Here is a 115,343-nt window from a genome sequence, read left to right on the forward strand (position 1 = left end):
CCTGTTGAGGTTCGAAAAACTACCTTTGACAAGATCAAGCGAGAACATCCTGAAAAATGAGCTGTCAGTGGTAAATACATTCTCTTCCAGAAAGCGATTTTCTTCATACTCTACTGTGGCATTATTTACAATTTGAACCCGGGTAAAGTCAAGTACTTCCGGATATCTTTTCTGTAACTCAGGTCCTATCGGGTAAAAGGATATTGCTGTAGAGTTTTGATACACGTCACTATAAAAATGATCTAGTTGTACTCTATAAATATTTTCATGGCCCTTATTGAACTTGTCGTAACTGGTTTCATATAAAATGTTATGTAATACCAGAATACAAGCCGCTACTCCCACCCCGTACCCTACGATATTCAATAAAGTAAGTACCCACCTTTTTTTAATACTTCTAAAAAATGATAGCATATGCCTCATATATTAGTTTTTAATTATCTCTTAAAATTTACCGGTCAGTTTATCAGAGCACTAGACCTCAATTGTTTTCTATCAATCTTTCCACTTGCCAGTCTTGGTAATTCGGTGACCTCCAAATAGCGATTAGGGGTCATATATGCCGGCAGGCTAGACTTTGCGTAATTCTTAATTTCATCAAGATCAGCATTTTCTCTGACGATTATATGAGCCACTATAAACACAACATTTTCGCTCTTCTTATCCAACACCACTGCACACTCTTTAACGTTTGGGTGTCTCAACAGTAGGTTCTCAATTTCACCAAGTTCTATTCTTATTCCTCTAACTTTTACCTGGTCATCATTTCTTCCGTAAAAGTACACAAGTCCGTCAGAAGTCATGGTCCCCAGATCACCTGTTTTATAAATTCTCTTTCCTATGCCCGTGTGATATACAAAGTGTTGATTGGTTAGAGCAGGTTGATTTATATACCCTTTCGCCAGATTAATTCCTGAAATGGCTATTTCTCCTGTATCCCCTTCGTTCAAAACCTCATCCCCATCTATAATATGTAATCCTGTATTGGCAATAGACCTCCCTATTGGAATATTCTGCCCCAGATCATGAGACGGAACATTGAAGTAAGTAACATCTACGGTAGCCTCTGTAGGTCCATAAAAGTTCACCAACCTGGTATTCTCGTAAGTAAACAGGCTATAAAACTTCTCAGCAAGAGTAACTCCCAAAGACTCCCCACTACAAAATACATATTTCAGGCTGGAAAGACTTTCAAGCTCAGGTGGGCCAATGTAATTGAGAAAAACATTAAGCAAAGAAGGGATAAAGTGCATAAAGCTCACTTTATTCTCTTGTACTGCACTTACAATTGCCTGCGGAAATTTCTCATACCCATGCTCGAGAATGAAAAGGCTGGCTCCACCAAAGTACCAAAGAAATATCTCCCATACAGAAACATCAAATATGTATGGTGTCTTTTGGATAAGCACATCCTCCGGCACCAGGTCATATTCCTCTTTCATCCATTGCAGTCTGTTAATTGCAGACTTGTGTTCAATCATCACTCCCTTAGGGTCCCCTGTTGAGCCTGAAGTAAAAATTACATAAGCCAGATCATCCGGGTTGCTGATGTATTCAAGGTCAGAATTTCCAATATTTACTTCAGATTCTGCCTCTTCTAATATCACCTGAACGCATGCTTCTGTAAGCTCAAGGGTAGCTGAAGACTCGTTAGTCAATAACAGGTTAGCCCCTGCCAATGATAATATCCTGCAATTCCTTGAATTTGGAGCTGAAGGGTCCAAAGGTAAATATGGTGCTCCCGAAAACAATATACCCAATATCCCCACCAGCATATCAACTGATCTCTCCATTACAATGCCCACGGGTATGTTTCTTTCAGCTCCTCTTAGCCTTAAGGCACTCCCTAACCTTTTTGCACGCACAAGCAACTCTCCATAGGTCATGGTATTTCCCATGGCATCGCTGACGGCTATTTTTTTCGGAAACTCGATTGCAGTGTCTTCGAATACCCTATGTAAGGTGGTATTGAGAGACGCTATGTTTTTTGTCGAAATCATTTAATTTTTCCTGTCTAGACTTAATTGCGTAATGCTTACCAAGAAACTGAACCAGTACGGGGTTACTACCTTCAACTACTTCCATAATCTTCGCGTCCCGATATAGCCTTGGGAGAATATTATCTTCAAAGCAGCCGGCAGCCCCCATAACCTGAATAGCTTCAGGAATATGTGTTGCAGCCATTTTACTGGCATAATACTTTGCTGCCATCACAGCTTCCATCGATTTAGAAAGATCGTGCTCAATTGACTCTGCCGCCTGGTTACAAAAGAATTTAGCAGACTCATAGGCCATCCCCATGTTGGCCAATAGCTCTTGAATTATGGGCTGATCTACCAGTTTTTTCCCAAAGGTCATGCGGTCATTGGCATAAGCGCTTGCCACCTCCATACCACCCTTCAAAATTCCCAGAGAAGCAAATGCCACGCTTAATCTTCCATAGCGTAAAGCATAAGGGGCGATGAAACTGAGCGCCATACCGGGTTTACCAACAAGGTGGTCTTCTCTGATCAGACAGTTATCAAATTGTAATCTGGCCAGATGCGCTCCCCTGAAGCCAAGCATTGACTTGATCGGCTCAATCTCAAAACCTGGTGTACCCTTCTCCACAAGGTATACCGTACCCGCACCTTCCTGTTTTCCAAAAACCAGAAATACATCGGCAACGGCTCCAAAAGTGATCCACTTCTTTGTTCCGGTTAACCTAATCCCTTCATCTGTTTTGGTGTAGGTGGTATTTACTGATTGGATATCACTACCTACCTCAGGCTCAGTAAGGGCAAAAGCACCGATTATTTCTCCAGAGGTTAACCTGGGTAACCACTTTGCTTTTTGAGATTCAGTCCCCCACTTTTCAATAGTTTTGGTCACCATAAAGTGAACGTTGAAGAGCCCGGTGAGGGATGGAGAAAACTGCCCGGCCAATAAGTTAAGCATTCCATAGGTAAGAGCGTCCCATCCAGAACCACCATACTCCCTTGAAACATACCCTCCAAGAATGCCTTCAGAAGCCAGCATATCTATAGACTGCTGGTCCACTCCTTCGTTTAATTCCCATTCCCCGGATCGTTCACTGAGGTTTTTGAGTAAGCTGCTGAAACATGCTACCTGTTCACGCTGAGAAGCGTTCAAATACTCAAACATTACTAGTCATCTTTGCAGTGACAAATTCATTTATTTTTGAAATTGTGCTGAAAGTATCAAGGCTTAGGTCCTGAATAGTAACTTTGATATTGAACTGTTTTTCAATAAAAGTCATCAGTTCAATGGCAAATAGGGAATTAACCAACCCTGATTCAAAAATATTTTCATGTTCATCAATTTCATCAATACCTGTATGAGCTGATATAAATGCCACAACCTGATTATTGATCTCTGGATTAACTTCTGTCATTTTTTTATTGTCAGTTATATTCATAAAAACCTTTTTTTACTTTTTTACCCAGTTTTCCACCTGCTACCATCTTTTTCAAAAGTGGGCAACATCTGTACTTTGGATCCTGGAAACTCTCATAAAGCACCTCAAGTGAGTACATCACTGTATCCAATCCTATGAGGTCTGCTGTCTCCAATGGCCCCATTTTGTGCCCAAAACATTCTTTAAATATTTTATCCACATCTGCTGGCTTAGCCAACTGATCCTGTACTACAAACGCAGCTTCATTCATAAAAAGATGTGATATTCTGTTAGAAACAAAACCCGGCAGATCGTTTACCAAAACGAGCTCTTTATTCATTGCCTCTAGCAATGTCCTGGTAACGGCAATAGTATCCTCTGAAGTGTAATCTCCTTGTATAACCTCAACCGTTAGTTTTAGGTATGACGGGTTCATAAAATGGATGCCGATAACCTGAGTGGGGCGATTAGTATACCCTCCGATTTCGGTTATCGAGATACATGAAGTATTGGCCGCAAAGCATATCTCATCACGACAAATAGTATCTAGCTGCTGATAAAGTGCTTTCTTAAGTTCTCTCTTTTCAGTAATGTTCTCAATAATAAAATCGCAATCCTTAACATCTTGTAACTCACTGGTAACATTGAGTCTGGAAGCAATTTCACTTTCATCGGATATAGCTTTCAGCCTTTTATCTATAATAGGAGCAAATCTAAGTGTTTGTGATATTTCCTGACTGGCCTTTTTTAGAGCCGCTTCACTATTATCAACAAGCACTACATTGAATCCATGAAACAACAGGTCGCAAACCACACCAAGACCGATGTTGCCAGCTCCAATTACTCCGATTGTTTTCACCTCTTTTAGCATTGTGTTATTTTATATTATTCTTGGTTAATTAATGAATCTTGATAGGCACTTTCATATTCCAATAGTTCAAAATCACGTTTCAGGATATGTTTTGCCTTATTCCACAAATCTTCGTTATAGTATTGTGTAAAATGATCATGCTTTGACTTATTTCTATGCGGTAGCCTAATATCCAGATCCAACTGCTCGCAAACTTCATCAACATCTTCCATCAAATTCTCAAACCGCACAATTTTATCAACCAAGCAGCGTCCTTCTTCATCATATAGAAAATCCGAGACAGTTTGAAAATATACATCCCCAAAGAGATTGAGTTTTTGATTACTCATTCGAAACTCGTACAAGTAATGGATGAAAGATTCAAACGAATGAAACTTTTCAAAGTATTTACTCAGCATTATATCTTTTCGCTGCTTTAAAAAGAAGTACATGGACACTAGCCAATCATGTGGGTGCCTGACTACTGCAAACTTGTAATAGCCAGAAAAAACCTCTGATGACAATTGATGCTTTACTTCCTGCGCAGTATCATGATACATAAGCCTGGAGTATATCCTGGGGTATTCTTTATTGAGGTACGACAAAGCCAGCTTATTAAAAATTGCTGCCTTACCTCCGGTATAAATATAATTGAGCTTCTCAGTACCCCTTTTCGACAAGGTGTTCAACACCCATATCAGGCTTTGCTTCTCTAAGTAATTCAGATCTTCATGTTTGTGCTTTTTTTCCAGTTTCCGGAAAAGCCACAACATATGCTTTTTTGACCATCCTTTTAGATTAAGGTCGTAATGTATATATGGCAATAACGCATACGACAGGCTAATACCTGCAGCTTTGGGAACATGAAAAAATATAAATTTATGAGAGTGTGAGATTAGCATTTACTTGTTCTCTTTTTTGTTGTAAGCTTAGTTCCTCGGAGTACTTCAGAAGCTTCAAGTCTCTGTTCATGATAAATTTGGCTTTCTCATAAGTTTCATCAGTATAGTGATTCAAATAATGGTCATGTTTCGAACTGTTCTTATGAGGTAAATTCGCTTCGAAACCAAGGATTTTCCCCACCTTGGCAAAGTCTTCATGAATACTTTCCATTTTGATAATGTAGTCAACCATACAGTTATCGTTATCATCAAACAGGTAATCGGATAAAGTCTCCCAATATATCTCTCCAAAAATATTCTGAGTCTTACTATCACTCTTGCATCGATGCAGATAATCAATGTAACCTTCAAAAGAGCCTAACCTCACTATGTATTTATGTAAATAGGTCCCCTTCTTTTGCAGGCAGTAGTAATATAAAGAAACCAGCCACTCCAAAGGGTTTCTTACAACAGCGAACTTAAAATAATCATTAAATATCGATGTAGGTATTTTCTCTCGTACAGCCTTGGCCGTATCATGAAGTAAAAATTCAGAGTATACTTTAGGATACGTTTCATTGAGATATGATGGCGATAGTTTAGCAAAAATGCCTGGATCAGCATCATTATACATATCTGTAAACTGCCTGTCGCTTACCTTTCCAATATGACCTATAAGTTCATTAACGACACATGCCTCACCCTCCGACAAGCTTTCATGCGATGTTTTGTCTTTGATTTTTTCAAAGAAAGAAGCCACGAGCTCCTTCAACTCACCATCAATACAAAGGTTGTAATGAACGTAAGGTATTAATGCATGAGAAATACTGGACCCCGCCACTTTGGGTATATGTACGAAAATGAATTTATGTGAATGAGATATAAGCATTGCTGAATTATAAATTATTTATGAAACCTTGTCAGACCATGTCTGGCAATTACTTGCTGTAAGATCTGGGTAGAGCCTTCAATTACTTCAAAAACTTTAGCTTCCCTGTAGAGTTGTTCTACAATGAACTCCGTCGAAAACCCATTGGCACCATGTACCTGAAGGGCGTCATTAGCAACACTATTAGCTATTTTAGAAGCAAATTGTTTGGCAATAGTAGTTTGAATGGTAGCATCTTCATGCTGTTCCGCTCTAAGGGCGGCAGCCTTTGTGCAAAGTGCTCTACCTGCTTCTACATTGACTACGGCGTTAGAAATCATTTCCTGCACCAGTTGGTGGTTATATATACCTGTCCCAAACTGCTTTCGTTTCCTGGCATATTTTACCATAGCATGTAAAGCCTCCTGAGCAACCGCCAATCCTGCCCATGCTATGCTGTACCTGCCATGATCCAATGCTGTATTCACAATGTAAGCAAATCCCCCTCCTTCATTCCCCAACAAATGACTTTCTGGCACAAAAACATTATCAAACTCTATCTCCCCTGTATAAGCTGCTCTTCCAGCCATTAAATCCATTATTTGGCTTCTGCTTATACCTTCAGTATTACTATCTACCAAAAACGCGGAAACCTGATCCTCGCAAGATGCTATCACCAACAGTAGATCAGCTCTTGCTCCCATCGTTATCCACTTTTTCTTTCCATTGATCAGGTACCCCTTGTCGGCTTTGGTGTAGCTGGTCACCACATTTCTGGCATCTGACCCTATTGAAGGTTCAGAAAGAGCGAAAGCTGCCAAAGTATCCCCCGAAGCCATTTTCGGCAGAAACTTCTCCTTTTGTTCTATACTTCCCCAACGCAACAAACTCTCACCCACCAAGGAGCAGTGTACAGTCAGTACCGATCTTACCGCCGGGCTTACTCTGCCTATCTCCTCTGTTAACCGTCCGTAATCTAAAGGGCCTAATCCCAGTCCTCCATAGGCTTTTGGAAAGTTTCCGGCAAGGTACCCTTTATTAGCAAGTTTCTTAATTAAGGTTTCTGGAATAAGCTGCTCCTTATCAAACTCAGAAGTATAAGGCCTTATTTCTTTATCCACAAACTGTCTAACCCTGCCCACCTGAAAAGCAGCCTCTGTTTGTGCAACTGTCTCTGACATAGAATCTATTGTTATTATTCAGTTACGCCCAACTTTCGGTCAAGCAGCGCTATTATATTATTAACCGAACTGAAGTTTTTAATATCCATCTCGTCAGTTTCTATCTTCACATTAAACTCTGATTCAATATAGTTAAGCAGTTTCATAGCAAATAAAGAGTTTACATACCCTAGTTGAAATATGTTATCATCATCTTTAAGGTCCGCTTCATCCTCAAATACAATGAGGTTTGACTCGATAAACTGTCGAACTTGTTCTTTTTGATTCATATTGTATTTAAATTTTCCTCTTTTAGCTGATCCTATAACGTCGTTATTTGACCATAAGTGTTGAATTCTCTATAATATCTTCTGGTAATTCTACCTTGATGTAATGTGGAAATGGCTGAATCTGCGTAAGGTCATTCTCAAAAACGATATTACCCTGACCATCATTCTCCAGCTCAGAGAAATTGGAGAAACGATAAGTCACATACATCATCTTATTCCTGTCGGTTTGCTTAAAATCGGCCCGAAGCTTTTTACCCTCAGATTTTGCCTGGTTCATAATGTAAGTCATAAGTACTGTGCCTACGCTTCTGGAAAGCACCCTGCATGACATTAACATCATCTTCAAATGCCAGTGCCCTTCAGTAATTTCAACAAGCGCCAGACCTATTTTACCATAAGAACCGTATTTGTCCGTTAACTCACAGATATATAGCTTATGACCATCTGATGTCATATAGGATTGTAACTCCTCGTAACTATAAGTCCTTCCGGTAGCATTGAGTTGATTGGTTCTTTCAGTAAGTTCAACGGCTCGTTGTAGGTCTTCTTCCTTTGCCTCGCTTATAGCAAACTCCATATTCAACGTAGCCAAAAATCCCTCCTGAGGCCCTTTATACCCTTCCTCATCCTTCTTTCTTACCATCTCTTCCTGATACATCAACCTTCTTCTCCCTGAGTCTTCAGTGATGAAACGAGGTAGGAACCTCGGATTTTCAATAAGAGATTTGAAGTCAACCGCATCAAAGGTTTCTACTTCAGTGTGTACGCTACTCACCTCATCACGTTCAAACGGCTGATCGTCTATAAAGACGATTGTATCTATACCTATATTAAGGTTTTCCCTGATTCTTGAAATAGACCCAGACTTGGTATCCCAATGTATCTCAGGGTACAAAAAGTATTCACTAATACCAAATGTTTTTAGTTGCTCCCAGGCATCCTCATAGTTATTTTTACTGGCGATTGAGTGTAATATACCACGCCTGTCAAGTTCCTTTATAACTTCGATCAGGCCTGGCTTAAGTTTCACATCCTCGGGTTCCGTTAATACACCTTCCCAAATGGTATTATCCAGATCCCATACAATGCACTTTACTTCTTTGCTAAATGTCATTTTTCTAATTTTTAAAAAAGACCGAATTACAATTCTATACTTCTCTCACTAAGAACCAGAAGTCAGGATTAATAAACACTGACAATATCTCTTACTATTGATCTTCCGAACTTGACGCGTAACTGACTCGAAAAACATTTATCCTCATCTATCTAATAAACAACAATTAAGTTTTTTAAGCAGCACTTAATTTCAACAAGCACAGCTCCGCTCATTGAGTAACATAAGTCCTCACTAAGCATAATAAAGTTATTTAAATCCTGTAAATTATCCTATATCAAACTAAACGTTCCTTTAGGGTAGCTCTACTCTCAGAGCCTATATTCCTCAAATATCCAACAGATACAGAGGCAATAATATAGGAATTTACAGAACTAATTTTGACCGCTAACTTTCCATCTCCTCTATCTCCAACAAGCACTCCTTTGACTCCTTTAAGCAGCCCACTGGTGACCGTTACAGCTTCTCCAATGATAAAGCTTTTATGAGAAACAGCAAAATCTCGTCGGGCTAATTTCTTAATCAGTTCCACCTGCTCTGCAGATAGTGTATCAGGCTCACCATCAGTGGTAATCAACCTGATAAAGCCAGGCACGTTATAAAGCTTAATTAAGTCTTCTGCCCCATTTAGCGAAATAAATAAATAACTGGGAAAAACAGGCGTCTCAATTTTCTTTTTACGATCATGCCATTGCCTGAGTTCGATCTTCTTTGGTAAATAAGAGATAATACCTTTGGCTCTAAGCCTCTCATACACCTTATTTTCAAACCTTGTCCGAACGTATGCAACATACCACTTGCTAGGCTCCAATATGTAATTTGTTAAGGTTGTCAGAGTTGATTACTCTTCAAAGTTATACCTCCGAACAAAAAACAAAAAAGGTTTATATCAAAATATTTGACTTTCAAATATTTGAGGAATTTAATCCACAGTTGAAATATTTCGATCGAAGAAATAGACCCTCCATTATCAAATACAAGCCTTTTTTGCTTCAGGAAAACACAAAAAACAAAACTGTTTACGGTATCAATCGAGAGAACATACCATTAATTCATGAAACCTTGTGAGGTTATAATTGAGAATAAATCATGTAATAAAATTCACATTTTTTAACCATTTTCAGTCACAACAAACACCTCGAAGTATCAAATAGAACTTTCGATAGCCCAAATGAAGATTACCTTCGATTTGAACCATGTGCATAAACTTTCTGTTTTTGAAGAAAAATCACACCAAAGGTTCATCTTTTAAAATTCGCTATTTCTCTAACAGCCAGGACATACACTAGCTTTTTTATAGACCTAGAAAAGATCAAGGTAATCCATAAAGACCAACCAAAACAAATCTGTCTATCAGCTTATACTGTAATTAATACCCAGGCCGGAAGCAAGCCTTGACTTTATAAGAAAACCCCTTCTTGTTTACAGTCCTTTTTAAAAGTTATTGCTCAGGAAGGGATTAGTGATAAGCGGTGGAAGACTATAGCGTGCCGTTCACAAAATTGACATAGCCATTGTTTCTATCAAACTCAACCGTGTTGTTATCTTTCAACTCAATAGACTGAAGGGAGGTTGTAGGTCTGAGCCTAAGTGTATCGGAATTATGAATAACATTTAAATCAAGTTTAAATTCATTACCAACACCAACCCATTTATAATTTAAACTAACTTTATTTCTATTATTATTTTTATTATCAATTTTATAATACAATTCTGGGATTTTATAATTTTTAAGATAAGGATCAAAAAGCCATGTGTAATCTGAACCTGTATATGCATTTACATGAGCTAAAAAGTCATTGGTCCGTACTCCTTTGTATTGATTCTTTTTATAAAAAGATGCCAGCATATCAAAAAACAGAGCATCATCAGACATCTGATACCGTAATGTGTGCAATAGCATAGAGCCCTTACTATAAATATCTCCATCTTTCGAACTCACAAATGAATTGTAATTCACCCCGGATGGCTTTAAAATAGGCCTCTGGTTGTGTATGCCTCTTTTTTGAAAATTAAGAATCTTAAAGTACATGTCCTTTCCATACATATGCTCCATAAAAAGCGCCTCATTGTAAGTAGCAAACCCTTCATGCAACCATATGTCTCCATAGTCCGTGACACTCAAACTGTTGCCCCACCACTCATGCGCTATTTCATGGATCAATACACTGGAATAATCTACAAAGGTGTTTTTATAAGAAAGTCCTACCACAATAGCTGATTGATGTTCCATACCTACACCTTTGGGTAGCGGTGATTCAACAATTTTAAACTCATCATTCCAATACGGGTATGGGCCGTAAAGACCTTCAAAATACTGAAGAATATCCTTACACTGGTTGAAATATGTCTGTGCTTTTTTATAATGATAGTCTAACACATAAAAATGTAGCTTTTGGCTTTTTCCTCCACTTTCATAAGGCAGCTCAAGATGTTTGAATTTACCCACATTGAAAGAAAGGTTATAGACATTGATGGAGTTGGTCACCTTCCATTCAAAAGTTTCCTTTCCACTCGAAACTCGCTGTGCAACAAGTTGACCATTGGAAACTGCAACCAGACCTTGAGGTACTGTAATTGAAATTTTGGTGCTGTCAGCTTCATCCTCCAGATCGTATTTACAGGGTATGATCCAGTGAGCGCCTATACCTTGCGTAATGGAAGTTACCCAATGGTTATCCAGTGAATCCTTTTTCCAGTGAACAGGCCCCTTATCCAATAGTTTCGGAGGCTTGCCACTATAGAAAATCTCCAACTCTGACATTAAATTAATTTTCGCCTTTTCATTTAACAGCACTGTCAGAACATCTTTCTTGTGCTTCCATTTCACCTCTTTGCTCTGGTTATAAACGATCTTGTTGACTTTAAGATCACGGTGCAGGTCTACGAGGATATTGTCGATATCTTCATTGGCTTTGAAACGGATGGTCATGCTTCCGTCTATAAACTTTTTATCAGGATTAACATCAAGTTTTAGGTCATAATAATTTACATCATAACCTACCCAATGGATGTCATTTGCCTTACTGATATACTTTGCATCTGCCTTGGGGAATTTACCATCTTTAAAAGTCGTGTGGTATTTAATAAACGGCATGGTATTGCATCCCAAAAACAAGGCCGAAAAAACTAAAGCAATGAGTTGTATTTTCATGGTTAAAGTAATAGGGGTTTTTAAGTGATAATATGTGACTCTGACTGAAACTTGTGAGACCTTCTTGACATTAAGTCTGTAACCTCTTTAACATTCTCCGGCTGTAAGAGTCTATGGTGAGAAGTTTCAATGTAGTGACAATGAAAGCCCCCGGAAGTGAAGGGCCTCCATCTTTCCATCTCAGTGCTGTTAATATTAAGTGAAGCTTCAATAGCAATTATGTCTGCAGCAACACTCCCTGACGGGCTATATTTATTCAGCAACTGGTAATTGTGGTACACCAGCTTCTTAATTCTTTCCATATCAGGCAGCTTTATTTGTTCAAGCCATGCCTGAAGCTCTCTTTCAAGAATTTTATCTATTTCACCTTGCTGTAACTGGCTGTTCCCGCGTCCCGTTCCACGGTCAATGATAAACAAGTCAACCGTGTAACCAAGGCTCTCCAGAATCTTGGTCATTTCATATGCCACCGGCACTCCCATGGAATAACCGGCTACGATTACATGCCTTGGATCTCTGTTGATACGCACTATTTCATCAGCCATGGAGCTGGCCATCTCTTCTATACTTATATCAAAGGTGGCTTCATGATCAAAACCTTTATATTGCAGGCCATAGATATTGAACTGTTGTTCAAGATGCCTGGCCAAGTTCATAAATACGGTAGAGGAACCAATGATTGGCGGCACAAAAAAGATCTCCGGACGATTATCAATAATACTACCGAGTTTGCAAAGCAAATCTTTAGATTGATTATTCTGCTCAAGTACAAGCGCTAACTCACTAATCGAAGCATTGTTAAACAAGTCTTTAAGTGTGAGATCATAGCCCAGCTCCTTATACACGGCAGAGATGATCTGTGTGGCTTTGATTGAGTTTCCTCCACTTTCAAAGAAGTTATCGTCAGTACTAACTGAGGTTTTTAAAATATTTTGCCAGATTGTTAACAAGCTCCTTTCAAGCTCATTTTTTGGTTCCTTTACCTGTTTGCTTTTATGAGATGCTATCTTTTCTTTTTGGAGTAGCTTCCTGTCTACTTTACCAGAAGGTAACAGCGGCAATTCGTCAAGCTTAAAGAAGTAGGTAGGAATCATATAGACTGGTAATTTACCTTTCAGATAGTTTTTAAACTCATAGCCTCTGCCTGTCTTTTCTGACATCATAGGAGGCAATGGAAGTGCCTCTTCGTCTATTTTTCCATTGACAGTTTTAGGAAAATCATCCACCTTGATAAAATAAGCAGGAACCATATATGGGGGCAATTTACCTGATAAAGCTTCTCTTAATTCACCTGTATCCGGCTCATTTTTAGAAGAAATGAAGTAAGTCACCAGCTGCTTTACATCATCCCCATCAACTTTTGTTGTGGTATAGGTATTTGCCGCAAAGCCCAGTTCTTTCAATGCGTGATCAACGGCCATAGGTTCCACCCTGTACCCTCTAACTTTGGCCTGTCTGTCTTTCCTGCCACAAAACACCAGTAATCCCTGATCATTCTTACGCGCCAAATCTCCGGTTCGGTACATTCTACTTTCACCAAAAGGGTTAGGAAGGAAGTTTTCATGAGTTTCCTGTTCTCTATTCAGGTACCCTCGGGTTACCCCCACACCAGCAATATACATTTCTCCTACTTCGCCATGAGCAACGGGCTTCATTTGATCATTCAAAAGGTATATCTGGTGATTTGGAATACTCTTTCCTATCACATTGCTCATTGATGTATGCACTATCCGGGCAAAAGAGGCACAAACCGTAGTTTCTGTAGGACCATATGTATTATATAGCTTTACTTTATCTACAAGCTGATCAATAAATGAGGGTCTGAGCTCATCTCCTCCACTTATAATAATTTCAGGGAGCACGGTCAACTCGTCTACTCTATTGTTGATTTCATTGACTACCAGTGGAGTGGTACTTAAAACAGCGTGGGGGTAAGTATTGATAGCATCTATGATGGCATCAATATCACGTCCTCCATTGGGCAGCACTATAAGAGTTGCCCCCGTACACAACGTAGGAAATATCTCTTCTACAGCGGTATCAAAGGCAAGGGATGATTGTTGGAGCACACTGTTTTTAACTTCAAGCTGAAAATACGCTTTAAAAGTGCTTATGTAATCAACAACAGAACGGTGCTCCACCATTACTCCTTTGGGCTTGCCTGTAGTACCAGAGGTATAACATACATAGCAGAGGTCTCCATCATTAGCGGTATTAAATGAGTGATCTTCCTCATCGGTTTCAGGCACTGTACCATCATAGACTAAAACAGGAACGCCCTCCATACCTCTAGTTCTATTTTCCGTATCGCTAATTAATAATTTGGCCTCTGTATCAGCGAGTATGTAATTGAGTTGAGCATCAGGGGTCGACGGATCAACAGGAACGTACACTGCTCCAACTTTGATCAAAGCAAGGATAGCCACTATGGTATTCTCCGACCTGTTCATTAATATACTTACCAGATCACCTTTGCCTACCTTTAGCTCAAGCGCCAGGTATTTGGCAAGCTTATTCACCTCGGAATCAAACTGTTCGTAGGTTAATTGTTCGCCTTGTGAGATTACAGCAATTCGATTGGGGTAAAGTTGTACTGCCTCATCAAACATCTGCATTATGCTTGAACCATGTTCAACAGGTTGTATCTCGTCCTCAAAACCTTCAGCGTCTTTTATCTCAACCGGTAAAGGTGCGGGGGAAGAAGTATCCACCTTAGTGCTTTTCTCTACATAAAACGCCACAAGGTGATCATTATCGTAATCATCCTTTTTTGGAACAACAGCCACTTCTTGTATTGCAGGGTGCCCCAACAGTGCTGTTTCTATTTCCCCTGGTTCAATACGCGCCCCCCACAAACTTAGCTGATTGTCAAACCTTCCTAAGTATTCTATCATCCCGCTTTCATTCCACCTGCCGCGATCTCCTGTTTTATAAAGTCTTGCATTAGCTACTCCCGAATGTTCATCCGCAATGAACCTTTCATTTGTTTTTTCAATACTGTTTAAATACCCTTCGGCAAGAGCAACCCCACCAATGGCTATTTCTCCTGCAACACCGACAGGAAGAAGCTGAGCCTTTTCATCAATAATGTACAGCTTTACGTTTGGCAGGGGTTTACCAATCGGTATTATATCATCATCTGCTTTGGCCTCATAACAGGAAACTTCAATTGAAGCTTCTGTAGGTCCATAGAGGTTAATCAAAGGAATGTTCATTACGGCGTAATACCTCTTCACTGTTTCTTTCAGCAATGCCTCCCCGCTGGAGAATACAAACCTCAAAGATGAACTAAGTGCATCGAGATTATCCAGCCCGAGAAACTGATTTAAAAGTGTTGGCGAAAAGTGTACGTATGTGATCCCATACTTCAGGATATTATTGTAAACTCGTTCTGAAGAGTTATCATCCGCAATAAACAACTTGGCTCCATAGCAGAGAGGCATATACAGCTCCCCAATGGAAACATCAAAAACATAGGGTGTTTTTTGATAGATCAGATCTGCCTCAGAAAAGTTATAAGCATTCCAAAGCCAGCTCATTCTATTGATCAACCCCCTGTTCTTAATAAGAACACCTTTTGGCTGTCCGGTGGAACCTGATGTGTAGAGTATTGCAAATATATCATCTGGAAGAACCTGCACCTCAGGGTTAGCCGGCTCGTGCTCACCAACACCAGAGCAAATCATTGTAAAATCAATGCCTTTAATCTCAGTATTAATTTTCTGCATGCACTGCTCAATCTGTTCATCACAAATGATCAATTTGGGTTTTGCATCATCTACAATGTACTGCATCCTTTCCTGTGGGTAATCCGGATCAACAGGCACATATACTATTCCTAATTTAATAAGCCCGACTAAACATATAAGTCTGTCAACATCAGGGCGCATAACTACCACTACATGGTCATGTTTATGTAGCGAATAGTTATCTCTGACCCTTTGGGCAAATTGATTTGCGGCCTGATTTATTTCCCTGAAAGTGTAACTCTTGTACTCAGAAACCACGGCTACCTGATCGGGTCGCTTCTCCGCCTGTGCCTCGATCAGGGATTTAATGCTTGTTTCATATTGTATGCTGCTATCCTGGCAGTTAAATTGCTTTGAGATCTGCTGCACCTCACCCTCTGTTAGCATACCAATCCTCTCAATCGGCAGATCAGGGTTTGTTGCAATGTTTTGTAAAAGCATGCGAAGATGACCGGCCATCCGCATCATTTTCTCTTTTTTAAACAGTCCTTTGTTGTAGTTAATGATTACTCCCAGCGACTGATTTTTGTCTCTGATAAAAGAGAAAGTAAGGTCAAATTTATTGACTCCGTTATCAACACTTTCTATGGTGTCTGACGTTTTTTTATCTGCAGAACTAATGTATCTCGAGGAGTCGACATAGGAAAGCATTACATCAAACAAGGGATTCTGGTTAAGATTCCTTTTTACGTTAAGTTCATCAACCAGAAGATCAAACGGATAATACTGGTGTTCAAAGCCCGCAAGTACTACATCCCGTACACTTTTCAGAAACTCAGTAAAGCATGTATTTTCTGCAATGTGGTTTCTTAAAACTATGGTATTGCCATAGTATCCAACCTGATTTTCCAGTTCTGGGGTATCTCTGCCTGTTACAGGAGTCCCTATAAGGATATCTTTTTGATTGGTATACTTATGCAATAAAACATTGACTATACCCACCAGTACAGTAAACAAAGTAGAATCATGCTTATTGGCCAACCCGGTCAATTTCCTGACATGATCGCTTCCTATATCAAATGAAACGGCACCTCCCTGATAGTTTTTAACTTTCTCCCTTTTACTGTCCACGGGCAATTCAATTTCTAGAAGCTCCCCTGAAAGGTTTTGCAGCCAGTAGTTACGGGATTCATGAAGTTTACCTTCTTTTAACTGCTTTAGTTGCCAGGATGTATAGTCCTTATATTGAAATGCCAATGGAGGTAGAAACAGTGATTTACCGTCTTTAAAATGGTAATAATACTCCAGAAAATCATTCAAAAGAACCTTCATGGACCACTCATCTGTAACGATGTGATGGAGAACCAATATTAAAACGAAACTATCGTCAGGTCGCTCTACCAATGTTGCTCTGACGGGGGAAACGCTCAAATTCAAAGGTTGAAACATCTCTTGCTTTACCAGCTCATCAATATCTGTTTCTGACCTTTTTGACCTTTCAATAGCAAAATTGAAATCTTTTATCTCATGTACTTTTTGCCGAGGTTCCCCTTCGATAGTATGAATGGTGGTGCGTAAGACCTCATGTCTATCCAATAGTTTATCAAAAGCACGTTCAAATGCATCTATGTCTAATGAGGAAAACGAATATACCACCGGCACGTTATAAACGCCGTCCACCTCAACGACCTGATCCAATATCCAAAGTCTGCGCTGTGCAAAGGAAATAGGATAATGATCCTGCTGCTTAACCTGGCTTATTACATGCTCAGGTTTACGCACCTGATTAAAGAAATCCAGAATTTCACTTTTCTTTTCCTTGATCTCATTTAATATTTTATCGGTCAGATCCTTTTTAGATGCTTTGATCTTCATGCTTCCCTGGTCAACGGAAAGAATAATGTTGTGATTATTCCTTAATGACGTAATAAACTGATCAATTCTCATAGTGTAAACTCGATAATATCGTCCTGACTCTCAGAATGTATTTCTATCTGATTCGCCGTAATAATGTAATCCGAAAGGTCCTTTATAGTCTGTTTGTTAAATATTTCTCTCACGGGTACATGCACCTTCAATTCTCTATACACCTTGTTTACCATCATGGTAGCAAGCAGTGAATGCCCCCCTAGTTCAAAAAAGCTTCGTGTCACGCTTATTTTATTTTCAGGCAGCCCCAATAGACCAGACCATATGGTCACTAAGGTTTCCTCAATATGATTTGAGGGCTCCTCGATGTACCCTGAAATAGCAAACTCAGGATGCGGCAGCGCTTTTTTATCTATTTTCCCGGTCTGCGTCAGTGGCATCTCTTCCAGATACACATAGTATGATGGTAACATGTAACCTGGTAAAGACGCCAGTAAAAAATCTCGTATTTCAGCAGTACTTACTTCCTGTCGGGCAGTGTAATAGGCCACAAGCACCTTTTCACCATGATGATCTGTAAGGATCACTTTTGTATTTATAATATCACTATGCCCTCCCAGACAATGTTCAATTTCTCCTAACTCAATTCTTAATCCTCTTATCTTGACCTGATCATCATTCCTTCCCATGAACATGATGTTACCATCCGGAAGCCACTTGGTAACATCTCCTGTTCTATAAAGTCTGTCTCCTTGCATGGCAAGGGTATTGGTTATAAATTTTTCCCTGGTGAGCGTTTCATTGTTAAGATACCCCACGGCCAATTGTTCTCCTCCAATGTAGAGTTCTCCGGTAACACCGACGGGTACAGGCTTCAAATCATCATTAAGTATGTATAGTTGAGCGTTAGCAACCGGCTTACCTATCGGCACTGATTTTAGCTCCTGATTGTCTCCTCTTTTAAACTCAAACATGGAAACAGTAACTGTGGCCTCAGTAGGCCCGTAGGTATTGAAGAACCTGCAATGCCTGCTCCACTCTTCAGCCAAATGGTAATCACAAACCTCCCCTCCAACTACCACTCTTCTCAGGCTGCCATGTACCCCTGGGGTAATGGTTTTTAGAAAACTAGGGGTAGTATGCATATGGGTGATTTCATTGCTTTGCAGGTATGATTCAAACAGCTCATGATCCAGCCTGTATTGATCCGGAAGCAACACCAGTGTGGCTCCGGTAGTTAAGGCCATAAATATTTGCTCAACCGAGGCATCAAAGGTAAAGTCACTGAACTGTAAAACCTTCTCACCTTCCTCCAATGGGTAAGCTTTGACCTGGCTTTCGATAAACTTATTCAGGCTATCATGTGCTATCACTACACCTTTGGGCTGTCCCGTGGAACCTGACGTGTATAACACATAGGCTGGCTGACTGGCAGATATTTCTACCCCTTTGAGGTCAGCCAAAGCTGACGGGTCAGCCAGGTTATTCATTTGTATGATCTCAATACCAGAACCTTCAAAATTAGCGAGATTACTATCTCCTATCACATGTTTAGCCTGTACATCTGTGATAATATATTCTATCCTTGACGCAGGATACATCGGAGATATAGGAAGATAAGCACAGCCTGCTTTCAGAACCCCAAGCATCGCCACGATCATATCCATATTTTTCTCATGGCAAATAGGCACTATTGTTCCTGGCTCTATCCCCAGATGGCTCAGGATATGCGCCACCTGGCTTGAACGTTCATCAAGTTGACGATAGGTCATTCTTGCATTATCATATACCAGAGCCATGTTATCAGGGGCCTGTAATACACTTGCAGAAAATGCCTCCAAAACATTATTAAAGGTTAACTTTGTAACTGGCTTTTGCTGTATACCGCTAAACTCATTGAGTAACTGATCCTGCTCCACCTGCTCCATGAAATCAATATTGCCCAATCTGATTTCCGGATTATGGCAAATAACATCGATGATATTTTCCATATATTTTGCAAAACGGCCTACTGTATCTTCTTCAAAAAGATCTGCATTATATATGAAGTTAAGGTGTATCTGGTCATCAGATTCAGTGGCAGATAAATTGAGATCAAACTTCGCCAATGGATTCCCCGCTCTAAATTGACCAATCTTAATATCTGACATCTCCACTTCAGTTTGTTCGAAGCTCTGATAAGAGAACATAACTTCGAATAACGGGTTTCTTCCCGGATCCCTCTCAATTCTGAGTTTATCCACCAGCTCTTCATATGGATAATACTGATTATCAAAATAAGCAACTACCTGATCCCTCATTTCACTGAGAAAATCTCTGTAAGTCAACTCCCTCTTAGGGAAACTGCGCAACGGTAATGTATTTACAAAAAGACCTACCACCTGCTCGATGTCAGTATGCTCTCTTCCCGCTACCGGAGTACCTATAACCAGGTCCTCCTGATTGCTCAACTTACTTAACAATACAGAGTACATCGATAGCAGGGTCATAAACATGGTACTTCCCTCCAACTGCGAGATCTGTCTAAGTTTATGTGTTGCTTCTTCGGACAGGTTGAAACCTACTACCCCTCCACGAGAACTTTTATACTTTGGTCGTTGATGGTCTGCAGGAAGTTCCAGCACAGGCACTTCATCTGAAAATACATTGAGCCAAAACTCTTGTTGAGCTGTCAGAGCTACTTTTTGTTCCTCCTGCTGTCTCCATTCCGCATAATCTTTATAAGTTAGCTTCACCTCGGGTAAGTCTTCACCATTGTACAGCGACACAAAATCTCTAAGCAGGATTTTTTGTGAGATACCATCACTGACAATATGATGAATATCAACCATAAGGAGGTGTTCATTATCTCTATCAGTAAATGAAACCAGACCCGCCCTGAGCAGTGAGCACTCGCTCAAATCAAATGGTCGGACGAAACTCTTTATCGCTCCTATGGCTTCATCATGCAGACATGTCTGGTACTTAATATTCAAATCAACGCTATCATGAACTTGCTGTACAATCTCTTCATCTACCTCAACAAATGACGTCCTGAATGCATCATGCCTGCTAATCAAAGACTGAAAGACGTACTCCATTCTTGCTCTATCCAGATCACCCTGTAGTCTGTACATTTGAGGCATATTATAAGTCACAGCACTTTTGTCGAACTGCTGGAGAAAATACATCCGCTGCTGAGCAGAAGACAACCTGTAATGAGGCTTCTTTCCTAGGACCGGAATAGGTTTATGAATTGTACTGTCGGATTCACGAATGTACTGACTAATTCCCCTAATATCCTGACGCTTGAATATTTCAGCCAATGGCACTTCAACCTGTAGAAACTTTTGTATGGCGTTGACCATAACCATCATTTTCAGGGAATGTCCACCTAGCTCAAAGAAGCTTTGATCAGTACTTATGGCTTTTCCATCAATCTTCAGCACCTCAGCCCATATAGCCACCAGTTGCCTCTCTAAATCATCCATTGGCTGCTGATGCCCCTCTGTGTTTACACTGGAAGCAGAAATTAGTTCTTTCTTATCTACCTTTCCGGTCTGCGTCAAAGGCATTTGACTCAAATGCACATAGTTGGAAGGTAGCATATAGGCAGGCAGACGTTCCAGCAGGAAGCTCCTTATATCGACAGGCATTAATTCACTACCAGAAACGTAAAATGCGGTTATGATTTTTTCACCATGATGCTCTGTTATTAATACTTTGCTATGCTCAACCTGAGTATGCTGCCCAAGGTGGTACTCTATCTCTCCCAGCTCTATTCTCAAGCCTCTGACCTTTACCTGATCATCATCCCTGCCGACAAAGAGTAAATTACCATCAGGAAGCCACTTCACAATATCACCCGTAGCATATAGTCTGCTGCTTTTAGTCTTATCAAAAGGGTTGGGGACAAACTTTTCTTCATTCATCAACTTATCCCTATTCAAATATCCTCTTGACAGTTGTGCTCCACCTACATAAAGTTGCCCGGCAACACCTACCGGTACCAGCTCCATCCGCTCGTCAAGTACATAAAATTGTGTGTTAGGTACAGGTTTACCTATAGGTACCGATTTTAAGCGGGGAGATAGATCAGCCTTAAATTCATATGCACAAACGGTAATGGTGGTCTCAGTCGGACCATATTTGTTAATGAAACGACAATGTCTACTCCAGGCTTTTGCTAAATCATACTCACAAATCTCACCTCCTACTACTACCCTCCTTAGACTGTCATAACTATCTGGCGAAATGGTCTTCAGGTAGCTAGGTGTGGTGTGAAGGTGTGTAATGCTATTTTTCCTCAGAAAAGATTTAAATTTCAAACTATTCAACCTGTCCTCTTCCGGAAGCAATACCAAAGCTGCCCCTGATGTAAGCGCAATAAATATCTGTTCGATAGAAGCATCAAATGTAGGATCACTGAATTGCAATATTCTTTCCTGATTCTCCAACCCATAGTATTTGATCTGGTTTGATATATAGTTGCTAAGGCTTCCGTGCTCAACCATCACTCCTTTAGGCTGCCCAGTGGAGCCTGATGTATAGGTTATATAAACCGGCTGCTCTGACCTGATTTTAGCATTACCCAACATAGATACTTCCGTATCCATTGGTGAAACCATCTCATCCAAAATGATCACTTTTGTTCCATCAATACCTCCCCCCTTGGTACTCTTTTTATTGCTAATTATACCTACAGCACCTGAATCTTGTAATATGTATTGTATTCTTTGCTTTGGATATTTTGACGATAAGGGCAGATAAACACAACCTGATTTGATCACACCTAAAATGGCTACAATCATATCAATACTCTTCTCTAAGTACACCGCCACTACTGACTCTTGCTTTAAGCCCGACTCTGCCAGGTAATGCGCAACCTGGTCAGATCGTTCATCCAGTTGCTGATAGGTAATAGTGTGTTTGTCATTATCTATAACGGCTATGCTTTGCGGCTCATGAGTTGCTGTCAACTTGAACGCCTCAACGACAGTTTCATAATCCACACTGGCGTCAGTGTTATTAAAACCCGATATAAGGTTTGATATTTCTTCATCACTAAGCAGTTCTGCCTGACGTACCGGAGTATTACATTCGGTAACGATATCATACAGAAGTTTTTCATAGTGATTCAGTAATTGGTTTATGGTATCCTCTCTGAAGAGATCCTTTCTGTAGACCATGCCCAATTGAATACCATCATCGCCTTCGTTCACTACAAGATTAAGATCAAATTTAGCCCTGCTCCTATCTGTACCGGCACGCTCAAGTGTCAGTCCTTCCAGAGTTATAGCCTCAGCCTGCGGTGTATTTTGCAGCGAAAACATAACCTGAAAAATCGCATTCTGATTGACGTCCCGCTCGACTTCCAGAGCATCAACTATCTTCTCAAAGGGCACCTCCTGGTTTTCATAAGCCTCCAATGTTGTTCGCCTGACCTGTTGAAGAAACTCTGAGAATGAGTGCTCTTCAGCTATTTGTGTCCTGAGTGGCAGGGTGTTAACAAAAAAGCCTATCAGCCCTTCAAACTCTTGTTGTAGCCTTCCCGCTATTGGCGTACCAATACATATATCTGTCTGGTTTGTGTACTTATAAAGCAATACCTTGAAAACTGCCAGCAGAGACATGAAAAGTGTAGCATCATGCTGTTTCGATAATTTATTTAACCCTTTAAGTATTTGTAGGGGCAGCTTTTTAGAAGCCACCGCACCGATAGCTCCGTGATGACGCGAACGCTCAAAATCAGTGGGTAAATGAAGTGTAGAAACATCTTCTAGTTTCGACTTCCAATACCCTATTTTTGCTTTCAGATTGTCCCCGGATAAATACGACCTTTGCCAAAGGGCATAATGGGCATAGGTACACTGTAAGGGTTTCAGTTTCGGCTTCTGTCCCTTTTTCAGACTATTATAGATTTCTACTAACTCATTGACCATTATAGATATTGACCATCCATCAAAAGCTATGTGGTGTAGCAAAAGCAGAAGCATATGATTTTGTTCAGATGACCTGATCAAAGTGACCTTAAGCATATAGTCTTTAGAGAGGTCAAATGGGGTTTTAATAAGGGAATTGATATAGGCATCTTTATCCTGTCCGTGCAGCTCAAACTCATCAACTTTGTTAATTGACCAGTCAGCAGCATCTTTAAAATGCTGATATCCTATACCCTCTTCTTCTTTGATCACGGTGCGCAACACATCATGGCGCTCTATGATGCTGACAAAGGCCTTTTGCAAAACATCAGTATCAAGTTGTCCTTTGACATGAAACACCCAAGGCATGTGATAATCCAAACTTCCCTGGAGCCTGTCTATAAACCAAAGCCGCTCCTGAGCAAAAGACAAAGGAACAGGGCCATCGATTTTTTGAGCGACTCTCACTTCATCTGTATCGCCCTTTTCCAGTGATCGTAAGTGTTTTGCCAGATCATTAAGCTTGGGATATTCAAAAACATCACCAATAGGCACTTTGATAGAGAGCGTTTTGCGAATGGCCGATACCACTCTGGTAGCCAGCAGCGAGTGTCCTCCAAGATCAAAGAAATCGCTTTCCGCACTTATCAGGTTTGCGTCCTGTCGAAGTAGCTCTGACCATATCTCCAACAATTTCAACTCTGTTTCACCGGCCGGAGCCACATATCGCTCAGACTCAATGGCACTTTCCGGCTCAGGAAGTTTGCTTCTGTCGAGTTTTCCGTTGGCATTAAGGGGAATATCTGACATGCTTACGTAAGCAGTGGGTATCATATACCCAGGCAAGCGTTTGGCGAGGTTGTTTCTAATCTGATCGCTGGTAATGTCTGACTTAGAAACATGGTATGCTACCAGGTGTGGTTCCCCATGAAGATTTTTTAAAGTCACACTGCACTTCTCCACTCCGGAAATTTGAGCTATAGCGTTTTCTACCTCGCCCAATTCTACCCTATAACCTCTTAATTTAACCTGATTATCCGCTCTACCTATAAACTCAATAGTGCCATCAGGTAAAACCCTTCCCATATCTCCTGACCTGTAGCTTCTTACAGCTGATTTACCTCCGGACTCTAAAAAGGCTTTTGCCGTCTTTTCACGATCACCCCAATATCCCAGTGCGAGATACTTACTATGGAATACAAGCTCTCCTTCTTCGTATACATCTGTCAACTCCAGATCAGGCCTTCTGATATCGACTCTGGTATGAGCAACCGGATAACCCACAGGTACATACCCCTTTCCTGTCTTTGTATTTTTATCTATAAAATATTGTAACGCCAGTGTTGACTCTGTTGGCCCGAGTCCATTAATCATCAGGCAGCTATCAGAGAAATGGCTTTTGTACCTTTCTACATCTTCCACCAATACAGGTTCACCACCCAATACGACCAATCGCAAGCTTAGACATGACGGTTTTTCCTTAAGCGTATCGGTAAAAAAACGGTAAACTGACGGTGTGGAATGGTAAATGGTAATTCCATGCTTATCGATAAGTTCGCCAAACCTGGAGAAATCATCATTTCTTATATCAAAAGGAAAAAGTGTTGCTCCGTTTAGCAAGGCTCCATATATGCTCATTTTGGATGCATCTGAGCAATAGTTCGACAGCCCGGTCAGTTTATCATCATGGCTTATATGCAAGGCATTGGTGTATGTTCTGCAAAAGTGTAAAGCATTGCGGTGAGACTGCATTACGCCCTTTGGCTTACCTGTTGAGCCTGAGGTATAAAGTATATAAGCCAAATCTGTCGGTTTCACCTCCACATCTTGGGCATAAGATGATATTGGCGCGGGCAGCTTATCGAGACTTATCATCCGTAAGCTTCTACCCACCTGCGATATTACCTCCTGAGCCAGTGCTTCATTTCCATGCTCAGTGACAATAGTATCCGCTTTGCTGTCATCAAGTATCTCAATAATTCGGTCTACCGGATACGAAGTATCAATAGGAACATAGGGCCGCCCAGCCTTAAGTACTCCCAGCATACCGACGATCATACTGGCTCCATGGTCAAACAACAGTGCCGCAGGCACCTGATCGTCCTGTACCAGACCATCCGCCAACTGATGTGAAAGCCTGTCTAATTCTTTATAGCTTATAGTATCCTCTTCTGTACAAATAGCAATATGGTGTCCATACTTCCCTGCAATTTCGGAAAACCTTCCATGTATCGTCTGGTTGATCTCTTCCTCTTCAAACGGATCAAAACTTTTCTTGACCTGAACTGAATTGGTGACATCTGGCAGTGTCGACTGACTAAAAATGTTAAATTCACCAATGTGCGTTTCGGGTGAGGATACAATCTGATTTACCAGCAATGCATACTGACTGAATACATATTCAATGGTTTCTCTTTTGAATAAGCCTCCATTATAAACACAATTCAGGTATAGTTTACCCTCGTATTCTCTGGCATAGAGATTAAGATCAAACTTGGCTGTCAGCAGATCATTGTCCTGGTATGAGTTGATCTCTATCCCTTCAAGGTGTCCGTAAGTATCTTGCTTAAAATTGATCAGGTTAAAGAACACATCAAAAAGAGGGTTCCTGTTCAGGTCTCTCTTAATATTCAGTTGTCCCAATAGATTTTCGAACTGATAATCCTGATTTTGGAACGCTTCTACAGTGTTATCACGAACCTCATGAAGAAACTGCATGAACGGCTTGTCATAACCTGGCTTATTCCTCAAAGCCAATGTATTTAAGAAGAGGCCTACTACATTTTGAAGGCCTTCGCGCTGACGGTTAACTACCGGAGACCCTACAATAACATCACTTTGTCTGCTCCAACGCGCTAAAACAACATTGTACGCTGCCAATAAAAATGAAAATAGTGTTACTCCCTGATGGGTAGCAATGAGATTTTTTACTTTGTCTGTAGTCTCTTTGTCGAGTTCAAACTGATAGCTTTCTCCTTTGGGGTTAAGTGCTGCTTTTGTTCTATCAAAATCGAGAGGAAGGTTCAATGGCTTCGACTCTGACAATTGCCTCTTCCAATAGGCTATTTTTTTATCAAAGTAACCTTCATCAAAGGTTTTACGCTGCCAAAATGCATAATCAGCATACTGCACTGTCAGTTCAGGCAATCTGACGGTTTTGTTTAAAACCATGGCATTGTATATCTCCTGAAACTCCCTGAAAAGTATAGCCATAGACATACCATCGCAGGCAATGTGGTGTACCGTCATGATGAGAAACACTTCCGAACCGGTGCGTTCCAGCAGATCTACCCGTAACATAAAATCCCGTGTAAGATCAAAAGGTTGTTTTTTCAGTCTCTCAATTTCCTGTTTTAACTTCTGTTCATCAAACTGCTGCCCCTGATGCAGGTTAATACTCCATGTGTCTGATGGCTGAGTTGCCTGGTATGCCGTTTCATCATTTATAATCAGGTAGGTACGGAGGGCTCTCTGCCTGTCAAGAAGTACCTTAAAGGATTTTTCCAGATACTCATAACTTACCTTTCCATTAAGCTTAAACACGGATGATACGTGGTACTGCGATGAACCTTCCAGTTGATCAATAAACCAAATCCTTTCCTGGGCAAAGGACAAGGGAGCTTGCGAAGGGTTATAGCCTCCGGAATTGATAATTTCTGTTATTTCAGGTACGGGCTTTTCTGTGGTATATTCTTGAAAATACCTTTTGAGCAATGATTGCTCAGCTTTAAGTCTTTGTATAAAACTTTCATTTAGTTTCTCTCCCTTGGGCACTTTAATAGATAGCTCATCATTCTCATATAGTATCTTCACCCCCAACTCGTTAGCTTCCCGGAGAATATCTATTACAGTAGAAAAATTAAATTCTGACATTTTATACTTTGACTATTTTTTATTCAATGACTAAACCTGTCAAGCTTATGCTCAACAACTCACAACTTTTATCAAAAAGGGCCTCTCAAAAAGAGACCATTACTCATGCTTCAAACTGATAACCGGATTTTGTCTGGCTGACTTAACGGTATGAAAGCTTACAGTAAGCAGAGCTATTAAGAGTGTAAATATTCCTCCTAGCAAAAAGGCCCACCAGGGAATGTTTATTTTATAGACAAATCCTTGTAACCAGGTATCAGCGGCATACCACGCTAAAGGAGAAGCAAGTATGAATGCAAGTATTACCAGTATCACGATCTCTTTGGTCAATAACCCAAGTACACTGGTTGTGGAAGAGCCCAGTACTTTTCTTATCCCAATCTCCTTGGTTCTCTGTGCCATGCTAAAGGCGGAAAGACCCAATAACCCCAGACAGGAAATGATAATGGCGATCAGGGCTAAACTGATAAATAGTTTTCCGAATCTCTCTTCTGCTACGTATTGAGCATTGTAGTCCTCATCAAAGAAAAAGTATAGGAAGGGCTTATTGGGTATAAGCTCGCGCCACTCTTTTTCAAGAGCTTTCATGGTACCGGCAATATCGTTACCCTGCAGATCAAAAGACATAAAGGTGAATAGCCCGGGTAATATTCTGATGGTCAGTGGCTGTACTTTGTTATGGAATGACTCAAAATGAAAGTCTTTAACCACACCTATGATCAATCCGGTATCACGTCCCTGGCTAAATTCTTTTCCTATTACATCTTCTGGATTATCATACCCCAGGCTTTCTACCGCCGACTCATTAAGGATCATGGCCTCGCGCAAGTCTGTAGCAAAGTCTTTAGAGAACCCGCGGCCTGCTATAACTTCTATACCGTACTGTTGTAAAAAATTATAATCAACAAAATAAACGTCTGACAAGAAGCTTTCTGTCTGGTTATTAATATCAGGTATCTCTGTATCGAATTTTCGATTGACTCTACCGGGTATAGCTGACGATATAGACACCTGCTCTACTCCCTGAACGGTACTAAACTTTTGTTTCAGGGACTCTTCATGTTCAATTACGCTTTTATCAAAGTGAAAATCCACAACCAGTTTCCTGTTCTTATCAAAGCCTAAATCCTGATTTTTCATGTAATCAAGCTGTGAATAAACCACAACCGTAGAAATGATAAGGATGATAGAGATAGCAAACTGCATGATCACAAGAGCCTTTCGAAGACCACTCCCTTTTGTGCCAGAAACCTGGGTCCCTTTCAGGCTACTGATCGGGTTGAAGCCAGATAATACTATCGCAGGGTATATGGCTGAAACTACACCACTGAGTACGGCAATGAAAAACAGCATAAGCACCTGCTTGTAGTTATCGAGGATATTGGTACTGATCTCTTTGCCTATAATTTGATTGAAAGTAGGCAGCAGAAGTGCCGCTATTACAAGTGCCAGCACGAAGGCTATCATTGAAAAGTATAGTGCGTCTGAAAGGAATTGAAAAACCAATTGCTCCTTCTGTGCTCCCAAAGCCTTTCTCACTCCTATTTCTTTGGCCCTTTTTACTGACATGGCAGTAGAAAGATTAATGAAATTGAAGCAGGCAATAAATAGTACTAAGCCTGCTACGATAGAAAATATGTATATCTTGTCAATGTCACCTGTTACAGCTGAACCATAACGGCTACCTCTTGGAAGTGCATGCAGATAAAGGTCTTTTAAGGGTTCAATGAGATAAGTATAAGTTACACCCTCTTTTTGAATGTACTTTTCGGGATACTCTTTCAGCTTTGCATTAAAAGCTTCGGCATCTACCTGCTGATTGAATAACAGGTAGGTGTAAAACCCAAAACGTGTCCAGTTATTATTCATTCTGGGGTTCCACTCCTGTAGCAGGGTAGTCATTGATAACAAAATATCGACTTTGAAATGCGAGTTCTCAGGCATATCCTCAAAGACAGCGGTAACCTGGGCAGGCTCAGTTCCATCCAGCATCAATGTTTTACCTATACAGTCAGTTGTTCCAAAATTTCTCATGGCAGCTGACCTGGAAATGGCCAGACTAAAAGGCTTTGTCAGGGCTGTTTTAGGGTTTCCATGAACAAATGAAAATGTAAATACAGTGAACATGGAAGAATCTGCGTAGGCAATATTCTCTTCTGTATATTGATCTCTTGATTCATTTTTCAGGATCAGATAATCAAGAAATACCCTGGCAAATGACTCTACCTCGGGAAATTCATCAGTTATCATTGGTCCCATCGGAGCTGAACTGCTCTCGTTAGTCACTCCGGTGGGATTCTCTATATCTGTTACCAGTCGGTATATGCGATCAGCATTGTCATGGTATCGATCATAGTTAAGCTCAAAATCGATAAAAATAAATGCAAAAAAGCATACACATATCCCAACAACCAGTCCTGTCAGGTTAATGATTGAAAAGCCAATATTATTCTTAATAAACTTAAAAGACGATTTGAAATAGCTAAACAGCATATTGTTGAGTTTTATGAAGGTTTAAGTTATTTTTCTCCATCTGAGAGACCAGGGCCCCCCTTACTTCTTCTACCGTGATGAGTTTCATGCATTCATGATTGTAAACACAGCGATATTTCCAAAGGTAATAGTAGCAAGGCGAGCATGGCACATTCTTATAAATATTGATGTTGTTGCTATGACCCCAAAACACCGGACTGGAATCTCCAAACAATACAACTCCGGGTGTACCGAAAGCATTAGATACATGAGACATACCTGCATCCACGCCAATAAATCCGTCTGCCTGACTCATCAGTGAAAATGCTTCTCTCAGAGTTGTCTTGCCTCTCCAGTCAATAGCCCCCTCCACTTTGGCTTCATCTTTAAAACCAATTTGTATAAAAGTATATTCAGGCAAAGATTTTACCAGTTCGTTCCACTTTTCAATTTCCCAAAGGTGGTTTGGTGCTACTCTGGAATGAACGTGCATTAACACTACCTTCTTATACTCCTTAAGCTTTTCTTTTGCCCAGGCTTGCTCCTCGGCCAGTAGATAAATTTCATTATCATCCTTTTCCAAGGTAATATCAAATATATCAGCAGCGATATGTTTAATGCTTTTCGAATATAGGTTTGGAGGATCTACATGCTGAAAAGAAAATACGGTATAATTAACCAGTTTCTTATTAAACAAATAAGCATACAAATGGTATGGGTACTTCCACATAGATTTCCAATGCAGATAACGCAGAGAATCAATATGAGGATTATTGGCCAGCACCTCTAAATGATTCTTTTTCATACAATATACGACTATATCTCTTTCCGGATCCTGTTCTTTCAAGGCTCTGATAGTAGGTGTGCAGACCAAAACATCGCCTATACCTCCCCATGAAATAAGTACCAATTCATTCCTCATTGATCACCCATTTTAATTGGTCTATTACCATACTATTTACTCTTTTTTCAACATCAAGAAACCTGCAAATTCTCTCATTCCTTTGAAAAAAGGGCTTATTGAGCTGATCGTTGATCCCTTCATTGATCTTATCAAGCCTTTGTTGAAAATGGGCTATTCTTTCTTTAACTTCTTCTGTGTCCTTATGATTTTTCATATTAGAAATGCGCTGTTTTAATTTTTGACTGGTCTGCTCTCCCTACTTGTTTGATGAGTGCCTGCCTCACCTCATCTACACTTATCATATCCATGCACTCATGATTATAAATACATTTGTTTTTAAACAAGTAGTAAAAGCATGGTGAGCAGGAAACTCCTTTGTAAATATTGAGGTTGTTATCATGCCCCCAGAACACAGGGGTTGAATCACCAAACAGCACTACCCCTTTTGTCCCAAAAGCATTGGTGACATGTGAGAGACTGGAGTCAACACCAACAAAAGAAGATGCATATTTGAGCAAAGCAAAAGCCTCTCGAAGTGTGCTTTTCCCTCTCCAGTCGATGGCTCCTTCTACTTTCTGTTCATCCGTGTTTCCCACCTGGATAAAGTCATATTCCGGTAAACTCTCTACCAGAGCATTCCACTTTTCCAACTCCCAATGATGATTTTGCGATGATCTTGAGTGGACATGCACAATCACCGGAGTTTTAAATAGGCTAAGTCTTTCTTTTGCATTTCTCTCTTCTTCTTCCGTAAGGAAAATCTCCACCTTATCGTCTTCAAGCTTCAGGTCAAAAATATCTGCCACAATATTCTTCACACTTTTGCGATAAATATGGGTAGGCGCCACCGGCTGAAAGAAGAGGTAAGTGTATGTTTCTCTATGCTTCCGCTTATGTAAATACTTATAAAAATGTACAGGGTGCTTCATTAAGGTTCTTGTCTTTAAGCTCCTCAATGAATCAATATAAGGATTATGTTTAAATACACTATAATGTTTTGGCCCAAGGTGGTATAAGATGATCTTTCTTTTAGGGTCTTGTCTCTTAAGCTCTCTCAAAGTTGGCGTGCAGACTATAGCATCACCAATGCCTCCCCATGAAACCAAAACAAGTTCACTTTTCTTTTTTTCCATACTTTAGATTCAATTCAATTATACGTCATTAAACTATTCTGGACCCTGTTACAGGTGTATAGCCAAAAGCATTTTGTGCCAGTTGCTGCATTTTCCCATCGAGTTTCTCCAGCTCTTTATACTCAAATACATACCTCAAAAACTCTTTGGTCAACTTACCTTCAGCATCTGTCCAGCCGCAAGCCAACAATTCATTAAAAAACTGTTTGTCAGCATGATACATATCCAAATTCACTCCTACCCAGAGATCTCTCTTGAAATACCCCCGGATAAACCACCTGTCTTTTTTGTTAAAATCAGGAATATACCCTGTTCTGGTATGGCACGTCCTGCTGTTGTTAAGTATCAAAAGGCTTCCAGGCTGCAGTATGGTACCCACAGAATTATCTTCTATGAACTGCTCCAAACTGTGCATCCAATCTACAGAATCCTGATCAATACAATCAATACCGTTAAAATTCAGGTTCAATTCAACCATACCTTCTTTAATAGCCAGTGGCGACATTGATGAGTGATGCGGAGTACCCATAGGGATACCTTCAGCCTCCATCTTAAGATAAAGGTCGGGTGCCTTTAATCTGAACTTGCCTTCCATTTTACCCGCTTCTTCATACCATTTAGTTCCTTTCAGCTGGTTAGCTGAAAACACTAATGTTTTTGCATTCTGTGCACTTCTAATACCTGCTAATATCAGGAAATCAGGTCTTTTTCGGTGCCAGGTACTTTCGCAATGAAAGGGGAAATCATTAGAGTATCCTCCCGCACCACGCTGATCCTTAAGCTTTAACACGGGTACAATGTTGTCAATTAATGGAGCCATTCCCCAACCTTCCTGACGAAAATTAAATGGCTCGGTGTTCGTCAGATTTCCAAATGCCATGAGCATAGCTTCGGTAACAAAGGTTTTCTTATACTCCGGAGAAAGTGATCCTCCCTTCTCAGGTGTATCAGGCAAATCGGGATCCATAGGCAATCCGCTAATCAATACAGCCCCATACCCCTCATAAAGCTCATGGTCAATAAGCTTTCTACTCTCTGAGGAGAGTAAGTCAGACAGCTTCTTTGCCTCAGAAATGAACTTTTCCTGCTCATTCATCCTGTAAGGGTTATAAGGTATCTTCAGGGAAGCCTCGAAAAGCCTCCCCCTCTCGTCTGCAGAAACAGTGACAATGGCTTGTTCGGGTAAGTCCTCAATATTCTCTCTTGAATAATTAAAAGGGACGGCAGTTCGGTAATCGATCCAGTTCATATAGTTATGATAAATAATATCTCTTTAGTAGTCGTAGTTTAAATACCTGATCTCTCTTGCAAAGATTTTGGAAACCCACTCTGCTTCGCTTTCAGACAATACTTCGGTGTACCTCCTTCGGTCTTTCCTTGTATGCGATTTAGCCCTTTCCAAAGGCAGCTCAATGGGTGTATCAAGGCCTAAAACATCTCCAATATGCTTTAGCGACTCCTCCATTTCTTCGTATTTATAAATTTTATCTACTACAGGTATTGAGTCAATAGTATAAAGATTAAACCCTCTTATTTTCGACCCCATACCTGTTTCAATAAATTCTTTAACAGTATTTTGTTTATGTAAATGTCTCGTCCAATAGTACCATGATATTATCTTATCATATGGGTTCCTTTCAAAGCAAAACTTATAGTAACTATTCCACACATCTACATCTACAAACCTCATAATGTCTGATGCCGCCATGTGATCATAGAAGACCGTACGTTTCCGGGTATATATAAATTCCAGCCAGTCAAGTTTAGAATATTTACTGAATGGCACCCTGATATTTTGTGGTCCTCTATAACCTAGCTTTTTTCTGATCTTTTCATCCGTATGGACTGAGGAAATTATATCATGCTCACCACAAAACTTAGACAAGGCAATCTCAACACTAGTACTTGCTGTTTTCTGAGTTTTGATAAATATAAATCTATGTTTATGGGAAATGATCATATTAAAGCTTTATGGTTTCATACTCCTCCTGATCAACCAACTCATTTTGTCTGTTGAGCTCAATGAATTGCGATAGCTTCGCGACAGTAGTCAACTCAAAGAATGCCGTTACCGACACATCTATTTTAAGGCGCTTTCTGATAACTGAAATGATACTTATCGCCAGCAACGAATTACCTCCAATACTGAAGAACTCATCATTAACTCCTACCGTTTCCAACTCAAGAAACTCTTTCCATATATCCATCAGTTCCTGTTGCAATTCATTTTCAGCCGCTTGATAGTCATCGGTAGAAATACTATGCTTTTCTAATTCCAGCAGCGTTTTTCTATCCACTTTTCCATTAATGGTCAATGGTATCTCTTCGACTTCTATTATCCTGTCAGGGATCATATAGGCCGGCAGGTTGTCTTTCAGGTAAGTCATTAACTTTTCTCTTGAGTATTGGCCTTGCGTGACGACATAACCAGAAAGATATGTGCTATCTGTGCTCTTATTTATTGAAGTTAAAACAACAGCCTGGTTAACTCCTTCAGCGCTATTAATTACTTTCTCTACTTCACCCAGTTCAACCCTATAGCCTCTGACTTTCACCTGATGGTCTTTTCTACCTAAAAATTCCAGATTCCCATCGCCTCTCATTTTCACCAAATCGCCAGACTTAAACAGTTGACCCTCTGCGAAAGGATTGTCTACAAACCTTTCCTGGGTCAGCACATCGTTATTCCAGTAACCCCTGGCCACCTGAACTCCGCCAATGTACAACTCTCCAACCGCACCCTTCATCACCGGCTCCATGCTTTCATTCAGTACATATAACTGAACGTTAGCCATTGGCTTACCAATGGGAATATTAGTATAGTCATCAAAGCTTTCATTTTGAAGGCTAAACACTGCACATCCTACCGTAGCTTCGGTCGGACCATATTCATTGTATACCCGAATATCCTGACCTACAACGTTAAGCACTTTCAAATGCCTGTTGGTCAATTGCTCACCTCCTACTACATAATTACGGGTACCTGCAAATACTGACGGATCCTGCTCCAATAACAGCAGGTGTGCCGGCGTGAGCTTAATAAAGCCAAACGGATCATTCTGCCTGGTAATCTCCCGGTCAAAAACTTCAGCCTCCTTCGGTGATATAATGATGCTTTTACCACTTACCAACGGTGTAAATACTGCAGTCAGCGATGCATCAAATACACTTGACATGAAGCTATAGCTACCACTAGTGGCATCATCAGTCATATACAACTCCTTACTATTTAAAACATAGTTTGCAAGGTTTCTATGTTCAACCATTACCCCTTTTGGCTTTCCGGTAGAACCTGAAGTGTAAATGATGTAAGCCAATTGATCAGACTGTGCTCCCGGAAGTTCACCTGAATGATCTTTTATTTCACTTTCAGCCAGGTGGATCACTCGTAAATCCGTACGCTTTATAAGATGATCATAAGCAGGGTCTGCAATAATGGCCTTAGCCGACAGATCTTCAAGAATATAAGCAATTCGCTCTTCGGGCTGCTCAGGATCTATGGGTACATATACCAACCCAGCCTTCATGATTGCCAACACCGATATCACAAGGTCTGAACTTCTGTCCATCAACACAGGTACGGGAGAGTTTTCGGCACCTCCCAAATAACTCAGGAGATTATGCGCCAGCTCGTCCGACTTTTTATCAAGCTCGGCATAGGTCATCGTGTGTCCTTTATAAACAACTGCCTGTTCCTGAGGATGTAATCTTGCCTGCTCCCTAAAGAAGTCTGGTATGGTCTTATCCAGCGGATAATCTGCTGAAGTTTGATTAAAGTCAAAAAGCAGCTGATTTCTCTCGGCCGGAGTAAGCAGCTTCAATTCATTGATCTTGCTGCTGTCCCTGTTTATGATTTGCGTCAATACCTGATGGAACTTCTCAGTGATCAGCTTCACCGTTGCCGGGTCCAGTAAATTGGTATTGTAAAAGAAGTGGGCATTGATCTCTTCAAAAGCACCTATGGTAATATAAAGTGGATAGTTAGACTGCTCCTGCACATAAACTTCTTCTACCTTCAGCTTCCAGTCCTGCGCATCCAATACTTTGGACAACGGGAAGTTTTGGAATGCCATAATACTATCAAACAGGTCGCCCTGCACCCCTACCAGCCCCTGGATCTCATTCAAAGACTGGTATTGATAATTCCTTGAGTTAACCTGATCATTCTGAATACCTGTCAACCAGGGCAGAATTTCATCTGACTTTTGCAATGATGAACGTAACGGTAATGTATTGATGTACATACCTACTCTTTTTTCAACCGAAGGAATATCTTCCGGCCTACCCGAGACAACCACACCAAATGTGACATCGCGCTGACCTGTAAATTGATGCAATAAATAGGCCCAGGTTCCCTGCATCAGTGTATTAACCGTAAGTCTGTGACGTCTTGCAAATGACCTGATAGCCTCAGTGGTTTGTTTATCTATGTTCAGATTTATCTCCTTATAGGTTCCTGCTCCTTTGTTACGCAGTGAAGATGATTCGATAAATGGCAACAGTGTACCTACTTCTATCTCTTCCAGATAGCTTTGCCAATATTCGGCGGCTCCTGAATTATCCTGCGACTCTATGAATCTTATATAATCTTCATATTTATCCTCCTCTTTGATTTGATGGTTTACTCCATTAACGGAGATATCGTAGTAAGTCAAAAACTCCTCCATCAGTATGGGCAGTGACCACCCATCATGCAGCAAGTGGTGAGATGTCCACAACATGCGCGTATGAGTTTCATTTAGTCTTATAAGCGTCACCCTCATCAATGGGGCTTTATCGAAACGAAAACCTTGCTGCAAATCTGCCTCTTCGATCTTCTCAACTCTACCAATCAGCTCATCCTGCTCAAGTGAGGTAAGGTCTATCACCTCGATAGGTAGTGAAGCTGTTTTATGTACACACTGTACCGGTATACTGAACACATCGTGATGGAAGGTGCTACGGAAAATAGTATGCTTTTGCAACAGGTACTCCCAGGTCTGCTTGTGGGCCTGTTCATCCAGATTGACGATATCGCATTTCAACTGGTTACGGTAAGTAGCGGCATTCTCATCATAAAGGCTATGAAATAGCATACCTGATTGTAATGCACTTAGTCTATAACAGCTCTGTATCGACGATCTTCTGGTAGCTCCATTGTCAAGATGGCCATCCAGGAATTCGTCAAAGTCATCGATGCTAACCTCTTTAGATAGTCCGAAATCTGCCGGACTAAACTGAGGGTCTACCCCTTTCAGGGCAGCAGCATTTGACAAGAAATGTTCGATGCTTGCGGTCAGCTTATCAGTCAAAGAAGCCATGTCAACCTCTCCATATTTTGCAGGATCGTATAGCAGCTCAAGCTGTAGCTTTTCGCCTTCAATTCTGCATGCAATGATAAGCTGCTCATGACCATAGCTTCCAGGTGCGGCATCAAAACAGGCTCTTTCAGACGCCAGACTTACAGGACCTTCCTCCTGTTGGTATGCTCCATAAAATTTAAACCTGATATCCCACGGGTTATTTCCGCTACCCTTTTTGTCAGCATAAGCTGAGTAGGTAAGTGCCATTTCCGGGTTCTGCCTGTTAAACGACTTCACCAACTTAAGAGCATGTCCAGCATCATTAGCTGTGGTTTTCAGCATAAATGGGTACGCTGAATGAAGTTGTCCCGTTGCTCCTGAGTCGCTCTCAACACCAATAACCAACTGCTCATCACCTTTCCACTGGCCCAGTGTACCGTAGATAGCTGATAATAGTATCTCGGTGTCGTTTGCATGGTATACCTCTCGATAAAGGTTTAACGATGTTGACAGATTTTCATCAGCGATAGATTGTTTATATACCTGATAGGTTTTTTCACTTTTCGCCTGACCGGCTTCCTTGCCCTGGATCTGGCTTTCCCATTGCTCCACCCATTTTCCAAACAATGGCTTTTGTGTTTGCTCTTCAATACCCGTCAGGATTTCTTTATAACTTTTAGGCTCACTTAACTCCTGCCCGGCAAAAACACGGTTCAAATCATTAATAAAGTCTCTCCAGTTTACGGTGTTCATCAAGAGGTGATGCACAACCAGTATAAGCCTGTTATGTTGTTCTTCCTCCGGGGTTTCTAACCATGTGGAACTGATCAATTCATTATTATCAAGATCGATCAGGTTATAAAGTTTCTTACGCTCACTCTCCAAAAATGCTGACAGGTCAGAAATATCCGACGGCACAGTTACAGCTGATAATTCCAACTGCTTTGATATAAGTTTCTGTCTCCACTGTCCATTTTGCCTGATGAATGTTGCCTGAAGTCCCTGGTATCTTGCAATCATTTGATTCAGACATTGGCTGGCCTGCTCTCTGCTGATCATTTTATTCAAGGCCAGCGTAAAGTCAGGGTAACAGGCAAATGAAGTGTTGTTGATCAATCGCTTTTGGGAAAGTGTCAATGGCATTGTATCGACCTCACCGGCCTCTTTCCTGATTATTTTTTCATCTTCAATCCGCTTGCTTACTGCCTGTGAAATACGTGCTATGGTCTGGTAAGTAAACAGATCACCCACTTGTAGCTCAAATCCTAATTTTCGGATTCTGCTCACTACCTGAATAGATATGATTGAATCTCCTCCCAGCTCAAAGTAGTTATGCTGACGGCCTACCTGATCCACGGAGAGCAGTTCCTGCCATACTGTGGCAAGGGCTTCCTCCATCGCACCTACAGGAGCCTCATATTCTACTTCTCGGATGTCTGCAATTCCTAATTCTTTCAGCTGCTTCTTATCTACTTTACCACTTGGCAACAGTGGTATTGACTCTAACTCCACTATAATACCCGGGATCATATATTCAGGAAGCTCGCTTTTTAATGCTTCTTTAATAGCTGCAGGATCAAAAACCCTCTCCATGACGACATATGCCGCAAGCTGAGTGTTCGACGCCTCTTCCACTACCAACACAACGCCTTCCAGTACACCTGGAGCATCCAGCAAGGCTCTTTCTATTTCTGCGATCTCAATCCTATACCCTCTGACTTTGAGCTGCTCATCATGTCTTCCTACAAACTCCAGATTCCCATCTGGCAGGAACCTGACCAGATCTCCTGTTTTATAAAGTTTTTCAGCAGAGTTATAAGGGTTTTGAACGAAATGAGAAGCCGTGAGGTCTTCGTTGTTCAGGTAACCTCTTGCCACCTGGACACCTCCAATGTGCAACTCTCCTAAAACACCTGTCGGTACCTGTTGCCCCAACTCATTGAGTACATAAAGATTAGTATTGGCCACCGGCTTACCTATTGGCACTGAGTTCACTCCCTTTTGAAGATCATTAGCACTGCATTGGTATTCGCAAACGGTAATGGTGGCCTCGGCAGGACCGTATTTATTATAAAACTGACAGTAATTCACCCATTCTTCGGCAAGCTGCTTATCACAGATCTCACCTCCACAAACTACTCTCCTCAGACCTCCGTATTTGCCAGGGGTCAGTACTTTTAAAAAGCTTGGAGTCGCGTGCAAATGGGTCAGTTGTTTCTGTTTAAGGAACTGCTCAAAGAGCTCCTTATCCAAACGGTAAGCACCAGGGATCAATACCAGCGTAGCACCCATGGTCAGCGCCAGGAAAATCTGCTCAATAGAGGCGTCAAATGTGTAATCACTAAACTGAAGTATCCGTTCGCTATCATCTATTTTGAAGAGATCTGTCTGGTTATGAATATAGTTGGATATGCCTGAATGTTCTACCATCACACCTTTAGGCTCCCCGGTAGATCCGGATGTAAAGATGACATATGCCAGATCCTGACCAGCGATTTGTACATCAGGATTAGAGACGCTTTCGTTAGGGAAAATATCATTTAGTTGCCCTATACTGATCCACTCTACAGTTTCAACTGACGGTTCTACTTCACATAAGCCAATGGTCATATTTGCCATACCAACAATTTTCCTGAGCCTTTCTTCAGGATCTTTGTGCCCTAGAGGCACATAGGCACCACCGGCTTTCATAACAGAAAGTATCGCAATGATCATTTGTGGTGACTTATCAAAATGTATAGGCACCAAAGTACCTTTCTCAACTCCCTTTCCTATCAGATGATTTGCCAGCCTGTTGGCATATTCGTTCAGTTCCTTATAAGTCAGTTTTGTTTCCAGATATTCCAGGGCAACCTTATCAGGGAAATTCAAGGCTGCTGCCTCGAAAAGTGCTACCAGATCAGGTTGCGGTTGAGCCTCGCCAGACTTCTCAGCAATAGGGTGTGCCTCAAGTAAATGGAGGTTATTCAATGAGGTATCTCCTTCCTCTACAATACTTAACAGCACCTGCTCAAGATGTAATTTGATTAGGTTTATAAACTCTTTAGGCAGGAGCTCCTCTTTATAAATAATCTCTACATTGATCTGTCTACTCACGGAGAAACGGATCAAAAGGGGATAATTGGACGACTGTTCCAACCCTTTAAAGTTACTCACTTCCAGTTTCCACTGCGTGGATGAAGTCAGCTCCGAAAGTGGAAAATTCTGGAATACCATAATGCTGTCAAACAGGTCGCCATGCACACCCGACCACTTCTGGATATCAGCCAAAGCATTATACTGAAACTTTCTTGACGCTATCTGATCATTCTGAATGCCCTTTAACCAGGTTTTAACATCACTACTTTTATCAAATACAGAAACAAGTGGCAGGGTGTTGATGTACATTCCTACTCTTCTTTCTACATTTTGCAGGTTTTCAGGTCTGCCGGACACTACCACACCAAATGAAATGGTTTCCTCTCCGGTATACTGGTGCAACAGATACGACCACACTCCCTGCATCAGAGTATTCACTGTAATTCGGTTACGCTTGGTAAACAACTCAACTTTTTGAGTTACATCCTCATCAAAAACGAGTATTTCTTCATTAAAATCAGAAACTGTTCTGGTACGTTCGGCTGAAACCGGGATGAACGGAAGCAAAGTGCTTCCGGTTACAGGTTTGAGGTGCTCTGACCAGTAAGCCTGTGCTTTTTCTTTGTCCTGGCTATCAATAAACCTGATGTAATCTTCGAACCTGTCAACCTCCCCGTCTTTAATGTCTTCACTGGCTGATAGCTTATCATAGACCTGAAGAAACTCTTCCATGAGTATGGGTCTTGACCAACCGTCTAACAGGATGTGGTGGGTACTCCACAACATTTTATAGCTATCATCTCCCAGTTTAAGCAGTGTTACCCGCATCAGTGGTGCCTTCTTAAAATCAAAAGGTTTAGATCGGTCCTCTCGCTCATACTTATCCAAAGCTGTATCAAGATCATGCCCGTTCAGATGACTCAGGTCTACAATCTCCAGTGGCATTTCTACGTGGCGATGCACGCATTGTACAGGAATTTTGAAAGCATCATAATGAAAACTGGAACGAAGAATAGTATGACTCTTTATTAAGTGATCCCATGCCTGCTTAAAAAGGTTGAGGTCAACTCGTTTAAGGTCACATTTAAGCTGGTTACGATATGCTCCAACCTGCTGATCGTACAAGTCATGAAACATCATACCCGCCTGCAAGGGACTCAACTTGTACATCGACTCTATATCCTTCTTCGATTCCTCACTTTTTAAGTTGAGGTGGTCGATCAATTCCTGCTTATTTTCCTTAATGAATTTAAGTACTTCAGTATTCTGTTTAATGGCTTTAGCCTGCTCCTCGCTTACTTTATTCTTTCTGGCCTTTAAAACGAGTTTATCCCCATTAGCTTCCAGGAAGAAATTGTTTTTATCAAGCAGGTCAATGCATTCTTTTATATTCATAGTGGTCTTTGCGCTCAATTAAAATTTTATAATATCATCAGATTCTTTTTCAGAGTCCTCGTCATTGAGGAAACTATCCAGCTCTTCATAGCTGATCACTCCGGATAATCCAAAATCGGACGGAGTGTACTGTCTTTGCCCCAGTTTTTCCTTTTCCAGGCAGTGTTCGAAGATCTCCTTCAGGCTATTTACAAACTCAGCACTGATACGCTGGGTCTGCTCTCTACCAGTTGCCTCACCAAACGACCACCTCAGCCATAGCTGATCCTGATCAAACCCACAGTCAATGATCACTTCTTCACCGGTTAATGGGAAGTTACTCTGCAAATAAGCGTTGGATATAACATGCTTTGACAGGTTACTAACACTGGTCATGCCATGGAACCTGAGTTTTATATTCCATGGATTCTTCTCAAACTGAGGTTCCTTAAGGATATACTTCAGTACTCCGTAACCTAGTCCATGATCTGAGATCTTACTTCTTGACTCTTTAACTTGTTTTATCAGTTCATCCACACACAGCTCTTTTTCAGCATGCAGCCTGAATGGATAGGTCTGATAAAAATGTCCTACAACTTTATCCGTTCGGCTATTATTTTCGACACCTACTACAATAGCATTGGCGTCTTCTCTCCGCCTAAGTGACAAGGTAAGAGCACCCAACAAGAAGTCGAGGTTACCGGTCTGATACACAGCATGGGCTGAAGATGCATCAAAGGCGGAAAGGTCAATCTGTTCGGTAAAGTGCTCATAAGAATCATTCAGCACAGGTATATCCTCCGCCGCGAATCCTTTCCACAGATCTGCCTCTCTCTTGTAACGGTCTGCCTGATATGATTCATTCAAAGCACCTAATCTGCTTTTATAGGTATCTATATGCTCACCAAGAGATTTCCCGTCCAGAACGGACATGAACTCATCTGCAATAATGTCCATAGAAGGCAGATCAACCAGTAGGTAGTTTGCATTAAGGATCACTGCATTGCGCTCTACATCTTCATTGGTTTGCACCAGTATAGCTCTAAAGGCTACATCTTCAGGAAGATGCTGAAGCTTTTGCTGTGCTATCTCTACCTGCAGTCCCTCATGAACTTCTTTACTGGATGAGAAATCAACAACCTCCAATGGTGTTTGTGCGTCATCAAAGCGTTGCGTCCATTGATCATCCGTTTTTGCAAAGGCTACTCTTAGTGCTGCATGTCGTTTGGCCACCTCGTTAAGTGCTTGTTGTAGTTTAGCTACACTCAGAGCTTTGTCTACTGACAGTGCCACTGAGAGGTAACCTGATGATGCTGACTCCAGGTATTGAAGCTGATTAGGGGTTGCCGAAAGGCTTTCCAATGTTTCAAAGCTGATCTCTTTAGCTCTTTTTTCACCCCTTTGTTTCAGCACAGGTACTATATCTGCGATAACCTGATACTCAAACAGGTCGCTAATTTCCATATCATACCCCAACAGATTTGCTCTGCTCACCATTTGAATGGAAATAATCGAATTACCTCCCAAATCAAAGTAGTTGTCGTACCTGCCCACCTGATCAACAGCCAGCAGCTCCATCCATATATTGGCAAGATCCTGCTCTTCCTTCCCTTGAGGTGCTTCATATTCTTGACCGCTCTGCGCCTGAATATTAATCGCCTGAAGTTGCTTTTTATCTATTTTACCATTTACAGTTACGGGTATTGACTCATGCTCTATGACTACATCGGGAATCATATAGTATGGGAGTTGGGCTTTTAAAGTATTCATCAACTCCTTTTGATTGTACTCTGCACCGGGAACAACATGTGCCACTAAAAACTTGAAGCCAGAGGCATTCTCTTTAGTCATAACCACACATTGTCTCACCATAGGGTTCAGTCTGATCTTGGTCTCAACTTCACCTAATTCAACCCTGTTACCTCTTATTTTTACCTGATCATCGTTCCTGCCTATAAACTCCATATTGCCATCAGACAGCCATCGGGCCAGGTCTCCTGTTTTATAAAGCCTTTGACCTTTGTGGAAAGGGCTCTGGATGAACCTTTCTCCGGTGAGTTGCTCCCGGTTGAGATACTCCTTAGCCAGGGCAACCCCTCCAATATAAAGCTCACCTACCACTCCAATTGGGCAAAGGTTCAAATGCTCATCCAGTACATACTGGGTTACATTGCTTATGGCTTTACCGATCGGTGAGTACTTGCGATCTTCAAAATCAGTTTTCTGAACTTCATAGCTGACCACAATTTGTGTCTCGGTCGGACCATAATAGTTGAGTAACCTGGCATTGGTCTTATCAAAGAATTGCCTGATGTCTTCATTAAGTATAAGCTGCTCACCAGCAGTAAATATCGCCTGAATACTCTCCGGGTAAATGTCTGTTCTTACCGCCTGCTCACAAAGGTTCTTCAAAACAATGTATGGAATAAACAAGTGGTTAACTCCATTCTCTTTGATCAATGCCAGCATTCCCTGCATATCTCTTCGACGGACTTCATCGATCAATACCAGCTTTCCTCCATAGCAAAGTGCAGAGAAAATCTCCTGGAAACTGGGGTCGAAGTTAAGGCTGGCAAACTGTAGTACGGTTTTCCCTTTTGTTGAGCATGCCTGTTCCTCATGCCATTGCATCAGGTTTATTAAGGCTGCCTCTTCCATTACTACACCTTTAGGAGTACCGGTAGACCCTGAGGTATAAATTACATAGACCATTTGGTCTTCAACTTCAGGCCTTACGATATTGCCCTCCTCAAGAAGAGCTATCTGATCCCAATCCTTATCCAGGTTTATAAGCTGAACCTCGTCTTCAATAGTGTCAAACTTACCTGTAGTGTCGTCCTTTGTCAACACTATGCCAGCGCCAGAATCACTGACCATGAAATGTAATCTTTCATTAGGGTACTCAGGGTCAAGCGGCAAATATGCTGCTCCTGCTTTTAGTATGGCAAGTATAGATGTAATCAGGTCTATTGACCTGCCCATACACACGGGTACAATGCTGTTAGGCTGAACACCGGCCTGTACCAGATGTCTGGCCAACTTATTCGCTATCTGATTAAGCTCTGCGTATGTCAGACTATCATTATAGAAAGTAATCGCTGTTTCGTCTGGCGACAGCGTGACTTGCTCTTCGAATATTCTGATGATAGAACGGCTCTCTGAATATGTTTTTGCTGTGTCGTTGAACCCTTCCAGCAGCTTATGCTCTTCTTCGCTGCTTAACAGTTTTAGTTTTTCGATACTTTCCTGGCTATTATCAACTACTGCCTGTAGCAAATTCACATAATGTTCTGCCAGCTTAACTATAGTCTCGTTTTTGAAAAGGTCTTTACAATATCCCCAGTTGATGATCATCTCATCATTACGTTCTGTTACGTTGATGTCGATATCAAACCTTGATAGTGCCGTATCAAAATCTCTGTTTTTCAGGTTTACATCACCGAGCTTGATATTATCAATCGGTGGTGTATTTTGCATAACGAAGAGTATCTGAAAAATAGGACTATGGCTCATATTTCTATCCACTCCTATAGCCTCAACCACTCTTTCAAAAGGCGCATCCTGATACTGATAAGCCTCAAGTGTCGTCTTTTTAACTTGCTGCAGATAGTCCTTGAAAGTCATATCTCCTTTCACTGTCGTGCGCAGTGCCAGGGTGTTAACAAAGAATCCAACCATAGTTTCCAGCTCTGTTTGAGTTCTGTTGGCAATAGGACTACCAATGCATATATCCTGCTGAGCAGTATACCTGTGAAGCAATACCTTAAACGCCGCCACCATGGTCATATAAAGCGTAGTCTCCTCATGTTTGGAGAGAGCATACAGCTTATCCGCAAGTGATTTATCCAAAGTATGTTGATACATACCTCCGTCTACACCCTGTATATTAGGTCGGGGGTAATCTGTTGGCATCTGCAATGCCGGCACTCCGGTCAGTTTATCTTTCCAATATTGTATTTGCTTATTGAGTTCCTTTCCTTCAAGATGCTTTCTTTGCCAAAGTGCATAATCAGCATACTGCAACGACAGGTGAGGTACGTGGGCGGGTCTTTTGTAAAACAACGAGTTGTACAATTCCACCAGTTCTTTAACCAAAACGGAAACTGACCAGCCGTCGAAAGCAATATGATGGAAAACCACAACAACAATGTGCTCTTCATCAGATTTCCTGATAACCTCTGCCCTCAGCATAAAGTCTTGGGCCAGGTCAAAAGGCGCTTTGATCAAGTTTGTGATATAGCCTTCGATATCCTTATTCTCAATCGCACTCCAATCCGTAACCGTCATTTTCCAGCCTTCCGCCGGAAGCACTTTTTGAAAGCCTTTACCATCGCTTTCTTCAACTACCGTTCTCAGTATTTCATGCCTATTCACTATTCCTGAAAACGCGGACTCCAGATAGCTTAGGTTCAGGTTACCTTTAACTTCAAATGCCCACGGCATATGATATTGCTCACTTCCTCTGAGTTTATCAATAAACCAGAGTCTCTCCTGCGCAAAGGACAAAGGAATATTTCCGTTTTTAGGCTGTACGTATATTTTGGGCAGGGTACTTTCAGCAGTGGATGTATCCATTCTCGAAGAAAGGTCTGCCACCCGTGGATACATAAAGAAGTCGTTAAGACTAAGGCCTGTGCCCAGCTTCTTCCTGATCACTGAAACGGCACGGGTAGCCAGAAGTGAATGTCCTCCTATTTCGAAGAAATTATCATGTATACCTACCTGATCAATTTCCAGAATGTCTTTATAGATCTCGATGAGCTTTTCCTCAACCTCATTTCTGGGCTTGGTAATATTGTTATTGGAAAGCGCCATCCCTTCCACTGCCGGAAGAGCCTTCTTATCTACTTTACTGGTTGACGTAAGCGGAATATGATCTATCTCTACAAAGAAGCTAGGCACCATATACTCCGGCAAATGAGCCAGCAAATACTCCTTGGCTTTTTCCTTCTGATAATTTTCATCTGTCAGCACATAAGCTACCAATCGGTTGTACCCTGCATGATCCTGGCTACCAATTACCACACATTGCTTAATGCCTGACGCCTTTTGCAGTACTTTTTCTATTTCAGAAGGTTCAACTCTATATCCTCTTATTTTGATTTGCTCATCAGACCTTCCTAAGAAATCAATATTACCATCGGGCATCCACCGGGCAAGGTCTCCGGTATGATATAGTCTGTTACCTTTCTCATCTGAAAATTCATCAGGCACAAACTTCTCTCTGGTCAGTTCGGGCATTTGATGATAGCCTCTGGCCAGCTGTACTCCACCAATGTACATATCACCAGCTACACCAATAGGTACCATATTCATATTCTTATCAAGTATCCTAACCAGGGTATTGGTCACTGGTCTTCCGATGGGTATAGATAAGGCTCGCTCTGTGTCAATTTCGCCATTGCATTTATACTGAGTTGCAGAAATGGCTGTTTCCGTGGGGCCGTATTTGTTGTAAAAAGTACAGTAGTCTCTCCACTTTTCGTACAACTTCGGAGCGCAAACCTCTCCACCGGCTACAACTCTTCTCAATCCATTGTACTTACCCGGCTTAAGGTTATTAAGGAAACCTGGCGTAGCCTGCAAGTGGGTAATGCTAAGGTCGTGCAGGTACTTTTCTACCAGATCATGGTCCCTTCGGGTATCATCGGGAATGAGCACGCACACTGCACCATTGATCAATGGCATAAATATTTGCTCTACCGAAGGGTCAAAGCAATAGCTATAAAACTGTAATACTCTGTCGTCCTCGGCAATTTTAAACTCATTAGACTGATGCAAAATAAAATTAGTCAGAGCTCCATGCTCCTGAAGTACCCCTTTGGGCTGCCCGGTAGACCCGGAAGTATAGATGATATACATCAGGTCTTTCAGTCTGGTTTCTACCGGTAGTTTTTCTCCCGGTTGTTGCCCTATGGTATCCCAGTCTTTATCCAAACTAACTATGGTAGAAAATACATCAGTATACCTTAACAAATGACGGCACCTTGAATTACTGATCGCTATTTTCGATTCCGTATCTCTCAGTATGTAGGTAATACGCTCCTGTGGGTATTCTGGATCAATTGGCGCATATGCTGCTCCGGTTTTCAATACTCCCAGGATTCCGATGATCATTTCAAATGAACGATCGAGACATAGGGGTACTATTTTCCCTTTAGATATACCACGCTCCATCAGATAGCTGGCGAGTTTATTGGATCGTTCATCCAGTTCCTTATAAGTAAGGGTGGTGTCACGCAAGGCCAATGCTACATTATCAGGAGTCTTTTCGGCTTGTTGATAAAACAAGTCTATCAATGTCTTTTCCTCCTGCGGAAGCGTTATCGTCTGGCTAAAGTCATTCATGATCAGAGCCTTCTCCTCTTCATCGAGCAGGTTTATGGTATCAATATGTGATTCAGGATGATCCACAATACTGGTAAGCACATTTACAAAGTGCTTAAACAGCCTTTCTACGGTGTCGTGCTTGAAAAGATCCAGGCAATAAACTATTTCAAGGTAGATCTCATCCTCAACTTCAGTAAGACTGAAGTTAAGGTCAAACCTGGAAGTTACCGTGTCATTGTTCTCATGGATCAGCTCTACGTTATCAAACTTCAACTCCTCTGTTTTCGGAGTATTTTGCATGAGGAACTGGATCTGGAATAAGGCGTTTCTGCTCATGTCCCGTTCAACCCCCAGAGCTTCCACAACTTTTTCAAAAGGTACCTCCTGATTTTCAAAACCAGCCAGCGTAACGCTTTTTATCTGTTGTACCAGTTCCTTGAATGTACCCTGTCCGTCAACCTGATTGCGTAATACAATAGTATTGATAAAAAAGCCTATCAGACCTTCTATTTCTTTTTGCTGTCTGCCCGCAGTAGCTGTACCTACAGCTATATCATCCTGACCCGTATAGCGATAAAGCAATACATTAAATGCGGCCAGCATAGTCATATAAAGGGTTACTCCTTCCTTCTGGCTCAGCTTCATCAGTTTGTCTTTCAATTCTTTGCTGATCGTACCGGATACCTGAGCTCCACGGAAGCTTTGCTGTGGTGGCCTTCTAAAATCAGTAGGCATATCCAGCGGAGTAAGCCCTTGCAATTGATCCGTCCAATAAGTAAGCTTTTGATTCAATACATCCCCGGCAAGGTATTTTCTCTGCCACACAGCGTAGTCTGAATACTGAAGTGAAAGAGGCTGTAGTGTAGGAGGTGACTTCCGCAGGAAGCTATTGTAAAGCTCTTTTAACTCATGAACAAGGGTAGCCATAGACCAACCGTCAAATGAGATATGGTGTAAAACAGGTACCAGCAAATGTTCTCCCTCTGAAAGGCTAATCAAATGTGCCCTAACCATAAAATCGCTGGAAAGGTTAAAGGGTTTCTTTATTTCCTGTTCAACAAAATCATCTATAGATCCAAACTGTTTTTCTATCTCCCCAATATCGTGGCGTTGAAGGTTCCAATCTTCAACCGGCAGGACTACCTGAGCCGGCGCTTCATTTTCAACTTTGATCACCGTCCTCATTACTTCATGTCTCCTGATCACTCCTCTCAATGACTTTTCAAGTACATCGGTATCGAGGTCTCCTTTGAGCCTGAACACCCAGTGCATATGATATTGTACTGTTCCATGAAGATTATCCATAAACCATAGTCTTTCCTGTGCGAAAGAAAGTGGCACCTCTCCCGTTCGAGGTCTGGGCTTAACGGCCGGCAAAGTCACATTGCTGGTTTGCCCTTGTATAAACTTACAGAGTGCATGCAACGTGGTATGTTCAAAGAAATCACTCAGGCTTAATTCTACCTGGAGTTCTTTTCTGATCATTGACACTATTCTGGTCGCTAACAGTGAGTGTCCTCCAATCTGAAAGAAATCATCGTGTAAGCCAATCCTGTTCAGTTCCAACAGGTCTTTCCATATCTCACTCACTCTGATCTCCAGCTCACTTTCCGGGTCTATATGATTTTTATTATCGAGGCTGCTGTCATTATTAACTTCCGATAAAAACTTCACATCCACCTTACCGTTGCTCGTGGTGGGGAGTTCATCCAAAGCTACCATCTCCGTTGGCACCATATACTCTGGTATCATCAAGGCCAGCTCATCTCTTACCTCAGCTTGTAGCTTCGCTTTTATTTCTCCATACAAAGGGATATTAGTCAGACCTGATCGCCCTGCATTCTGGTGGGACCAGTGGTTCTCCACACTTGAGGGCATGTCTTTAGAAAGCACTATATTCAGCTTGAATGGGTCTTCATTGACAAGGAAACGGGTGCTGTAGCCCGACTCAGTAGCTTTCTTTATAATTTCTAATGTTGCAGGACTGCTATCACTTACTTTTTCCAGTGACTTCAGTATGTCATTGACGGTTTCAATATCATTATGCAGAAGACTTTCCAGGAACTGCTGATCTGTTTTAAGCCTTGGGTTAGGTGCATCTTTTATGGTAATCAACGAATGACCTTCCTGTAATGCCTTTTCAATACTATCATCACCCCAAACTTTCCAATCTGGTTTCTCAAGGTTGGTATCCTGCCCAATATGCAGTATAACCGTGTATCTGTAAAGTGACAATTCATTGATGGCCTCTCCCTGCTTCTCTACAATTTCTACATGGCTGATTTGCGGATATTGGGTCTGCAAATCGTAAAAATATTGAGGATGAAGGCAAAGTTCTTCTTCAGCGAGTATTGCTTGTCTAAGCTCCCACTCAAACTCCTTTTTATCCAACGAGCCCATTACATTATTGAGGTAGAGCCTGCCTTTGAAGGATTTTAGCAACCTGTTATCTCTAACGTCTCCGATGATTATTCTCCCCTTATCGGAGATCATATTCACGCAATTGTCAATAACCTTGGAAAGGTATTCCTCTCCTGGAAAGTACTGAATAACAGAGTTGATCAATATGGTATCCAGTGGTTGCTCTGCCGGCAGCTTAACTTCATGCGCCTGACTTCTGAAAAACTCTGTGGCACCATAATCTTTTACTCCTGAGGCTACTCTGGATTTGATATTTTCTATGGCCGATGCAGAAAAATCAGTACCAATATATTTCTTCAGGTTCCCGGCCAGCTCATAAAACATCAATCCGCTACCACAACCGATCTCAAGAAGGTTTTCAGGTTTATGAGCTTTGATAACATCAATGATGTCATTGAGCCACTCCCTCATCTGGTCTTTAGGGATATCCTGTCCCGTGAAGCTATCGCCCCAACCTACAAGGTTAAACTCTACATCTTCCGGTTCATCAGAATCACCATATTGTGATTCGTACAGGTCTTGCCAGCTATCCACCTGTTCATAGATAATCTTAGATTCAAGTTCTTCAACGCACTTCTTCTCGGGCACAAAATAGGCCGTAAGTTTATTCATTTGCAGCGCATCTTTTTGAGCCACAACAGCATTTTGATGAACCTGACTTATCTGGTTCAGGTTGCTTTCAACCTCTTTCAGTTCTATTCTATGTCCCCTGATCTTCACCTGATCATCCACACGTCCTAAAAACTGAATATTCCCATCAGGCAACCATTTCACAAGATCGCCGGTTCTATACATTTTTGCCTCTGGCCTATTAGCATACTCATCGTCCATAAACCGATCAGCAGTCAACTGTGGATTGTTGAGGTAGCCTGCCGTGACACCTTCGCCGCCGATATAAAGTTCTCCCTCAATACCGATAGGAAGCAACTCTTCATCCTCATCCATAACATAGGCACTAACTCCTTCGAAGGGCCTGCCTATCGGAATATTGTTATCAGGGGTTTTCTCTGCTTGTAAGGTATTGAAGGTATACCATGTACAACCGATGGTAGCTTCAGTAGGTCCGTATTCATTGATGATATCAACTGAGATGTTCCGTTTGGTCAGGAATTCCAGGTGGCTGTAATTCAGTGCCTCACCTCCTACTACAAGTCTTCTTGTAATAGGGTTAACATCATCGATATATAAGTCTTCAAGCAAGTGCAGCTGCGCCGGAGTAACTTTCAAAAACTGATAGGGAGCATACTTTTTAACCAGATCCGCCTTAAAAAGATCTCCTAGCTTTTGTTTAGACATGATCAATGGGTTGCCACTAAGCAGCGGAAGGAATATCGCTGTCAGAGAAGCATCAAAAGAAAAGGACAGACACAGTAAAGTCCCTGAGTTTATCGCCTTTTCAGGCATGTATGTATCTGCAACATTACTGATATAATGCCACAAATTCTTATCCAGCACTTTTACTCCTTTGGGTACTCCCGAGGTTCCTGAGGTATAGATTACATAGGTTAGTGAGTCAGCAGACCTGCCTGCACTTAAATTTGTGCATTCGAAGCCTTCCATGCTTTCTTTATCCTCCGGGATTATGATCTTGAAGTCCTGTCTGATTGCCTTCAGCATTTCACGATGCTCCGCGCTGCTAATTATAACCTCTGAATCCAGGTCATTAAGCAAAAAGTTGAGGTACTTTTTCGGATGCCTGGGATCAACCGGAGAAAATGCGGCCCCTGTTTTTAAAACACCAAGTATACTTACAACGGTTTCTACAGATGGCCCCAGCACAATCGGGATAATATGGCCCTGCTTTACGCCATGAGAAACCAACCCGTGGGCAAGTTGATTAGCCCTTTGGTTAAGGTCATCATAGGTCACCTCCAGATGGTCGCATACCAATGCCAAGGATGTGGCATACTGCTCTGCCACGCTCTCAAACTGATTAATCATATTTTCCTGGTGTATATATTTTGTAGTCTCTTGCATTTTTAAATTTCATTATCTGTTAAAACCGGTTAGCATCTGGTGGGCTTCCTGTGCCCCCATCATCTTCATGGATTTTATAGGTTTGTCAATATCAGCTACTACTGATGTCAGCAGTGTCTTATAGTGGTCAAACATTCTTTTGATAGTATCTGGGTAGAACAGGTCTGAGCAATACTCCACTCTGAACTCTATTCCCTCAGGCTTATCCCTCAGGTCGTAAGTGATATCAAATTTGGATGTCACATTAGCTGCCACCTCGCTAGTAAGGGATAGGTCCGCAAGCTTCAGATCAGGTACGTCTGGAGTGTTTTGCAAAACAAACATGGTCTGGATCAAAGGATTACCGACACTTTTCCGCTTTCCAACTACTGTCTCTATAACTTTTTCAAAAGGGGCATCCTGATATTCATAGGCCTTCAAAGTGCTGTCCTTAACACGTTCCATGTAGTCTCTGAAAGTCAGCGTTTTCTCTAGTTGAGTCCGTATTACTATTGCATTTACAAAAAAGCCTATCAGTGGCTCTACCTCTTTTCTTGTTCTGTTGGCTATGGCCACGCCAATGGCCAGATCAGTTTCTCTGGTGTATTTGTACATCATGACTTTGAATACACTCAGCATAGTCATAAAGAGGGTTGCACCCTGCTCCAGAGATACTCTCTTCAATTGTTCACTTAATTCCTTATCCAAGTAGAAATATTGAGTATCTCCACGAGTACTTTGAACGGTAGGTCTTGGCATATCAGTTGGCAGGTATATAGGCTTTAGACCGTGTAATTGCTCTTTCCAATATCCCAGGAGGTCATCCAGATACTCCCCTTTAAAGTACTTGTTCTGCCAAATTGAATAGTCTGCATATTGTATCGACAGGTTTGGTAAATCAACAGGTTGCCCGCTATAGCCACTGTCATATATCTTCACCAGTTCATCTACAAAGATTCCTATAGACCAGCCATCGAAAGCGATATGATGAAAAACTACAACAAGTGTATGATCCTCAGCACCTCTTTTCATAATATCCGCTCGCACCATAAAATCATGGGCCAGGTCAAAAGGAACATTCACCTGCATATTGATGAACTCTTCATATTCCTCCCGGGTCTGCTCTCCGTTAATCTCGGAAGTACTGATCGTCCAGTCTTCGCTATTCAGAAAATGCTGTCCGACTTCATCCTCTTCTCTGAATACTGTTCTTAGTACACTGTGTCTTTCAATAATTTGCCTAAAGGCTGATTCAAGCAGGTCGATATTCAAAGGGCCTTTGATATTGAACACCCAAGGCATATTGTACTGTACACTTCCCTGAAGGTTATCAATAAAATGCAGCCTCTCCTGTGCGAAAGATAAGGGCACAAAATCTTTATCCGGCTCAACAGAAATAGCAGGCAAATCATTGTCCGAAAGCTCATCTTTAATATGGGCGCTAAGCTCTCCAATAGTTGGATAAAGGAACAAATCCCAAAGCCTGATCTTGATACCGATTGTTTTACTAATAGTTGAAACCACCCTGGTAGCCAGGAGCGAATGCCCTCCAAGCTCAAAGAAATTATCATTAATACCTATTTGGCTTTTAACCAGAAGCTCCTTCCATATGGTTACCAAGTCCTGCTGAAGTTTGTTTTCTGGAGCACAATATTGTGTTGGGCTTAGTTCATCTCCCGTTTTTATAGTACTCAGAAACTGTTTATCTGACTTGCCATGACGGGTAAGTGGTATTTCCTTAATGGTGATAATTTCTGCCGGAACCATATACTCAGGCAGTTGTCCCTGAAGCAGTTCTTTTACTTTTTTCTGAAGTTCCAGGTTTATATTCGCAAATAATGGCGAGCTCCATAAATCCTTCTTTTGGTTTGCTCCTGAAGACATAAAGCCATTATCTACATAACCCTCTATAGGATTCACAGATAGTAGAAGATCTATTTTTAAGGGGTCTTCATTTAAAAGTAACTTATAATGGCGACCTCTGGCATGAGCCATTCTTAGCAGGTCGGCAACAAGCTGCTCCTCTTCAGATAAGAATTGCTCCAGGTGTTGCTGAATATCTATTACCGTATGGATCTCGTCAGAATCAATAGCTTCTAAAAACAACCTTTCTTTGGTCAGCCTTGGGTTAGGCACATCTTTGATCGCTATTAGTGGTTGTTTCAAGGTCGATTCAAAATCGCCTTTCTGTCTCCATTCACTCCAGTTTTGCCAGGTCGGTTTTATCTCCTCTTTCTCCTGAAGGTGAATAATTACGGTATAGCGATAAAGGTTTAGTTCATTGACTTCATCTCCCCTTTTCCAGAATGCTTCAATAAATCGGATCTCTGGGAATCTGTCTTTCATACCTGCAAAATACCGTGGCGAAATACAAAGCTCTTCTTCATTCCAAACTGCCTGATTGAGGAGCCAGCAATACTCGCGTTTATCCATCCCGCCTTGATAGTTGCCCAGTGTTAGCCTTCCTTTAAATGGTTTCAAGAGTCTGTTATCACGGATATCTCCTATGATAAGTCTTCCCTGTCCATTGAGCTTTTCTATAGATTTCTCAATAACCTCAGTCAGGTAGCTTTCAGTCGGGAAGTATTGTATGATCGAATTCAGTATAACCGTATCAACGCTATCGACAGGCACCTCACCTACTTCATGAGCCGAGCATACATGAAACTCATTGCTACCATATTCTCTAAGTCCCTTATCGATCCTGTTCTGTATTTGTCTCACCGATGAACCTGAAAAGTCCGTACCGATGTACTTGTTAACTTTACCGGCCAATGCATAAAAGATCAGTCCTGTACCTGAGCCTATTTCCATTACATTTTGAGGCCGCTCATGGAAGATGACTTCTGAAATATCATCCAGCCACTCTCTCATCTGATGCGCAGGTATGGGCTCTCCTGTAAAGCTGTCATTCCATCCGATAATGTTGAACTCTTCATCTACAGCAGAGTCATTTTCTGTTTTTCCATATTCTGAGTCATACAGGTTCTTCCAACTTTCTACCTGACTTTGCTGAAGTTGGTTTTCCAGAAGTTGCACTTCCTTTTTCTCCGGTACAATGTACGAGAAGATTCTATGCGCTCCTCCGGTTCCTTCCACGGTCACCACACAACTATTCGATACTTCATCAAGCAGGTTTAATGTATTCTCTATCTCACCCAATTCAATACGATGGCCTCTGATCTTCACCTGGCTATCGTACCTACCTATATATTGCAGGTTGCCATCCGCTCGCCAGCGCACCAGGTCTCCTGTTTTGTATAATTGTGATGTTCTACCCTCAAATTCGTTGGCCATAAAGCGCTCCTTCGTCAACTCAGGCTTATTATGATAGCCCATGCTTACCCCACTGCCACCAACATATAGCTCGCCAATTACACCTACCGGAACAAGGTTAAGGTTGGGGTCCAATACATAAGCGGCTCTACCCGACAAAGGCCTGCCTATAGGGATGTTCTCCTGTTGATAGTCTGCCGGTATCTCGTAGGTTAGTGAAAACGTAGTGTTTTCAGTAGGGCCGTAACCGTTGACAATACTCAACTGAGGGTAGGTTGATTTCACTTTATAAATATGTTCTTCTGAAAGTCTCTCTCCCCCGGCCATGACCAGGTCCAGCCCTTCAAGAACATCAATCTGGGTATCAACAATGTAGTTAAACCAACTTGCGGTAAACCACATTTTATTTACACTAAAACGTTGTATTTCCTTCTTAAGCAGCTCAATCACCAGGAGGTTATTTTCTGATGCCATGATCAGATGGCCTCCATTAAGCAGCATGCCCCAATATTCAAACGTTGAAGCATCAAATGATGGTGCTCCTGTGGATAGTAGGACATCCTTGTCAGAAAGCCTCGCATATGACTGACCTCTTACGAGACTGACAATGTTGTGATTGCTAACCATTACCCCTTTAGGGCGGCCGGTTGTTCCTGATGTGTATATGATATTAGCCAGATGCTCAGCATCCATATTAACACCCGGATTTTTACTATCACAAACTGATATTTCATCCTTCTGTTCGCTTTGATCAATTATGGTAATATCACTGTTGTACCCTTTGAGCTTACTTTTAAAACTCTTGTCTGTAATGATGATTTTAGCCTGTATATCATCTAAAAGGAAGTGTACTCTGCCTGCCGGTAGCTTAACATCAATCGGCACATAAGCTGCTCCTGATTTAAGTATGGCAATAATACCAATGATCAGGTCTGTTGAACGCTCGAGGGCAATGGCAACAGGCATTTCTTGTGAAACACCCTGATCAATCAGGTATGCACTTAATTTGTTGGCCTTTTCATTAAGCTCCCGGTATGTAAGCGTTTGATCGCCAAAACTCAAGGCAGGGTTTTCAGCGTATTGCTCTACTTGCTCTTCAAACAGGCTTATGATACTGCTACCCATCTCAGCAGGGTAGTTTTCTCCCTTGCTAAACTGCTCTATCAATACCTTTTGCTCCTCTGCCGGTATGATATCAAGCATGCCAATAGACTGCTCTCTGTTTTCTATAACGGAGGTCAGCAGTTTTTCATAATGGCTTATGAATCGGTTGACTGTATCCTCCTTAAACAGGTCCTCACAGTATCGGAACTCCAGTTTCAATTCTCCGTTGATCTCCTTGAGATCAAAAACAAAATCAAAAACTGCAGTTCTGTTCTTTAAAGGAATTTCTTCAACCACGACACCTTGTAAGTCAATTTGAGCAAGATCAGGGGTGTTTTGCAGGGCAAACATGATATTGAAAAGCGGTGTATTATCACTGTTTCGGGAGCCGACAACTTCCTCCACCACTTTCTCAAAAGGAGTATCCTGATTAGCATACGCTTCAAGAGTTACATTTTCTATCTGTTTTAAAAATGTCTTGAAGGACTGGCTTGCGTCTATCTGGCTTCTCAATGCCAGTGTATTGACAAAAAAACCAATCATATGCTCAAGTTTGCTGTGTCTCCTGCCTGCAAGCGGGATACCTACACAAATATCATTGACCGTGGTATACTTATTAATCAATACTTTGAAGGCAGCAATCAGCACCATGAAAAGCGTTACTTGCTCCTCTTTGCAAATTGCCCTTAATCCCTGAATTGTAGCCTCAGAAAAAGTGTGTTTAACAATGGCTCCCTTGTGACTTTTGGTTTCACCTCTGGGATAGTCTGTCAGCAACATTACGGGCTCCACGTCAGCCAATTGTTCTTTCCAGTAGTTCAGTTGATCATCAATTTCTTTGGAAAGAAGCTCTCTCTGCCACCAGGCGTAATCTGCATACTGCACTTCCAGGTCTTCACTTTCCAGAGGTAGTCCTTTTGCCATGCTATTATAGATACGCATCAGTTCATCCAACATTACAGAGAGTGACCACCCATCAGATGCGATGTGGTGCATAACTACCACCAATATATATTTTGATGTTTCCTGTCTGATGAGTGTGGCTCTGAGCATATAATCGCCGGACAGATCAAAGGGCTCATCAATTAATGATCGTATACTCTCCTCTGTCGACTGATCCGCGGATTGTGTATTCATAGCAAGGCTCCACCCTGCCTCACCCATCACTTGCTGATAGCCAACACCTTCTACTTCAATAATTTTGGTCCGAAGTACTTCATGCCTCTTAAGAATACTTTTGAATGCAAACTCAAGTATTTCCGTATCAAGGGTCTCTCCCAACTGGAATACTGCCGGCATGTGGTATTGAATACTGCCGTGGAGCTTATGAATAAACCATAACCGCTCCTGCGCATATGACAATGGCATTTTGTCCTGACGCTCTACCGCCTGAATATCCGACAACACTGTTTTCTTCTCTCCGCCCTTGATCAATTGGGCTATTGAAGCAATGGTCGGCGACAGAAAAATATCTTTAACGCTAATTTCTACCTGTAATTCATTCCTCAAGGACGAAGCCATCCTGGTAACGAGTAATGAGTGTCCTCCTAACTCGAAAAAGTTGTCATAGACACTAATATTCTCCTTATTAAGAAGTCTCTCCCATATGTTTAGGATTCCGGCTTCGGTCTCGTTACGAGGCGATATAACTGTTTTTGCTCCCTCTGTTTCCTTAATTGTGTTTAAAAGTACCGCTTTGTCTATTTTGCCATTAGTAGTTAAGGGCATTTCTTCCACAGCGTGAACAGCAGCCGGTAACATATAGGCTGGCAGCTTCCTTCCCAGATAACTTAGGGTACCATCCTTGCTGTAGCCATCAGTAACCACTACAAACCCATGAAGCGTCCGAGTGTCCGGGTCATCTTCCTTCAAAAGTACAACTGCCTGGGACACACCAGGTGCATCATTTAAAACGCCCTCAATTTCACCTATCTCAATACGATATCCTCTTATTTTGACCTGATTATCAGCACGACCAATATATTCAATGTCTCCACTATGTAGCCTTCTGCCCAGATCACCTGATTTGTATAGCCTACCGGCTCCAAAAGGGTTAGTTACAAATCGTTCAAGAGTTAAGGCTTCACGGTTTAGATATCCCCTGCCCACGCCGTAGCCTCCTACATAAATCTCTCCTACAACTCCATCCGGAGCAAAATTCATATTCTTATCCAGAATATAAACAGAGGTAGTAGGTATGGCTCGACCAATATTGCTGCTATGGGACAGTAGGTCTTCCTGCGTAAGTTTCTTGAAGGTTACATGAACAGTGGTTTCGGTGATACCATACATGTTTACCAATGAACAATCTGGGTACTGTTTACTCCAACCCTTCAACCTTTGCGGGTCTAATGCTTCCCCACCAAAAATCACATACCTTACATTCAGTCCCCCCGGATTTTGTAGTTCACTCTCCTGAAGAGAATAAAATGCAGATGGCGTTTGGTTGAGTACCGTTACTTGTTCCTCTCTCAACAATTTAAGAAACAGTACAGGGTCAAGTGTTTGTTCTTTGTTCACTATAACCAACTTCCCGCCTGTCAGTAAAGCACCAAATATCTCCCAAACGGAAAAGTCAAATGCAGTAGAATGAAACAGGGTCCAACTGTCTTTTTCATTAAAGTCAAACAAGGGTTTATCGACCTGTATCAGCCTTACAACATTAACATGTTCTATCAATACTCCCTTAGGCTTACCGGTTGAGCCTGAAGTATAAATAACATAAGCCAGGCTATCCGGACCACTAATATTCGCCAGAGGTTCATTCGTGTATTGTTGACCATTGAAACTATCGACTTCAATGACCTGATATTGATCCGGTTTAAATAAGTCTTTCGTACCCGAAGCAGCTAAAACCAAAGTGGCTTTGGTATCTTCAAGTATATAATCTATTCTATCTGAAGGATAGGCCGGGTTTATGGGCACATACCCACCCCCTGCTTTTAAAATGGCAAGAATGCTGATGATAAACTCAGCAGAGCTCTCCATACAAACGGGTACAAGTTGTTCTGGCTTTAATCCGCTTTCCAGCAAGTACCTTCCCAGCTGGCTGGATTTTTCATCCAAATCACTATATGTTAATTCCTTGCCCTGGTCGTTAATGGCAATGTATTTAGGGTAAGCCTGCACTTGCCTGTAGAACAGGTCAATAATGGTACAATCCTCAGGATAACCTGAAGGAGAATACCCTTGCTCCACCAGATTTGCTGTGGTGGCACCATCAATTATAGTTAACTGATCTAATGTTTTGCTATCGTCACTGAGTACTTCTTTCAGCAATGTAAGGAAGCTCTCCACTATACTTGCAGCAGTCTCTTGCTTGTACAGATCTTTGTTATAGATCAGCCGAAGCTCTATTTCTTCGTCGTTTTCGAAAACGTTAAATTCCAGATCAAAACGAGCTGTATGGTGAGTGCTCTCAACCTGCTGCAAAGCCATACCTCCAAGATCCATCTCGCCATTGGCAAGTTTACTCTGCATTACAAATATGATCTGAAAAAGAGGATTTCTGCTTACATCACGCTGACCTCCAAATGCCTCCACTATTTTCTCCAAAGGTAAATCCCGGTTCCCCAAAGCATTGGTCATCGTTTGGCGAACCTTCATTAACAGGGTACTGAAATTATCGGAACCGTCTAACTGAGTACGTATCGGTAGCGTATTGACAAAAAAGCCTATGAGTTTGTCAAGACCTTTCCGGTTTCTTATATCAACCGGGCTTCCAACACATACATCACCATTATCTGTATACCGGTATATCAAAGCTTTGAATACAGCCAGCATCATAGTTGATGCTGTCACCTGTTGATTACGACAGTAGGATACTACGGCATTGAATATATCATTTGAAAGTGTATGTTTTTCAACGGCACCATTGACATTTTGCATTGAAGATCGTGCAAAGTCAGTTGGAAACTCAAGCGGAGTGAGTCCGCGTAGGTTTTCTTTCCAAAACTGCAGCTGTCCCTCAAAGGCAGCCTCCTCAACACTACGGTTTTGCCATATGGCGAAATCAGCATACTGAGCTTCAGGTGCTGGCATAATACCCACATCAGCACTGGTATAATGCTGGTAAAAACTTTGAAGTTCCTGAACCAAAATAGAAGCAGAAAGCCCATCAAAAACCATATGGTGAACGATGACCATGAGCCTGAAGCTCATAGGTGCTCTCTCAATAAGTACTGCTCTTATCAGCCAGTCATCATACAAATTGATTGGCTTTGATAGCTGATCTTCAATAAAGGCCTCTAAGTCCTGCCCTTTGGCAACTATCTCATCTTCATTATAATGCTCAAGAGCCCATTCACTGATGGGCCTGAGCTCTTGTCTACAGGTTTCACCGTCTTCAACTATGGCTGTCCGCAATACCTCATGCCTGGCAATAATTTGTTCAAAAGACTTGTCTAATGCATCCTGGTCAAGTGTTCCGTGAATATCAAACAACCAATGCATGTAATAATGTCTGCTTCCCTGCAACTGGTCTATGAACCACAGACTTTTTTGAGCAAATGACAGTGGAACAGGGAGTCCCGGCTCCCTATCCACTTGAAACAATGCAATATCTTCTTTTTCTCTTTCTCTCAAGTAAGCTGTGACCTCGTCAAGATTGGACTTTATCCGATCTACAAGCTGACGATCAACCTTCACCTCTTTAGGCACTCTGAGCCTAAGCTTACCCTGATCAAAAAAGAATTTAAATCCGTTGTATTCTGCTTCGTTTACTAAGCTGGCAACTGGGGTATTTTTATTCATATGACGATGGATATCCTGCTTTTAATGCTAAAAATTTATTTCAACCCTGATTTAAAATACCATTTCACGTTCGTAGAGAAGTTCCTTTTCTCCATATAACCTCTCTGCTGTTTTACCCTGCTCCTGGCATATCTTCACCATTCTATCTGATTGAATAATAGGGTTAGATTCAGCAGTATAGCTGGTACTGGTTATAAACTCGATCCATGGCTCTTGTCCCATAGCGTATACATAAACTTCCGATGGGTTAAAGATGTCGACCACTGACATACCTCTCTGGCAATCTGAACCTGACAGACGTCTGGTATTATCCTGATCTCTTGGTAGTTTACTGGTAAGTAAAGGTCCGTATAACCAGGTAAGCGGCGCACCATCACACTCCATACCGAGGAACATCACATCAATATCTCCTACCTGCTTGTGAATGTGCTCATAAAGTTTGGCTTCCATTATACGGGAGTCCGCGAGGAACATTAGTTTAAACTCTCCAATTTGAACGAGGTAGCAAAGCTTACAGTTGATATTCATATCGCTATGCTCTCCGGTGAATGGCACACCTGTAACAGTGATCTCTTCGTAGTCTACAGTACCCATTTCATCAAGCTCAACAACGTCTTCGAAACCTATTTTCTTAAACATCAGCCCAAGCTCAGGATCTTCTAGCTTTCCTCCTCTTGTTTTAGGTACTATTACCTTACCAATTTTGTGTCTAAGGGGAAGCAACGTTTCAAATAGGATATGATCCTGGTGGTTATGCGTGATGATCACATAATCAATGAAATCAGGAAGGTCAGCATCAGAGAAGTGCTCTACGTCAGAGTGGTATCCGTAATAGCTGATCAAAGGATCTACCAAAATGCTGATCTCTTTTGTTTCAATCAGTATACAGGCGTGCCCGAAGTAACGCATTCTGATTTTATCACCATCATACTTCTGATAAGTAGGATGTGCATCTTCAGAGAAGAAGGTCTCAAATAGCGCCTCCTGCTCAGGCTTGATGTTCAATAATTTTTTGATCTCATCCAGGTCTCCTCCGTTTCTCTTCATTTTCGCCAGTTCGTCGATAGCCTTATTAGCAAAAGGTATCTCAAGGTGAAGTATGTTTTCATCATCAAGCCTTGGAGTACTTAAGCAAAACGGACGGTGGTCGTTGTTAGTGATCCATAAGGCTAGGCTTTGAGCTGAATCATCATAAAACTCACTGTTATATAATAGCGATTCGAAGAACCTGAAACCAGGGTTTCCATATCGGTCGTAATACAACTCCACATAACCTTTCAAAATATCCGGAACCCTCTCATACAGTGCTTCCAACCCATATCCTTTGGCTTCCTCATTCAACATTCTGTCCAGTTCTGCCACGGCATTTCTAAAAGCGATCATGTTGCTCCTTTTCTCCTCTGTCTCCTGCTTGAGTTTCTTTACATCCTCAATTCTACTTTCAGGGATGTCCATAAACGGACCTCCAAGTAATTTAGGATTACCTATTGCCTCGGCATGCAGCTCAGGCGCAGCCAAATAAGATTCTATAATTTCGAGATGTCTCCCTACGATATTCATTGCCGCTGTTGCCGGAGATATCAGATGACTCCACGCATACCACCTGTCAACAAGTGGTTCGAATACAACATTAGGCTTCAAATACACTTTTTTCTTATCCATAATAATTAGTTGATTGTTTTGTCGATACTCTTTCTCTTATTGTATTAATAATTGTGCTTACATGATCAAAAATGAAGAAATGATGCCCCTCCATTTTCATATATTCTACCGGGAAAACTGTTTCATCGCCCCATAACTTAACTTCCTGCTCATCGAAAGGCTCACGGGTTCCATTCATCACTGTAATAGGAATGTTCAAGGGTTGTCTTTTTTTATAAGCATAGCTTTCCACTGCCTTAAAATCTGCTCTAATGATCGGCTCATAAAAATCAAAGAACTCATCATTATTCAGTATCTCCTCAGGCATACCGTTAAGGTCTTTGAGAATTTTTAAAAGCTCGTCTTTGGGCAGGTTATGCCAGTTTCGCACTGTCCTGCTGAAAGCTGCCGGGCCTGTTGCGCCACTAACAAAGAGGTGAGCTGGCTGTGGTAATCCTGCATTCATCAGGAAATGTACCAGTTCAAACCCCACTGTAGCTCCCATACTGTGCCCATAAACTACATAGTCTTCATTACCTATTAGAGCCTTTGCCTGAGGTAGAAGGTTATGCGCAATTGCAACCGTCTCTGAAAGGAGTGGCTCTCTCATCCTACCTCCACGGCCAGGATAATCGAGCGTCACAACGTCTATACCCTCGCAGTTATAGTCCTCAAACTCCTTAAATGAATATTTACTGCCGCCCGCAAACGGAAGGCAAATAACCTTTGTCATTTTAAGTACCGTTAATTTTTAATTCCTAAATAATAATTCCTTAGAGCTAGCAGTCATAGCTCAACTCCTGATTCCTGATATCTTCGGCTACACCACCATTCTTAAACTTGATGATCCTGTCAGCTTTGGCGTAATGCTCATCATCATGTGTAATTGCCAAAAGCATCCTTCCGCTCGATTTGATATCAAAGATCCATTGACTGTAAAATTCATTCTTATTAAAAGGATCTTGTTCAGCAGCCCACTCATCAAGTATCACCATTGATTTTTCTTCAAGCAGGCTCAGGATCAGGGCTGTTCTTTTTTGCTGACCTTTCGACAGGTTAACATCTATCTTGTTACTGTCAACTTTAAAAACCTTCTCCAGATTCTTTTTCTTCACTAACCTGTGGAGTTCTGTATTAGCTTCGCTTAGATCATGCTCATCATAGTTATGCCTAAACAGGTGATGATCTGAGAAAATAACGGACATATTGTTACAAAACTGGGCATACTGCTGCCAGTCAATTTCATTGTCATCGATAAATATCCTGCCACTATCAGGTCTATACAGACCCGTTAGAATATTAATGAAGGTAGTTTTGCCACTCCCGTTCCCTCCTGTAATAAAGGTTATCTCATTTCTATTCAGTGTTAACTCCGGTATTCGCAGTGTAAATGCACCTTGTTCGTTACCCCCATATTGATATGAGATATTCTCAAATCGTATGGTTTGAAAACTGTCATGAACTGTTTTTTCTAATATCGGTTTAGCATCAACAATAAGCAGTTTTTCGATTCTGTTAATCCTGTTGATGGCAATTTTAAAACGATTATAGCTGGGAATAAATGTCATTACTTTGCCCAAAGGAGCAATTAAGAAGATAATGGTAGTAACCAGGGTAGTAACCTGTATTATGGTAATACCCAATAACCAAGGTAATATAAATATCACTACACCCAAAAGTAAGAACCAGCTGTAGGTACCAAAAAGCTCATTAATAGCATATTTTTGATACAGTCTGGTCTTTATTTGCTTCGTATCATTTCTGTTCCTGAGCAGATGCTTATTGTAAATGGCATTATTTCTTATGCCTGAGATCTTAATTTGCCTGAATGCCATCAAAAACTCCCTGAGGTGTCCATAATATTCATCCTGAAGATCTCTAACCTCCTCCATGTTTTGAGCATTCTTACTATCGTTTACGATATATATCACCAGGAAAAGAATCATTAAAACGAATAAAAACACTCCGCTCATCGGAGAAGTGAAGAAGATATAGACCAACGCACACACTATGGTGATCACAGCCGTAAATACATTGATTATAGCCCCTGGTATATTACTCACAATTTGCGTATCAGCAAAGGCAGAGTATAACTTCTCATAGCCCAGCTTCTCAAAAGATGCATAGGTGGCCTTTCTTACTTTTTGAATAATAGAAAGTTCCATTTCACACATTATTTCATTGGTGATGCTTACCAATGACCTCTGGAAGTATGCCGAAGTCGCAAAAGAAACGACTAAAAGCCCAATGAAAGAGGCAATGTAGTTGACATTAAAATGTTCACCAGTATATTGTTGCCTGATTATATCATTGATCAAAATCAGCAAGCCAATATTGGCAACACTGCTGATGATACTAACTACATAGACAATGGCATAAAAATACCGTGACCTTGATTTAAATAAATCCAGTAATTTCATTTACGTTTCTCGTATTTTTCAGCTAATCGAGATCTATATACTCAAAATGCTGATCTTCATATTGTGTTATAAACTGAGCTAACCCTTTTATGGTTGGATGTGAATAGAATTGATTCAGGCTAACATCTAGTTCCAAAACCTCATTAATTTTATTCAATACCATAGTAGCTACTAATGAATTGCCCCCTATATGAAAGAAGTTGTCAGTGGTACTGATATCTTTCATATGAATGAACTCTTCCCATATATCCTTTATCAATTGTTCATTTTTAGTAGATGGCTGATGCCTTGTTCCAGACTCTGCAACGGTATTCTTCAGATAATGCTTCCTAAGCTTTCTCCTATCGGTTTTCCCTTGTATGGTTAAGGGGATATCATATACCTCAATATAGTATGAAGGTATCATATGCTCCGGAAGATGGAGCTCCAGAAACTCCCTCAACACCTCAATATCCAAGCTTCTCTTGTTTATCAAAGTATAATAGCAAACCAAGGCCTTCTTTTCAGCCTCATGGGTATGGTCTATCACTACTTCTTCAACAGAGTCGTATGATTTGATAGCATCGGTGATCTCGTTAACATCGACTCTCATACCTCGAATCTTCAGTTGGTCATCTGACCGGCCAGTATACTCGATTTCCCCTACACTGTTTAGCTTTCCGATATCACCTGTTTTGTATAGCTCAGTTCCTGGCTGAAAGGGATTTTCAACAAAACTTGCCCTGGTCGCATCAGGATTATTGATATATCCTTTTGCCAAACCAACACCTCCAATATAAATGTCCCCCTCTATACCAATGGGCTGCCAGTTCATGTACTTATCTAAAATGTAAACACTGGTATTGGCCACTGGTCTCCCTATCGGAATCGTAGATCCGGCCGGTACTACTTTATGGTATGTACAGCAAACGGTAGCCTCGGTAGGTCCATAAGTATTGTAAACATCAACCCCGTTTTGGAGATATCCTTTAAAGTGATCAGGCTGCAGTACGTCTCCTCCACTGATAACTGTCCTTAAGCTAGAAAAATCAGGTTTATCTCCCAGCATTTTCAATACCAGCGGTGTAGTACTTAAAATGGTCACCTTTTCTTCTTCAATAGTCTTTTGCATGAGCTGAACATCTCTTCTTTCTTCAAGAATATGCACTCTGCCACCTGTAATAAGTATAGGGAATATTTCCTCTACCGAGGTATCAAAACTTACCGAAGCCTGCTGCAAAACCACATCATCCGGCATTAAAGAAAAGAAACTTTTGAAGTACTGGATATAATTTCCCACGGCCTTATGTGAAACAGCCACTCCCTTCGGATTTCCGGTGGAACCAGAGGTATGCAAAATATAGCAGGTATCTTCCGGGTCGTATTGCACTTGAGGCAATTCAGGAGCTTCCGTTTGCCCGGCAACTATGTCCTCCAGGTTTACACTACGAACCGTCTCCACCTGCACCCTGGTTGCCTTACTGACTATCAACAAGTCGCATCCAATATTTTTGAAAAACCTTTCAGATCGCTGAGCGGGGTTACCCGGTTCAACAGGAGTATATGTCACCTTTGACATCATACAACCTATCATTCCAATAACCATCATCTCATTTCTAGGCAGCACCAACCCTACTACACTCTCCTTTTTCACAGACTCAGACAAATAAGATGCTAGCTTTAAAGCCTGATTATTGACCTCCGCATAGGTGAAAGCATGGTTAGCTGTACTTACCACGAGCCTATTAGGGTAGGTTTCAACTGTTTTCTGCCATAGAGGAATAAAGTGATCATCATTCCATTCAATAACCGGTCCCTTACAAAACCTATCTATGGTTAGATATTCCTCATGGTCGATTAATTGAACCTCTTTGCATGGACGAGCATTCTCAGTCAACAGCTCATCTATTAAAACAGAAATACCTGATGATGCAGACCGAATGTCATCTTCTGCGAGGTATTCACTGTTATAAACAAATTTGATATCCAGACCGTCATCATTATAATCTCTGATATAAACAGACAGAGGATCATTTTCAGCCTTATTACCCAAGGCGAAGGCCTTACTTTCCACATCTCCTAACTTCTGACTAAACTCAAAATGTTCATAAGACACTCTTAAATGATACAGGGGAGCATGGCTCCCTACGCCCAAGTCCATCACCAGATTACCAAACTGATACTGTTGATGCTTCAATGCTCTGAGTACTTTCTTTTTAACCCATGAAATGGTATCGAGCATACTTTGGCTAAGATCTGGCGTCAATGGTAAACAAATTAAATTCATAAAGGCACCAGCAGTATTTTTATACTGTCTGTTAGATCTGTTTGATATAGGAAGTGCAAAAGTGATAGCCTCTTTCCCACGAGTACGACAAAAATACACCAGAAATAAGCCTATGACTATATGAAATAATGAAACCTTATGAGATATGGAGAATTGGATCAATTGATTTTTTACCTCTTCACTCACAGGCATAGTGAATACCTTTGAAGGCAAACCTGTTTTATTATTGTGCAGAGATTTCTCAAAAAGTCCTTCAGGAATAGTCCTAAATTCATTTTCCCAAAATTCCTGATCTTGTTTAAACTTATCAGATGCGTGGTAATTTTCCTCCTTAAGTGCGTAATCACTATACCTGAAACGAAAATGATCTGGCTGATCATCACTATTGTAAAATGAAGCCACTTCATTCAACAATAACATAAATGTCCACCCGTCAGCAATGAGGTGGTGCATTTTTGAGTACCAGATGAACCTATTGGCAGATAGCCTGAAGAACAAAAACTTAAATAAATAAGAGCCTTCGACATCAAAAGGTGTAGCAAAGTCCTGCTTCATAACGGATAATGCCGACTCTTCAGGGCTAAGGTCATTTGAAAAATCTATAACATTAAGGGCAAAATCTTCTGAAGCATCTCCCAGCTCATAACACACTCCACCATTTATCTTTTTAAAAATAGCCGAGTAAACTTCTTGGGATATTAATATTTTTTTAATTGCAGCTTTAAAGCGCTCTAAATCCAAATTTCCCCGTAAAGTAACATAGCCACCAATATTGTATTTATGAGGACTGGAAATACTTTGGTCCAGCCAAATCAATCGTTGGGTAAGGGTAGGTTTACGGTTTTTTATCATTTATAGGAAAAAATAGAAGAATTGCGCATATTATCGTAACTTGTATGGCTCTTCACAAAAAGTTCTAAACTGATTATAATATTAACAGCTAATTAATTTCACTCGAATATCGATCTTTTTATTCTAATTCCAAAAAACAATTTATTTAACTCAATTAAATTGCTAAGAAGAAAAATCACCTTAAAAATATTAGAAAAATTATATTTTAATTCATGCCGTTTATTTGCTGAAATGCATAAAAGGTTAAGGCATCAGCGTCAGCAACTTTACTTATGCTTCATTCATGTTTTACCCATGATCCTGTATTTCCAAGGAAGATGTTTAAGAAAATATATTGTATAACGTAGCGTCGATTAAAAAAGTGTATCGAAGGGTCATTTTGACCCTAACAATTTGTTTATTAGGCAGATATAAATCATTAAAGATATCCCCTCACAAGAGGATCAATATTTATTTTAATTTATACACATATTAAATATAATTTAAAAATAAATTCAAAATAAAATAAAATATTTAATATAAATAAAACTAATTTAAGTAAATAAAATAACCAAGATTCTTTCTCTTTGACCTGATACTCTGATTCGGATATTTGATTGCGAGTGTCTTTCTTTCCTCTTCAATAAATTGCATCTGCTTTGGGGTATCAGGACCCCAGCAGTTTGTAAGAGCATTTAAGCGATGGACAGGTTGCAATGTTCGCGCTGCCATATTGGAATTAAATGCGACATCGTCCAATGAAGTAGTGTTCAGGTAAGAATTAGCTAGCAGTGATTAATACTTTGCATTTCCAGGAGCCTGTATAATCGCCTGCTATAAGCAGTGCATCAATCCGCTTTAAGGGCATAAGCCTGTAGTGCATGGTACACACTTTCAAATGTTATTTAAAGGACTAGCCTAAAGATATATCATCAAGCTCTAAAACCCTTTTATACTCTAATCATGACCTGTTACCAAAGAAACTTCAGCTTGGACAGGCTGAACTTTCCGGAGAATCAACCCATCCCGTTCATGAATAACAAAAGCCAACAGGTATTCCTCCATTTGTCTGTAGGTACTGGAAAAATCCTCGACATGTTGTGCTCCTCACCTACTAACGATATAGTGAACTGATCAGCCATATGGCTCATTTCAATAGAGAAAACATCGGTGATCAGGAATCAATTCTCCTGCCTGAGACAATGCTTCGGCAACAGTACCACTTGTAAGTATCCCTCCCCCACACCCAAAGCTGACAGCTGCATGGCTTCTCCAAAATGAAGCCCGAACAATTCATCATTTAAAAATTTTACTGCATTACTGCATAGATTATCCATCTACATAGCAAAGATCCTATGAACTATTTTTTAAACTCCATGGTGTTCCAAATATATAAATTAATTCGTTTCCTGAGAACACATTGTCATGTGTTAAGCAATCGAACGCCAAGCAAAACGTTGAGATTTAATAAAAAAATTAAACAAAATCGTTAGAATCAAATTATCTCAAGCCTTAAAAACTAATGTCCCTATCCTCCTGCATTACTGGTCTGGAGCCTGTATTGTTTGCCGAAACAGCCGCTACCCTGTTTAAAGTTCAACTTACTACAGCATTTATAGGTATCGGAATTTTGCTTCATTTGTTTATTTATAATACTATACAGAAACCAATAAAGGTTAACAAAATCAGACTGATCATCGTCCTGGATACCTTTGAGTAGTTGGGAGCGCTTTAGCTACTTTCATACTTACCATGTGGTTTCGTTTCTAGGCACCGCAGTGATCATTGGGGTTGCACTTTGTATTGCCACCATGGCAATACTACAGAACAAAGGACTGGCCTACCTTCACAATTCTGAGGAATTTGCCTGGCCTCAACTTTCAATATAATCTATAGCTTTATGCCAAGCGACAAAATTCTAACAATAATTCAAAAGCTATTCCAATGTATGAAGCCCAAAATTTAAATGAGCTTCTGACTCTACTGAAAGTATATGACTACTATAAATACGTCTGCAAACCGAAAAACTCAATCATTTCTTTGGCCATGAAAACTTCAAGTCCTTCCGGGTTACCTAACCTATTATAATGAGAGTATAACAGCTGCTTCAGATTTCAACTGAACTTCCTGATCATCAATATATATAGTTCGTTTCCTCATCAGGTCAGGCAGAAAGTCATCTATATCTGGAAGCATATCAATTCTAATTTCTTTTCCCGATTGTGTCGTGATAGTAAGCATCAAGCTACTTGGTTGAGCAGGAACCTAGAAATGAAGTAACTTGATCTGGCGATATGCTGCGCAAGAGTCCACTCCATAACAATACAATGTTCAAACATAACAAAATGCATATCACTATCGTGGAGTAAAGTCTTCCTGTAGATTCATACTGTTTGTTTATTATTGTAGCATAGTCAAAACCCGGAGAGAAAGAGTTACATCCAACTAACCTAAATTCTATTTTGAATGGCACAAAGAAGCACACTGATCAATATAAATACGCAAGGCCTTTACGTAGAAAGGAATAAAGACTACCCAAGTAGACCGACACTGGTATTCTTACACGACTCTCTGGGTTGCGCACAGCTCTGGCGGGATTTCCCAAAAATACTAGCGGAGGCAACTCAATGCAACATACTGGTATACGACCGTCTGGGCTATGGCAAATCTGACCCTATGCCTACACCCGAAAGGCCGGTTAACTACATGGAATTAGAGGCTGACATTTTAAATGGTTTGCTGATACAATTGGAAATTGATAATGCCATCTTATTTGGACATAGTGATGGCGGCACCATCGCGCTACATGCAGCCAGTAAGTATCCTAAAAGGATCAAAGCTGTAATCTGCGAGGCTGCACACATCTTTGTTGAAGATGTCACACTCCAGGGGATATATGACGCTATGGAGACATACAAGACCACTAACCTTCCTGAACGTCTGGAAAAATATCATGGCAACAAGGTGGATACACTGTTTAAAGCCTGGACTGAAACATGGACAAGAAGTGATTACAGAGACTGGAATATTGAGCATTGTCTACCCAAAATTGGTTGCCCTCTTTTATTTATTCAGGGTGAAGCAGATGAATATGGTTCTTTGCAACAAGTAGAAAAAACGATCAATCAAGTAAGTGGAATATCCGAAAAATTCATCATTCCTGATGTTGGCCATACACCTCATAAAGAGTGTCCCATAGTTGTACTGAGCCGGTCTGTCGAATTTATCGAGCAGCTTAACAAACTTTAAGAGAAAAGCATCCTGATTCTACCAGAACTCAAAGAGAAAGCCTACACTTATGGCTTCACCACCAAGGTTAATTACTTCTTTCATTATGGCAAAGTAATACTAGTAATACTTAACGTTGAAGCTGGGATAATGGTCAAAATTGGGAAATTTAAGTATCTAGCCAAGAGTTATACAGAAGTGAATCTCTACACGGTATATTGTGCAATGCAAATGGAAACTTGGAAAGTAATGACAGCTCTGCTTTAGTCAATTTATTTGCCATACTTCCTCCTACAAATTTTCCGCTTTTGTAAAGGTCTCGGTGTAAATAAAGAAAAGGCGCGGTTAATGGTACCTTTTCTTTATTTTTACAGCTAGAGATCAAATCGGTAACCTGGCAGGTTTCTGATAAATTTAATAAGACAAACCTGGTGTTTTATGCAGATACTCATCTGTTTTTAGTTGCTTGAGCATAAAGTCAGCCACATCAGCTCTTGAAATTTTGAGTTTTGTGTTTTTCTCATCTACTGAAAAACCATGTTTGTAAATTCCAGTTAACGGACCATCCGTAAATGCACCCGGCCTTATGACCGTCCAACCTAGCCGGCTCCCAAAAATATAACCTTCCTGGATTTCATGATCTTTAAATGCCTCTTTGAGAAACCACCCAAACATGATGTACTTCCAAAAAAAGTTAAGGTTTGTCCAACTATCACCAGCACCCAGCGTAGTTTGACATATTAGCCGGTTTACTCCTTCGGCATGCATAGCTTTAATGATATTCCGAGTACCTTCAGCCCTTACTCCACCGTTTCTTCCTGCTCCCAAAGCACAAAAAACAGCGTCATGCCCTTTTACCGCTTCCTGCACATCATTGAGATGTAATACATCCCCTTCTATAAGAGTCAGGCTGGAGTGTGGAAGGTCGTTTATCTTTTGAGGGTTTCTGACAAAGGCAGTTACTTCGTACCCCAAGCTTAAGGCTTGGATAACTAACTGATTACCAATGCTACCGGTTGCTCCAAAAATTACTACTTTCATAATTTTACCTTTTTCTACAAAGGTGATGGAGAGTGAGTACCAAAAATAGAACAAAAACGACAGCGCTAACTACCTGACAGGTTGCGCCAGGTTATCTACTAACTCCTTCGACCTGCGTATGAAATTGTTAGGTGTGAAACCAGAAAATTCCTTAAATGTTCGAATAAAGTGGGATTGATCTGAAAATTCAAACTCAAAAGCAACATCTGAGAGCTTGTGATGATTCTGCGATTTCAAATACCTGAGCGACGACTGGAACTGACATAACCTGGAAAAAAGTTTCGGTGTAATTCCAATATTCTCCCGAAATTTTCTTTCTATAGTTCTCTCTGACAGATTCATGTTTTTACTCAGTTCTCGTAGAGACAGCCGCCCATGAGATGCTAATATTTCAGAAATCGCAAAAGAGACATTTACATCAATATTGCTTTCATGATCAGCGCGCAACTTCTGCAAAGCGGATAACATCAAGTTGAGTCTGTCCTCAATTGACTCGGCATTCAAAAGCTTTTCAACCAGGCTCCTGCTTTTTACATGGGTCATGGTATCTATATCCATGCATGTATCAGTAAGCTGTTCAGCCTTCAAACCAAAAACTGTCTTCAGCGCATCTGGATAAAAGAAAATACCCATGGCTTTAAAACTCCCTTCTAACTGAAGAGTTCCAAATTTGGTAGATGGGCCAAAAACAAATGCAGCAGGCAGCTGCTTACCTTCCCGAAAAAAGTTACCAAAATCGGCATGCTGAAAAATAAGCCCGGGACTGCTATCTGCTATCAACTGAAAAGACTGAAAATGATCTCTTCTATGTTCATCATCTTCCAACTTCCATATTGACTGTATGAATGTTTCAAGGGCAGGTGGTATGGGGATTTGCTCGTATTTCAATGCTATCAGGGCTTACCTAAGCAAACGTGGCTAAACAAAAATAGTTCTAAAACTCCTACAAACATTATTTCAAGCGCCTTTACGCTCATGGTCGAGTAGCCACCTTTTCCTTTCCAATCCTCCTCCATACCCCGTAAGGCTTCCATCTTTACCAATCACTCTATGACATGGTACAATAATAGAAATCCTGTTATGTCCATTGGCCGAGGCTATAGCTCGTGCTGCCTTGGGTTTGTACAACCTTTCTGCCTGTTGCTGATATGTTGAGGTAGTGCCATACGGAATCTTTAGCAAAGCATTCCAGACTTGCTGCTGGAAGTCTGTGCCTGGTGTATGCAAGCTCACGTTAAACTCTTTTCTTGTTCCTTGGAAATATTCATGAAGCTCTGTTTTGAGCTGCTTTAAATAGACATTTTCTCCCGCCAATATATTGGCGTCAAGTCTCTTTTGGAGGTCTCTAAATTCAGTTTCGAGCATTCTTCTGTCAGTAAACTCCAGTAAGCAAATGCCTCTATCCGTGGCACAGGCATACATTGGACCTAGTGGAGTAGTCAGCCGGGTCATTAGTATTACATCTCTATCCTTGCTTTCATCAGGTGACCTTCCTACCAGACTTTTAAAGGTGTAACCAAACCCACTCAATGATTCATAACCGGAATCAAAGGCAGAACTGGTAACGCTTTTACCATTTTTAAGCTCCTGAAAAGCTGTATTGATCCTTACCATTCTTTGATATGCCTGAAAAGTCATATTATGATGCTTTTTAAACCACCTTCTGATATTATCAGGGCTTAAACCTCTCTGTCTAAGGTCAAAATCTGAAATTTTCACTTTAGGCTGCTCTTCCAACCACTCCAGAGCTGCTAATACTTCGGTTGGAGGTTGCCCAAAATTTTCTGTAGGTTTACATATCTTGCATGGTCTGTAACCATTCCGAAGCAAGTCCTTTGAGTCAGTATAAAACTCTACATTTTCAAGTTTGGGTTTTCTGGCCCTGCAGGTCGCTATGCAAAACACCCCAGTAGTTTTAACTCCTACATAAAACACGCCCACAAACTGTTGATCCCTGGAGATCAGTGCATCGTAATATTTTTGTATTTCTTTATCGGAAGTTACCAGCATACTTTAAAATAGGTAATCTGCCTAAGGTCTCTTTCAAAGCATTGTCAGTACCCAAGAGAAATGCATCCGTTCTAATATTTACAAACAGTTCGCTTGTTGTCTTATCCTTATACTTGGAAATCGCTGATATAATTTCGCTAAATGTATGCAGTTCAAGCAACTGCCTATCACAATTAGTATCAATAACTGAATCTTCAATGTTAATGCCGGCAATACCTAAACGGTGTAGCGCCTCAACATTCTCAATAACTTTAGCTGCTTTATGGCTATACCCGTTTTCAAGGTCAACAGAGACAGGTAAAGATGTGGTGCAAACTATACGACTGACAAAATATTTCAACTCGGTAAATGGAATTTACTCTCCATTACTATACCCCAACATATCCGCTATAGCTGCGCTTGAGGTTATGCAAAAAAAGAGCAATAGATTTCTACTGACAACCGAAAAATTGACAAGTATTTTTTAGTGCGGTAGGGGCTACTCAGCCTTTACTTTCACGACAAGCTTTACTTCCTTTCCTTTTTCACCATATGCATGGTTTGTTTTCGACATCCAATTCCCCTCAAAGGCACTTCTTCCCATAAAATGATCAGAACCGAATAAAGTATTATACCTGTCTCCTATCCGGTGAAATGGCCCGCTTCTTTGTCTTAAAAGTATCATAATTACGCAGCGTTAAGTTTGGTATTTCTTTATGTATATTAGAACATAAAGTTGCTCCGCATAGTTGCATGATAGAACGAGCGATACCATCATAGCCTCATTTATATACATGCACCTGTCCTAATATAATAGATCAGGACACCTCTATAGTTTTAGTCTTTTTACCGTTGATGGCCTGAGGTATCTCTAATCTGAGAATGCCATTAATAAGCCTTGCTGATATTTTGCTTTGATCTATGTTAGGTTTTATATCTACCACCCGGCTAAATATTTGTGTTGGCACTTCCTTCTTAACATAGTTTGCCTTATCACTATCACCCTTTTTTTTGGCTGATATATAAAGTGCATCATTTTTTACTTCCAGGTTGATCTCATCTTTATTGAAACCTGGAATGGCTATTTCAAAAATAGTTACATCTCCCTGCTCCTTGACATTGGCTGGTGGTTTCACCATCCAACTGTCCTCAAAAGCACTTCTTCCCAAGAAATGATCAGAATCAAATAAAGTGGCATACCTGTCACCAATTCTATGGAAAGGGCCGGTTCTCTGCCTTAATAGTCCCATGGTAATTCAAATTTTGATTTACTTAAAATTACCTTTTCCAAAGGTTGAAATGAGAGACCTGCATCATGGTTGAGGATGATTTTGGTCATGTCCCTAAACTCCACATGCTCTTAATCGCTAACTTGGAAGATGTTGAAATAATTCAAATTTTCATCTTTACAGAAATGAGATCAATGTTGACAATTCTTGTCGTAAAATTCCAAAGCTTCCTGATCAGAAATCTTTAATTAACAATAAGCCCTTGCAGACCTCATCGATCTGATCCAGTTTAACAAGCACCATTGCCCTGTTAAAATAGTAATCCAGCTGGGTCGGATCTTTTTCTATGGCCTTTGTAAACTGATCGAGAGCTTTATCAAGTTTGCCTTCATGATAAAAATTAATGCCTCTTGTAAAGTTACTGACGGCATATGATCTTTATTTTCAGGTATGTTCAAGCAGTCACATTTTTCTAAACCTTCATTTTTTATTCCACCTCTCCTCACTATATTCATCATTTCTTGAGGCTACCTCTCTGCTTTTCATTATTATATGATCTTTATCAATATATTTACCTCTGTACCCCAATAGGTGAAACAAGTCTCTTGCAAAGAAACGAGCTATTTTTTTATTGACGGCCAGGGTATCCTTAAAAGGCGAGCCCCAACTGATACCTGGTAAAAGTGTAAGGAGTTTATCCAACCGCACTTTTCTAAATACAGTAGACAACGTCAGAAACACTTTAGGAATTTTCCTTATGCAAAAGAAACCGTCATCACCCTGGTTTTGGTACAGCGGCATAAATATCAGACTGGTCTTTTTAGCCGGCACTATTTTTCCATTGCTAAGCGCTAACTCGGTACCTTTCTTTACAGTTTGAAAATTTTTAAATCCGGCTTTCATTTTAAAAGACTCCTGCTCTTCAATCTGATAACGGTAGAAAATCTCATAAAACTCATCTCTATCTCCAGACAGCGCAGTCAGCTTCTGATAATGCTTATCAAATTCAATATCAGCAGGATTAATACATCCGGAAAACGCTAGCGACAAATAAATGAAAGATTCATGATTTTCAATTGCATCTAAAGCGTCGTGTTGCCCACCCTCATAGCCAAAAGCCACATACCCCAACTCATTAATATAGTTAAGTAACGGTCCTACCAGATATTCCTCTATCCCCAATATGATCGGTAAAGGATATTGCGAAGTATACTTCCTATTCAGGATGGTATCATTTACTGTTAAAAACGGCTTGGTTTCACACGAGGTGGTGTGAAGGTCCATAAAATAAAAAGGACCTTTCTCTGATTTTAGTATGTCCTTAATGGTATGGTATATGTCCAATTGCTGAAGGGAATCGTCATCATGGGCATATGGTCTTTCACTTAGAAGCTTATGGAGTATTTTTTTGGTCCATAGCCTGTTCAAATCATGATTGATATACCTCTCACCCTTTTGAAGAGCTGTAAGATTACCACTAAGTGCATAAATGCTGCCTCTTAACTTAACATTCTTCCTTCTTAATTCACCAAGCACATTGTACAAAGCAAATATACCAGAAGGCTCATTGCCGTGAATCCCAGCAGAAAAAACCAAAGTAGGCCCATGCATCTCTCCCCTGATATGACCGATAATACGATCAACCTCTATATATCGGGCCAGAGCTTTGCTATAAACCTTAACCATGGTCAAATGCACTTACATCCTTTAAAGTAACAATGCCTACCAAGTCTTCTCCACATACTACAGGCAAACATCCAATTTGATTCTTCCTCATGATACGAATGGCATTATTTATATCTGTTTGGGGTTGCACTGTAATAACTTTTGTTTCCATTATATCTGCTACCGTTCGCTTATCATCACTCTTTCTTTCTTTATTTACCAACATATGAGTCCAAGTAAGCAAACCGCTTAACCTCCCTCGATTATCAGTTACAGGCATATGATGAATATTCTTCCATTCCATAATATTGATTGCCAGGTCAGCCGGGTCATTTTCATCAATTACAAACAATTGTGTAGACATAATGTGTTTCACCATACTGGCAGCTTCATGCACCGGCCCTGAAACATTTAGTACCGGCCATTGAGCTACAGGAAAATCCTTATTTTGGTTATTGTGAATAGCCTTGGTTAATGCCAACAAGGCATCATCTGTTTTCATAAGTTTTCGCATATTCCTGTAGCTTCTTACCTGCCACTGTGCCCCTGTAAGCCTTGAAATTCGCTCGTCAATGACTTTAAGTAACTTCTCGACATCCTCTTTGTCTATCCCTTGCTCCAAAAGCCCTATATATGCCATGGGTAAAAGTTCTTTATTTAACAGGTCTCTTAAAAAAACATCTTCTCCCATCCAGTGCATTACAGATTCTTTTCCCGTTCTTGCTGCTTTAATAAAATTGGCTTTAACGTCACGGAAATCCATGTATGATGACATGTCATTGTATTTCTCCGGACGCCCCATCATCAGTCCCGTCCAAAAAGCAAAATTTGCCATCTCATCCAATATAGTTGGGCCTGCAGGAAGGTACCTGTTTTCAATCCGTAAGTGTGCTTTACCCTTAAAAACACCATAGCAGGGTCTGTTCCATCTATAAATGGAGCCGTTATGTAAGTTAATGGCTTCCAATTTTGGAGTTCTTCCTTTCTCCAACTCTGCCAGAGAATCCTTTTTAATGTCCTTGGCCAGGATTACCTTATAATTAGCAATATCATCCTTATAAATATTAGCGACTGACCCAAACTCCCAATGACTTCCAAAGGCGACCCTTGCCTGCTGATCTTTAAGTGCATAGGAAGAGGTTCTGGTATCCATGCTTTGCAAAAACAAAGCTATTCTAGTTTCACTCCATAGCTCACGTCCCAACAATAGTGGAGAATTAGTGCAAAGCCCAAGAACCGGACCAGCTATAGCCTGCGCCCAATTGTAGCTATTAATATAATCCTTAGGACTGATTTGCAAATGCAACTGAAAACTAGTATTGCATGCTTCGAAAAGTACCGAATCGTGTGTAACAGCCAACTCGTCTACTCCCGTCATGTGCAATACAAAATCAGAATCGCGCTGAGTCCTTGTCATCTCATTAAGTGCCTTGTACCTTATACCTGGCGTTATAAACTCAAGGGTCAGCTCATCTTTGCTTATAGTTGGCAAAATACCTGTAACCAAAGTCTTGCTTTGGTGCTTTCTTGCAATGATGTCCGCCTTAGACATTAATGATTTTAGCTGATACTGCATTTGAGAAAAGCAGTCACCTGTAAGCTCTAAGGGATCGAGATTAATTTCGAGGTTATAACGGGCCAGTTCAGTAGTAAAATGCTCGTCATCCAACTCCTTAAGTATTATATCAGACTTGACAGATGGCCTCCAGTTATTATCCACCAGACAAAACTCCTGTTCAGCACCTATCCTGACTATCCCCTTTTCAAAGCTATCCTTTTCAAGCATGATCTCCAGCGCCCTGATGTCACTCAGTAGGTGCCTGATAAATTTAGCCCTTATTTCACGGCTATCTGCCTTGGTTGCCAAATGATCTCCCATAATGATACATTTTAAAGATTTTGACCGGCTGGCTTCCTGAGTAAATTAAGGCCATAGGCAATATTCTAGCCTGAGCCAATGGCTGTTTCCTCTCTTACCTCCTTGGAGGGTATAAGCAATACCGGACAATTAAATCTTGCAAGTACACTTTCATCGCCATCCTCCCACCTCTCTTTTAAGCGCATCTTAATGTTCTCTGTTAGGACTATCAGGTCCACATTATACTTTTCAATAGCCATGGCCAAACGATCATTAATAAAACCCACCTCTGCAAGGAATGTATGCCTGACCTGTTCAAATTCCGGGAAGCGCTTCTTTAGTTCTTCTATCCTTTTATTGGCGATTTCCTCTTGTTGCCTCTTTAGTGAGATCCTATTGGCACCAGCTTTATCATCGGTACCCGAAATCAATCTATACGTATATAGTACGACTAATTCGCTTTGGTTGGATTGGGCAATATCCAAGGCAAATGACAGGGCATTAGCAGAGGACTCTGAGAAGTCAACCGGACAAATTATACTTTTAAACATGGCTATTGATATAGATATCTCGTTTATTTTTGTACTAAAGTAGCAAGCTGACCATTGTATCATCATGAATACCTGTCATGGGTATTACTGATTTTTATCATATTTTTAAATTCAAAAGAAATTGCTAGCATTAAACAAATTTTTAGGGTGACAAAAGAACATCAGGATACGTACAAATCAATATTTGAAGCCTGTGAAGAGGGAATTTTAGTAGTTAATAAAGGCGGCACAATAGTAATGGCCAATACGGCATGTAATAATCTGTTTGGGTATAAACCTGGCGAAATGATAGGCCTGAAAGTAGAAGATCTGGTACCACCCAATGTAAAAATCTCTCATATAAAAGACCGTAAAAATTACGAAAAACACCCTTCACCACGCCAAATGGGGAAAGGTCGTCATCTTTCCGGACACAAAAAAAATGGGGATGAATTTCCTGTCGAAATAAGCTTGAATCGGGCTCAGATTGACGGTATAGATCATACCGTAGCTTTCATAATAGACATTACAGAAAGAAAAAAAATAGAAGAAGCTCTTAAGAGAAGTGAGGAACAACTGATTGTATATGCAGCTGAACTAGAAAAAAGAGTAACACAGCGAACTAAAGAACTTGACTTCACCATAAGCAAGCTTGAAAGAACCAATGCCGAGCTTGAAGAGCAGGTTACTATTAGGAAAAAGGCTGAGGAAGAAACCCAATTAGCTCTGAGCCGGGAGCGGGAGCTCAATGAACTTAAGACAAGATTTGTATCTATGGCTTCTCATGAATTTCGAACTCCCCTAAGCACCATACTTTCATCTGCCTCGCTTATTGAGCGATATGTTGATGTCGGAACGGAGGAAAAAAGACAGAAACATGTCGACAAAATAAAATCTTCGATAAGCAACCTCACTGCTATACTCAATGACTTCCTTTCTGTATCCAAACTTGAGGAAGGCAGAGTAGAACTCCATAAGGAAGTCATTAACCTGAATGAGATGCTATTGGACATTATTGATGAGATGTCCGCAATAGCTAAAGAGGGGCAGGAGATCAAGTTGATTTTCGATAATGATCGATACTATTTATATTCGGACAAAAAAATACTGAAAAATATACTGATCAACCTACTGAGTAATGCAATAAAATACTCTGAACCTGGTAAAACCGTAGATTTGATCGTTGAGGAAAAAAAGGAAGGAGTATTGTTAAAAGTATCTGATAAAGGTATGGGTATCCCTGAACAAGAACAAAAACATATGTTTGAAAGATTCTTCAGGGCCTCAAATGCTACCAACATTCAGGGGACAGGGCTTGGACTGAATATTGTAAAAAAATATGTAGATATGCTGGAAGGTAGCATTTCATTTGCTAGCAAACTAGGAGCTGGAACTACAGTAAGTATTGATCTTCCAAATAATGAACCGGAGACCACTCCTTAAATAATATTAAACTAACTGTGTATATGAAAAAGATACTGATCATAGAAGATAACAAAGAGATCCGGGAAAATATCGCCGAAATTCTTGAACTGGACGGATATGAAACCATTCAGGCTGGAAATGGCAAGGAAGGGGTACAAAAAGCCCTGGAGGAAATGCCTGACCTCATCGTCTGTGATATTATGATGCCCGAGCTAGATGGGTATGGTGTTCTTCACATCCTCGCCAAAAAAGAAGAAACTGCAAGCATACCCTTTATATTCCTTACAGCTAAAGCCGAAAGAAGCGATGTAAGAAAGGGTATGAAACTGGGTGCTGATGATTACCTGACTAAGCCTTTTGAAGATACTGAGCTTTTGGATGCTATTGAAATAAGGTTTAAAAAGGCCGAGGTACTCAAGAAGAATTACAATGGCAGCACCGAAGGTTTTAATGAATTCATCAAGGATGCAAAAGACCTGCACGACCTCTCTCATCTACATGCCGACAAAAAACCCCGCCCTTACAAGAAAAAACATGACATCTACCGCGAAGGTGAGTATGCCAACTATATGTATTTTGTTGCCTCAGGAAAAGTTAAAAGCATACGTACTAATGAAGATGGCAAGGAGCTTATCACCGGTATTTATACTGAGGGTGACTTTTTCGGTTATGAAGCCTTGCTTGAGAGTAAAGAACACGCGGATAGTGCTGAAACCATGGAGAAATCAGAGATTGTATTCATTCCTGCCGAGGAATTTTATGAACTGATCTATACCAATAGAGAGGTCTCCAAAAAGTTTATTGAAATGCTATCTAACAAAGTTTCTGAAAAAGAGTCAAAACTACTGAACCTCGCCTATAACTCGGTACGCCAGCGTACTGCCGAGGCGCTGATCACGGTAAGTGAAAAGTTTAACCCTGATAATGTAGAAAGCTTTGAGTTGAGTGTATCCCGTGATGATCTGGCTAATATCGTTGGTACTGCCACAGAATCTGTCATAAGGGTAATTTCAGATTTGAAGGAAGAAGGTATACTCGAAACACGATCTGGTAAAATAGTGATTCTCCGAAAGGATAAACTTCAGCAGATTCAGAGGTGGCACTTTGCCAAGTAGAAGTAAAAAACTAAAAGCCCCGTAATTTGAACTGCACCCCAAAAGTTAGACATAACCTTTGGGGTGCTTTTTTAGTCTATATTAATACCTCAATCCAAAAAATTAAACCTTAGCCATAAACCGGTCATAAGCCGCTCGCTCCAGTTCCTCTCTATGATCCGGGTGGGCGATAGATATCAGAGCCTGAGCTCTCTGCTTTAGATTTTTCCCAAAAAGATCAACCACTCCATATTCTGTAACAATATAATGAACGTGTGCTCTGGTAGTAGTTACCCCTGCACCCTGTTTTAGAAATGGAACAATCTTAGAAATACCTTTAGAAGTTACAGATGGTAAAGCTATAATGGCCTTGCCTCCGGGGGACAAAGATGCTCCACGGATAAAGTCCATCTGCCCCCCAACACCAGAATACTGGTACTTACCAATGGTATCAGCACAAACCTGACCGGTAAGATCTATTTCTATAGCACTGTTAATGGCCGTTACTTTCGGGTTTTGCCTGATTAGCGCTGTATCATTGGTATAAGCCGCTTCCTTCATATGAACAAGAGGATTGTCGTCCATAAAATTGTACAACTTTTGAGAACCTACCGCAAAACAACTTACAACCTTGTTTGGCTTTACCTTCTTTTCTTCTCCCGTAATTACACCTGATTCCACAAGGGGTAAGATTCCGTCAGAAAACATTTCCGTATGAATACCTAACCTTCGGTGATTTTTTAAATTTGCCAAAACCACGTTAGGAATAGCACCAATACCCATCTGCAAAGTGGCTCCATTCTCTACCAGACCGGCCACATGTTGTCCTATGAGCCTTTCCTGTTCATTTGGCTCTGCTATGGCTGAGGTGTATATAGGCAAGTTTACATCAATAGCACAGTGGATTTTACTTACATGAATTATCCCATCTCCATGTGTTCGGGGCACCATAGGATTTATTTGAGCTATAACGGTCTTGGCAGATTCAATGGCAGGAATAGCTACATCAATTGAGGTACCCAATGAACAAAAACCATGTTTATCCGGCATTGAAACCTGGATGAATGCCACATCAAGAGGTAGAATATTTTGTCTGAACAACAAGTGTACTTCACTGAGGAATATAGGAATGTAATCTCCATTTCCTGCGTTAACAGCTTCTCTTACATTACCTCCTACAAAGCAGCTATTAACCCTGAACGACTGGCAATAAGGCTCTTGGGCATAAAGTGCTTTCCCCTCTGTATGTAGATGAAGTAGTTCCACATTTTCCAGTTCCTGATAGCGATTGCATAACGCCTCAACCAAAACAGTTGGCGTCATGGCTGCGCCCTGAATAAAGACTCTGTTACCTGATTTTATATTGGCCACTGCCTCCTCGGCAGATACTATTTTTAAATCATTCATAATTAACCTTATTTATGGTTCAATTGATCTCCTAATTGTTACTCCAAAGCTACATGTCAGTACATCTTTACAATATGACCTTTGTCACAACTAATACTGAAAAGGATCACTTTCGTACACCGTCAAATAAGAAGAAAAACACTCAAATTGTTAATCATATTTTGATAAAATTTCATTACATGCGAAAGAGGAATACCGAGGACTGCCCTTGCGACAGGTAATTCGGACTATTTTGAAGCCACATTTTTGTCCAACCCTAAAAATGATGCCAGGGACAGGAAATGGGCAAGGCTCCTGACAAACTGGACTTTAAAATAATGTAGTTTGAAAAACTGAGCCCGGATGAGAGGATAAACACCGTCTGTAACTTTTTGATCAAACTAGAAGTGCTCCCCCTTAAACAAAGAGGACATCAAAAGTTTTAAAAACTTCCGATGTCCAAATATCAAGCCTTCACCAAGAGTACTTACTCTAAGGCGCACCACATGTTGTGATACCCAAATCCCAGCCAACTGCAGTCATAACAGGGCTTACATAGGGAATATCAAGCGCCATACCCCTGAGTATCAACAAAGTGCCCATAATGATAGCTAAGGAGGTTATAACATGTTGATAAGAAAAGGCTTGTTTACTTTTGAAAAACTGAATTACACCAGCAAGCCCTAACATAACCGGGGATGTCCCTAAACCAAATCCTGTCATTACCAATACAGAACCAGCCACGCTACCAGAAGCCACCGACAATGATAGCCCCATATACACAAGCCCACATGGTAGCAAGCCATTTAGCACACCTATTAAAAATACGGACGATAGCTTCTGCCCATCAATCAAACCACTCAACAGCCGTCTCATAGGAATAATAACCTTAGTATGCCAGGCTGATTGCAGCAGTTTGTGTTGAAAGCGTGGATAAAGTGTTAGAATAATAATTGTAACACCCATAATCACCGAAAGTACCTGCTGCGAACCAAATATGGCCAGCCCCTGCCCTACCATGCCAAATACAACTCCCAGAATAACGTAGGTTGTCAATCTTCCTACGTTATATGCAACCTGCCTTGAATACGAGCTTTTTGAGTAAACAGCTATAGCAAGTGGTCCACACATGGTAGCACAGTGCAAGCTACCCACCATCCCCGTCATCAAACCGGTGATAAATAAGGCATTCATAAATTAGATTATCAGAGTTTTCTCCTCATAATACTCCCGATCATTTTCATGCCAGCTTATTTTGACTCTCCAAAGACCTTTCTTAAAATCACTGGCATGAAAATGTTGATACCCTTCGGCATCAGGCTTTAGTACATACCGAGCATCCAGCGAAGCATCAGATGGCCGGAAGAAGTGAACCTCCCCTTTTCCGGCATAGCTTTTAGGAAGTATTAAAACAATCTTATCGGTCTGTACTTCATACTTCAACTTCACCTGATTGTCCCCCAAACCCTTATAATTTTTGATCCTTTCTATTTGATCCTGATAGGCAATCTCCTGCACATAATAATCCTTGGCGACGAGACTTACATCCTGCCGCATGCTTATGATTACCATGGTGGCAATTAACCCTACAAAAAGGATAAAAGACACGACTATTTTTGTTCCCCAGTTCATTTTGATTCCATTTTAAAGTTATACAACAAAGCACCTAGTCGGTTGATACCGGTCCTAAAAACTTGGTTGTTGTTTTATCTATGCGTTTTCCATCGGCATAAACACCAATGGTCAATGTTGTTTTTGCCGATTTAACCAATTCCTTAGGCATACTTACAAAAAACACCCCTTCAGTCAAGCCATTGGCAGGTACAACCGTCTCTCCTTCACCTACTTTTGTGATGGTTACCTCCGGAGCATTTTCTATTCTCAACTCCAGACTGACCTCTTCAAAAGTCTTATTTACAAATTGCACATTATATAAATTTGTAATATTACCGTCTTCAGTTCTCTGATAAAGCTGCCCCGGTACTTTAAGTACAGTAGCTTCAATATCCGAACGTGTAGCCAGAGAAAAAACAAAAATAACTACCAGCAGTGTCAGTACCACCGTATATGCCGCTACACGGGGTGTGAAAAGCTTTTGCTTTCCTTGTTTTATAGCATCATGAGATGAATACCTGATCAGGCCCTTGGGCTTATTGACCTTCTCCATCACATCATCGCATGCATCAATACATGCAGTACAGTTCACACACTCTAACTGCGTACCATTACGTATATCAATTCCCGTAGGGCAGGCATGAACACATAGCTTACAATCAATACAATCTCCTTTCTCATCCTGCACATTGCCCTTTTTCAGCTTGCCTCTTGGTTCACCTCTGAGCCAGTCATACATTACAGCTATAGATTTTTTATCCAGCAACACACCTTGCAACCTTCCATAAGGACAAACAGCTATACAGGCCTGCTCTCTAAACCAGGAAAACACCCAATAAAAAATACCAGTAAATGCCATTAGCCCTAGAAAACCCGCCCAATGCTCAGAAGGTGCCTGACTTACAATCTTCTGAACCTCATCTATTCCTATCAGGTAAGCCATTACGGTATGAGATATCAGCAGGGAGATGACGATAAAAATCAAATGCTTAGCTGCTCTTTTCTTTATCTTATCAAAGTTCCATGGACTTTTGTCCAGCCTCCTTTGCTGATTAGCATCACCTTCTATCCAGTATTCAATCTTTCTGAATACCATTTCCATAAAAAGTGTTTGAGGACAGGCCCAGCCGCACCAGACCCTACCAAACACTACTGTAAACAAAATGATGAACACAAAAAAGGTGATTAACAAAAGTGCTAACAAGAAAAAGTCCTGGGGCCAGAATGCCTGTCCCAGGATCACAAACTTACGTTCAAAAATATTCAGTAACAGAAAAGGACGACCCCCTATCTTGATAAACGGACCGGCAAAAAGAATACCTAACAACACTACAGTAACCAGTATGCGCAACTTATGAAACCTTCCCGAGGGCTTTTTAGGGTACACCCATACCCGCTTTCCTTCTTCATCTACCGTAGCTATGGTATTCTTAAACTCCTGATCAAACTGATACAATTCCTCCATGTCTCTTCGCTCACTCATGATATCTTCACCATTTTTCTTGTTACATACTTGCTTCTACTACTTTAACACTATCGGTTGGAGTTGGTTCCTCTACTCCTTTTTCTAGTTCAGGTTCATATAATTCCCCCTGAGGTCCTTTAGCGTTTGGCGGGTTGGTACCTGCCAGGCTCATCACAAATGAAGATACATTTTGCATTTCATCAGGAGATAGCAATGGCTCCCAGGAAATCATACCTTTTTCGGGCACACCCTGCTTGATAGTTTTGAATATACTTTTGATGTCTCCTCCATGGATCCAATATTTATCAGTAAGGTTTGGCCCTATACCACCAGCTCCATCTTCCTTATGACAGGGTGCACAATTACTAATAAATACTTCACGGCCGTTATCTAATAGCGCCTGATCTGTAACTCGTTCCACATTTTCCTCATTGATATCACTGACCGGAGTGTCAGCCTTTCTTGCCAACGCCACCTTTTCAGCTTGCGCCACTTCTGACTGATACTCTTCAAGTTGTAAGGGCATCGTTCCAAACACGTGATATCCCGCCAGGTAAACAACTGCAAAGGCAATGGTTCCATAAAACAACCATTTCCACCATGGTGGCAAGTGATTGTCGAGTTCACGGATGCCATCATAGTTATGATCCAGCATAATAGTCTCTTCACTCTCAACAGGCACTGCATCGTTAGCTTCTGTCAGGAACTTAGACCACCAGCTCCTTTGAGGAGCCTCCTCATATACTTCACCTCTGGCTTCCGCCTCTTTACGTGTCTGCAATTTAACCATCAGCCTCAACAGCTTAAGGATAACCACTGCAACAGCCAGCACTACAAGGGCTGTAACAAACACAAAACCCATTACGATATAAAATTCGATACTGCCTGCGGTCGATGCTTCCCCGGATTGCGCCCAGGTACTCCCCGTCAACATTAGTAAGGTAATTAAGCCGAGTGCTTTTAAATATTTATTTATACTATTCATGATCTTTCTGTTTTGACGGTTGACAATGTATTTCCCTCCTCACTTACAGGCAGGTTCTTCATCTTACTTACATAGCCTTTGTCCATCTTTACTACCCAAAGGAGAAGCCCTACAAAGAAGATGAAGAAAATAGACAGAGAAATTATAGGCCAGACCTCCACCTGATGTATTTGTTCAAAATAATGCTTAAACATGATCTTATTGGTTTGATGATTCTAACTTAGAACTCTGTGATTCTGTCTTCACTTTAATATCTGTTCCTAATCGCTGTAAATAAGCAATTAAGGCTACGATCTCTGTTTCAGGCATAACTTCAATACCATCCTGCTCTTTCAGGTTTTTGGCTATCTGCTGCGCCTGAGCCATCAACTCCTCATTAGCTATCTCTTCATACCCCTCTTCATATGGTACTCCCAGTATTCTCATGGCACTCACCTTATCGGCGGTGGTCTGTATATCTATAACACTTTCAAACAACCATGGGTATGGAGGCATAATTGAACCGGCAGAAACTGCTGCGGGGTCCAGCATATGATAGTAGTGCCAGCTATCAGGATACTTACCTCCCACTCTGTGCAAATCAGGACCGGTACGTTTTGATCCCCAAAGGAATGGGTGATCATATACAAACTCTCCAGCTTTTGAATATTCACCATAGCGCTCAGTCTCCGATCTAAAAGGTCTGATCATTTGTGAGTGACAACTCACACAACCCTCTCTGACGTACAGGTCTCGACCATGGAGTTCCAAAGGAGAGTATGGTTTAACACTGCTTATAGTTGGCACATTGCTCTTGATCAGGAATGTAGGCACCATTTCAATTACACCACCTATTACAATAGCTACTGTAGTAAATATTGTGAAGAGTACAGGTTTTCTTTCCAACACACTATGCCAGTGGCCACCCACATGTTTTTTGTGTTTTTCCAATGGAGCTGCTTCAGCGGCCTCATTAGCCTCAAAACTTCCACTTTTAGCAGTCTTAACGAGGTTGTAGGTCATAATAAACACACCCGTGAGATAAAGAGACCCACCAACAGCTCTCAACATATACATAGGTAAAATCTGTACTACTGTTTCCAGGAAATTTTTATACTCAAGGAAACCTTCTGGATTAAATTCTTTCCACATCAAGCTTTGAGTAATACCCGCCACGTATAGTGGTAATGCATAGAAAATGATCCCCAGAGTACCAATCCAGAAGTGGATATTGGCAAGCCTAACAGAGTGTAGTTTTGTATTCCACATTCTTGGTACCATCCAGTAAAGCATACCAAAAGTAAGGAAACCATTCCAACCCAACCCACCAACGTGTACGTGTGCCACAATCCAGTCGGTAAAATGAGCAATGGCATTGACATTCTTCAATGAAAGCATAGGGCCTTCGAAGGTAGACATACCATATGCAGTAACTGCCACTACCATGAATTTCAAAATAGGATCTTCACGAACCTTATCCCAGGCACCTCTAAGGGTAAGTAATCCATTAAGCATCCCCCCCCAGCTTGGAGCAATTAGCATAACAGAAAATACAACACCTAATGACTGCGCCCAGTCAGGGAGTGCAGAATAAAGCAAGTGGTGAGGTCCGGCCCATATATATATGAAGATCAATGACCAGAAGTGAATAATGGATAATTTATATGAGTAAACTGGTCGGTTAGCAGCTTTAGGAAGAAAATAATACATTAAACCCAAAAACGGCGTAGTAAGGAAGAAAGCTACAGCATTGTGCCCATACCACCATTGAACCAACGCATCCTGTACACCTGCATACCAACTGTAACTCTTCATAAAACTAACAGGTAGTTCAAAAGAGTTAACAACATGCAGCACGGCTACTGTTACAAAGGTAGCTATGTAAAACCAAATGGCCACATACATGTGCTTCTCTCTACGTTTCAGTATAGTACCGATCATGTTGATACCAAAAACCACCCATATTAATGTGATGGCAATATCGATTGGCCACTCCAGCTCTGCATACTCCTTGGACGTGGTAAAACCCATAGGAAGGGAGATCGCTGCCGCTAGTATGATCAGTTGCCATCCCCAAAAATTAATCCAGCTTAGGGCATCCGAGAACATTCTTGTCTTCAACAAGCGCTGCATCGAATAATATACCCCTGCGAAAATGGCGTTACCAACAAAGGCAAATATGACCGCATTGGTATGAAGTGGACGAATACGACCAAAAGTGGTATAAGCCGTATCAAAATTAAAAATGGGGTAAAAAAGTTGAATGGCTGCCGTTAGTCCTACTAACATACCAACCACTCCGAAAATAACTGTAGCTATGATAAAATACTTTACGATCTTATTGTCATAGCTGAATTTTTCGAGTTCCATAAGCTATCTGGTTATAAATTAATTATCAATCACGAAGGTACCTATAGCCTCTCCTGAGCAACATGATGAGAATTAGCGAGAAAACTGATTTATGTCAGGTTATCAGGCAGGCCGATTTTGGGAGTGAGATATTGCAAGACTATTGATGCAGAGTGGCTCTACAATATTCTAAGTTTTCAATCGTAATGTTTACCCATTGGCACCATGAATCTGGGCCTACTTTAACCGAAAAAGCTTTGTAAAGACTATCTTATACCCCAATCCGCTATCAGCAAGAGAAGTTTAATTGACATTATGCCTGATATTAAGAACTTTATACAGTATGAAAAGCCTGAAAACACTTGTTTATGTTTCCATGATCACTTTTTTATCCTGTTGTAATAACAGAGATGATCCTGATAGTTTTATTGCAGAAGACTTTAAAGCCTTTAATGATAGAATATCCCAAGGCTTAGAGGCACAAATGAGCTGGACAAATGATCCGGTCTCCATCGTAAGAACACTATTTCCTTTTCACCAAACCGAAGGTTCATCAAGGCTGGTCATTGAACAGGTCAAGAGTTCAGAAGGTTTTATTACTAGTTTTAACCCACGAAGGAACCCTTGACGATTCCGTTTCCTGGGAAAAAAGAATCATAGAACTCAAAAAACTGAATGGTCATTGGAAAATTGTAAATATTAAAATAGGGTTTAAATGCTGGGAAGACAGGGGACACACTTACTATTCCGGAAAGACCTGCAGCTAAATGCAACAAAAAACCGCCTCCAGAAAACTTGGAGACGGTCTTTGCAATTCAATATTTTATTATAGGGCAAACCCGGCATCCAATATTACAGCACCGCCTTCTACATCCTGCCAGGCTCCTCCACCGGCAGGTTGGTAAGAAACTTTATTTCCTCCATCCTCAGAGGGTTCATTGCTAACTATCCAGATAGAGCCATCAGGCGCTACGCTAACTTCCTTTGCAAAACCATCACCAGTCATTTGCTCAAAACCACCATCTTTAGTTACAGTAGCGATCATGCCATTAACATTCACAATCAGTGCTTTCCCATCGGGTGTGCCGGTAATTTTGCTACCTCCTATCTCTCCTGGCACCTTAATCCAATGATCACCATCAAGATACTGCACTAATCCCCCCCCATGTACAGGTTCATTACTTATCACCCATACGGTACCATCAGCACCTGAACTGATCTCTCTGGCAAAACCCTCGCCGGCCAACTGTTTTGGCTCTTTCTTGATTTCCAACTGCCACACCTCCCCTTTATTATTAATGATGTAAGCCTTTGACCCGCTTGGTCCACCATCAATTTTAGTAGCTCCGCCTGATTCCAGTGTAATCCATTTTTTACCTTTAGGTTCTTTGTATTTTACTACTCCTCCTCCTCCAGCTTCTTGCTCTGTAGCCAGAGGGTCGAGAGTAACAGCCCACATGGTTCCATTGGCACTTATACTTACATCCCATACATTTTCCTCCATTTCCTTACCAACCCCTTCGGGATTTATAGTCCTGACAGAATTAGCAGCTGTAAGGCTTAGGATTGTCGATTGTTTGCTCATGATGTTAATGGTTTAATTTTTCAGTTTCAAATTTCACTTTTCAATTATATTTTGATGACCTGCATCGAATTACCATCTGTAATTCGGGTTAATAATTCTTAATTAATACTTCAAGACTTTAACAATACCCCAAATTTCTTACACAAATTCCAACTTCTTCTACTACTCAATAAATCACATACCAACTGACAATCAAATAAATACACCTAACCACCAACACTAAAACACATTATTTATTACATATGAACTATTACTAAATTTAATAAAAAATAGTAATAAGTAGTGATGCCAATTGTTAATTTTAACTATATTTAGTCAATTAGAATTAATAGTTGTGCTTTCATTGAACCTTTATTTGACCAAAAATGGGCCAGCTATTTTTAACCTGATGGTGTTCATTGAAATAGTCATTATTCTCGTCAAGGATTAAATTCTTTAAATCCCAGGTAAGATTGGGCTATCGTCTGACCGGTATAACCGTTTTTGTACAGATGAGCATATACAAAAGCATGTAAAAAGAATTCTTTTTTCCATACCTCATACACTGGCTCGCTTCCCTTATAACTTATGAGAGACCTATCATAAACCAATGGGTTACCTGCCCAGGATTCACAGATTCCATCTAGCAGAGGCTTATTGGGCGCCCAGGTTTCAAGATCCTCAAGAATTATTTTCTTGACAGTTTCATAATGAGAAAATATTTTATTCATTTTATATTAATTTTGATATCAAATTAAAATAAAAAAATATATAAGACCAATTTTTAAAACAATTTCAACTAAAAACAAAAACTATGGAAGGTACTATTTCAGAGATTCGTTATTTCGGACCAACCTGGTCTCCCAGAAACTGGTTCCCTTGTGACGGAAGACTACTGGCTATTTCTCAATTCACCGCTTTCTTTTCTTTGATAGGAACTCTTTACGGTGGTGATGGCAGAACCACTTTTGCACTACCTGACCTTAGAGGACGTGTTCCCATTGGCGCAGGATATGGCCCTGGGTTAACTCCTCGGTCTAACGGACAAAAAGGTGGCGCACAAACCGTAACATTAAACATACTTGAGATACCAAGTCATAACCATACTGCTATTACAAGCAACCCAACGGTGAATAGTGCAACAGCAACTGTAAGAGTTAACGCCAATTCCTCTAGCGGGACCAACCCTTCTGGTAATTATTTAGGGGTTGATCAGGCTGCTCCTATTTACGAATCTAGTGCCAACGGAACTATGGCAAGCGATGCCGTACAAATAACCGGAATCAATTTCAATCCGATAAATACAACTATCGGAAACACTGGCGGAAATCTATCTCATGAAAATATGCAACCATGGGCATGTATTTTACCTATAATTTGCTATCAGGGAATATTTCCATCAAGAAATTAATGCTTTCTTAATTATGTGGCTATGACCTTCACAGGTTCTAGCCATATAACTAAATTATAACTGAAATCATTAATAAGAGAAATACAAATAAGGTTAGTTTCTGGCCTTTTTTTGTATTTATAAATATTGACTTTAATGTTAGAAAAAAAGGAAAGTCAAAAGTCTATAAAAGTGGGGGTATTAATGCCTCAATCCACAGAATATCCAAAAGCAAGGATTAATTTTGTAAATGGTATTAAGCTCTATTTCACACTTTTTGAAAACAAATTTCAGCGAGGCAAAGTTGAGCTGATCATAGAAGATATTGGCTTTGGCACAAACACCTTGGTCAATGAAAAAGCACATAAGCTCTTGGTTGAGGATCAGGTCAACCTCATTGTCGGCCACATGGGATCATCCACTGCCGTAGAACTGGCCCAAATGCTAAGTCAGGTAGAAATACCGGTTTTAATTTCGAACCTGGGGGAAGGCGCCATTAAAACAGACTCCATTCCAGAAAATCTCTATTTCAATACCTTTCAGTTTTGGCAATCCTACTTTCATCTAGGACAATATCTTGCCAGCAATTTCAAGAGGGACTGGATACTTATATCCTCTTTATATGACAGTGGTTATGACCCGTTAAGAGCTTTTAGAGTGGGCCTTCAGACCAATGGTGCCCATATCAACAATGAAATTTATCTTAATGCTCATGAAGTCGGGGATCTCATTATTGAATTTAAGAGCCGCATCAAAAGTCTGGAAGGACTAACTCCTGCCCTATTTCTGCCACCATCACTGTTAAATCAATTTGTGGATACGCTGGATTCGAGTATCGATGAAATGGTAATCACCCCCTTTTATAACCACGACAACCCTGCAAACAAATACTGGGCATTTCCCGGAGGGACTCTCACACCTTCCGATCCGTCATTTATAAATGGCGTACAGGAGTACCTCGATACCACTCCGGATCTTTTTCATGTACTGGGCTATCGCTCCGGAGCTATGGTCTATGAAGCAGCCCAAAAGCTAAACGCTCCAAAGGACGATAGCATTAATATACTGAATGCATGGAAGGGGTTTACATTCCAGCTGGGTGATGAATTTTTCAGCGTAGATCAATACACCCATGAACTTATGGGTAATATAAAAATATTTAAAGGGCAATCCTCTACAAAACAATCTGAGGTATGCTCTACTGTAGATGCAAATGACATCCCGAAAGAAATAATAGAGGAAATGACTATGACAAAAGCAGCATTTACAAATCCATACATGTTCTACTAAAAATGAAGAAGAAAGAAAAAAGATAGTGTAATGAAGATAGTGGTATTTACAAATAGCTCTTGGGGTATACCCTTGCTGCTGGAACTCACCAAAACCAATAAACTCCAGGGTATTATCATACCTTCTGTAGTTCATCATGAAAATGAAAATATCGAAGCTTTTGCCATAGAAAACAAAATTCCTATAATCCGTGTTAGAAAAGAAGAGCTGCGAAGCACTCTTAAAGACTGGCTCAATGAGTTATCCCCTGACCTGGCTTTTTGCATGACTTTTCCCTACCTGTTGCCTGAAGAAATACTGACTATACCCAGTAAAGGGGTTGTCAATTTCCACTTTGGACAACTTCCTGATTATGGTGGTGCAGATCCACTTTTTTGGGTTCTCAAAGAACAGCAGACTGTAGCCCATATTACAGCCCACCTGATGGCAGAGTCTTTTGACAAAGGCTATCAGGTATATCAGGAGCAAGTACCGATCTACCCAGGTGAGAACTGGGGTCTGCTCGGGGCTAGGTTGAGCTTGGTATCAGCCTCTTTAGCAGACAAAATCATAACCTTACTTAATCTGCCAGAATCCAACTTTAAAAAAATACCAGAAGGGCAAAGCAAGAAAAAACCCGACATTAAGGACCTGACGATCAACTGGGCCAATCAAACTGCCGATAGTATAGAAGCCCTTGTTAACGCCAGTAACCCCAAATATGGAGGTGCCATAACCTATTTTAGAGGGTCTATGGTAAGGATTCTTGAAGTAAGCCCGGCTGATGTTTCTAATGCAGCTTTACTCTCACCGGGAAGTATAGTACATGCGGATGGTCAAAATGGCATATTTGTGCTTTGCTCAGACTACCGTTTTTTAAGGATCAATATTTTGAGAACACCGGAAGCATACATTACTGGTCATAAGCTGGCAGCATTGGGAGTTAAATCCAATGAAAAATTTAACTCCAATTATCAAATAGAGAAAAAAGAAAAAGCAGAAAGTAGTTTGATTCTGTGAAGAAATTAATTGAGGAAATAACCCATACATCAATGAAGGAAAATTTTACTAAAAGTTTGATAATTATAACATGCTTGGTCGCTGTCAATGTATCTTTTTTGATGGCCCAACCTGTTATTGGCATTACGACCTTTGATGGTGCAAATGTCAATATTGCCCCCTTTGGCGCGCTACCTCGTAGTGGTACTGTCGCGGGCTGGAATTTTTTCATCAATGGAACAGGAAGCGGGTCTATTAACCATAATGGTGCCAGTGCGCCCAGTAATGTTAATATGTTCGTTCAGGCAACCAGCACTATCAATATCAGCAGCAATGATGGCTCGGAGTTCAATTTTGAAAACTATCGGGTACAGTTTTTCTCGTTCGCTGGTACTTATACCATTACGAGTTACAGAGATGGCACACCGATAGGATCTGTTAATGCAACAGCCAGCTCTACATACACCACAGTAGACCTGTCGGCAAATACAAACTTTGATAATATCGATGAGATCAGACTTAGCGGTTTTGGTGGCAGCAATGTAACCTTAAATGTTGATGAGATCCTGATTGCAGCCGCCTCATCGCCCAATGCAGCTCCTACTGCATCAAGTTTTACTGCCGCCAACGGCCCCTATGAAAACTTAACCTATACCTTCTCCACCGCAGACTTTGGGTACTCAGATAGCGATGGAGATGTTTTATCCCACGTTCTCATAGAATCAATACCCGGTTCGGGAACTCTTTATGTAGATGCTGATAATGATGATCTCTACGATGCCGGTGAAGAAGTTTCAGTCAGCGACCAGATAAGTAAAGCTGATTTGGACGCAGGCAATCTCCAATACATTCAAAACGGTTCAACCAACACCTCCTTCCAATTTGAGGTTAATGACGGAACAGAAAACAGCACTGGCAACTACATCGCCACTTTAAACGTCAGCGCTGTACCTACGGTAACATTGGGAATTAGCCCAACAAGTAAATCAGAAGCCATAACAACTGCCACAATGGTTTCAGCGACACTTTCCAATGCTTATGGAGTCAATACAATTATAAACCTGGGATTTAGCGGCACTGCTACAAACAGTGTAGACTACACCACTAGCAGCTCGACTATAACCGTAACAGCCGGATCAACGACAGGCACAATTGCATTAAATAATATTAACGACGCATTTTATGAGAGCAACGAAACGGTTATAATAGACATTGCCAATGTACCCAGCGGAGGGGTTGAGAATGGCACTCAGCAGGTCACCTATACTATTACAAACGACGATGCTCAACCAACAGCCTCACTCCTGTTAAGGCCTGCATATAACCCCATAGCTGATGAAAGTGGCGGACAGGCATATATTATAGGCGAGATCAGTGCCGTGGCCGGAGTTACTGTCAGCATACCCTTGCTTTTCAGTGGAACAGCCATGGGGGGTGGTACTGACTACTCAATTACCGGATCAGTTATTACACTAAGCCCGGGAGAATTAAGAGATAGTATTAGAGTAACTTCAATGTTTGATGGTATTGAAGAAGGAGATGAAACAGTTATTATAGACATGAATCCCCCTACAAATGCAACTGAAGATGGGGTTCAACAAGTAACTTTGACCATTACGGATGAAGATGCTGCTCCTCCGACCGGCTACTCAGTATCTATAGACCAAAACCCAATTAACACGGGTAATGAATCAGCCATCAGTTTTACTTTTGCAGGAGCAGAAGTAGGTGCTACATACAATTATACATTTAGCAGTAGTGGCGGAGGTACTAATGTGACCGGATCAGGTACCATAGCTACCGCCACTGATCAAATCTCAGGGATCGATCTCAGCGGTCTTGGTGATGGCACGATAACACTCTCTGTTACCCTCACCGACGTATTTGGGAATACAGGTTCCCCGGCAACCGATACTGGAATTAAAGATACCACAGCCCCTACAGGCTATACAGTATCCATCGATCAGGCAGGTATTAACCTAGGCAATGAAAATGCAGTAAGTTTCACCTTTGCCGGTGCAGAAGTGGGCACTACTTACAATTATACATTTAGCAGCAGTGGAGGTGGTACTAATGTTACAGGCTCAGGCACCATTACTACGGCTACTGATCAAATCACAGGCATCAACCTCAGCGGACTGGGTGATGGTACAATAACCTTATCAATAACACTTACTGACGCTGCCGGGAATACAGGAAGCCCAGCAACCGATACAGAAACCAAAGATACTACGGTACCTTCAGGCTATTCGGTAACTATAGATCAAAGCCCCATAAACTCGGGCAATCAAAATGCGGTAAGTTTCACTTTTGCAGGAGCGGAAACAGGTACTACTTACAATTACACTTTCAGCAGTTCAGGTGGTGGTACCAACGTAACAGGATCAGGAACGATAGTAACCGCAACAGACCAGATCACCGGAATTAACCTGAGTGGGCTTGGCGATGGTACTATAACACTCTCTGTTACCCTCACCGATGGAGGCGGCAATACAGGAAGCCCGGCTACGGATACGGAGATAAAGGACAGTACTGCTCCCTCCGGTTACTCTGCAGCTATAGACCAATCCACGATCAATCAGACTAATGAGACCGCAGTAAGCTTCACTTTTGCCGGAGCTGAAACAGGAGCTACTTATAACTACACCTTAAGCAGTTCAGGCGGTGGTACGAACGTAACAGGATCCGGCACCATTGTAACTGCCACAGATCAAATCTTAGGAATTGATCTTAGCGGACTGGGCGATGGTACCATAACCTTATCAGTAACGCTCACTGACACTAATAGCAATACAGGAAGTCCTGCCACCGATACCAAAACAAAAGACACAGCAGCACCGTCAGGATATTCAGTCACTATAGATCAAAGCCCAATCAACTCGGGCAACGAAACCGCTGTAAGCTTTACTTTTGCAGGTGCAGAAACAGGTACTACTTACAACTATACCTTCAGCAGCTCTGGCGGTGGTACTAACGTAGCCGGGTCAGGGACTATAGTTACAGCTACTGACCAGATCACCGGTATTAACCTCAGCGGACTCGGTGATGGTACAATAACCTTATCAGTAACCCTAACCGATGCCATTGGAAATATTGGAAGCCCTGCTACTGATACAGAAACAAAAGAAACTGTACCTCCTACCGGATATTCTGTAGTGATAGATCAAAGCCCGATCAATAATGCTAACCAAAGTGCTGTAAGCTTCACTTTTACCGGAGCTGAAGTGGGCGCTACATATAACTATACGTTCAGCAGTTCAGGGGGTGGTACGAACGTAACCGGTTCAGGTACCATAGCTACCGCCACTGACCAGATCACGGGTATTAACCTCAGCGGACTCGGTGACGGTACTATAACGTTATCCGTAACACTTACCGATACTAATGGCAATACGGGAACCCCTACTACAGATACTGAAACTAAAGACACCTCAGCTCCTGTCGGATATTCTGTAGTGATAGATCAAAGCCCGATTAATAATGCTAACCAAAGTACTGTAAGCTTCACTTTTGCCGGGGCAGAAGTGGGTGCTACATATAACTACACGTTCAGCAGTTCAGGCGGTGGCACGAATGTAACCGGTTCAGGTACCATAGCTACAGCCACTGACCAGATCACGGGTGTTAATCTTAGCGGATTAGGAGACGGAACCGTTACCCTGACCATAACTCTAACAGACACTAACGGCAATACAGGAAGTGCTGCAACTGACACTGAGACTAAAGATACTGTTGCTCCTACCGGATATTCAGTAGTAATAGACCAAAGTCCTATAAACTCTGTTAACCAAACCGCTGTCAGCTATACTTTTTCCGGGGCAGAAATAGGAGCCACCTATAACTACACATTTAGCAGTTCTGGTGGCGGCACTAACGTAACCGGTTCAGGCACTATTGCAACAGCGATTGACCAGATCTCCGGAATTGACCTCAGTGGACTAGGTGACGGTACTATAACACTTACAGTAACACTTACTGACAGCAATGGCAATACAGGTAGTGCTGCCACTGATACAGAGACTAAAGAAACCGTACCTCCTACCGGATATTCAGTAGTGATAGACCAAAGCCCCATAAATACTACGAACCAGGCTGCGATAAGCTTTACTTTTGCAGGAGCAGAAGTTGGAGCTACCTACAACTATATCTTCAGCAGCTCTGGTGGCGGCACGAACGTAACAGGCTCAGGCATCATTGCTACGGCTACTGATCAGATTACGGGTATTGACCTGAGCGGACTGGGTGATGGCACAATTACCCTTACTGTAACCCTTACAGACACCAACGGAAACACGGGAAGCGCTGCCACCGATACAGAGACAAAAGACACCTCTGCTCCTACAGGATACTCAGTGGCTTTTGACCAGGCAGCAGCAAATGCAGGCAACAGTACAGCAATAAGTTTCACCTTTGCAGGAGCTGAAGTTGGTACAACCTACAATTATACTATTAGCAGTTCAGGCGGAGGCACCAATGTTACTGGTTCAGGCACCATTAGTACGGCTACAGATCAAATCACTGGAATAGACGTGAGTGGCCTGGGCGATGGTACGCTTACGCTATCAGTCACCTTAACAGATAACACTGGTAATACAGGTGTGACTGCTACGGATAATATCACTAAAGACACTGGTATTCCTTCAGGGTACGCAGTCTCCATTGACCTTCTTGGGGAAACCATAATCAATACGGTCAATCAGACCATAATAGAATTTTCTGCTACCGGACTTGAAGTCGGCACTACCCTGAATTATACCTTTACCAGCGATGGAGGAGGTACACCGGTGTCCGGAACAGAAACCGTTACTTCTACATCAGAACAGTTTAATAATAGTGGTGCCGGATATGATTTGAGTGGTCTTACTGATGGTACCATAACACTTACCATTAGCCTAACCGATGGAGTAGGAAATACAGGTTCAAATGCAACTACAACAGAAACCAAAGATGCAGGACCTCCTTCAGGATACTCTGTAGCCTGGGATGATATCCTTATCAATGCTTCTGAAGCCCCAACGGCAACATTTACGGTTTCAGGTGCAGAAATAGGTTCCACAATCAACAATACTGTTAGCAGTTCAGGCGATGGAAACACAGCCACAGTATCAAACCCAACGGTAGTGTCCAGCAGCACCCAGGTAGTGATGATAGACGTAAGCTCACTAACAGATGGTGTGCTAACGGTACAAGTATCACTTACAGACGGAGGTAGTAATACTGGTAGTGTTGTAAGTGATAATTCTGCGACATTAGATCAAACAGCTCCTTCAGGCTACACAGTTGCTATAGATCAGGCCAGCATTAATGCCGGCAATGTGACGACAGCCAGCTTTACCTTTGCAGGAGCCGAAGTTGGAGCCACTTACAACTATACCTTCAGCAGCACTGGCGGAGGTACAAATGTGACTGGTACAGGGATTGTTGGTTCTGCCTCTGACCAGATTACCGGAATTGACCTGAGCGGACTGGGAGATGGTACGCTTACACTATCTGTAACCCTTACCGACCCTGCCGGGAACACTGGATCTCCGGCAACAGATACGGTGGATAAAGACGCTTCAGCACCGGTATTTATCTCTGTAGATGATAATGGAGGTGATAACTCATACAGATCAGGCGAGAGCCTGACCATAGTAGCTGATCTTGGAGAATCAGGGCTAACAGTAACCGTAGACCTTTCTGTAATTAACTCAGGACTAAGTGGTACTGCGGCCATGACTGACAACGGCGATGGTACTTATAGTGTTACTATCGCAGATGTTGATGCGTCGGGCAATATGGTTGAGGGTGCAGCTATTGCTGTTCCTCTTACTGCTACTGACGCCTCCAGCAATCAGCAGACAGATAATAGTCTGATACTCAATCTGGATAAAACTGCACCTGCCGGCTATACTGTTACCATAGACCAAGCTGATATTAACATAGGGAATCAAAATGCTGTTAGCTTTACCTTTGCCGGAGCTGAAACAGGCGCTACCTACAACTTTACATTCAGCAGTTCGGGTGGCGGTACCAATATAACGGGTTCAGGAACAATAGCATCAGCAAGTGATCAGGTTACAGGTATTGACCTGAGCGGGTTACCGGATGGTACAATCACCCTAAGTGTGACCCTTACCGATGTTGCAGGTAATGTGGGAGCACCAGCCACAGATAATATCAACAAAATGGCTGCAAGCATTCAGTTCAGTACGAGTAATAGTACCGGCAGTGAATCTGTAGCAAGTGCCAGTTTACAAATAGAACTGTCTGTACCCAGTGCTCAAAATGTTACCGTTGACTATACAGTAGGCGGCACAGCCACTAACAATGGAACGGATTACATGTTACTGGACGGTACATTTACTATCAATGCCGGCAACCAAAGTGGTAGTATTAACATCTCCGGCATAGTGGATGATCTGCTTATTGAGGGAGATGAAACAATTGTGGTCACTTTGAGCAACCCTTCCAATGCTGCACTTGGTGCTATTACAGTTCATACCTATACCATTATAGATAATGATGCAAAACAACCTCAGGTTATCACTTTTGCAGCAATTCCTGACGTAACTCTGGGTCAAGGGCCTGTACAACTTCAGGCTACCGGTGGTGATTCAGGAGAGCCTGTTACTTTTACTATCACTACGCAGCCGGCTACCGGTGTAGCCACGCTATCAAACGGCACCGTTATAATAGAAGGGGTAGGTACAGTTTCAGTTACAGCCAGCCAGGATGGAAACGACTTTTATGAACCGGCAGAAGATGTCACAAGAACTTTCGAGATTTTACCTAACGAACTTTTCCTGCCTACTCTATTCAGTCCTAACAATGATCAAAGTAATGATCGCTTTTTGCTTCGCGGAGGTGGCGATATAACAGAGATTAAGCTAAGCATTTTTGACAGGGAGGGCAATCTGGTATATAGCTCCAATAGCATAGCAGAATTGACCCAATCAGGATGGGATGGCACCAATGAAGGGACCAAACAGCCTCAAGGGGCTTATGTTTGGGTAGTAAGAGGAAGCTTCTCCAATGGAGCTCCAATATTAATTAATGGTAAAAACACTGGTATAATCCGTTTAGCCAGATGATAAGTTTTATAGCAAGAAATGATAATTACATAAGTATGATGTTCTTTAAAAAATTTTCCATCCTGTTTATAATGATACTGATGTTATTCAGTAACGTTCAGGCACAGGAGCCTAACTTTTCTATGTATCATTACGCCCCATTTTTCACCAATCCGGGACAGATAGGAGCAGTAAAGGATGCACGCTTAATGTTGAATTATAGAAATCAGGCCATAGAGTCGGGTGATAATTTCCGTACTTCATCACTGTCAGGTTACTATCCTGTGTTTATCGGAAACCACAAGTTAGTGATAGCAGGTAACTTCCTTAATGATCAGGCATCAGATTTTGTCAGTACCAATGGAGGACTAATAGGCGTTGCCTACAGCATCCAGATTTCCTCCTATTCCGCCTTAAGCCTGGGCTTACAGGGCGGGTATTTTCAAAGGAAAACAGATGGGGATTTCACTACAGATGATCAGTTTGTAAATGGTGCCTTTGACCCTACCATAGTATCTGGTGATGCTGTATTAAACCAAAGCAAGAGCTATCCGACACTGAGTGGAGGGATATATTACCAACTAAGTGATGAATCGGGTAGAGACAAAGCTTTTATAGGGGCATCTATTTTCAATGCTACCGAACCTAATATATCCTTTGCAGACGTGGAGGACGACAACCTGCCATTGAGCCTGAAGGCTACGGCAGGCTACCGAGTTTATCAGGGAATGAAATTTTCCGTTATGCCTACCTTAAGATGGGTAAACCAAGCGGATAATAATTTCTTTAATTTGGGGTCAAGGTTTGGCTATGAGCTCGAAAGCACTGATGAAGGGCCGAAAGGTATAGCCTTGGGCTTATGGTACAACACCAATGACCTAGGGATATTCTCTATAGCTTATGAACAGCCAAAATTTACGGTTGGCGTTAGCTATGATCTTCCTGTTGGTGATGAATTGAAAACCGGTAAGAACGGTACTTTTGAACTTGCTATTTCATTCAGACTAAAACGTAGGACCAAAGCATATGTACCTCAAAAAATATCGCCTCCAGCAAAAACCTCTACAACTACTCAAGAAGAACCCGATGTAGTAGAGGAAGAAACACCAACAGAAGAGATCAGTGAGTCGATCGAAGAAGAACAAGTGGATGAAGAGGTGGAGCAACCCGAAACGGAAGAAGAACAACCAGAGGAAGACCATAATGACTCTCCCCAAGAGACAGAAACTATTGAAGAAAGTGTAGGGGATCAGGTGAATAGCGACAATACTGTAACAGCTAGCCCTGAATTAACTCCTGAGGAGAAAAAAATACTCGAAGAAACTGTAAAATTTGAACTTAACTCTGATCAGCTGACACCTGAATCAAAGGAATTTCTCGATAAGATAGTTTCTTTACTTAAAAACAAAGAACATTTTAACATAGAATTAACTGGGTATACTTGTGACCTGGGCGATGAAAAAACAAATTATGAATTGTCTGGAAACAGGGCTGATATTGTGAGTCAATACCTAATAAAAAATGGTGTTGCCACAGACAGGCTTACTGTTAAAGCGGGTGGCGAAAGCAACCCCGTGGCTAATAATAGTACTGAAGAAAACAGAAGAAAGAACAGAAGAGTAGAATTCAAAGTGATATACTAACTAGTATAAAACAAGCTGTATTATAAGCAAATATAGTCGTCATTCTAAACTTTTAGCACCACCTTGAGTTTAAAAGTGACGGCTGGCTTAAAAGCCAGCTCTGCTTAATTGAAATGTACAGGCCATGGAGATAATAATTTAAAAGTGAACATTGATCATTTTGAAACCTTTCCATAGCATCTTAAGCTTGCTTGTCGTATTGGTACTGACAGGATGTGACTGCCAATATGAGATATCAGGGGTTGTATTGGACGAAGCTTCCAAACTTCCAATACAAAATGTTGCCATTGGTCAAACAGATACTACTGACCTGGACAAACCTTTTAACCAGAAAATCTTCACTAAAAAGTATGGGAAATTTGATTTTAGAGAGGTTGCTCAATCATGCGATGAGGTTACTCTATATTTCTCACACCAAGAGTATTTTACTGAAAAAGTAACACTCCCTAACAACAGCAATGCCACCATTTACCTTAGCCGCAAAAGAAAAACTAACTCATTTTTCGATCGGCAAAGGGAGTATAAGATTAAAAACCTGACAAAGAAAAATGACTCTCCATCATCCATGAACGATACAACTATGTGCAGCACATGGAATCTGACGGAAAAACAAGTAAGGGTAATCATTGGCAATGCAAAGGAAATAGACGGCCCTAAGTGGCATTATAAGTTTGAACACCTTCCCTGCCGGGTAACAGGGGAACTAGTTCAAAATACTAAAAAATACCTCCTTTCCATTAATAGCGGGGCGTGGTTAACTGTCAGTTCTAATGACACCACATTGATGTATGGAATTTTCAGCAACAGCATAGATCCATACTTTGTGTCTTCCGCCTGGACTGAGGGAATCAAAAAACATGAACAATCTAAATAAATTACAACCTATACCATAAGCAATGAGTTTTATAAAGAAAATCTTCTCATCAAAGGAGGCCATTAAAGAGCCCGAAGTTCTCCTGGAAGAGGAGTCTCCATTATGCCCTATCAAAGCAATTGTAGAACAAGATGATCGTGTTGCATACTTTTATTTGTGGGGAGCAGACGAAACAAGCTTTGGTGTCAAATCATGCTGGATAAGAAATTTAACACATGCCCCTGACGAACCTGAAACCAAGCTGATAAATAAAGGGATTCCCCCCATGCTTCCTAAGCAATATTGTAAATTCCCTGATGGCCAGGAAAAGTTAAAGGCAAGCGACCTGAGCCTTGTTTGGCTTGAAGAAGGTGATGCAGCTGCACTTTTCCTGAAAAAAGAAATATTAGCCATCATCCCATCATGGTCAGGGTTGGAAGGATTTACCGGGTATGCAAGAGACTGTAAAGGCAACGGATACCTGGCCTGGGAAATAACAAAGGCTAACGAATTGCCTGAACGAGTGGAACAGGCCATTTCGTGTTGGTTTTCCTGGAGTAGTGAGCTAAACCCCTTCAGACTTGAGCAACCCAGAATACTTGAAGTATACGAAGAGCTGTTGGGTAAAAATGATAAATATTACGCCATCGATGGTAACCAATGGCCACCAAAAGGGTTATACCTGAGAAACGGGGCTTCAAAAACCGTATTCGCCACTGTAGGGCTTTCTCTAATACCCATGCCATCCGTTGAAATATACGTTGATGACCGATTGGAATATAACCGCATTGAATTAGGGATTATTTTAGACTCGCAACTACAGGAGGATGATTTGCAAAGTATAGCCGAATGGATTAGCGGCCAATCTTCACTTCCTTGGGATAATATCACTTTTTTGGGAGAAGGTCATACCATAAATTTCCAACCTTTAAACTCTAAGAAATTTAACAGTGTATTATTGACCAATAAACTAGGAGCTCTCCCCAAAATTGAACTGGGGCAATACCGCAACTCCAGGGTTAATTTTCTATGGATGGTACCGATATCCCATATGGAAAGAAAAGAGGTAATAGACAAGGGAAGCGACTCTCTGATTGCAAAACTGAATAAAGTTGGGTCTGCCATCTATTCACTTGACAGGTCAGAAGTAGTTTAATCACGTTCCTTGCCTATTTCATCGACCTCGATGATAAAAATACTTCATCCTTTAATGGGCAAGTTCAATGATTGCTTCCTCTGTTTCCTTATTATCCACCCCAGTCCTTCTGGCTGATGTACCAGCTCTCCTTCCTGGTTAAACACTAATGATGTTGGAATGGCTGAAATCCATGGGTGAGATCTTTTTATACTTGACCGCAGTACAGCTGCAAACTCCCTTGTACTCTCTTCTGTAACCCAGAGGAAAAGCCATTGATCATCATTATTTTCAACGGCAGAAGATTTTAACCGCTCAGGAGTATCAGTTTCAGAGTCAACGCCCATGAATAACATGTTTGACCTCTTTTGAAGCCCTCTCCTAAATTAGACGAGAAAGGGGGCTGAAGAACAAAATGATCCGTCGCCTTCCCGAACTCACCATTATATTATTGAAATAAAGAAAACTGAGTATTATTTATGGCCTATAGAGTTATAGAAATACACTGTCCTTCTAAAACAGAAATGCACCGAAAATCAAATTCCCGGCGCACCTCACTCTATAAACAGAACAAATTGATTACTTCACCCTATTGCAATAATCATCATACATCTCATCAGGACTTTCCACACCTTCCGCTCTGTGGTCTACAGCTATATCAATAGCCTGATTTACCAAGGGCGGATACACAAACAAACGGCCTCCGCCCCATCCATCATTCTCGTAGCTCAAAGTGTTCCAGTTATCACCATTAATTTCAGAAGACTGTAGTATATAAGATCCGGTTGACTCATTTTGAATAGCCTTTTTATGAAGATATACCACTCCATCAGCCTCGTTAGGAAGTCCTCTAAATCGTAAAAGAACATCCCCTTTACTGCCAACCTCTACCATAGTGATAAATAAATCCATAGAACCATAGCCTCTATAGCAAGTTACCCGACCGCTAAGTTCTTCCCTCCCAGGAAGCCTTTTTGGACCCAAATCCACTTTGGTATTTCTAAATACTTCTATTTTCTCTAAAATTGATTCAGCCTCGCCTTTATTTGGCTGATTATCTGCTAAAGACAGGTAATATTCAATTTCATGCTCTACATCGTTGGCAAAAACTTTCTTAGAACCTCTCTCCTCTTCTCTCTTATACGTCTCCCATTTTTCAAGTACCGTGGCCCATGTCTTTTCGCTCTTCTCTACAACATATTTTTCTTCCCATACCCCCAATAGCTCTTTCAATTGGACATTGTTTGGAAATGACTTTAAGGCATCCTTCAAATTACCTAATACAGCATGAGAAGGTCTATCTGTAGTATTAAATAGGTCCACCAGCTTACCAGAAATACTACCTATACCTATGCCGTATAAGTTAGTTTGATCCCGGATGATCAAAAGCTGTCCTTGTTTTAGCTTATCAAAAGTTAATTCAATCCTGTTAAAATTATTAACAGTTACTTTGGGCTCTATCGGGGTAGTATAATCATGATTTACTATTTCGATAGGTTGGGCAAAAAATGCGGCATGATTAGGAGCCCAGTTAGGAAGGTTTACAATAACTTTAAAATCCTGACCTTCAACCGGTGCATATTTTAGGTTTTGCAATTTATGAAACCCAAATTCCCACTGTATATGATAGGGGTCGATAAAGTAATATTTTTCATCTACGTATACAAAATAACCTGGTTGATTAGGTTCGTTACATACTGGTGCCAACTGAGACTCTTCTACTGCCGAATTACTTGTCGTATTTGTCATTACTTATACTTTAATGTTGATAGAAAAATTTAAGTGAGGTATTTAGGTTCTTAATGGATTAAAAAGTAAATGTGTCAGGCATATTCCTGACACATTCATTATTCAGTCGTTGATTATTGATTCAATTGTTTCAATAGCTCATCGATAGATTTAGCCATAGCAACACCAGGTAATTTTACAGGAGCAGCAACTTCTGCAAGGAATGTTCCTTTCACCTCTCCTACTTTGAAAGTAGTAAATCCAACTCGGTACAAACCTACTGTCAAAGCTTGTTCAGGGTTGCTTGCTACACTTTTGTAACGTAACAAAGAGTTGTAGTTACGACCTTCAGGATCTTTTGGCATTTCACCGCTATCATCATTACGCTCTAACACTACCCATTTAGCACTTTTAACAGCGTCAGCACTGATGTCATCTTTACTTACAATAGAAGAACGCTCTAACGTTATGTAAGTATCAAAGAAATCACTTGAACCTTTATGCTCTTTGTATTCGGCAGATTGGATAGCCTTCTTGTTTTTATAGTCAGTCAATGGAGAAAGCATTCTTACACCTAATTCAGGAGCTACTGCCGGTACCCATACATAGATATAATAGAATTTTTTACCGTCTTTCACTTCATCCTCATTACCCGGCTCAGCGTAGCCCAAATAGCTGATCACATCAGTGTAAGGCACTTTAATAGTCTTGGGTCCAATTTTCTTTTCAACAGTACTGCCAAACTTGTCAAGCTTTTGAGCATTTACTCCAAATGCTAGCAAAAGTGCTGCTAATGCAAGGCCACTTTTAAGGGATAGATTTTTCATTAGTTTTAAAATAGTTTTTGTTTTTCAATTATTATTCTCCTACAAAGAAAGCATGCCACTCAACCTTATACATCACCATTACAAGTGAAAGGTCAAAATCACTATAATTAGTGATAGCTTTTTTTGATTTTAGGTTTTCTTAATTCAAGATTTATTTTTTTTAAGCACATAGCTTAACATAAATTCATGCTTCCCTGATGAAATGTCTGAATTATCATGAATAGGCAAGCCGAAAAAATATGTCATGGTAAAAGCCCCCCCGACACGTATACCTGTAGAAAAATTTAAAGTGGAGAGAGAACTATAACCAGCTCCAAGACTGAATTTACCATACCAATTATAGGCACCATGCACATCATATTGTATAGGGGATCCATTCACAAATTTGGCTAAAGAACTAAGGTTGAGCCGTGAGTTTTCTCCCACCTTAAACTGCTTTCCCGCATTCAAATAATAGTGCCTTTTCGTGGTAATGTTATCACCAAAAGAGTTACCCAAAAGCCGTGGCACAGAAAAGCCTATGTAGACCGTATTCCTGCTATAATATATGCCCGCGCCGAAAGTCGGCACCACCTCATTTACATTTTGATCAAACTTAGGATCATTTGGTGCTCTTAGTGATGTAAGGTCTTCGTTATAAAAGGTGGCACCAGCCTGAAGACCCACGGATAAAACATGAGGGTTATCTTTCCATGAAGTATATGAATTTCTTTGTCTCGAGATAAAATTATAAGCATAAGTTCCAAAAACACTATTCGTAGAGGTCACTCCTATTTTATCATTGATAAAGACACCTCCGACAGCTATTTTTTTATCCGGAATCGGACCGTGCACTGAAAAAGACGTAGTACGCTGCCCCCCCTCCATATCAAGGTGCTGCCCTGCTCCTGAAAAGTTAAAAGCCAGATTGTTGTGGTACCCTGCATAAGCTGGGTTGATTGATATCGTATTATAAGTATACTGTAAAAAAGAAGGCTGTTGCTGCGCAAGGGCAGAAAAACTCATCAAAATTACAATACTCAATATAGCGGTAATTTTCATAGTCTGTTATTTCAATTTTTTGTACTATCTTTTAATTACAATAAAACCCTTGAGCTCATCTTCCCCTTCTGAAAGCTGCAGGGTGAAGAAATAGGTGCCTTCCGGCAATTGGCCCGATCCTAGTGAAGAGAGCCGGTTTGCCCTCCCTTTGAAATTTCGTGTAGTATTATTATATCCCTCCACCTGAAAGACGAGGTTCCCCCACCTATTAAATATCCTGACCTTATTATCTGGATAGTTTTCGATCCCTTCAAGTATCCAGGAATCATTAACTCCATCATTATCAGGTGAAATCCCATATTTTTTGGCTATTTCAAATTCATGCTTTGCCGGTGCGTCTGTCACCACAATTGTAACTTCATCCTGACTCTCGCACCCATACTCATTAATATAAGTAAGAGTATAGGTCGTGGTCTTTTCTGGAAAAGCCTTGGGGTTAGCTATATCATTGCGGTTCAGGCCAAGCGATGGCTCCCATAAAAATTGACCAGAATTACTATTTTGAACTGTAGGTGTCAATGTGATGCTATCCCCTTTCTGGATTTCTACATCTGCACCTGCATCGAGTACCTTTACAGAATGTGCATTAACCTCAAAACTGCACGTACTGGAATTGCCAGAATAATCCGTAGCAGTAAATGTAATGAGCATCCCCGGTGTAAACATAGCGCCCGCCTTAGGGGATTGACTTATTTCCGGGGAAGAGTCATGATCGTCCGATACAATGACTAAGTCGGTATAATTAGGTATCACCGTATTGCAGCCCAACAACTGATTCGGCGGGCAAGTGATAGCAGGTCCTTCAGTATCATCAAACTCGAGTGTGGTTACATCACTTAAAAGGTATATCTCCCCCATATTACCTGAGGCATCTTCAAAATAAAGATATACATCATAAGTTGTGATAGGGCTAAGACCACTAACCATATCTGATATTACAGAATTTACTGCATTAATAGGAAAACTCCCATTGACTACAGCACCTGAGCCGGAGAAAATGACACTATGGTCAGAAATGGTTGGTAAGCCATCATTAAAAACCGCATAATATATTTTACCTGTTTCCTGTCCACTAACCTGAAGAGTAAAGCCGGTTGATGTTTCATGAATCGCCTTTGGATAATTGCTATTTAAAGGAATAGCATAATGGTCTCCTCCAAATACAACATAAACCTCACCCGTAGCGGTGTTGCTTTTTACATTACCAAAAATGAAATCTTCTAAACCATCCGCGTTAACATCCCCACCTCCTGCAATGGGCTGCCCTATTCTGGTATTGCTGATATCCTCAATTTTAAAACCATTAATACCATCAACAGCCGCAAGATCAAATGAAGCCGTAAAGCCTGTACTCTTTCCATATACAACATAATCGCCGGTCCAGGTAGATACAATGAAATCATCAATTCCATCCATATTCAAATCGCCGGTTGAAGAGGCAGATATAACTGAACCTTCCAAAACAAACCCATTGGTTCCGTTGAAATCACTCATCATTAAACTATCCGGAAAAGGGCTGGTAGACCCAAAGATCACGTTATTCTCAGAATAACAGTCGTCAATACCATCTCCGTTGATATCTCCCAGTGGTCCTACATAGGTTATTGAAACACCATCCGTATTATCAATAAGAAATCCATCGGAACCATCAACGGTCTCAATATCCACTAATGGATCAAATGGGGTACCTTTACCAAATAAGACATAGCTAATTTCCGCAGTATGCCCGCTAATAGACCAGTTCCCTATAAGTATATCATTATAACCATCCTTATTGATATCCCCTGCTCCGCCAACTTTATAAGATGGTCTGCTTCCTACAAACCGATCCGTCCTGAAGCCATTAACGCCGTCCATCCAGGAGATACCTATACTTGCAGGGAAATTACTCGACCTTCCAAATACAATCCATGACTGATAGGAAAAGTGAGGAGTAGCGATAATAAAGTCTGGGATATTATCTCCATTTACATCTCCAAGAGCATCTACCTGATTGCTACCCGGAGTATCTATTAGGAAACCGTTGGTACCATTTATATCATTAACTGTAATTTTGGAAGGAAAACTAGAAGAACCATATAATACAATCTCATCAGCATCTTGATTACTGCTACCAATTATTACATCGTCTATACCATCTCCATTGATATCTCCCGGTCCTGCAATAGTCGATCCTCGCCTGGTATCATAAGCTACCCCTTCAACAATGAACCCATTGGTACCGTCAAGCGAGGTTAGGTCAAAAGGTGATGGAAAGCTGCCTGACTGACCAAATATAATATAAGCCCTTCCTGCAAGTTCAAATGTCCCTACTTGCTCATTACCACTACCAACGGCAATATCTTCAATTCCGTCATTATTAATATCACCTATAAAAGACACTTCGTTTCCTAGTTTATTATCAGCATCCAACCCATGGATAATAAAACCATTGGTGCCATTTAGCGAACTTTTATCAAAGCTGGGAGGGTAATATTGCCCCATGGTATGCTCTGAATAAAAACAACAGGCAATACCTACTAACCCTACCCTGATTATTCGAGCTAAGGAATTCTTTTCAAATTTCATCTTAAGTTTTGCTTAAATAGTTGTTGAATTATAAGATTTCATATAAGCAGTCGAACCTGACTAAAACAGAATAGTGAGGCTCACTACCAAAATAATATGTATCAATGGTCTTTAAATGACCTTCACAAAACTAGCACACTGACATTTCGGGGGAATCACCATAAGAAGTGAAAACTATAATTCACTACATTTAGTGATTATGATCAAAAACTATTTTCTTAATTATGCAAGGAATACAAATTGCACGGTTAGGTATAAGTTGCTGCTAAATTCCTGAAATGAAAACATTACATACTTTAATCCCTACCTTTCATATTATCACACTGATCTTCTTATCATATTTCCCTGTTACCTGCTATGGACAGTCCGACAAAAATGATCAATCACAGCACCAAATAGACTCATTACTCTCGTTGGCCGAAGAACAGCTTTCTTCTTCAACCGAGTTCACTATCACTTATGCTGACTCTGCCCTCCTGCTCAGTAAAGAAGGCAACTATACCTCTGGTTTGGCCCGAAGTCACTACTTACTAGGTGCCGCTTACACTATTAATGGAGATTTCGACCCCGCCCGTAATAATCTAAATACTGCATTACAATTGTATGATAAACTCGATGACCAGCGGGGCAGCGTTCGTAGCAACCGGTACCTGGGTCGGCTATATCAATATTCCGGTCATCGTGAACAAGCTTTAAGGTTTTATATTTCAGCACTCAAGCTGGCTGAGCAGATCAACTGGTCTGACGAAATCATTAACCTGACCAATAATATAGGCTCTGTATACCTGGACCAGCAGCATTATGACAAAGCCATCGAGTATTTTACCCGTTGTCTCGAAATGGCACCTGATAAAAGCATAACATCCATCTTACTCAGCAACATTGGCCTGGTCTATCGAAATCAAAAAAAATATGACCACGCTCTACAGTATATAGAAAAGAGTTTGAATATATGCTATGAGATGGGCGACATAACTTGTGAACTTATCCCATTGGGCATTGCCATAAGCATCTACATGGATCTTGAAAAGTATTCCTTGGCCCTGAAGTATTCCCATGAAATCATGAAGAAACAGGAACAGCTAAATTTAAAAAAAGGTCTCATGGTTACATATAACCGCACAGGCCTCCTGCACTGGTATATGCTACAATATGACAGCGCTATCAACTATTTTGAAAAAAGCCTGAAAATAGGAAAAGAAACCAATTACTCATCACAACACCTTATCCATGCCAACATGGCTTTTGTATACAAGGATGCAAAGAAATACAAACAAGCCCTGGACCACGTCCTAATACATGTAAAGCTAAAGGACAGCCTTTTTACACATGAAAAGAACAGAATAACCGAAGAACTGCTTGCTAAATATGACGCTGAGAAACAGCTAAAAGAGATTGAGATCCTTCAAAAGGAAAAAGAATTGCAAGAAGCAACTTTAGAACGCCAGTCACTAACTCAAAATGTAGCCATAGTAGGCGCAGCACTGATCCTCATCGTGTCCGTTATAATCCTCATCAACTATCAGCAAAAAATAAAAGCCCAGATAATGCTTTCCATTAAGACCAAAGAACTTAGTGAACAAAAAAAAATGGAGCTTATCAGGGAAAATGAAATCAAATCGATAAAAGCTAACATTGAGGGGCAAGAAAAAGAGCGTGAAAGGATAGCCCAGGAACTTCATGACGGCGTAGCCGGTAACTTGGCGGGAATCAAGCTGGTACTCGCTAACTTGTCAGGCAAAGAACAAAATCAGGAACTAAATAAAGTGATCCGAAATATTGATGAAACCTACCATGAAGTCCGCACACTTTCTCACCATTTGATTCCGCCAAAAATAATGGAGAATGAGTTCATCGAATTGATAAAAAATTATCTGGATGATTTGAAAAGAAGCCATCTATTCGAAATACACTTCGGATATCACCCACAGACTGAGCTAAACAAGTTGCCAAACCAGATCAAAACAGAAGTGTACAGAATTATTCAGGAGTTGATGAATAACATCATTAAGCACGCCAAGGCTGATCAGGTCGACATACAACTCACCAAACTGAATGAAAGCCTCAATTTAATGGTTGAAGATAATGGAGTTGGCTTTGATGCTTCAGCAACTTCAAGCGGAATAGGCTTAAACAATATTCACTCAAGAGTGAAATTACTTGATGGGGAAATCAATATCGACACGACTATTAATAGAGGTACTATTGTAGATATTACCATACCTGTTGTTGACATTTAATTTAAAGAAGAAAATGGAGAAAATAAATATACTCATTGTTGATGACCACCATATGTTTCTGGAAGGACTTGCCGCCTTGCTTGCAAACATTCAAGATGTCCACCTCACCGGAACCTTAAAAAATGGAAAGGAAGCCCTGGAGTTTCTGGAATCTAACACAGTAGATGTTGTGATCATGGACATTAGCATGCCTGGGATGGATGGTATAGAATTGAATAAACTCATCAAAGACAGCTACCCGCACATAAAAACCATGGTGCTCAGCACACATAGTGACCCTAAAACCATCAATAAACTGATCCAGGATGATGTGAATGGCTATTTATTAAAAAATGCAGATAAAAGTGAGCTATTGGAAGCTGTCTACTCACTAGCCAAAGGGCAAAACTACTTCTCCGAAGAGGTAAAAGAAAAATATACCAACAGCATGTTTGCCCGTCAAAGCAAATCAAACGAAGAACCTCCTCTTAGCAGACGAGAAATTGAAATTCTTAAGCTTATTGTAGCACAAAACACCACTCAGGAAATTGCTGAAAAACTATTTATAAGTCAGCATACTGTTAATTCACATAGAAAAAACTTGTTGTCGAAGCTGGGCTTAAAAAATACAGCTGGTCTCGTAAAGTATGCCCTTGAGGAGGGGATTGCGTGATGGGTATTTGGTGATCCAGTAATTGGTCTCATATGCAACCGAAGGAGGAAACAGTCTCCTTGCAATGGGGCTCAGGCCCTGTCCTAAGTATTAATCGGTTTTGGTGTTGGTTTTCAGTTATCTAGATTAATTGGATTGGTGTTCGGTACTCAGTAGTCAACTCCCAGTGTTCCTGTCACTGTCACTAATACTTGGGGATAAAAAAACAGCCACCCAAGTGTTTCCCCGAGTGACTGCGATACAACCTAGTTTATGGCTAT

65 protein-coding genes and 1 pseudogene (1 of these 66 cut by a window edge) are annotated in these 115,343 nt (G+C 41.0%); 14 read left to right on the forward strand and 52 right to left on the reverse strand.

Annotated elements, in window-relative coordinates:
* From JMN32_RS23590 to JMN32_RS23720, 27 genes are all read right to left on the reverse strand, one after another.
* A protein-coding gene (locus JMN32_RS23590; protein ID WP_202858847.1) for an ABC transporter permease crosses the window boundary here: on the reverse strand, window positions 1-414 show its start. 1,983 nt of this gene lie to the left of the window's left edge; the window shows 414 of its 2,397 coding nt (coding positions 1-414); the start codon lies at window positions 412-414; its stop codon lies off the left edge, out of view.
* Window positions 415-458: 44 nt separating this feature from the next.
* Window positions 459-2,000 carry an amino acid adenylation domain-containing protein gene (locus tag JMN32_RS23595; protein ID WP_202858848.1) on the reverse strand — a complete coding sequence of 514 codons (1,542 nt, stop codon included), beginning with the start codon at window positions 1,998-2,000 and terminating at the stop codon, window positions 459-461.
* Window positions 1,954-3,144, reverse strand: coding sequence for an acyl-CoA dehydrogenase family protein (locus JMN32_RS23600; RefSeq protein WP_202858849.1), 1,191 nt, complete (start codon window positions 3,142-3,144; stop codon window positions 1,954-1,956). The genes JMN32_RS23595 and JMN32_RS23600 overlap by 47 nt, the downstream gene beginning before the upstream one ends.
* The gene (locus JMN32_RS23605; protein WP_202858850.1) at window positions 3,137-3,418 is read right to left on the reverse strand and encodes an acyl carrier protein; all 282 of its coding nucleotides are present in this window, start codon (window positions 3,416-3,418) and stop codon (window positions 3,137-3,139) included. The genes JMN32_RS23600 and JMN32_RS23605 overlap by 8 nt, the downstream gene beginning before the upstream one ends.
* Window positions 3,405-4,268: a 3-hydroxyacyl-CoA dehydrogenase family protein gene (locus JMN32_RS23610; RefSeq protein WP_202858851.1), complete on the reverse strand. Its 864-nt coding sequence runs from the start codon at window positions 4,266-4,268 to the stop codon at window positions 3,405-3,407. The genes JMN32_RS23605 and JMN32_RS23610 overlap by 14 nt, the downstream gene beginning before the upstream one ends.
* A 14-nt stretch (window positions 4,269-4,282) precedes the next feature.
* Complete coding sequence (locus tag JMN32_RS23615; protein ID WP_202858852.1) at window positions 4,283-5,149, reverse strand: sulfotransferase family 2 domain-containing protein; 867 nt, start codon at window positions 5,147-5,149, stop codon at window positions 4,283-4,285.
* Window positions 5,127-6,017 carry a sulfotransferase family 2 domain-containing protein gene (locus JMN32_RS23620; RefSeq protein ID WP_202858853.1) on the reverse strand — a complete coding sequence of 297 codons (891 nt, stop codon included), beginning with the start codon at window positions 6,015-6,017 and terminating at the stop codon, window positions 5,127-5,129. Before JMN32_RS23620 ends, JMN32_RS23615 begins: the two co-directional genes overlap by 23 nt.
* A 14-nt stretch (window positions 6,018-6,031) precedes the next feature.
* The gene (locus tag JMN32_RS23625; protein WP_202858854.1) at window positions 6,032-7,177 is read right to left on the reverse strand and encodes an acyl-CoA dehydrogenase family protein; all 1,146 of its coding nucleotides are present in this window, start codon (window positions 7,175-7,177) and stop codon (window positions 6,032-6,034) included.
* Window positions 7,178-7,191: 14 nt separating this feature from the next.
* Window positions 7,192-7,446 (reverse strand): acyl carrier protein, encoded by a 255-nt coding sequence (locus JMN32_RS23630; protein ID WP_202858855.1) that lies wholly within the window; start codon window positions 7,444-7,446, stop codon window positions 7,192-7,194.
* Between the two features lie 43 nt (window positions 7,447-7,489).
* Window positions 7,490-8,560 carry an HAD-IIIC family phosphatase gene (locus tag JMN32_RS23635; protein ID WP_202858856.1) on the reverse strand — a complete coding sequence of 357 codons (1,071 nt, stop codon included), beginning with the start codon at window positions 8,558-8,560 and terminating at the stop codon, window positions 7,490-7,492.
* 277 nt (window positions 8,561-8,837) lie between these two features.
* Entirely contained in the window at window positions 8,838-9,371 is a 534-nt protein-coding gene (locus JMN32_RS23640) for a UpxY family transcription antiterminator (protein WP_202858857.1), read from the reverse strand.
* A 669-nt stretch (window positions 9,372-10,040) separates the two neighbouring features.
* A complete protein-coding gene (locus JMN32_RS23645; protein WP_202858858.1) occupies window positions 10,041-11,714 on the reverse strand; it encodes a M1 family metallopeptidase in 1,674 nt (557 codons plus the stop codon).
* Between the two features lie 20 nt (window positions 11,715-11,734).
* A complete protein-coding gene (locus JMN32_RS23650) occupies window positions 11,735-17,350 on the reverse strand; it encodes a non-ribosomal peptide synthetase (protein WP_202858859.1) in 5,616 nt (1,871 codons plus the stop codon).
* Window positions 17,347-27,045, reverse strand: a complete 9,699-nt coding sequence (locus JMN32_RS23655; RefSeq protein WP_202858860.1) for a non-ribosomal peptide synthetase — start codon at window positions 27,043-27,045, stop codon at window positions 17,347-17,349. Before JMN32_RS23655 ends, JMN32_RS23650 begins: the two co-directional genes overlap by 4 nt.
* Window positions 27,046-27,144: 99 nt before the next feature.
* The gene (locus tag JMN32_RS23660; RefSeq protein WP_202858861.1) at window positions 27,145-29,538 is read right to left on the reverse strand and encodes an ABC transporter permease; all 2,394 of its coding nucleotides are present in this window, start codon (window positions 29,536-29,538) and stop codon (window positions 27,145-27,147) included.
* Window positions 29,528-30,439, reverse strand: a complete 912-nt coding sequence (locus JMN32_RS23665; protein ID WP_202858862.1) for a glycosyltransferase family 9 protein — start codon at window positions 30,437-30,439, stop codon at window positions 29,528-29,530. Before JMN32_RS23665 ends, JMN32_RS23660 begins: the two co-directional genes overlap by 11 nt.
* Window positions 30,429-30,635, reverse strand: coding sequence for a hypothetical protein (locus JMN32_RS23670; RefSeq protein ID WP_202858863.1), 207 nt, complete (start codon window positions 30,633-30,635; stop codon window positions 30,429-30,431). Before JMN32_RS23670 ends, JMN32_RS23665 begins: the two co-directional genes overlap by 11 nt.
* A gap of 1 nt (window position 30,636) precedes the next feature.
* Window positions 30,637-31,554: a glycosyltransferase family 9 protein gene (locus JMN32_RS23675; RefSeq protein WP_202858864.1), complete on the reverse strand. Its 918-nt coding sequence runs from the start codon at window positions 31,552-31,554 to the stop codon at window positions 30,637-30,639.
* 28 nt (window positions 31,555-31,582) lie between these two features.
* Entirely contained in the window at window positions 31,583-32,803 is a 1,221-nt protein-coding gene (locus JMN32_RS23680; protein WP_202858865.1) for a Fe(II)-2OG oxygenase family protein, read from the reverse strand.
* 24 nt (window positions 32,804-32,827) lie between these two features.
* Window positions 32,828-33,514 (reverse strand): sulfotransferase family 2 domain-containing protein, encoded by a 687-nt coding sequence (locus JMN32_RS23685; RefSeq protein ID WP_202858866.1) that lies wholly within the window; start codon window positions 33,512-33,514, stop codon window positions 32,828-32,830.
* Window position 33,515: 1 nt separating this feature from the next.
* Window positions 33,516-41,309 carry a non-ribosomal peptide synthetase gene (locus JMN32_RS23690; protein ID WP_202858867.1) on the reverse strand — a complete coding sequence of 2,598 codons (7,794 nt, stop codon included), beginning with the start codon at window positions 41,307-41,309 and terminating at the stop codon, window positions 33,516-33,518.
* Window positions 41,310-41,327: 18 nt separating this feature from the next.
* Window positions 41,328-52,016, reverse strand: coding sequence for a non-ribosomal peptide synthetase (locus tag JMN32_RS23695; RefSeq protein ID WP_202858868.1), 10,689 nt, complete (start codon window positions 52,014-52,016; stop codon window positions 41,328-41,330).
* Between the two features lie 12 nt (window positions 52,017-52,028).
* Window positions 52,029-61,127, reverse strand: coding sequence for a non-ribosomal peptide synthetase (locus tag JMN32_RS23700; RefSeq protein ID WP_202858869.1), 9,099 nt, complete (start codon window positions 61,125-61,127; stop codon window positions 52,029-52,031).
* Between the two features lie 51 nt (window positions 61,128-61,178).
* Entirely contained in the window at window positions 61,179-62,789 is a 1,611-nt protein-coding gene (locus JMN32_RS23705; RefSeq protein WP_202858870.1) for an MBL fold metallo-hydrolase, read from the reverse strand.
* The gene (locus JMN32_RS23710; protein ID WP_202858871.1) at window positions 62,782-63,501 is read right to left on the reverse strand and encodes a thioesterase II family protein; all 720 of its coding nucleotides are present in this window, start codon (window positions 63,499-63,501) and stop codon (window positions 62,782-62,784) included. The genes JMN32_RS23705 and JMN32_RS23710 overlap by 8 nt, the downstream gene beginning before the upstream one ends.
* Before the next feature lie 46 nt (window positions 63,502-63,547).
* Window positions 63,548-65,188 carry an ATP-binding cassette domain-containing protein gene (locus tag JMN32_RS23715; RefSeq protein WP_202858872.1) on the reverse strand — a complete coding sequence of 547 codons (1,641 nt, stop codon included), beginning with the start codon at window positions 65,186-65,188 and terminating at the stop codon, window positions 63,548-63,550.
* Between the two features lie 22 nt (window positions 65,189-65,210).
* On the reverse strand, window positions 65,211-68,306 hold the full coding sequence (locus tag JMN32_RS23720; RefSeq protein WP_202858873.1) for a non-ribosomal peptide synthetase: 3,096 nt from the start codon (window positions 68,304-68,306) through the stop codon (window positions 65,211-65,213).
* 1,501 nt (window positions 68,307-69,807) lie between these two features.
* Between JMN32_RS23720 and JMN32_RS23725 the strand changes: the two genes are divergently transcribed.
* A complete protein-coding gene (locus tag JMN32_RS23725; RefSeq protein ID WP_202858874.1) occupies window positions 69,808-70,005 on the forward strand; it encodes a hypothetical protein in 198 nt (65 codons plus the stop codon).
* Between the two features lie 362 nt (window positions 70,006-70,367).
* Here the strand turns inward: JMN32_RS23725 and JMN32_RS23730 are convergent, their stop codons facing one another.
* On the reverse strand, window positions 70,368-70,526 hold the full coding sequence (locus JMN32_RS23730; protein ID WP_202858875.1) for a hypothetical protein: 159 nt from the start codon (window positions 70,524-70,526) through the stop codon (window positions 70,368-70,370).
* Between the two features lie 225 nt (window positions 70,527-70,751).
* On the opposite strand from JMN32_RS23730, the gene JMN32_RS23735 reads away from it, so the two are divergent.
* A complete protein-coding gene (locus JMN32_RS23735; protein ID WP_202858876.1) occupies window positions 70,752-71,534 on the forward strand; it encodes an alpha/beta fold hydrolase in 783 nt (260 codons plus the stop codon).
* 393 nt (window positions 71,535-71,927) lie between these two features.
* Here JMN32_RS23735 and JMN32_RS23740 read toward each other — a convergent pair whose 3' ends face one another.
* From JMN32_RS23740 to JMN32_RS23785, 10 genes and pseudogenes are all read right to left on the reverse strand, one after another.
* Window positions 71,928-72,554 carry an NAD(P)-dependent oxidoreductase gene (locus JMN32_RS23740; protein WP_202858877.1) on the reverse strand — a complete coding sequence of 209 codons (627 nt, stop codon included), beginning with the start codon at window positions 72,552-72,554 and terminating at the stop codon, window positions 71,928-71,930.
* A gap of 69 nt (window positions 72,555-72,623) precedes the next feature.
* On the reverse strand, window positions 72,624-73,442 hold the full coding sequence (locus JMN32_RS23745; RefSeq protein ID WP_202858878.1) for an AraC family transcriptional regulator: 819 nt from the start codon (window positions 73,440-73,442) through the stop codon (window positions 72,624-72,626).
* A 69-nt stretch (window positions 73,443-73,511) separates the two neighbouring features.
* A complete protein-coding gene (locus JMN32_RS23750) occupies window positions 73,512-74,564 on the reverse strand; it encodes a bifunctional transcriptional activator/DNA repair enzyme AdaA (RefSeq protein WP_202858879.1) in 1,053 nt (350 codons plus the stop codon).
* Window positions 74,545-74,904: an isocitrate lyase/phosphoenolpyruvate mutase family protein gene (locus JMN32_RS23755; RefSeq protein WP_202858880.1), complete on the reverse strand. Its 360-nt coding sequence runs from the start codon at window positions 74,902-74,904 to the stop codon at window positions 74,545-74,547. The genes JMN32_RS23750 and JMN32_RS23755 overlap by 20 nt, the downstream gene beginning before the upstream one ends.
* Before the next feature lie 138 nt (window positions 74,905-75,042).
* On the reverse strand, window positions 75,043-75,228 hold the full coding sequence (locus JMN32_RS23760; RefSeq protein WP_202858881.1) for a hypothetical protein: 186 nt from the start codon (window positions 75,226-75,228) through the stop codon (window positions 75,043-75,045).
* Window positions 75,229-75,361: 133 nt separating this feature from the next.
* Complete coding sequence (locus JMN32_RS23765; protein ID WP_202858882.1) at window positions 75,362-75,793, reverse strand: Hsp20/alpha crystallin family protein; 432 nt, start codon at window positions 75,791-75,793, stop codon at window positions 75,362-75,364.
* A 213-nt stretch (window positions 75,794-76,006) separates the two neighbouring features.
* Window positions 76,007-76,180 (reverse strand): annotated as a pseudogene (locus tag JMN32_RS27785) (tetratricopeptide repeat protein); the annotation flags it as partial.
* A 72-nt stretch (window positions 76,181-76,252) separates the two neighbouring features.
* Window positions 76,253-77,458 carry a succinylglutamate desuccinylase/aspartoacylase family protein gene (locus tag JMN32_RS23775; protein WP_202858883.1) on the reverse strand — a complete coding sequence of 402 codons (1,206 nt, stop codon included), beginning with the start codon at window positions 77,456-77,458 and terminating at the stop codon, window positions 76,253-76,255.
* Window positions 77,451-79,316, reverse strand: coding sequence for a CBS domain-containing protein (locus JMN32_RS23780; RefSeq protein WP_202858884.1), 1,866 nt, complete (start codon window positions 79,314-79,316; stop codon window positions 77,451-77,453). Before JMN32_RS23780 ends, JMN32_RS23775 begins: the two co-directional genes overlap by 8 nt.
* Window positions 79,317-79,381: 65 nt before the next feature.
* Window positions 79,382-79,846: a universal stress protein gene (locus JMN32_RS23785; protein WP_202858885.1), complete on the reverse strand. Its 465-nt coding sequence runs from the start codon at window positions 79,844-79,846 to the stop codon at window positions 79,382-79,384.
* A 147-nt stretch (window positions 79,847-79,993) separates the two neighbouring features.
* Here JMN32_RS23785 and JMN32_RS23790 point away from each other — a divergent pair, with 147 nt between their 5' ends.
* Together JMN32_RS23790 and JMN32_RS23795 are read left to right on the forward strand one after the other, a co-directional pair.
* Complete coding sequence (locus JMN32_RS23790; protein WP_202858886.1) at window positions 79,994-81,268, forward strand: PAS domain-containing sensor histidine kinase; 1,275 nt, start codon at window positions 79,994-79,996, stop codon at window positions 81,266-81,268.
* 23 nt (window positions 81,269-81,291) lie between these two features.
* Window positions 81,292-82,365, forward strand: coding sequence for a response regulator (locus JMN32_RS23795; RefSeq protein ID WP_202858887.1), 1,074 nt, complete (start codon window positions 81,292-81,294; stop codon window positions 82,363-82,365).
* A 102-nt stretch (window positions 82,366-82,467) separates the two neighbouring features.
* On the opposite strand, the gene JMN32_RS23800 is transcribed toward JMN32_RS23795, so the two are convergent.
* From JMN32_RS23800 to ccoN, 7 genes are all read right to left on the reverse strand, one after another.
* Window positions 82,468-83,751, reverse strand: coding sequence for an acetyl-CoA hydrolase/transferase family protein (locus JMN32_RS23800; RefSeq protein WP_202858888.1), 1,284 nt, complete (start codon window positions 83,749-83,751; stop codon window positions 82,468-82,470).
* Between the two features lie 471 nt (window positions 83,752-84,222).
* Window positions 84,223-84,924, reverse strand: coding sequence for a sulfite exporter TauE/SafE family protein (locus tag JMN32_RS23805; protein WP_202858889.1), 702 nt, complete (start codon window positions 84,922-84,924; stop codon window positions 84,223-84,225).
* 3 nt (window positions 84,925-84,927) lie between these two features.
* Window positions 84,928-85,362 carry a FixH family protein gene (locus tag JMN32_RS23810; protein ID WP_202858890.1) on the reverse strand — a complete coding sequence of 145 codons (435 nt, stop codon included), beginning with the start codon at window positions 85,360-85,362 and terminating at the stop codon, window positions 84,928-84,930.
* A gap of 34 nt (window positions 85,363-85,396) precedes the next feature.
* Window positions 85,397-86,827, reverse strand: coding sequence for a cytochrome c oxidase accessory protein CcoG (gene ccoG, locus JMN32_RS23815; protein ID WP_238354601.1), 1,431 nt, complete (start codon window positions 86,825-86,827; stop codon window positions 85,397-85,399).
* 22 nt (window positions 86,828-86,849) lie between these two features.
* Window positions 86,850-87,794, reverse strand: a complete 945-nt coding sequence (locus tag JMN32_RS23820) for a cbb3-type cytochrome c oxidase N-terminal domain-containing protein (protein WP_202858891.1) — start codon at window positions 87,792-87,794, stop codon at window positions 86,850-86,852.
* A complete protein-coding gene (locus tag JMN32_RS23825) occupies window positions 87,791-87,988 on the reverse strand; it encodes a cytochrome C oxidase Cbb3 (protein WP_202858892.1) in 198 nt (65 codons plus the stop codon). The genes JMN32_RS23820 and JMN32_RS23825 overlap by 4 nt, the downstream gene beginning before the upstream one ends.
* Before the next feature lie 4 nt (window positions 87,989-87,992).
* On the reverse strand, window positions 87,993-90,143 hold the full coding sequence (gene ccoN / locus JMN32_RS23830) for a cytochrome-c oxidase, cbb3-type subunit I (RefSeq protein WP_202858893.1): 2,151 nt from the start codon (window positions 90,141-90,143) through the stop codon (window positions 87,993-87,995).
* A 322-nt stretch (window positions 90,144-90,465) separates the two neighbouring features.
* Here ccoN and JMN32_RS23835 point away from each other — a divergent pair, with 322 nt between their 5' ends.
* Entirely contained in the window at window positions 90,466-90,750 is a 285-nt protein-coding gene (locus JMN32_RS23835; protein ID WP_202858894.1) for a hypothetical protein, read from the forward strand.
* 198 nt (window positions 90,751-90,948) lie between these two features.
* Here JMN32_RS23835 and JMN32_RS23840 read toward each other — a convergent pair whose 3' ends face one another.
* Window positions 90,949-91,707: a hypothetical protein gene (locus JMN32_RS23840; RefSeq protein WP_202858895.1), complete on the reverse strand. Its 759-nt coding sequence runs from the start codon at window positions 91,705-91,707 to the stop codon at window positions 90,949-90,951.
* A gap of 419 nt (window positions 91,708-92,126) precedes the next feature.
* Window positions 92,127-92,417, reverse strand: a complete 291-nt coding sequence (locus tag JMN32_RS23845; RefSeq protein WP_202858896.1) for a hypothetical protein — start codon at window positions 92,415-92,417, stop codon at window positions 92,127-92,129.
* A gap of 83 nt (window positions 92,418-92,500) precedes the next feature.
* Here JMN32_RS23845 and JMN32_RS23850 point away from each other — a divergent pair, with 83 nt between their 5' ends.
* The 7 genes from JMN32_RS23850 to JMN32_RS23880 all read left to right on the forward strand — a co-directional run bounded on the left by JMN32_RS23850 (window position 92,501) and on the right by JMN32_RS23880 (window position 106,048).
* Window positions 92,501-93,097, forward strand: a complete 597-nt coding sequence (locus JMN32_RS23850; RefSeq protein WP_202858897.1) for a phage tail protein — start codon at window positions 92,501-92,503, stop codon at window positions 93,095-93,097.
* Between the two features lie 135 nt (window positions 93,098-93,232).
* Window positions 93,233-94,366, forward strand: coding sequence for an ABC transporter substrate-binding protein (locus JMN32_RS23855; RefSeq protein WP_202858898.1), 1,134 nt, complete (start codon window positions 93,233-93,235; stop codon window positions 94,364-94,366).
* Between the two features lie 30 nt (window positions 94,367-94,396).
* The gene (locus tag JMN32_RS23860) at window positions 94,397-95,365 is read left to right on the forward strand and encodes a methionyl-tRNA formyltransferase (protein WP_202858899.1); all 969 of its coding nucleotides are present in this window, start codon (window positions 94,397-94,399) and stop codon (window positions 95,363-95,365) included.
* Window positions 95,366-95,397: 32 nt separating this feature from the next.
* Window positions 95,398-102,417 (forward strand): Calx-beta domain-containing protein, encoded by a 7,020-nt coding sequence (locus tag JMN32_RS23865; protein ID WP_202858900.1) that lies wholly within the window; start codon window positions 95,398-95,400, stop codon window positions 102,415-102,417.
* Complete coding sequence (locus JMN32_RS23870; protein WP_202858901.1) at window positions 102,414-104,039, forward strand: PorP/SprF family type IX secretion system membrane protein; 1,626 nt, start codon at window positions 102,414-102,416, stop codon at window positions 104,037-104,039. Before JMN32_RS23865 ends, JMN32_RS23870 begins: the two co-directional genes overlap by 4 nt.
* A 151-nt stretch (window positions 104,040-104,190) precedes the next feature.
* Complete coding sequence (locus tag JMN32_RS23875; protein ID WP_202858902.1) at window positions 104,191-104,913, forward strand: hypothetical protein; 723 nt, start codon at window positions 104,191-104,193, stop codon at window positions 104,911-104,913.
* 22 nt (window positions 104,914-104,935) lie between these two features.
* Entirely contained in the window at window positions 104,936-106,048 is a 1,113-nt protein-coding gene (locus JMN32_RS23880; RefSeq protein WP_202858903.1) for a suppressor of fused domain protein, read from the forward strand.
* 44 nt (window positions 106,049-106,092) lie between these two features.
* On the opposite strand, the gene JMN32_RS23885 is transcribed toward JMN32_RS23880, so the two are convergent.
* The 5 genes from JMN32_RS23885 to JMN32_RS23905 form a co-directional block, all read right to left on the reverse strand.
* A complete protein-coding gene (locus JMN32_RS23885; RefSeq protein ID WP_202858904.1) occupies window positions 106,093-106,374 on the reverse strand; it encodes a thioredoxin domain-containing protein in 282 nt (93 codons plus the stop codon).
* A gap of 232 nt (window positions 106,375-106,606) precedes the next feature.
* A complete protein-coding gene (locus JMN32_RS23890; RefSeq protein WP_202858905.1) occupies window positions 106,607-107,776 on the reverse strand; it encodes a hypothetical protein in 1,170 nt (389 codons plus the stop codon).
* Window positions 107,777-107,889: 113 nt separating this feature from the next.
* Window positions 107,890-108,582, reverse strand: a complete 693-nt coding sequence (locus JMN32_RS23895; RefSeq protein ID WP_202858906.1) for a Lipl32 family lipoprotein — start codon at window positions 108,580-108,582, stop codon at window positions 107,890-107,892.
* A 144-nt stretch (window positions 108,583-108,726) separates the two neighbouring features.
* Window positions 108,727-109,623 (reverse strand): PorP/SprF family type IX secretion system membrane protein, encoded by an 897-nt coding sequence (locus JMN32_RS23900; RefSeq protein WP_202858907.1) that lies wholly within the window; start codon window positions 109,621-109,623, stop codon window positions 108,727-108,729.
* A gap of 24 nt (window positions 109,624-109,647) precedes the next feature.
* Complete coding sequence (locus JMN32_RS23905; RefSeq protein ID WP_202858908.1) at window positions 109,648-112,191, reverse strand: T9SS type B sorting domain-containing protein; 2,544 nt, start codon at window positions 112,189-112,191, stop codon at window positions 109,648-109,650.
* 278 nt (window positions 112,192-112,469) lie between these two features.
* Here JMN32_RS23905 and JMN32_RS23910 point away from each other — a divergent pair, with 278 nt between their 5' ends.
* Window positions 112,470-114,431, forward strand: a complete 1,962-nt coding sequence (locus JMN32_RS23910; RefSeq protein WP_202858909.1) for a tetratricopeptide repeat protein — start codon at window positions 112,470-112,472, stop codon at window positions 114,429-114,431.
* 13 nt (window positions 114,432-114,444) lie between these two features.
* Window positions 114,445-115,083 (forward strand): response regulator transcription factor, encoded by a 639-nt coding sequence (locus JMN32_RS23915; protein ID WP_202858910.1) that lies wholly within the window; start codon window positions 114,445-114,447, stop codon window positions 115,081-115,083.
* The last annotated feature ends 260 nt before the right edge of the window (window positions 115,084-115,343 follow it).

Source organism: Fulvivirga marina, assembly GCF_016775155.1.
GTDB classification, from domain to species: domain Bacteria; phylum Bacteroidota; class Bacteroidia; order Cytophagales; family Cyclobacteriaceae; genus Fulvivirga; species Fulvivirga marina.

Coding starts and splice junctions, on each gene's coding strand:
- JMN32_RS23595 (WP_202858848.1), bottom strand. CDS start 2,000: ATGATTTCGACAAAAAACATAGCGTCTCTCAATACCACCTTACATAGG.
- JMN32_RS23600 (WP_202858849.1), bottom strand. CDS start 3,144: ATGTTTGAGTATTTGAACGCTTCTCAGCGTGAACAGGTAGCATGTTTC.
- JMN32_RS23605 (WP_202858850.1), bottom strand. CDS start 3,418: ATGAATATAACTGACAATAAAAAAATGACAGAAGTTAATCCAGAGATC.
- JMN32_RS23610 (WP_202858851.1), bottom strand. CDS start 4,268: ATGCTAAAAGAGGTGAAAACAATCGGAGTAATTGGAGCTGGCAACATC.
- JMN32_RS23615 (WP_202858852.1), bottom strand. CDS start 5,149: ATGCTAATCTCACACTCTCATAAATTTATATTTTTTCATGTTCCCAAA.
- JMN32_RS23620 (WP_202858853.1), bottom strand. CDS start 6,017: ATGCTTATATCTCATTCACATAAATTCATTTTCGTACATATACCCAAA.
- JMN32_RS23625 (WP_202858854.1), bottom strand. CDS start 7,177: ATGTCAGAGACAGTTGCACAAACAGAGGCTGCTTTTCAGGTGGGCAGG.
- JMN32_RS23630 (WP_202858855.1), bottom strand. CDS start 7,446: ATGAATCAAAAAGAACAAGTTCGACAGTTTATCGAGTCAAACCTCATT.
- JMN32_RS23635 (WP_202858856.1), bottom strand. CDS start 8,560: ATGACATTTAGCAAAGAAGTAAAGTGCATTGTATGGGATCTGGATAAT.
- JMN32_RS23645 (WP_202858858.1), bottom strand. CDS start 11,714: ATGAAAATACAACTCATTGCTTTAGTTTTTTCGGCCTTGTTTTTGGGA.
- JMN32_RS23650 (WP_202858859.1), bottom strand. CDS start 17,350: ATGAGAATTGATCAGTTTATTACGTCATTAAGGAATAATCACAACATT.
- JMN32_RS23655 (WP_202858860.1), bottom strand. CDS start 27,045: ATGTCAGAATTTAATTTTTCTACTGTAATAGATATTCTCCGGGAAGCT.
- JMN32_RS23660 (WP_202858861.1), bottom strand. CDS start 29,538: ATGCTGTTTAGCTATTTCAAATCGTCTTTTAAGTTTATTAAGAATAAT.
- JMN32_RS23665 (WP_202858862.1), bottom strand. CDS start 30,439: ATGAGGAATGAATTGGTACTTATTTCATGGGGAGGTATAGGCGATGTT.
- JMN32_RS23670 (WP_202858863.1), bottom strand. CDS start 30,635: ATGAAAAATCATAAGGACACAGAAGAAGTTAAAGAAAGAATAGCCCAT.
- JMN32_RS23675 (WP_202858864.1), bottom strand. CDS start 31,554: ATGGAAAAAAAGAAAAGTGAACTTGTTTTGGTTTCATGGGGAGGCATT.
- JMN32_RS23680 (WP_202858865.1), bottom strand. CDS start 32,803: ATGAACTGGATCGATTACCGAACTGCCGTCCCTTTTAATTATTCAAGA.
- JMN32_RS23685 (WP_202858866.1), bottom strand. CDS start 33,514: ATGATCATTTCCCATAAACATAGATTTATATTTATCAAAACTCAGAAA.
- JMN32_RS23690 (WP_202858867.1), bottom strand. CDS start 41,309: ATGAATATAAAAGAATGCATTGACCTGCTTGATAAAAACAATTTCTTC.
- JMN32_RS23695 (WP_202858868.1), bottom strand. CDS start 52,016: ATGCAAGAGACTACAAAATATATACACCAGGAAAATATGATTAATCAG.
- JMN32_RS23700 (WP_202858869.1), bottom strand. CDS start 61,127: ATGAATAAAAATACCCCAGTTGCCAGCTTAGTAAACGAAGCAGAATAC.
- JMN32_RS23705 (WP_202858870.1), bottom strand. CDS start 62,789: ATGGATAAGAAAAAAGTGTATTTGAAGCCTAATGTTGTATTCGAACCA.
- JMN32_RS23710 (WP_202858871.1), bottom strand. CDS start 63,501: ATGACAAAGGTTATTTGCCTTCCGTTTGCGGGCGGCAGTAAATATTCA.
- JMN32_RS23715 (WP_202858872.1), bottom strand. CDS start 65,188: ATGAAATTACTGGATTTATTTAAATCAAGGTCACGGTATTTTTATGCC.
- JMN32_RS23720 (WP_202858873.1), bottom strand. CDS start 68,306: ATGATAAAAAACCGTAAACCTACCCTTACCCAACGATTGATTTGGCTG.
- JMN32_RS23725 (WP_202858874.1), top strand. CDS start 69,808: ATGTCCCTATCCTCCTGCATTACTGGTCTGGAGCCTGTATTGTTTGCC.
- JMN32_RS23730 (WP_202858875.1), bottom strand. CDS start 70,526: ATGCTTACTATCACGACACAATCGGGAAAAGAAATTAGAATTGATATG.
- JMN32_RS23735 (WP_202858876.1), top strand. CDS start 70,752: ATGGCACAAAGAAGCACACTGATCAATATAAATACGCAAGGCCTTTAC.
- JMN32_RS23740 (WP_202858877.1), bottom strand. CDS start 72,554: ATGAAAGTAGTAATTTTTGGAGCAACCGGTAGCATTGGTAATCAGTTA.
- JMN32_RS23750 (WP_202858879.1), bottom strand. CDS start 74,564: ATGCTGGTAACTTCCGATAAAGAAATACAAAAATATTACGATGCACTG.
- JMN32_RS23760 (WP_202858881.1), bottom strand. CDS start 75,228: ATGATACTTTTAAGACAAAGAAGCGGGCCATTTCACCGGATAGGAGAC.
- JMN32_RS23765 (WP_202858882.1), bottom strand. CDS start 75,793: ATGGGACTATTAAGGCAGAGAACCGGCCCTTTCCATAGAATTGGTGAC.
- JMN32_RS23775 (WP_202858883.1), bottom strand. CDS start 77,458: ATGGTTAAGGTTTATAGCAAAGCTCTGGCCCGATATATAGAGGTTGAT.
- JMN32_RS23780 (WP_202858884.1), bottom strand. CDS start 79,316: ATGGGAGATCATTTGGCAACCAAGGCAGATAGCCGTGAAATAAGGGCT.
- JMN32_RS23785 (WP_202858885.1), bottom strand. CDS start 79,846: ATGTTTAAAAGTATAATTTGTCCGGTTGACTTCTCAGAGTCCTCTGCT.
- JMN32_RS23795 (WP_202858887.1), top strand. CDS start 81,292: ATGAAAAAGATACTGATCATAGAAGATAACAAAGAGATCCGGGAAAAT.
- JMN32_RS23800 (WP_202858888.1), bottom strand. CDS start 83,751: ATGAATGATTTAAAAATAGTATCTGCCGAGGAGGCAGTGGCCAATATA.
- JMN32_RS23805 (WP_202858889.1), bottom strand. CDS start 84,924: ATGAATGCCTTATTTATCACCGGTTTGATGACGGGGATGGTGGGTAGC.
- JMN32_RS23810 (WP_202858890.1), bottom strand. CDS start 85,362: ATGAACTGGGGAACAAAAATAGTCGTGTCTTTTATCCTTTTTGTAGGG.
- ccoG (WP_238354601.1), bottom strand. CDS start 86,827: ATGAGTGAGCGAAGAGACATGGAGGAATTGTATCAGTTTGATCAGGAG.
- JMN32_RS23820 (WP_202858891.1), bottom strand. CDS start 87,794: ATGAATAGTATAAATAAATATTTAAAAGCACTCGGCTTAATTACCTTA.
- JMN32_RS23825 (WP_202858892.1), bottom strand. CDS start 87,988: ATGTTTAAGCATTATTTTGAACAAATACATCAGGTGGAGGTCTGGCCT.
- ccoN (WP_202858893.1), bottom strand. CDS start 90,143: ATGGAACTCGAAAAATTCAGCTATGACAATAAGATCGTAAAGTATTTT.
- JMN32_RS23835 (WP_202858894.1), top strand. CDS start 90,466: ATGAAAAGCCTGAAAACACTTGTTTATGTTTCCATGATCACTTTTTTA.
- JMN32_RS23840 (WP_202858895.1), bottom strand. CDS start 91,707: ATGAGCAAACAATCGACAATCCTAAGCCTTACAGCTGCTAATTCTGTC.
- JMN32_RS23845 (WP_202858896.1), bottom strand. CDS start 92,417: ATGAATAAAATATTTTCTCATTATGAAACTGTCAAGAAAATAATTCTT.
- JMN32_RS23850 (WP_202858897.1), top strand. CDS start 92,501: ATGGAAGGTACTATTTCAGAGATTCGTTATTTCGGACCAACCTGGTCT.
- JMN32_RS23855 (WP_202858898.1), top strand. CDS start 93,233: ATGTTAGAAAAAAAGGAAAGTCAAAAGTCTATAAAAGTGGGGGTATTA.
- JMN32_RS23860 (WP_202858899.1), top strand. CDS start 94,397: ATGAAGATAGTGGTATTTACAAATAGCTCTTGGGGTATACCCTTGCTG.
- JMN32_RS23865 (WP_202858900.1), top strand. CDS start 95,398: ATGAAGGAAAATTTTACTAAAAGTTTGATAATTATAACATGCTTGGTC.
- JMN32_RS23870 (WP_202858901.1), top strand. CDS start 102,414: ATGATAAGTTTTATAGCAAGAAATGATAATTACATAAGTATGATGTTC.
- JMN32_RS23880 (WP_202858903.1), top strand. CDS start 104,936: ATGAGTTTTATAAAGAAAATCTTCTCATCAAAGGAGGCCATTAAAGAG.
- JMN32_RS23885 (WP_202858904.1), bottom strand. CDS start 106,374: ATGGGCGTTGACTCTGAAACTGATACTCCTGAGCGGTTAAAATCTTCT.
- JMN32_RS23890 (WP_202858905.1), bottom strand. CDS start 107,776: ATGACAAATACGACAAGTAATTCGGCAGTAGAAGAGTCTCAGTTGGCA.
- JMN32_RS23895 (WP_202858906.1), bottom strand. CDS start 108,582: ATGAAAAATCTATCCCTTAAAAGTGGCCTTGCATTAGCAGCACTTTTG.
- JMN32_RS23900 (WP_202858907.1), bottom strand. CDS start 109,623: ATGAAAATTACCGCTATATTGAGTATTGTAATTTTGATGAGTTTTTCT.
- JMN32_RS23905 (WP_202858908.1), bottom strand. CDS start 112,191: ATGAAATTTGAAAAGAATTCCTTAGCTCGAATAATCAGGGTAGGGTTA.
- JMN32_RS23910 (WP_202858909.1), top strand. CDS start 112,470: ATGAAAACATTACATACTTTAATCCCTACCTTTCATATTATCACACTG.
- JMN32_RS23915 (WP_202858910.1), top strand. CDS start 114,445: ATGGAGAAAATAAATATACTCATTGTTGATGACCACCATATGTTTCTG.